General features: G+C 63.7%; 93 protein-coding genes and 2 pseudogenes (2 of these 95 cut by a window edge). 46 read left to right on the top strand and 49 right to left on the bottom strand.

Annotated elements, in window-relative coordinates:
• The 4 genes in view from MESS4_RS28225 to MESS4_RS28240 are tightly spaced (at most 37 nt apart) and all read right to left on the bottom strand, a layout consistent with a single transcriptional unit that may run on beyond the window.
• Positions 1-657, bottom strand: partial view of an SMP-30/gluconolactonase/LRE family protein gene (locus MESS4_RS28225; RefSeq protein WP_006338719.1) — the start only. 1,458 nt of this gene lie to the left of the window's left edge; the window shows 657 of its 2,115 coding nt (coding positions 1-657); the start codon lies at positions 655-657; the stop codon falls past the left edge of the window.
• Between the two features lie 13 nt (positions 658-670).
• The gene (locus MESS4_RS28230; RefSeq protein WP_006338720.1) at positions 671-1,687 is read right to left on the bottom strand and encodes a sugar ABC transporter substrate-binding protein; all 1,017 of its coding nucleotides are present in this window, start codon (positions 1,685-1,687) and stop codon (positions 671-673) included.
• Positions 1,688-1,724: 37 nt separating this feature from the next.
• Positions 1,725-2,732 carry an ABC transporter permease gene (locus tag MESS4_RS28235; protein WP_006338726.1) on the bottom strand — a complete coding sequence of 336 codons (1,008 nt, stop codon included), beginning with the start codon at positions 2,730-2,732 and terminating at the stop codon, positions 1,725-1,727.
• 3 nt (positions 2,733-2,735) lie between these two features.
• Positions 2,736-4,055 carry a hydroxymethylglutaryl-CoA reductase, degradative gene (locus MESS4_RS28240; protein WP_006338732.1) on the bottom strand — a complete coding sequence of 440 codons (1,320 nt, stop codon included), beginning with the start codon at positions 4,053-4,055 and terminating at the stop codon, positions 2,736-2,738.
• 141 nt (positions 4,056-4,196) lie between these two features.
• Here MESS4_RS28240 and MESS4_RS28245 point away from each other — a divergent pair, with 141 nt between their 5' ends.
• The 7 genes from MESS4_RS28245 to MESS4_RS28275 all read left to right on the top strand — a co-directional run bounded on the left by MESS4_RS28245 (position 4,197) and on the right by MESS4_RS28275 (position 10,886).
• The gene (locus tag MESS4_RS28245) at positions 4,197-5,567 is read left to right on the top strand and encodes a PLP-dependent aminotransferase family protein (RefSeq protein ID WP_006338733.1); all 1,371 of its coding nucleotides are present in this window, start codon (positions 4,197-4,199) and stop codon (positions 5,565-5,567) included.
• A gap of 453 nt (positions 5,568-6,020) precedes the next feature.
• The gene (locus tag MESS4_RS28250) at positions 6,021-6,797 is read left to right on the top strand and encodes an FCD domain-containing protein (protein ID WP_348259963.1); all 777 of its coding nucleotides are present in this window, start codon (positions 6,021-6,023) and stop codon (positions 6,795-6,797) included.
• Position 6,798: 1 nt separating this feature from the next.
• The gene (denD, locus tag MESS4_RS28255) at positions 6,799-7,785 is read left to right on the top strand and encodes a D-erythronate dehydrogenase (protein ID WP_006338739.1); all 987 of its coding nucleotides are present in this window, start codon (positions 6,799-6,801) and stop codon (positions 7,783-7,785) included.
• A gap of 8 nt (positions 7,786-7,793) precedes the next feature.
• Complete coding sequence (otnK, locus tag MESS4_RS28260) at positions 7,794-9,047, top strand: 3-oxo-tetronate kinase (protein WP_006338741.1); 1,254 nt, start codon at positions 7,794-7,796, stop codon at positions 9,045-9,047.
• Positions 9,044-9,679, top strand: coding sequence for an aldolase (locus tag MESS4_RS28265; protein WP_006338742.1), 636 nt, complete (start codon positions 9,044-9,046; stop codon positions 9,677-9,679). Before otnK ends, MESS4_RS28265 begins: the two co-directional genes overlap by 4 nt.
• 2 nt (positions 9,680-9,681) lie before the next feature.
• Complete coding sequence (locus MESS4_RS28270) at positions 9,682-10,461, top strand: TIM barrel protein (RefSeq protein ID WP_006338743.1); 780 nt, start codon at positions 9,682-9,684, stop codon at positions 10,459-10,461.
• Between the two features lie 14 nt (positions 10,462-10,475).
• Positions 10,476-10,886, top strand: coding sequence for a heme-binding protein (locus tag MESS4_RS28275; RefSeq protein ID WP_036242464.1), 411 nt, complete (start codon positions 10,476-10,478; stop codon positions 10,884-10,886).
• Between the two features lie 71 nt (positions 10,887-10,957).
• On the opposite strand, the gene MESS4_RS28280 is transcribed toward MESS4_RS28275, so the two are convergent.
• Positions 10,958-11,794, bottom strand: a complete 837-nt coding sequence (locus MESS4_RS28280) for a sugar phosphate isomerase/epimerase family protein (protein ID WP_006338746.1) — start codon at positions 11,792-11,794, stop codon at positions 10,958-10,960.
• Positions 11,795-12,070: 276 nt separating this feature from the next.
• On the opposite strand from MESS4_RS28280, the gene MESS4_RS28285 reads away from it, so the two are divergent.
• From MESS4_RS28285 to MESS4_RS28315, 7 genes are all read left to right on the top strand, one after another.
• A complete protein-coding gene (locus tag MESS4_RS28285; protein WP_006338756.1) occupies positions 12,071-13,090 on the top strand; it encodes a Gfo/Idh/MocA family oxidoreductase in 1,020 nt (339 codons plus the stop codon).
• A complete protein-coding gene (locus MESS4_RS28290) occupies positions 13,087-15,189 on the top strand; it encodes an FAD-dependent oxidoreductase (RefSeq protein ID WP_006338759.1) in 2,103 nt (700 codons plus the stop codon). Before MESS4_RS28285 ends, MESS4_RS28290 begins: the two co-directional genes overlap by 4 nt.
• Positions 15,190-15,421: 232 nt before the next feature.
• Positions 15,422-16,930 (top strand): sugar ABC transporter ATP-binding protein, encoded by a 1,509-nt coding sequence (locus MESS4_RS28295; protein WP_006338761.1) that lies wholly within the window; start codon positions 15,422-15,424, stop codon positions 16,928-16,930.
• A gap of 10 nt (positions 16,931-16,940) precedes the next feature.
• Positions 16,941-18,011, top strand: coding sequence for an ABC transporter permease (locus MESS4_RS28300; RefSeq protein ID WP_244441234.1), 1,071 nt, complete (start codon positions 16,941-16,943; stop codon positions 18,009-18,011).
• A 227-nt stretch (positions 18,012-18,238) separates the two neighbouring features.
• The gene (locus MESS4_RS28305; RefSeq protein WP_006338766.1) at positions 18,239-19,264 is read left to right on the top strand and encodes a sugar ABC transporter substrate-binding protein; all 1,026 of its coding nucleotides are present in this window, start codon (positions 18,239-18,241) and stop codon (positions 19,262-19,264) included.
• Between the two features lie 82 nt (positions 19,265-19,346).
• Positions 19,347-20,603, top strand: a complete 1,257-nt coding sequence (locus MESS4_RS28310; RefSeq protein ID WP_006338768.1) for a hypothetical protein — start codon at positions 19,347-19,349, stop codon at positions 20,601-20,603.
• 121 nt (positions 20,604-20,724) lie between these two features.
• Positions 20,725-22,107, top strand: a complete 1,383-nt coding sequence (locus tag MESS4_RS28315; protein ID WP_006338769.1) for an FAD-dependent oxidoreductase — start codon at positions 20,725-20,727, stop codon at positions 22,105-22,107.
• Here the strand turns inward: MESS4_RS28315 and MESS4_RS28320 are convergent.
• From MESS4_RS28320 to MESS4_RS28355, 8 genes are all read right to left on the bottom strand, one after another.
• The gene (locus tag MESS4_RS28320) at positions 22,091-23,149 is read right to left on the bottom strand and encodes a LacI family DNA-binding transcriptional regulator (RefSeq protein WP_280110259.1); all 1,059 of its coding nucleotides are present in this window, start codon (positions 23,147-23,149) and stop codon (positions 22,091-22,093) included. The genes MESS4_RS28315 and MESS4_RS28320 overlap by 17 nt on opposite strands.
• 145 nt (positions 23,150-23,294) lie before the next feature.
• Positions 23,295-24,254 (bottom strand): D-ribose ABC transporter substrate-binding protein, encoded by a 960-nt coding sequence (locus MESS4_RS28325; RefSeq protein ID WP_006338773.1) that lies wholly within the window; start codon positions 24,252-24,254, stop codon positions 23,295-23,297.
• 32 nt (positions 24,255-24,286) lie between these two features.
• Complete coding sequence (locus tag MESS4_RS28330) at positions 24,287-25,444, bottom strand: ABC transporter permease (RefSeq protein ID WP_006338775.1); 1,158 nt, start codon at positions 25,442-25,444, stop codon at positions 24,287-24,289.
• Between the two features lie 2 nt (positions 25,445-25,446).
• On the bottom strand, positions 25,447-26,988 hold the full coding sequence (locus MESS4_RS28335) for a sugar ABC transporter ATP-binding protein (protein ID WP_006338777.1): 1,542 nt from the start codon (positions 26,986-26,988) through the stop codon (positions 25,447-25,449).
• The gene (locus MESS4_RS28340; protein WP_006338780.1) at positions 26,985-27,650 is read right to left on the bottom strand and encodes a DUF2291 domain-containing protein; all 666 of its coding nucleotides are present in this window, start codon (positions 27,648-27,650) and stop codon (positions 26,985-26,987) included. Before MESS4_RS28340 ends, MESS4_RS28335 begins: the two co-directional genes overlap by 4 nt.
• Positions 27,651-28,064: 414 nt before the next feature.
• Complete coding sequence (locus MESS4_RS28345; protein ID WP_006338782.1) at positions 28,065-29,864, bottom strand: glycerol-3-phosphate dehydrogenase/oxidase; 1,800 nt, start codon at positions 29,862-29,864, stop codon at positions 28,065-28,067.
• Positions 29,861-30,637, bottom strand: coding sequence for a DeoR/GlpR family DNA-binding transcription regulator (locus tag MESS4_RS28350; RefSeq protein ID WP_006338784.1), 777 nt, complete (start codon positions 30,635-30,637; stop codon positions 29,861-29,863). Before MESS4_RS28350 ends, MESS4_RS28345 begins: the two co-directional genes overlap by 4 nt.
• The gene (locus tag MESS4_RS28355) at positions 30,634-32,169 is read right to left on the bottom strand and encodes an FGGY-family carbohydrate kinase (protein ID WP_006338785.1); all 1,536 of its coding nucleotides are present in this window, start codon (positions 32,167-32,169) and stop codon (positions 30,634-30,636) included. Before MESS4_RS28355 ends, MESS4_RS28350 begins: the two co-directional genes overlap by 4 nt.
• A 583-nt stretch (positions 32,170-32,752) precedes the next feature.
• Here MESS4_RS28355 and MESS4_RS28360 point away from each other — a divergent pair.
• Entirely contained in the window at positions 32,753-33,649 is an 897-nt protein-coding gene (locus MESS4_RS28360) for a hypothetical protein (protein ID WP_006338787.1), read from the top strand.
• A gap of 122 nt (positions 33,650-33,771) precedes the next feature.
• Positions 33,772-35,316, top strand: coding sequence for a histidine ammonia-lyase (gene hutH / locus MESS4_RS28365; protein ID WP_006338788.1), 1,545 nt, complete (start codon positions 33,772-33,774; stop codon positions 35,314-35,316).
• Here the strand turns inward: hutH and MESS4_RS28370 are convergent.
• The 8 genes from MESS4_RS28370 to MESS4_RS28405 all read right to left on the bottom strand — a co-directional run bounded on the left by MESS4_RS28370 (position 35,265) and on the right by MESS4_RS28405 (position 47,871).
• Positions 35,265-36,776 carry an aldehyde dehydrogenase family protein gene (locus MESS4_RS28370; RefSeq protein WP_006338789.1) on the bottom strand — a complete coding sequence of 504 codons (1,512 nt, stop codon included), beginning with the start codon at positions 36,774-36,776 and terminating at the stop codon, positions 35,265-35,267. The genes hutH and MESS4_RS28370 overlap by 52 nt on opposite strands.
• Before the next feature lie 173 nt (positions 36,777-36,949).
• Positions 36,950-38,224: an RNA polymerase sigma factor gene (locus MESS4_RS28375; protein ID WP_006338790.1), complete on the bottom strand. Its 1,275-nt coding sequence runs from the start codon at positions 38,222-38,224 to the stop codon at positions 36,950-36,952.
• Complete coding sequence (locus tag MESS4_RS28380; RefSeq protein WP_006338791.1) at positions 38,221-38,595, bottom strand: YciI family protein; 375 nt, start codon at positions 38,593-38,595, stop codon at positions 38,221-38,223. Before MESS4_RS28380 ends, MESS4_RS28375 begins: the two co-directional genes overlap by 4 nt.
• Before the next feature lie 114 nt (positions 38,596-38,709).
• Positions 38,710-39,816 (bottom strand): DNA topoisomerase IB, encoded by a 1,107-nt coding sequence (locus MESS4_RS28385; protein WP_006338792.1) that lies wholly within the window; start codon positions 39,814-39,816, stop codon positions 38,710-38,712.
• Between the two features lie 75 nt (positions 39,817-39,891).
• Complete coding sequence (locus MESS4_RS28390) at positions 39,892-40,776, bottom strand: transglutaminase family protein (protein ID WP_006338795.1); 885 nt, start codon at positions 40,774-40,776, stop codon at positions 39,892-39,894.
• Between the two features lie 3 nt (positions 40,777-40,779).
• The gene (locus MESS4_RS28395; RefSeq protein ID WP_006338798.1) at positions 40,780-43,191 is read right to left on the bottom strand and encodes a circularly permuted type 2 ATP-grasp protein; all 2,412 of its coding nucleotides are present in this window, start codon (positions 43,189-43,191) and stop codon (positions 40,780-40,782) included.
• A gap of 6 nt (positions 43,192-43,197) precedes the next feature.
• Entirely contained in the window at positions 43,198-46,557 is a 3,360-nt protein-coding gene (locus tag MESS4_RS28400) for a transglutaminase family protein (RefSeq protein WP_006338804.1), read from the bottom strand.
• A 123-nt stretch (positions 46,558-46,680) separates the two neighbouring features.
• Positions 46,681-47,871 carry an acyl-CoA dehydrogenase gene (locus MESS4_RS28405; RefSeq protein WP_006338805.1) on the bottom strand — a complete coding sequence of 397 codons (1,191 nt, stop codon included), beginning with the start codon at positions 47,869-47,871 and terminating at the stop codon, positions 46,681-46,683.
• A 108-nt stretch (positions 47,872-47,979) separates the two neighbouring features.
• On the opposite strand from MESS4_RS28405, the gene MESS4_RS28410 reads away from it, so the two are divergent.
• Complete coding sequence (locus MESS4_RS28410) at positions 47,980-48,891, top strand: LysR family transcriptional regulator (protein ID WP_006338807.1); 912 nt, start codon at positions 47,980-47,982, stop codon at positions 48,889-48,891.
• A 51-nt stretch (positions 48,892-48,942) separates the two neighbouring features.
• On the opposite strand, the gene MESS4_RS28415 is transcribed toward MESS4_RS28410, so the two are convergent.
• Positions 48,943-49,836 (bottom strand): SDR family oxidoreductase, encoded by an 894-nt coding sequence (locus tag MESS4_RS28415; protein WP_006338808.1) that lies wholly within the window; start codon positions 49,834-49,836, stop codon positions 48,943-48,945.
• 130 nt (positions 49,837-49,966) lie between these two features.
• On the opposite strand from MESS4_RS28415, the gene MESS4_RS28420 reads away from it, so the two are divergent.
• A complete protein-coding gene (locus MESS4_RS28420; protein WP_006338809.1) occupies positions 49,967-50,926 on the top strand; it encodes an AraC family transcriptional regulator in 960 nt (319 codons plus the stop codon).
• A gap of 10 nt (positions 50,927-50,936) precedes the next feature.
• Here MESS4_RS28420 and MESS4_RS28425 read toward each other — a convergent pair whose 3' ends face one another.
• The 8 genes from MESS4_RS28425 to MESS4_RS28460 all read right to left on the bottom strand — a co-directional run bounded on the left by MESS4_RS28425 (position 50,937) and on the right by MESS4_RS28460 (position 61,511).
• A complete protein-coding gene (locus MESS4_RS28425; RefSeq protein WP_006338810.1) occupies positions 50,937-53,249 on the bottom strand; it encodes a Tex family protein in 2,313 nt (770 codons plus the stop codon).
• Between the two features lie 128 nt (positions 53,250-53,377).
• Entirely contained in the window at positions 53,378-54,559 is a 1,182-nt protein-coding gene (locus MESS4_RS28430; RefSeq protein ID WP_006338811.1) for a serine hydrolase, read from the bottom strand.
• A 32-nt stretch (positions 54,560-54,591) separates the two neighbouring features.
• Positions 54,592-55,788: a serine hydrolase gene (locus MESS4_RS28435; RefSeq protein WP_006338812.1), complete on the bottom strand. Its 1,197-nt coding sequence runs from the start codon at positions 55,786-55,788 to the stop codon at positions 54,592-54,594.
• Between the two features lie 67 nt (positions 55,789-55,855).
• Complete coding sequence (locus MESS4_RS28440) at positions 55,856-56,890, bottom strand: extracellular solute-binding protein (protein WP_006338813.1); 1,035 nt, start codon at positions 56,888-56,890, stop codon at positions 55,856-55,858.
• Positions 56,891-56,913: 23 nt separating this feature from the next.
• The gene (locus MESS4_RS28445; RefSeq protein ID WP_006338814.1) at positions 56,914-57,714 is read right to left on the bottom strand and encodes an ABC transporter permease; all 801 of its coding nucleotides are present in this window, start codon (positions 57,712-57,714) and stop codon (positions 56,914-56,916) included.
• Positions 57,707-58,627, bottom strand: a complete 921-nt coding sequence (locus MESS4_RS28450; RefSeq protein ID WP_006338815.1) for an ABC transporter permease — start codon at positions 58,625-58,627, stop codon at positions 57,707-57,709. The genes MESS4_RS28445 and MESS4_RS28450 overlap by 8 nt, the downstream gene beginning before the upstream one ends.
• Positions 58,627-59,721: an ABC transporter ATP-binding protein gene (locus tag MESS4_RS28455; protein ID WP_006338817.1), complete on the bottom strand. Its 1,095-nt coding sequence runs from the start codon at positions 59,719-59,721 to the stop codon at positions 58,627-58,629. The genes MESS4_RS28450 and MESS4_RS28455 overlap by 1 nt, the downstream gene beginning before the upstream one ends.
• A gap of 125 nt (positions 59,722-59,846) precedes the next feature.
• The gene (locus MESS4_RS28460; protein WP_006338819.1) at positions 59,847-61,511 is read right to left on the bottom strand and encodes an amidohydrolase; all 1,665 of its coding nucleotides are present in this window, start codon (positions 61,509-61,511) and stop codon (positions 59,847-59,849) included.
• Positions 61,512-61,653: 142 nt separating this feature from the next.
• Between MESS4_RS28460 and MESS4_RS28465 the strand changes: the two genes are divergently transcribed.
• Positions 61,654-62,685 (top strand): histone deacetylase family protein, encoded by a 1,032-nt coding sequence (locus MESS4_RS28465; RefSeq protein WP_006338821.1) that lies wholly within the window; start codon positions 61,654-61,656, stop codon positions 62,683-62,685.
• A 24-nt stretch (positions 62,686-62,709) separates the two neighbouring features.
• On the opposite strand, the gene MESS4_RS28470 is transcribed toward MESS4_RS28465, so the two are convergent.
• Positions 62,710-65,694, bottom strand: a complete 2,985-nt coding sequence (locus tag MESS4_RS28470; RefSeq protein WP_006338822.1) for a pitrilysin family protein — start codon at positions 65,692-65,694, stop codon at positions 62,710-62,712.
• Positions 65,695-66,071: 377 nt separating this feature from the next.
• Here MESS4_RS28470 and flaF point away from each other — a divergent pair, with 377 nt between their 5' ends.
• The 6 genes from flaF to MESS4_RS28500 all read left to right on the top strand — a co-directional run bounded on the left by flaF (position 66,072) and on the right by MESS4_RS28500 (position 72,327).
• On the top strand, positions 66,072-66,419 hold the full coding sequence (flaF, locus tag MESS4_RS28475) for a flagellar biosynthesis regulator FlaF (protein ID WP_006338826.1): 348 nt from the start codon (positions 66,072-66,074) through the stop codon (positions 66,417-66,419).
• Positions 66,420-66,625: 206 nt separating this feature from the next.
• Positions 66,626-68,269, top strand: coding sequence for an MFS transporter (locus tag MESS4_RS28480; protein WP_006338828.1), 1,644 nt, complete (start codon positions 66,626-66,628; stop codon positions 68,267-68,269).
• A 145-nt stretch (positions 68,270-68,414) separates the two neighbouring features.
• Entirely contained in the window at positions 68,415-69,275 is an 861-nt protein-coding gene (locus tag MESS4_RS28485; RefSeq protein WP_006338835.1) for a xanthine dehydrogenase family protein subunit M, read from the top strand.
• Positions 69,275-69,751, top strand: a complete 477-nt coding sequence (locus MESS4_RS28490) for a (2Fe-2S)-binding protein (RefSeq protein ID WP_006338836.1) — start codon at positions 69,275-69,277, stop codon at positions 69,749-69,751. Before MESS4_RS28485 ends, MESS4_RS28490 begins: the two co-directional genes overlap by 1 nt.
• Before the next feature lie 2 nt (positions 69,752-69,753).
• The gene (locus tag MESS4_RS28495) at positions 69,754-72,012 is read left to right on the top strand and encodes a xanthine dehydrogenase family protein molybdopterin-binding subunit (protein ID WP_036242373.1); all 2,259 of its coding nucleotides are present in this window, start codon (positions 69,754-69,756) and stop codon (positions 72,010-72,012) included.
• 69 nt (positions 72,013-72,081) lie between these two features.
• Positions 72,082-72,327, top strand: coding sequence for a MoaD/ThiS family protein (locus MESS4_RS28500; protein WP_036242473.1), 246 nt, complete (start codon positions 72,082-72,084; stop codon positions 72,325-72,327).
• A gap of 166 nt (positions 72,328-72,493) precedes the next feature.
• On the opposite strand, the gene MESS4_RS28505 is transcribed toward MESS4_RS28500, so the two are convergent.
• The 5 genes from MESS4_RS28505 to MESS4_RS28525 form a co-directional block, all read right to left on the bottom strand.
• On the bottom strand, positions 72,494-73,126 hold the full coding sequence (locus MESS4_RS28505) for a hypothetical protein (RefSeq protein WP_244441235.1): 633 nt from the start codon (positions 73,124-73,126) through the stop codon (positions 72,494-72,496).
• 109 nt (positions 73,127-73,235) lie between these two features.
• Positions 73,236-74,864 (bottom strand): RNA-directed DNA polymerase, encoded by a 1,629-nt coding sequence (locus MESS4_RS28510; RefSeq protein WP_198292810.1) that lies wholly within the window; start codon positions 74,862-74,864, stop codon positions 73,236-73,238.
• Between the two features lie 378 nt (positions 74,865-75,242).
• Complete coding sequence (locus tag MESS4_RS28515) at positions 75,243-76,259, bottom strand: aminopeptidase (RefSeq protein WP_006338866.1); 1,017 nt, start codon at positions 76,257-76,259, stop codon at positions 75,243-75,245.
• Between the two features lie 211 nt (positions 76,260-76,470).
• A complete protein-coding gene (locus MESS4_RS28520; protein ID WP_006338867.1) occupies positions 76,471-76,905 on the bottom strand; it encodes a DOPA 4,5-dioxygenase family protein in 435 nt (144 codons plus the stop codon).
• Positions 76,906-77,048: 143 nt separating this feature from the next.
• Positions 77,049-78,830, bottom strand: coding sequence for a chloride channel protein (locus tag MESS4_RS28525; protein WP_036242377.1), 1,782 nt, complete (start codon positions 78,828-78,830; stop codon positions 77,049-77,051).
• A gap of 218 nt (positions 78,831-79,048) precedes the next feature.
• Here MESS4_RS28525 and MESS4_RS28530 point away from each other — a divergent pair.
• Positions 79,049-79,336: pseudogene (locus MESS4_RS28530) on the top strand (SCP2 sterol-binding domain-containing protein); the annotation flags it as partial.
• 54 nt (positions 79,337-79,390) lie between these two features.
• On the opposite strand, the gene MESS4_RS28535 reads toward MESS4_RS28530, so the two are convergent.
• Together MESS4_RS28535 and odc2 are read right to left on the bottom strand one after the other, a co-directional pair.
• A complete protein-coding gene (locus MESS4_RS28535; RefSeq protein WP_006338870.1) occupies positions 79,391-79,963 on the bottom strand; it encodes an N-acetyltransferase in 573 nt (190 codons plus the stop codon).
• Positions 79,964-80,060: 97 nt separating this feature from the next.
• Positions 80,061-81,194 (bottom strand): ornithine/lysine decarboxylase, encoded by a 1,134-nt coding sequence (gene odc2, locus MESS4_RS28540; protein ID WP_006338871.1) that lies wholly within the window; start codon positions 81,192-81,194, stop codon positions 80,061-80,063.
• 541 nt (positions 81,195-81,735) lie between these two features.
• Here odc2 and MESS4_RS28545 point away from each other — a divergent pair.
• The 4 genes from MESS4_RS28545 (at position 81,736) to MESS4_RS28560 (ending at position 85,812) form a co-directional block, all read left to right on the top strand.
• Complete coding sequence (locus tag MESS4_RS28545) at positions 81,736-82,935, top strand: amidase (RefSeq protein ID WP_006338872.1); 1,200 nt, start codon at positions 81,736-81,738, stop codon at positions 82,933-82,935.
• 1 nt (position 82,936) lies between these two features.
• Positions 82,937-83,836, top strand: coding sequence for a LysR family transcriptional regulator (locus MESS4_RS28550; RefSeq protein WP_006338873.1), 900 nt, complete (start codon positions 82,937-82,939; stop codon positions 83,834-83,836).
• Between the two features lie 177 nt (positions 83,837-84,013).
• Complete coding sequence (locus MESS4_RS28555) at positions 84,014-84,682, top strand: DUF1007 family protein (RefSeq protein ID WP_036242379.1); 669 nt, start codon at positions 84,014-84,016, stop codon at positions 84,680-84,682.
• Positions 84,679-85,812: a nickel/cobalt transporter gene (locus MESS4_RS28560; protein ID WP_036242382.1), complete on the top strand. Its 1,134-nt coding sequence runs from the start codon at positions 84,679-84,681 to the stop codon at positions 85,810-85,812. The genes MESS4_RS28555 and MESS4_RS28560 overlap by 4 nt, the downstream gene beginning before the upstream one ends.
• Positions 85,813-85,852: 40 nt before the next feature.
• On the opposite strand, the gene denD (MESS4_RS28565) is transcribed toward MESS4_RS28560, so the two are convergent.
• From denD (MESS4_RS28565) to MESS4_RS28575, 3 genes are all read right to left on the bottom strand, one after another.
• The gene (denD, locus tag MESS4_RS28565; RefSeq protein ID WP_006338877.1) at positions 85,853-86,830 is read right to left on the bottom strand and encodes a D-erythronate dehydrogenase; all 978 of its coding nucleotides are present in this window, start codon (positions 86,828-86,830) and stop codon (positions 85,853-85,855) included.
• A 1-nt stretch (position 86,831) separates the two neighbouring features.
• A complete protein-coding gene (locus MESS4_RS28570) occupies positions 86,832-87,038 on the bottom strand; it encodes a hypothetical protein (RefSeq protein WP_006338879.1) in 207 nt (68 codons plus the stop codon).
• A gap of 219 nt (positions 87,039-87,257) precedes the next feature.
• On the bottom strand, positions 87,258-87,944 hold the full coding sequence (locus tag MESS4_RS28575) for a GNAT family protein (RefSeq protein ID WP_036242384.1): 687 nt from the start codon (positions 87,942-87,944) through the stop codon (positions 87,258-87,260).
• 100 nt (positions 87,945-88,044) lie between these two features.
• Here MESS4_RS28575 and MESS4_RS28580 point away from each other — a divergent pair, with 100 nt between their 5' ends.
• Positions 88,045-89,229 carry a pyridoxal phosphate-dependent aminotransferase gene (locus MESS4_RS28580; RefSeq protein ID WP_006338883.1) on the top strand — a complete coding sequence of 395 codons (1,185 nt, stop codon included), beginning with the start codon at positions 88,045-88,047 and terminating at the stop codon, positions 89,227-89,229.
• An 86-nt stretch (positions 89,230-89,315) separates the two neighbouring features.
• Positions 89,316-89,690 (top strand): YciI family protein, encoded by a 375-nt coding sequence (locus tag MESS4_RS28585; protein WP_006338884.1) that lies wholly within the window; start codon positions 89,316-89,318, stop codon positions 89,688-89,690.
• A 4-nt stretch (positions 89,691-89,694) separates the two neighbouring features.
• Here MESS4_RS28585 and MESS4_RS28590 read toward each other — a convergent pair whose 3' ends face one another.
• The 3 genes from MESS4_RS28590 to MESS4_RS28600 form a co-directional block, all read right to left on the bottom strand.
• Complete coding sequence (locus MESS4_RS28590) at positions 89,695-90,459, bottom strand: SDR family oxidoreductase (RefSeq protein WP_006338885.1); 765 nt, start codon at positions 90,457-90,459, stop codon at positions 89,695-89,697.
• Positions 90,460-90,728: 269 nt separating this feature from the next.
• Positions 90,729-91,499, bottom strand: coding sequence for a tellurite resistance TerB family protein (locus tag MESS4_RS28595; protein ID WP_006338886.1), 771 nt, complete (start codon positions 91,497-91,499; stop codon positions 90,729-90,731).
• A gap of 242 nt (positions 91,500-91,741) precedes the next feature.
• Positions 91,742-92,671 carry a rhodanese-related sulfurtransferase gene (locus MESS4_RS28600; protein ID WP_006338888.1) on the bottom strand — a complete coding sequence of 310 codons (930 nt, stop codon included), beginning with the start codon at positions 92,669-92,671 and terminating at the stop codon, positions 91,742-91,744.
• A 171-nt stretch (positions 92,672-92,842) separates the two neighbouring features.
• On the opposite strand from MESS4_RS28600, the gene MESS4_RS28605 reads away from it, so the two are divergent.
• Positions 92,843-93,481 (top strand): 2-dehydro-3-deoxy-phosphogluconate aldolase, encoded by a 639-nt coding sequence (locus tag MESS4_RS28605; protein WP_006338890.1) that lies wholly within the window; start codon positions 92,843-92,845, stop codon positions 93,479-93,481.
• Positions 93,482-93,548: 67 nt separating this feature from the next.
• Here MESS4_RS28605 and MESS4_RS28610 read toward each other — a convergent pair.
• From MESS4_RS28610 to MESS4_RS28620, 3 genes and pseudogenes are all read right to left on the bottom strand, one after another.
• Positions 93,549-93,740: pseudogene (locus MESS4_RS28610) on the bottom strand (hypothetical protein).
• 261 nt (positions 93,741-94,001) lie between these two features.
• A complete protein-coding gene (locus MESS4_RS28615; protein WP_006338893.1) occupies positions 94,002-95,840 on the bottom strand; it encodes a DUF882 domain-containing protein in 1,839 nt (612 codons plus the stop codon).
• Between the two features lie 336 nt (positions 95,841-96,176).
• Positions 96,177-97,721, bottom strand: coding sequence for a sigma-54 dependent transcriptional regulator (locus tag MESS4_RS28620; RefSeq protein ID WP_006338897.1), 1,545 nt, complete (start codon positions 97,719-97,721; stop codon positions 96,177-96,179).
• Positions 97,722-97,933: 212 nt separating this feature from the next.
• Between MESS4_RS28620 and MESS4_RS28625 the strand changes: the two genes are divergently transcribed.
• The 11 genes from MESS4_RS28625 (at position 97,934) to MESS4_RS28675 (ending at position 111,179) form a co-directional block, all read left to right on the top strand.
• The gene (locus tag MESS4_RS28625; protein WP_006338899.1) at positions 97,934-99,808 is read left to right on the top strand and encodes a M3 family oligoendopeptidase; all 1,875 of its coding nucleotides are present in this window, start codon (positions 97,934-97,936) and stop codon (positions 99,806-99,808) included.
• 333 nt (positions 99,809-100,141) lie between these two features.
• Positions 100,142-100,879 (top strand): NADH dehydrogenase-like protein, encoded by a 738-nt coding sequence (locus tag MESS4_RS28630; RefSeq protein ID WP_006338901.1) that lies wholly within the window; start codon positions 100,142-100,144, stop codon positions 100,877-100,879.
• A gap of 208 nt (positions 100,880-101,087) precedes the next feature.
• Positions 101,088-102,233 (top strand): aminodeoxychorismate synthase component I, encoded by a 1,146-nt coding sequence (locus tag MESS4_RS28635; protein ID WP_006338903.1) that lies wholly within the window; start codon positions 101,088-101,090, stop codon positions 102,231-102,233.
• A complete protein-coding gene (locus tag MESS4_RS28640; RefSeq protein WP_006338904.1) occupies positions 102,182-102,844 on the top strand; it encodes an aminotransferase class IV family protein in 663 nt (220 codons plus the stop codon). Before MESS4_RS28635 ends, MESS4_RS28640 begins: the two co-directional genes overlap by 52 nt.
• A 30-nt stretch (positions 102,845-102,874) precedes the next feature.
• Positions 102,875-103,795, top strand: a complete 921-nt coding sequence (locus MESS4_RS28645) for a DUF3445 domain-containing protein (RefSeq protein WP_006338907.1) — start codon at positions 102,875-102,877, stop codon at positions 103,793-103,795.
• Between the two features lie 110 nt (positions 103,796-103,905).
• Positions 103,906-105,351: a homospermidine synthase gene (locus MESS4_RS28650; RefSeq protein WP_006338910.1), complete on the top strand. Its 1,446-nt coding sequence runs from the start codon at positions 103,906-103,908 to the stop codon at positions 105,349-105,351.
• A 175-nt stretch (positions 105,352-105,526) separates the two neighbouring features.
• Positions 105,527-105,901, top strand: coding sequence for a hypothetical protein (locus tag MESS4_RS28655; RefSeq protein WP_006338912.1), 375 nt, complete (start codon positions 105,527-105,529; stop codon positions 105,899-105,901).
• 291 nt (positions 105,902-106,192) lie between these two features.
• Positions 106,193-108,322, top strand: a complete 2,130-nt coding sequence (locus MESS4_RS28660; RefSeq protein ID WP_006338913.1) for a bifunctional metallophosphatase/5'-nucleotidase — start codon at positions 106,193-106,195, stop codon at positions 108,320-108,322.
• 136 nt (positions 108,323-108,458) lie between these two features.
• Positions 108,459-109,523, top strand: a complete 1,065-nt coding sequence (gene hemH / locus MESS4_RS28665) for a ferrochelatase (protein ID WP_006338914.1) — start codon at positions 108,459-108,461, stop codon at positions 109,521-109,523.
• A 136-nt stretch (positions 109,524-109,659) separates the two neighbouring features.
• The gene (locus MESS4_RS28670) at positions 109,660-110,610 is read left to right on the top strand and encodes an SPFH domain-containing protein (protein ID WP_006338921.1); all 951 of its coding nucleotides are present in this window, start codon (positions 109,660-109,662) and stop codon (positions 110,608-110,610) included.
• A 98-nt stretch (positions 110,611-110,708) separates the two neighbouring features.
• Positions 110,709-111,179, top strand: coding sequence for an NfeD family protein (locus MESS4_RS28675; RefSeq protein ID WP_006338928.1), 471 nt, complete (start codon positions 110,709-110,711; stop codon positions 111,177-111,179).
• Between the two features lie 6 nt (positions 111,180-111,185).
• On the opposite strand, the gene MESS4_RS28680 is transcribed toward MESS4_RS28675, so the two are convergent.
• Positions 111,186-112,187 carry a KpsF/GutQ family sugar-phosphate isomerase gene (locus tag MESS4_RS28680; RefSeq protein WP_006338929.1) on the bottom strand — a complete coding sequence of 334 codons (1,002 nt, stop codon included), beginning with the start codon at positions 112,185-112,187 and terminating at the stop codon, positions 111,186-111,188.
• A gap of 195 nt (positions 112,188-112,382) precedes the next feature.
• Here MESS4_RS28680 and MESS4_RS28685 point away from each other — a divergent pair, with 195 nt between their 5' ends.
• On the top strand, positions 112,383-114,140 hold the full coding sequence (locus tag MESS4_RS28685) for an outer membrane beta-barrel protein (RefSeq protein WP_006338931.1): 1,758 nt from the start codon (positions 112,383-112,385) through the stop codon (positions 114,138-114,140).
• Between the two features lie 27 nt (positions 114,141-114,167).
• Here MESS4_RS28685 and galU read toward each other — a convergent pair whose 3' ends face one another.
• Positions 114,168-115,073, bottom strand: coding sequence for a UTP--glucose-1-phosphate uridylyltransferase GalU (gene galU / locus MESS4_RS28690; RefSeq protein ID WP_006338932.1), 906 nt, complete (start codon positions 115,071-115,073; stop codon positions 114,168-114,170).
• A 209-nt stretch (positions 115,074-115,282) separates the two neighbouring features.
• Between galU and MESS4_RS28695 the strand changes: the two genes are divergently transcribed.
• Positions 115,283-115,343, top strand: partial view of a lytic murein transglycosylase gene (locus tag MESS4_RS28695; RefSeq protein ID WP_006338936.1) — the beginning only. It continues 1,166 nt past the right edge of the window; 61 of the gene's 1,227 nt are visible here — the first part of the coding sequence; its start codon is at positions 115,283-115,285; its stop codon lies off the right edge, out of view.

A 115,343-nucleotide genomic window follows, 5' to 3' on the forward strand; every position in this document is an offset into this window, starting at 1 on the left:
CGCGCCACCGACGGCGCGCAACCGCCATCCCGGCCTCAGCCGCGACAGGACGATATGCACGCCGACGGCGATGATGGCGAAGATGACGAAGGAAACGGGCAGACCATAGAAAGAGCCGAAGCCGATCAGGTCCCATGTCGGGGAGACCGGCATCGAACCGACGATCGCGCTGGCAAGCCGGGGAAAGATGATGTCGTAGAGCGCCCGGTAGATGACCAGCGTCACCAGCGTGGTGATGAAGGCGCGCAGCCTGAGGTAGCCGATCAGAACCCCGTTGAGCAGCCCGCAGGCGAGACCCGTGGCAAGCGTGGCGACCAGCGCCACGCCGACCGGCAGGCCGAGCACGTTCATCGACACCAGGGCGGCCAGCACGCACAGGGCGAACATCGAACCGACCGAAAGGTCGATGCCGCCCGACAGGATGACGATGGTGAGCGCCAATGCGATCAGGCCGAATTCCGACACCTGGCGGGCGAGATCGGTGAGATTGGCGACCGTGAGATAGCCGGGAACGATCCAAATCATGACGAGGATCGTGACCACCAGCGCCAATGCGGGAATGACGTTGTCGATCCAGCTCTTGGTCAGCAACTCGCCGAACAGGCGGTCGGGCAAAAGCCGGTACCGCAGCCGCAGAAGCGCTTCGCTGGTGGCCATGCGTGGGATGCCCTTACTTCAGATCATCCAGCGTCCAGCAATTGCGCTGGTTGACGTTGGCCTTGGTGATCTGTGTCAGCGGGTTGAAGTAGAGCGTCTTCGCTTCACCGGCGGTGGCGTCCGAAAGCAGCAGCCGTGCAATCTCCGCATTCAGGATTTCGCCCTGCTGCGGCACGTTGTAGCTGATGTAGAGATTGAACAGGCCCTTCTCGACATTTTCGCAGCCGACCTTGTTGCCGCCCCCGCTGGTGACGAGAAAGACCTGGTCGCCCTTGCCGGCCTGCTGGATCGCCGACGCCGTGCCGGTGTCCTGATTGTCCCAGATGCCGATGGCGCCGCAAAGATCCGGATGCTGCTGCAGCACGGTTTCCATGATCGAGCGTGCCTTTTCCGGATTGTATTCGGTGGCCTGCTGCGAAACGACCTGGATGTCGGGATGCTGGTTCAGCACGCGATAGATGCCGTCGAGTTGGAATACGTCGGATGCCGCCGTCGGCACGCCGGTGTCGATGGCGACCTTGGTCGAGGCGCCCTTGCCGGGGCTGCATTTGTCGACCACGGCCTGCGCCGCCTGTTCGCCGATCTCGGTCCAGTCGGCGCCGACATAGGAATCGGTCTGCGTGTTCGATTCCAGGTTGATCTGCACCACCTTGATGCCGGCGGCCTGCGCCTGCGCGAGCAGGCGGGCATAGGACTGGATGTCGGGATTATGCGCGACGATCAGGTCCGGCTTCTCGCTGATCAGCGATTGCAGCGCGCGGGTTCCCGCATCGGTGCTCCAGGCGGGATCGCGGATCTCGAAATCATATTTGAGGCGCTTGGCCTGCTGGCGCATCACCGCCGCCCAGCCTTCGGTCAGGTCGAAGCCCATCGACAGCGGCAGGAAGACGACCTTCTTGCCTTCCAGCGTCTTGTGGAACGTCGTCGAGCGCGGATTTTCCAGGCCCTTGTCCTGAGCGCTGGCGGTGACGATACCGGCAAGCGCGATGCAGGCCGCGGCCAGCCATTTTGTCGTTTTCAGAAGTCGCATGGTTTCCTCCCATTGCATTTTGGCGTTGAAATTAGTGTCAGAGATCCCCCTGTTGGGATGTCTGCTCGTCACGCGGATTGACGAGCGAATCGATGACGATGGCCAGAAGCAGGACCACGCCCTTGACGAGGTTCTGGATCGTGTAGGCGATGTTCATGATCGTCATGCCGTTGAGCAGGATGCCGACGAAGATCGTGCCCAGAATGACGTTGCGGACCTTGCCATGGCCGCCGTTCAGGCCGATGCCGCCCAAAACGACGACCAAAAGGATGTCGTAAATCATCGTCGAATTGAAAAGCCGGGCGTTGATCGCCGAGGCCGACGAGGCAAGCACCAACCCGGCGCCGTAGGCGATCAGCGCGCTGATCGCATATTGCGCAACGATCATCGGCCGGTTGGAAATGCCGGTGATCCTGGCCGCGCCCGGATTGTTGCCCATGGCATAGGTCTGCCAGCCGAACCACGTGCGGCTGAGCACAAGGTGCAGCGCCAGGCAAAGCATGGCAAAGATCACCACCGTCACCGGAACGCCGAGGATGCGGCCCTGGCCGATGAGCGAAAACCATCCGGCGCCCGGCGGCACATTCTGCATCTCCAGCGTGAAGAAGAAGGTTCGGCCAAGGCCGTAGATGACGGAGCCCGCGGCAAGCGTCGCGAAGATCGGCGCCACCTCGCCGAAGGCGATCAGCACCCCGATCAGCATGCCGGCGCTTACCGCGAACAGCGCGCCGACCAGCAGCGCGAATTCCAGCGAGTAGCCCGAGCGGGCGATGACGAAGGCCCAGGACACCGACACCACCATCGTCGCGATCATCGAGACGTCGATGCCCCTGGCGATGACGACCAGGGCCATGCCGAGCGCCAGGATGCCGAGGATCGAGACGCTCCTGATCAAGGCGAGGATGTTGCCCGGGCTGAAGAAGGACGGCAGCAGCAACGAGAACAGCACGAAGGCCAGCACCGCCAGCACCAGCACGATGCCTTCCTGGCTGTTGAGCAGGCTGGAAAGCCGTGCCTGATTTCCCTGTGCAGCCGCCTCGCTCACCGCTTAGGCCTTCTCTTTGGCAAGTCTGAGAAGGATTTCCCGAGCGCGATCGACGCGCACATCGTGGTCAGCCGCAAGTTCCCTTGCCACCGTATCGATGTCCGCGCCGCTCGCGCCCGCCACGATGGCGATATTGCGGGCATGCAGCGCCATATGCCCGCGCTGGATGCCCTCGGTGGCCAGCGCCCTGAGCGCCGCCATGTTCTGCGCCAGTCCGACCGCGACGGTAACCTCGGCAAGCTCCTGCGCGCTGGTCACGCCGAGCAGTTTCAGCGCCGCGCGCGCGGCCGGGTGCGTCTTGGTGGCGCCGCCGACCATGCCCAGCGCCATCGGCATTTCCAGCGTCCCCATGAGATTGCCGGCGGCGTCGATCTCCCAGCGGCTCAACGACGTATAGCGGCCGCTGCGCGCTGCCCAGGCATGGGCGCCGGCCTCGATAGCCCGCCAATCATTGCCGGTCGCGACCACGACCGGGTCGATGCCGTTCATGATGCCCTTGTTGTGCGTGGCCGCCCGGTAGGGATCGACGATCGCCAGCGCGCAGGCCTCGACGATGCTCTCCGCCATGCGCTCGCCGGTGAACTCCTTTGTCGCCAATGCCTTTGGCGTCAGCCGTACCCTTGCCCGCGCCAGCCTGAGGTCGGCCAGGTTGGAGAGGATGCGCAGCCTGACGGTGCCGCCGGAAATGCGTTCGATCATCGGCGCGACCGCTTCGGCCATGGTGTTGACCGTGTTGGCGCCCATCGCGTCGCGCACGTCGACGAGCAGATGCAGCACCACCATCGGCCCGACGGCAGTGTCTTCGAACACCTGCACCTCGATCTCGCGGCAGCCGCCGCCGAGCCCGATCAGCACCTGGTCCTTCTCATTGGCGGCGGCGATGATCTGGTCGCGGGCGGACAGCAGCCTGGCGCGCGCGCCATGCGGATCGGACAGGCCGAGTATCTGGACCTGTGCCCGCATGATGGGTGCGGTGCTCGATGTCTCGAAGCCGCCGCATCCACGCGCGATGCGCGCCATATAGGAGGCGGCGGCGACCACCGATGGCTCTTCCACCGCCATCGGGATGAGGTAATCGCGACCGTTGATGGTGAAATTGGTGGCGACGCCGAGCGGAATCTCGAAGGTGCCGACCACATTCTCGATCATGCCGTTGGCGAGATCGAGCGGCAGGACGCCGCCGCGCAGGGCATCGCGATCCGCTTGCGAGAGGCGCGCCGCGTCGCCGACCGTCGTCAGGCGATCGGCCGGCGACAGGTCGCGGAATTTCTCGATGCGGGAATTCAGCCGCGGCTCGACGCCGCTGTCCTGGACAGCCCCCATCACCATCGCCTCCCTGCGAATGCTTGTCGTTGAGGCAGCTATCGTTTAACTGATACCATCTATCAAGGTACAGTTTCAGGAAACAGCAGCAAACTGTACCAGTTCATTTTCGGGCACGCAGCCCATCGGAGGATGTCGGAGATGACGCGCGCCGAGGCCGTGGCGGCAGAGATCAGAAGGCGTGTCGAGGCCGGCTCCCTCACCGTCGGCGCCAAGCTTCCGTCCATTCGCAAGGCCGCCGGGCAATTCGACGTTTCCAAGAACACCATCGTCGACGCCTATGACCGGCTTGTCTCGGCGGGGATCGCGCTTTCCCGGCCCGGCGCCGGCTTCACGGTCGCCGAACGCCGTCGGCAGACGCCGAGCGAACGTCCGCGCCATGTCGCGGAGGCGGTCGACATCGCCTCGCTGCTCAATGCGCAACTGGAGGAGAGCTTTTCGATCCGCGTCGGCGACGGGCGCCCGCCCGCCTCATGGATGGAGGAATCGGAAGTGCGCCGCCATCTCGGGCTGCTCGGCCGGCACCAGCGATACAGCAGCGACGGCTATGGTTCGGCGATGGGCCTGCCGGCGCTGCGCGAGCGGCTGGCCTTCGACCTGATGGAACGCGAGGTGCGGGCGAGCCCGGAACAGATCCTGCTGACCTTCGGCGCCAACCATGCGTTGGATCTGATCATCCGCCGCTTTCTCGTCGCCGGCGACACGGTGCTGGTCGACGACCCCGGCTACTACCCGCTGTTCGCCAAGCTGAAGCTGGCGCAGATCCGCATGGTCGGCGTGAAGCGAACGCAGACCGGCCCGGACCTCGAGGATCTTGCCGGCAAGGCCGAGCGCGAGCGTCCGAAACTGTTCTTCACGCAATCGCTTGCGCACAATCCAACCGGCAGTTCGACCAACCTGCCGACAGCGCATTCGATCCTGACGATCGCCGCGCGCTGCGACATGCTGGTGGTCGAGGACGATCCGTTCGTCGATCTGCCGACGGTGCGTGGCGTGGGTCTGGCGCCCCTCGACCAGTTGCGGAACGTTATCTGCGTGCGCACCTTTGCCAAGACGCTGTCGGCCAGCCTGCGCTGCGGCTATATCGCCGCGCGTCCCGACCTCATTGCCTCGCTGGCTGAGTTGAAGATGCTGACCACGGTCAACAGTTCCGGACATATCGAGCGGCTGATCCTCGGACTGATCAACGAAGGCCACTACCGACGGCACCTTAAGCGGCTTGGACAGCGTGTGCGCCAGGCCACCGAGATGGTCGTTCCCCGCCTGCTGAAAGGCGGACTGAAGCTGTTCGCCGCGCCGACGGGCGGATACTATGTCTATCTCGAACTGCCGCCGCATGTCGACGATATCGAACTGGCCCGCCAAGGCGCGCGCGAAGGCATCTTCATCGCCCCAGGCAGCGTTTTCGCGCCAGGAAAACAGACGGCAGCGGCCGGAATACGGATCAACATCGCCTGGGCGGAAGACCCGCGATTCTATGATTTTCTCTTCCGCGTCACCCAGCACCGGTGAAGCGTTTGAATTAATCTCCGCGCGATGTGCGGAGATTAATTCTCCCATTCTCCGCAGCGTACCAATTCCGAAGCAACTGTGACACGCGGATCGTTACGCTCCGCTGGCGGAGAAATCAGCTTCGCCAAAGCCCCAACTGCTGGGCGGATTAGCCTGCACAAATTCAGGGGACCAATAGAAAAAGGCCGGACTGTTAAGTCCGGCCAAGCATGAAGGTTTAAAACCTCCAGAGGGGAACGCATCGGATGCAAATGGGAGGAGACATCCGACACAACACCTATATGGGTCAGCACATGTGACGTTTCAACGACGGCGGGGTAGGCCACATTCAGCCGGTCCATAGAGCCACCCGCGCCGATTCAACCGTCCAGGTCCGTGTTTCAGTTTTAGCGTGACAGCGTCAGGAGAATGGTTTAACTGGACTACTTAACAGTCCAGTTGTCGGTGACCATGATGCCGGTTCCCCTTTCTCCCCTGCATGAAGCGATCCATAAGCAGACCGCGAAAGAGATGATCCGCGACAAGATCGTGTCGCTGATCGCGTCCGGCATCCTGCAGGTTGGAGACGAGCTGCCAAGCGAGCGGGAACTGGCCTCAATGCTGATGGTCAGCCGGGAAACGGTGCGCGGTGCCGTCCAGAGGCTCGCGGGCGAAGGCATCGTCCAGGTCTCGCAAGGCGCCCGTACGCGTATCGCCAACGTCAATGTCGACGTCGGCGGGCAGCGAATAGGCGTGACCAATCCGACCTCCATCAACGGCTACAGCCTCGACGCCGTGCACGCGGCCCGGCTGCTGGTCGAAACCGCTGTCGTCGCCGACGCGGCCAAGCACCTCAGCACCGAGGACATCAAGCGCCTTGAGGAATCGATCCTGGTGCAGGAACAGGCCTGCAACGACCCGGTGCGCTTCCTGATCTGCGATCGCGAGTTTCACCTGACCATCTACTATGCTTCGGAGAACCGGCTTCTGGCCGACTTCGTGGTCGATCTCTACACCTACATGCTCGACCACCGCCGTATCGCGATGGGCAAGCCGGGCGCGATCGAGAAGAGCCTCGAGGATCACCGCTTCATCGTCAGGGCCTTGAAGATGCGAAATCCGGAAGCGGTGTCGGCGGCGTTCTCGGAACATATCCTGCGCATCCACGACACCAGCCTGGCGGTCGACGCCGATGGCGCCGGGTTCAAGCCTGCCCCCGCGTCCTGGGGCAATGAAAAGGAGCCCGCATAGCATGAACATCGTCGTAATCGGCGCGGCCGGAATGCTCGGCCGAAAGCTCGTCGCCGCGATGATCGACAAGGGCGAGCTTCGCGGGAGACGGATCGAGCGCATGACGCTGGCCGATATCGTCGCCCCGGTTGCGCCGCGCTTCGATGGCGAGGTCGAGACGGTGGCCGTCGATCTCTCGGAGCCAGGAATCGCCGAGACGCTCGTCGCCTCCCGGCCGGACGTGGTCTTTCACCTGGCGGCAATCGTTTCCGGCGAGGCCGAGGCCGATTTCGAGAAGGGCTATCGCGTCAATCTCGACGGAACGCGGACACTGTTCGAGGCCATTCGCAAGGCCGGGTCCGATGCACCCTATTGTCCGCGCGTCGTCTTCACCTCGTCCATCGTCGTTTTCGGCGAACCGCTGCCCGATATCATCGACGACTCCCATTGCCTGACACCGCTGACCAGCTACGGCACGCAGAAGGCGATGTGCGAACTGCTTCTGGCCGACTATTCCCGCCGCGGCTTTCTCGACGGCGTCGGCATAAGGCTGCCGACGATCTCGATCCGCCCCGGCAAACCGAACATGGCCGCTTCCGGCTTCTTCTCCAGCATCCTTCGGGAGCCGCTGGTTGGGCAGGAAGCGGTGCTGCCGGTCAGCGAGACCGTGCGTCACTGGTTCGCCAGCCCGCGCGCCGCTGTCGGTTTCATGCTGCGCGCGGCCGAACTCGACACCGCGCGGCTGGGTGCCCGGCGCACGATCACCATGCCTGGCCTGTCGGCGACGGTCGGCGAACAGATCGAAGCCTTGCGCCGCGTTGCGGGCGATGGCGCGGCAAGCCTTATCCGCCGGGAAGCAAACCCGACGATTGCCGGCATCATTGCCGGCTGGCCGCAAAATTTCAGCGCCCAGCGCGCCGCCGAGCTCGGCTTCAAGGCCGAGCAGAATTTCGACGAGATCATCCGCGTCCATATCGAGGATGAGCTCGGCAACGCCTTGCCGCGTTAGGGCCGACCATGCTGCTGGGGGGCATCGCCGACGATTTCACCGGTGCGAGCGATCTCGCCAACACCCTGGCCAAGGGTGGCATGGCGGCGACGCAGTTCGTCGGCACCGCGGCCGGTCCGGCGCCGTCCGGTTGCGAGGCAGGCGTTGTCGCCTTGAAGACAAGGTCCATCGCCGCCGAAGAGGCGGTGCGCCAGTCGCTCGAGGCCGCGCGCTGGCTACTTGCCCAGGGCTGCGAGCAGATCGTCTTCAAATACTGTTCGACATTCGATTCCACGCCGAAAGGCAATATTGGCCCGGTTGCCGAAGCCCTGCTCGACCTTCTCGGAGCGGACGTGGCGGTCGTCTGTCCCGCCTTTCCCGCAACCGGGCGCCGCCTGTTCATGGGCCATCTGTTCGTAGGCGACCGGCTGTTGAACGAATCCGGCATGGAGAACCATCCGCTGACACCGATGACCGATGCCGATATCCGCCGCTGGCTTCGGCTGCAAACCCGCGGCGACGTGGGACTGGTGCCGTTGAATACGATCCGTGGCGGAGTGTCGGCGATCGGCCAGGCTTTCGCCGAACAACAGGCGCAAGGGCGGCGGCTAGTTGTCGCCGATGCGGTCGCGGAAGATGACCTTCGGCTGCTCGGCCAGGCGCTGGCCGGCCACCGGCTGGTGACCGGCGGCTCCGGCATCGCGATGGGGCTGCCGGAGAATTTCCGCAAGGCCGGTAGGCTCTCCCGGACTGCGCACGCGTCCGCGGGCGCCTCGGGGCCGGCGGTGGTGTTGTGCGGCTCCTGTTCGAAGGCTTCACAGGCGCAGGTCGCCACCTATCGCGCCGCCCATCCCGGCCTTGCGCTTGATCCGGCCACACTGATGGATGGAAGCATGACGGTCGACCAGGCCGTCGATTGGTTCTGGCAACAAAAGCAGGTGCCGATCATCTATTCGACGGCCGACGCCGGCGCTGTTTCCGGCGCCCAGGCGCGTTACGGGCGCGCCGAGGTGGCGGAGACCATTGAGCTTTTCTTCGCCACGCTCGTGCGCCGGCTCGTCGACGGCGGAGTGCGCCGCGTGGTGGTCGGCGGCGGCGAGACATCCGGGGCCGTGGTCGAAGCGCTCGGTGTGAGCAGTCTGCAAATTGGCGAAGAGATCGACCCGGGTGTGCCGGCGTTGCTGGCCGATCGCGGCGGCCCGCTCGGCCTCGCGCTCAAGAGCGGTAATTTCGGTGCGAATGATTTCTTCGAGAAGGCGGTGCAAAGGATCGGTACACGATGAGCGAACAGGCAATCCGCGATAATCTGGTCAAATGGGGCAAGTCGTTGTTCGAGCGCGGCCTCACCGCAGGCTCGTCCGGCAACATGTCGGTGAAGCTCGACGACGGGTTTCTGTTCACGCCGACCAATTCCTGCCTCGGCTTCCTCGATGCGGACAGGCTGTCGAAACTCGACGCTTCGGGCAAGCTTGTCTCGGGCGATGCGCCGACCAAGGAACTGCCGCTGCATTTCGGCTTTTACGACCAGCGATCCACGGCGCGCGCCGTGGTTCATCTTCATTCGACCTATGCGACCGCACTATCCTGTCTCCTGGACGTCGATCCGGCCGACGCCATCCCACCAATCACGCCCTATGTCGTGATGCGTGTGGGACAGGTGCCGGTGGTGCCCTATACGCGCCCCGGTTCCGAAGCGGTCAAGCCACTGATCGACGCGCTGGCGGCGCGCCATCCCGCCGTTCTCCTGGAGAACCATGGGCCCGTGGTCGCTGGCGCCTCGCTCGATGCGGCGGTGTTCGCCATCGAGGAGCTCGAGGAAGCGGCGAAGCTTGCCATCATCCTGCGAGGCATGAGCGTCCGCCATCTCGACGCCGGCGCCATCGCCGAACTCAACCAGCATTTCAAGCTGAAGTGACCATGCCGAAATTTTCCGCGAACCTCGGTTTCCTCTGGACCGACCGGCCCTTGCTGGACCGCATCGCCGCCGCCGCATCGGCGGGCTTCAGGGCGGTTGAACTGCATTGGCCCTACGACGTTCCGGCCGGGCTTATGAAGCAAGCTTGTGAAAAGCACGGCGTGGAACTGCTTGGCATCAACACGCCTGTCGGCGATGCGGCCAAGGGCGATTTCGGCCTTGGCGCGCTGCAGGGCCGGCAGGCCGATTTCGCGAAAAGTCTCCATCAAGCCGCGGACTATGCGCGCCTGAGCGGCGCTTCTTCGATCCATGTCATGGCCGGTGTCGTCGAGCCGACGGCCAAGCCGGAAGCCACGCAAGTCCTCGAGCGCAATCTCGCTTTCGCGGCGGATGTTGCCCCGGATCTGACCCTGCTTCTGGAACCGATCAACCAGCGCGACAAACCGGGATATTTTTACTCGACGATCGCGGAAGCAGCGGCATTGATCGGCCGCGTCGGCGCGCCCAACATCAGGATCATGTTCGACGTCTATCATGTCGGCGTCAGCGAAGGCGACATCCTCAAACGCCTCGAACGTCACTTGCCGATGATCGGCCATGTGCAGATCGCCGCCGTTCCAAGCCGCGCCGAGCCGGACGAGGGCGAGATCGCCTATGGCGCCATATTCGCCGCGCTGGCTCGGCTCGGCTACACCGGCTGGGTCGGCTGCGAATACCGGCCACGCGCCGGCACCGACGAGGGATTGCGCTGGCTGAAGACACTCCAGGTTTCGCTATATTGAAGAGGAAAATCGATATGCTCACGACAAAGACGGCACTCACCATCGAAGCAGCGAAAGCGGTGGCGGCGGCCTGCGAGGCGGCGGCAAGGAAGGACAAGCTCAAGCTCGTTATCGCCATCGTCGACGATGGCGGCCATCTGATGCTTCTCCATCGCGATGACGGCGCGCAGGTCGGCAGCGTCGAGATCGCCACGCTGAAAGCCCGCACGGCCGTGCTGTTCAAGCGCCCGACCAAGGCCTTCCAGGATGTCGTGGAAGGCCAGGGCCGCTATGCGCTGCTTTGCATCCCCAACGGCATTCCGCTCGACGGTGGCGTGCTGCTGAAGTCCGGTGAAGAGATCATCGGCGCGATCGGTGTCAGCGGCGAAAGCGACGAGCAGGACGGCGACATCGGCCGCATCGGCGCCGCGGCCTTGACCAACTGAGCGGGGCCTATCTGGGCAGCGATACTCCCCCGAAACCGATGTCGCTTTCGGGCCTGATAATATGACAGCCGTCACGCCAGCTGCTTCTCCAACCCCTTCAAATAAGCAAGCGCCCGGCGCGCCATCGCATCGGGATCGGCCTTGCGGCTGGCAAAGCCGATCTCCATGGTGAGATGGCCCGAGAAGCCGATATCCCTCAGCGCCTGCATGACGCTCAGCCAGTCGACGGCGCCGTCGCCGGGAGCGCCGCGATCGGTGTCGGCGAAATGGACATGGACGAGATCCCCACCCAGAATACGGACATGGTCGGCGGAGACATCGTCACGGTAAAGCGCGTGAAAAGTGTCGAACATCGTCTTCACATTCGGTGCGCCGCTCGCCCGCATCAGCTCGAGCGCCTGATGCGGCGTGTCGATGAGATTGCTGTCGGCGGCGGTCGGCTCGACAACGATGGTGACGCCTTTGTCCGCTGCATGCTTCGCAATCCTCGCCAGGCAGTCGCGGCTGCGGTCGAATGCCTCGGCAAGCGTCGTCCCGAAGACCTGCCAGCCGGCAATGTAGAGGACGAGCCTGGCGCCGAGATCGGCGGCGAGGTCGACCACCTCGCCATAATGATGGACCGTCGCTTCGCGCTCCTCCTTGAGCGGCGAGGCCGGATTGTGGCCCGGCCCGCCGCCCGGCGCGGGCAGCAGGCTGACCGCCGGCAAGCCCTCGCCATCCATAAGCCGTTTCAATTCGCGCCGCCTTGCCGCACCGAGATACGCGGGCCAGGCATGCGGCGCGGCGCAGCCGATCTCGATGCCGTCATAACCGATACGCGCCAGACGCCGTACCACCTCATCGAGCTCATAAGAGGGAAGCCAGCTTGGAAAGCTGCCATAGGCCCAGCTGTTGAATGCGTATTTCATCCGTCTCCTCCCAGAGATCGCCGGTCAGGTAAACGATTGTCTATTTTTGCCAAACCTGTCAATCCGCGGCACTTAGGTTGCTCTCTGTCGTCATAGCGCCGGCGGCTCATTAAAACCTCAAATAATTCAACATACTGAGCCGTATTGCGGCAATCCTGCTGACTTTTCGCAATCCTTCCTGCGCTTGACAAAGACCGGCCACTGCGGCTTTCTGGATACGTAATCGATTAACATCAAGAACTCGAATGCACTCGAGATGCTGCTAGGGAGGAGAATTTGGCGTCAGGGCTCCGCTGGGGTGTGCTGGGCACGGCAGATATTGCGCGTTCGCAGGTCGTGCCCGCGATACAGGCGTCGACGAACGGTCGCGTTGTCGCGGTGGCCGGGCGCGATCCGCGCCGCACCGCCGACTTCGCCGCTTCGTTCGGCATCGCCAATACTTTCCGCGGCTACGCCGAGTTGATCGCCTCGCCGGACGTCGACGCGGTCTACATTCCGCTTCCCAACGGCCTGCATGTCGAATGGTCCCTGGCGGCGGCCGACGCCGGCAAGCCGGTGCTGTGCGAAAAGCCGCTCGCCCTGACCGCGAAGGATGCACGGCGCGTCGTCGATCGCTTCGCGGCGAAGGGCATCCCGCTGATGGAAGGCTTCATGTACCGCTTCCATCCGCAGAATGCGCGGGCGCTGGAACTGGTCGCCGGCGGCGCGATCGGCACGGTCCGCGAGGTGCGGGCACACCTTTCCGTCGACATCATGCAGGCCGCCGCGAGCGGCAATGTGCGTTTCGACAAGGCGCTTGGCGGCGGCTCGCTGCTCGACATGGGCTGCTATGCGGTGAACGTCGTGCGGCGCATCTTCGGCGAAGAGCCGGTTGCCGTGATGGGCGATCTTGATCTCGACAGGACGAGCGGCGTCGATCTTGCCGCCTCGGCACTGCTCCTGTTTTCCGACGGTCGCAGTGCCTCCGTCTCGTCATCCTTCAAGGCGAACGGGCAAGGCACCTACCAGATCATCGGCACCAAGGGCACGATCGAGGTGCCCCGCGCCTTCATCCCCGGCATGGGAAGCCGCGCCGCGGAAGGGCTCGTTATCGTCGTCGATGCCGATGGACATCGCGTCGAGACCCGGTTTGAACCGGTCGATCAATACCGCCTGATGGTCGAAGCCTTTGCTGGCGCGGTGCTGTCCGGGCGCCCGGTCCCCTACCCGGCGCGGGATGGGGTCGACAATCTGCGAGTGCTCGACGCGATCGCCGTCTCGGCTGCATCGGGAATGCGAATGGAGATAAAAACTTGACTGCCGCAGCCGTGAAGCCGGCCGAACCAGCGCCTGCCTTTCGCCGCTTGTTCAGCCCGTTCCGCATCCGCGACGTGGCGCTGAAGAACCGCATCGTGTTCCAGCCGCATTTCACGGCACTCGGCAATCTCGACGGCATGGGCTCGGACGACCACATCGCCTATCATGAAGCCCGCGCCCGTGGCGGCACGGCGCTGATCGTCTTCGAGAGCCAGGCCGTGCATCCGACCGGAAAGATGTCGCGGCGCTTCGTCAGCGCCTGGGACCCAACGGTGATCCCGTTCTACCGGCAGCTCACCGCAAGCGTGCACGCGCATGGCACAAGGATCTTCGGCCAGTTGACACATGGCGGGCACACCTCGCTGGAGCGCCCGCCGCATCTGTTATGGGCACCCTCGCAGATGCCCGAACCATCGAGCCATTTTTCCACCAAGGCGATGGATGTCGAGGACATCGAGGCGACCATCGCGGGCTTTGCCGCGAGCGCGCGCAACGCGCTGGACGGCGGCTTCGACGGCGTCGAGATCAAGGTCGCGCATGACGGATTGCTGCGTTCCTTCGCCTCGCCTTTCTTCAACCGGCGCACGGACGGCTATGGCGGTTCGTTCGAAAATCGCATGCGTTTCACCGTCGAGGTGCTGGAGGCGATCAAGCGCGCGACATCGGATGATTTTCCTGTCGGCGTCCGCATCTGCCTCGATGAATTCACCACATTCGGCTACGGGCTCGATTACGGGTTGAGGATGGCCGACCATATCGAGCGCACCGGCTGCGTCGACTATTTGAATGCCGATGCCGGCTCCTTCTCCAGTTACTGGATGGAGATCCCGCCGGCCGCCGTCACGGCGGGGAGCTTTCGCGGGCTGAACGCTGCGCTGAAGAAGCAGAGCAAGCTGCCGGTCGTGGCTTTCGGCCGCATCGCGCCGCCGCGCCTGGCGGAAGAGATGCTGGAGGCCGGCGACGCCGATCTCATCGGTTTCGCGCGGCAGTTGGTCGCCGACCCCGAGACGCCCGAAAAACTCAGGCGCGGCGACGCCCATCTGGTGCGGCCGTGCATTGCCTGCAACGATGCCTGCATCTACCAGGTCGGCCAGGAGAAGGGCATTCGCTGCATCCACAATCCGGCCGCCGGACGTGAACGCCAGATCGACGATACCGTGTTCGCCAAAGCACCGAAGCGCCGGAAAATCATCATCGTCGGCGGCGGCCCGGCCGGGTTGAAGACAGCGGAGATCGCGGCGCGGCGCGGCCACGACGTGACCTTGCTGGAGCGATGGACCTTGCTCGGCGGACAAATAAGGCTCGCCGCGCGACAGCCCGAGCACCAGTTGGTCGCCGGCGTCGCCGAGCATCTCGAGGCGATGGTGCGTCATCTCGGCGTCCCGATCAGGTTGGGCATCGATGCGACGCCGGAACTGCTTGCGGGCGAGAACGCCGACCACATCGTTGTCGCCACCGGCTCCGAACCGAACCTGCCCGATGGCGCCGGCCGCTCCAGCGAGCAACGATCCGAGGCGCTGGAACTGGGCCGTCAGGTCCGCCCGGAGATTCCGGGACTGGACCTGCCCTTCGTCCATTCCGGCGACGCGGTCATGTCCGGAGCGGTTAGCCTCTCGGGCAAGGTCCTTGTCATCGACAACAATGGCCACTGGGAGGGCGCCGGCACCGCCGAATATCTGGCGGACAGTGGATGCGGCGTCGAGATGGTGACGCCGGATATGATGGTCGGCGGCGACATTGAAAGCGGGACGCGCACGTTGTTCTATCGGCGCGCCGCCATCAAGAACATTTCGATCCGGCCCGGACTGGCGCTGAAGAAAATCGCGCCCGGGCGCGTCACGCTTCAGCCGGTGTTCAGCGGTGCCGGCACGCAAGGCTTCGGACGCTATCTGCTCGTCGCCGGCGACGACATTCTTGTCGAGGACTTCGACGCCGTCGTCGCCATCATCGGCCGCCGTTCGCGCGAAGACCTTTACCATCGGTGCCGGGCCTCGCCTCTGCTCACCGGCGTGAAGATAAGCCGGGTCGGAGACGCAGTGGCTCCGCGACTGCTCGAAAGCAACATCGCCGAAGCCCATCAACTGGGACTCTCGCTTTGAACCGGACAAAAAATCAACTGGTCCGCTGTCTCTACCAGTTGACAGGTACCAAGGGGGCTAATAGCGTGACTTTGCATCGAGGAACGGCAGGCAAGGCCTTCGGGCTTCGGCCCGCCTCCGTCCGGGCGAACCGGAGGATGGCGGACATGGGAGGAGAAACAATCATGCGCGCATCATCCGCGCCTGTGCGGCAGGCGGAGACGATCCGTCCGCCTTGCGCGGAGGTCTTGTGATGAGCGCCTTGGAGAGCCTCGTCGAGGACCGGCCAAGAGAGGTTCTGGTCGCGCGCGGCCTGACCAAATCCTTCCCTGGCGTGCTGGCGCTCGACAATGTCGATTTCGATGTCCGTTCGGGCGAGGTCACGGCGCTGCTCGGCGAGAACGGCGCCGGCAAGTCGACGCTGATCAAGCTGATGGCAGGCTTCTATGCGGCCGATCGCGGCGAGATTTCCGTCGACGGCAAGCCGATGCACGCCGATCCGGCCGCGGCGCACCGGATAGGCGTTGCCACCATCCATCAGGACGCGCATCTGGTGCCGGCCATGTCGGTCGCCGAAAACATCATGCTCGGCCGCTGGCCGACGCGTTACGGCCTGGTTTCGGTCAACCGCCAGCGCCAGCGCGCCCTGGACGCGCTTGCCCGCGTCGCACCGCATCTCAATGCCTCGACGCCGGCTGGCCGCCTGTCGCCGGCCGACCAGCAGCTCGTCGAGATCGCCCGCGCCATCTCCGAGGATTCCAAGGTCCTCGTCATGGACGAGCCGACCACCTCGCTGTCGCCGCCGGAGATCGACCGCCTCTTCGGCGTCGTCAACGACCTCAAGGCCAAGGGCCTCGGTATCGTCTTCGTGTCGCACTGGTTGGAGGAAGTGTTCCGCATCGCCGACCGCGTGACCGTTCTGCGTGACGGGCGGCTGGTCGGAACAAGACCGATCTCCGAGCTCGACCACGACAAGGTCATCCGCATGATGGTCGGGCGCGATGTGCGTGAGACGATCGCGGAGGCCCGGCCGATCGGCGATGTGGTGCTTTCGGTGCGGAACCTCAACCGCGACAATGTGCTCAGCGACATCTCCTTCGACGTCCGGGCCGGCGAAATCGTCGGCATGTCGGGCCTTGTCGGCGCCGGCCGCAGCGAGTTGGCAGCCTGCATCTTCGGCATCGATCCCTATGACAGTGGCGCGGTCGAGATCGCGGGCCGGCAGATTGCTCCCAATGATCCGAAGGCGGCGATCGAGGCCGGCATTGGGCTTGTGCCAGAGGACCGCCGCCGTCAGGCGCTGGTCAGCCTGCTCAGCGTGCGCACCAACATCACGCTCTCGCTGCTCGAACGGGTGAAAAGCTGGGGCTTCCTGTCGATCACCAGGGAAGAGGAAATCGCGGCGCGCGAAATGAAGGCGCTGGCGGTCAAGGCGCCATCGTCCAGGACGCGCGTTTCGACGCTGTCGGGCGGCAACCAGCAGAAGGTGGTGCTTGCCCGCTGGCTGGCGCGCCACCCGAAGCTGCTGATCCTCGACGAACCGACGAAAGGCATCGACGTCGGCGCCAAGTCGGAGATCAGCGAGCTGGTGCTGCGGCTGGCACGCAGCGGCATGGGTATCCTGCTGATCAGCTCGGAACTGCCGGAAATCCTGTCGCTCAGCGATCGGGTCCTGGTGATGCGCTCGGGCCGTATCGCCGCGTCGCTGCCGCGCTCCGAAGCCACCAGCGAGACCATCATGAGCTACGCAACGACGGGCTGAGGAGACACTAATGGCACTGGAGAACTCCTCGATGAGCGACCGTATTGCAAACCAGGCAACGGGCTTCTCCGCATTGCGTGGAAAAATCTCGTTCATCGACCTGATGCAGAGCGTCGGCCTGCTGGCCGTAATCCTGCTCGGCTGCGCGATCATGAGCGTCATGAGCCCGGTCTTCGCCACGGTGCGCAACATCGAGAACGTGCTGCAGTCGGCGACGATCATCGCGGTGGTGGCAATCGGCCAGACCTTCGTCATCCTCATTGCCGGCATCGACCTGTCGGTGGCGTCGGTGCTTGTGCTCGCATCCGTGCTGTCGGTCGGCCTGGTCAATTTCTATGGCTGGTCGCCGGAACTTGCCATCGTCGCGGCCCTTGCCGCCGGCATGGGCGTCGGCCTGGTCAACGGCCTTGCCGTCACCAAGCTCCGCATCCCGGCGCTGATCGCGACGCTCGCCACCATGACGATCGCGCGCGGCCTCGCCTACATATTCTCGGGCGGCACCAACATCGCGCCGGTGCCGAAGCTTTTCGTGGAACTGCAGGCCGGCCGCATCTTCGGCGTTCCGGCGGTGATCATGCTGACGATCGTGCTCGCCGTCATCGCGCAGGTGGTGCTGTCGCGCACGCAGTTCGGCCGCTCGGTCTATGCGACCGGCGGTAATCCGCTCGCCGCGCGGCTCGCCGGCATCAACACCGAGCGCGTCATCATCGCCACCTTCGTGATTTCGGGTCTGATGGCCGCGATCGCCGGGCTTCTGATCACGGCGCGTTTCGAGGCGGGCGCCGCCACGGCGGCCCAGGGCTTGGAGCTTGCCGTCATCGCCGCTGTGGTCATCGGCGGTGTCAGCCTGTTCGGCGGCGAAGGCAATATGGGCGGCATGCTGCTCGGCGTCATCCTGCTCGGCCTGGTGCAGAATGCCGTCAACCTGCTCAACGTGCCGCCGAACTGGGACTCGGTGGTCAGCGGCCTCGTCATCGCCGCCGCCGCCGCACTCGATGTCTATCGCCGGAAGTATCTCGAGGCCGGCATGCGCAAGAAGGTCATAGCGACGAAGGCAAGCAAACCGACCAAACCATCGTAGCCTGAAATCCGCGCCGCGTAAGAGAGGCGCCAACCGACAACACAGATTGCCCGAAAACCAACGCCTCTCCGGCGAACGGGGATGCTTTGCCCTTCGGGACCGTAAGTGCCAACCGCGGCGCGCTGCCGCGACCACTGCCCGGAATTGGCCCCTGCGACTGATCGGAGAAAGCCAAGGCCGGAACAAGCCATTCGACAGACAGCAACCGTTCAAGTGGAGGAGACGACATGACAATCGATACACGGGGTAAAACGAAGACGACGCGCCGCGACTTTCTCGTCCGCGCCTCGACGCTGGCCGCCGGAACGGCAGCCGCAATGGCGGCCGGCCTGCCGTTCGCCACGGCGGCGATGGCCGAGGACAGCCTGTTGAAAGGCAAGAATCTGTCCTACATCGCCTTCGGCCTGCAGTACGAATACCAGGTCACGCTGGTGAACCGGGTCAAGGAACTGGCGGCGGAAAAGGGTATCAACATCTCCGTCTATGACGGCAAGGGCGATCCCAGCACGCAGACGACCCAGCTTCTCGACGTCGTCAGCAAGCAGCCTGACATCATCCTGCTCAACGCCGTCGATGCGACGCTGCTGCAGGGTGGCGTCCGCAAGGCCAATGAATCGAAAATCCCGCTGTTCATGCTGGAAAACCTGCCGCCGGAAGGCGAGTGGGTCGCCTACAACACGTTTGACGATGTCGCGGGCGGCGCTGCCGGTGCCGACGCCATGGCCAAGCTGATCGGCGGCAAGGGCCTGGTGCTCGAGGTTCGCGGCGCCATCGGTTCCGGCCAGTCGGAGAAGCGCTTCAAGGGCTTCCACGATCAGGTCGCGGCAAAGTATCCCGACATCAAGATCGACGTGTTGAAGGCGGAGTGGACCGCCGACAACGCCCAGACGCTGACGGTCGACGCCTTCACCCGCGAGCCGAACGTCGCCGGCATCTGGGCGCACAATGACGAGATGATCCGCGGCGTGGTTTCCGCGCTTCGCCAGATCGATCGCCTGAAACTCGCCGGCGAGGACGGCCATGTCCCGATCGTCGGCTTCGACGGCACGCCGCTCGGCCTGCAGCGCATCCGCGAGGGAACCCAGGACGCCGATGTCGGCCAGAACCCGTTCTCGATGGCCGAATCCATCGTCGGCGAGATGGAAAACCATTTCGCCGGCAAGCCGGTGAAAAAGGAAACGCTGATCCAGCCGGTGATGATCACCAAGGAAAACGTCGACAGCCAGGACAATTGGGGCAACCGCGTCAAGTAGGACGCTCCTCCCGCCGGGATACGCTGCCTCGCGGTGGCGTATCCCGGACTTTTTGCGAAAACACTGAACCGAAGAGACCGACGTGACAGCAGCAGCCGATATTATGAAGCCCGATCACGCCCGCAACATGCGCCTCATCGGCCACACCGACCAGGCTGGCCGCGCCGACGGCATCCAGATCATGGTCGAGAACGGCTTTGCCTATATCGGGCATCTGTTCAGTCAGGGTTTTTCGATCGTCGATGTGCGTGACCCGAAGAACCCGAAGCCGGCCGGCTTCGTCCCCGCCCCTGCCAACACCTGGAACGTCCATCTTCAGGTCGCCGACAATTTGCTGCTGGTCATCCATGGCAAGGACGTCTTTGCCGACGCAGCCTTTGCCGACGAAGCAAGCTACTACAAGGCGTCGGCCGGAACGGCGCTTGGCACGGCAGTGCCCAAGGGCGCCCGCAACTGGGACGCCGGGCTTGCCGTCTACGATATCTCGACCCCCGGAAAGCCCCGGCGCATCGGCTTCATGCCGGTTTCGGGCGGCATCCATCGCATCTGGTACACTGGCGGCCGCTGGGCCTACATGTCGGCGCTTCTCGACGGCTTCACCGATTTCATCTTCATCACGGTCGACATGTCGGACCCGGCCAATCCGCGCGAAGCCGGCCGCTATTGGTTGCCGGGCATGAACCTTGCCGCCGGCGAGACGCCGAGCTGGGAAGCCAACCGCAAATTCGGCCTGCATCACGCCATCGTCGACGGCGACATCGCCTGGGGCGCCTGGCGCGATGCCGGCCTCGTCGTCATGGACGTCGCCAACCGCGCCGATCCGAAGCTCATCGTCCATCGCAACTGGTCGCCGCCCTTCCAGGGTGGCACGCACAACTGCCTGCCGCTCGCCGACCGCAACCTCCTGGTCGTCCTCGACGAGGCGGTTCTCGACGATGTCGAGGACGGTTTGAAGAACATCTGGATCTTCGATGTGAAGGATCCGGCCAATCCTGTCCCAGTCGCCACCATGCCGGTGCCGACCGATGCCGACTATCCACGCAAGGGCGCGCACTATGGCCCACACAACATCCACGAGAACCGGCCGGGCACCTTTCAGAGCTCGTCGATCATCTTCTCGACCTGGCAGAATGCCGGCGTTCGCGTCTACGACATCTCGAACCAGTATCAGCCAAGGGAGATCGGCGCGCTGGTGCCGCCGGCGCCACGGTCGATGATGGACAAGAGGCCGGGCAAGAAGCCGATCATCCAGTCTTGCGACATCTTCGTCGACAAGGCCGGACTGGTCTACGTGACCGACTACAATGCCGGCCTCTACGTCATGGAATATACCGGATAGAGCGCGGCGCGTTGAAACGGATTCAGTCGACGCGCTTTAAGTCTTTGTTTTTATGCATGTCGTTGTCCCAAAACCGCTGCGCACTTTTGGGCGACATGCACTAACCTCGAAAGGAAGCATCATGAACCTTTTCGGCTCCTACGACGTCGTGGTCACGGGCGCTGGCTCGTCCGGCATCGTCGCCGCCATCCGCGCCGCGCGCGAGGGCGCCAGGACGCTGCTGCTCGAAGGCTCCGGCTTCCTCGGCGGACTGATAACCGGCGGCAGGCTGACCAAGCCGACCGGCCTGATCAACTCGCCGATCTTCCACGAAATGCTCGACCGCTGTGTCGGCTATCACGGCGCCGACGGGCGGGTGCGCGAATCCTACTGGGGCAAATACACCGGCACGTTCGATGCCGAAACCATGCAGCGGGTCATCATCGAAATGGTCGAGCAGGCCAATGTCGAGGTGCTGCTGCGGGCAATGGTCGTGGATACGGTCATGCAGGACGGCAAGCTGCACGGCCTGCTGATCCGGACGAAATCGGGCGAGAGCCTCGTGCTTGCCAAGGCGTTCATAGATGCCTCCGGCGACGGCGACGTGGCTGCGCTTGCCGGCGCCGACTTCATGCTCGGTCGCGCGGCCGACGGCCTGACCCAGCCGATCACCTCCTACTTCCGCGTGCTCAACGTCAACGTGCCGGCCCTGATCGCCGACTGCGAGGCAAACCGGAAAGACATGTGGGAGGTCGTCTATCCGAAGGAGGCGGGCGACCGCAACGAGGACTATGCCATGGCCGTGCTGCTCACCGGCTTCCAGCAGCGGATCAAGGACAAGGTGGCGGAAGGGTTCGACTGGATCATTCCCAAGGACCACATCACCATGAAGACCGGGCTGATCCCGGGCGAGATTTCGGTCAATGTCACCCGCTTCCAGGGCAACGGCCTCGACGACCGCGACCTCAGCAAGGCCGAGATCGAGATCCGCAAGCAGGCCTATTGCGCCTTCGATTTCCTGCAGCGCTACGTCAAGGGTTTCGAGAGTGCGATCTTCCTGGAAGTGGCGCCCAAGCTCGGCATACGCGAGACGCGCCGCATCACCGGGCACTATGTGCTCACCGAGGCCGACGTGCGCGGCAACAAGCGCTTCGATGATGCGATCGGGCTTTGCAACTCGCCGGTCGACGTGCATGAGCCGGGCGGCAGCCGGGCGATCATGGATCATGTCGGCATCGGCTACGGGATTCCGTATCGCAGCATGATCCCGGCGAGCGTCGACAATCTCATCATGGCGGGCCGCTGCATTTCCGTCGACGAGATCGCCTTCGGTTCGACCCGCAACGTGCCGGCATGCACGATGACCGGGGAAGCGGCTGCGATCGCGGCATCGCTCGCCGCAAAACGCAACCTGCCGATCTCCGGCATCGCCGCCTCGGAGGTCCAGGCGCGGTTGCGCGAGCAGGGTGTCTGGCTGGGCACGCCGGGCGAAGACGTTCCCGACGTGCTCAAGCAGGCGAGCTGAGGCTTCCCGAAGGCTGTTTCATGTTTGCTCCGCATGAATCGCGGACCACCAGCGTGGTGTCCAGGACCATCTGTACGGTCGGACCGGTGCGCCGGCCCGATATGCGATCGAAGAGCAGCGTCGCCGCCTCGCGTCCGATCTCGTAGGCGGGCTGCGCCACTACGGTGAGGCGCGGCCGGAAAGCCGTGGCCCAGGGGAAGTCGTCAAACCCGACGACCGCCATGTCCTTCGGACAGTCAAGGCCCTGTTCCTGCAACGCCTGCACCATGCCGAGGGTCATGAAATTGTTCGTGCAGAACACCGCCTCGGGCCGCGGGCTCGCGGCGAGCAGCACGGAGCCGGCTGCGGTGGCTGCCGGGATGTTGGACGCGCTGGTGACGACATGGGCCGGATCGAGCGTCAGTCCGGCTTCAGCCATCGCGCTGCGGAAGCCGGCAACGCGGTCATGGATGGCGGAGGCCGAAAGATCGGCATCCAGCAGCCCGATGCGCCGGTGACCAAGCGAGATCAGATGGCGCGCGAGGCCGGCCGCGGCCTCGAAATTGTTGGCCACCACCGTGTCGGCGGCCACCCCTTTCAGGCGCCTGTCGCCAAATACCAGCGGCAGGCCGCTTTCCACGAGTTCCTCAAGCAATGTCTCATTGCCGCCAGCGGGCGCCATGACGATGCCGTCGATGCGCCGTTCCAAGACAAGCTCGATGGCGCGGCGCTCGCGTTCGGCGTTCTCCTCGGTGTTGCAGAGCAGCAGATTGTAACGCTCGCCGCGCCGATGCGCCGTATCCTCGACACCGCGCACGAAGTCGGCGAAGAACGGGTTCGTCACGTCGGCGATCAATACGGCGATGGTTCCGGTCTGGTTGACGCGCAGGCTGCGCGCAATGCCGTCCGGCCTGTATCTCAGCGCCATGATGGCTTGCCGGACCTTCTTCTTCGTTTCGATGCTGACCGCGCGGGACTCGTTGATGACATGCGAAACCGTCGCGGTCGACACGCCCGCCTTCAGTGCGACGTCCTTGATCGTGACCATGAGTTCTTTGCGCAACGCCGCCCTGATGACCCGGAAATCGCTCTGTTAAACGATTTCCTCGGCGATGTCAGCGGCCGCGCGCGACTGTACGGCCAACTGTCGCTTTGCCACCGAGGCTAGAGCGAGAGGAGGAGTGCCCCTCGGGACACTCCTCCGTCGTTTACTCCGAGAGGGTGAAAGGAGCCGTGTACTTGTCCACATTGTCCTTGGTGATGAGAAGGCAGTCGAACAACTGCTTCTCGGTCGCTGCTCCGGTCTTGCCGGTCTTTATGAAGGAGTCGGCCTGCTGCACCGCCTTCGCCGAGTAGACGGCCACCGGCTGGAGCACTGTGTATTGCAGGTCGCCCGCCTTGATGGCGGCGACGGCGTCCGGGGAGCCGTCGAAGCCGCCGACCTTGATGCTCGACAGTTTTCCGGCCTCCTTCAGCGCGGCGATCGCGCCGAGCGCCATCTCGTCATTGCCGCTGGTCACGCCGATGATGTCGGGGTGGGCCTGCAGCAGGCTCTGCATCTTGTCACGGCCCTGGGTACGGTCCCAGTTGGCAACTTCAGAGCCGACCTTCTTGAGGTCCGGATACTGGCTGATCACGGTTTCGTAGCCGTTTGACCGCGTGGCGGCATTGTTGTCGGACGGGGCACCCAGAAGTTCGACGTAGTTGCCCTTCTCGCCAATGTTCGTCACCCATTGCTGCGCGCCCAGGGCGGCGCCCTGGGCGTTGTTGGAAACGAGCTGCGCCTTGGCCAGGCCTTCCTGATTGATCTCGGCATTGACGAGGAAGACCGGGATGTTCGCGGCAATTGCCTTCTTCACCGCGCCGATGGACCCGCTGGCGTCGGCGGGATCGAGGATGATCGCCACGGATTTGTTGGTGATCGCGGTATCGATCAGCTTGCTCTCCGTGTTCGTGTCGGCTTTCGAGGCGCCGACCGTCGCGGTGTAGCCGAGTTTCTCGGCCTCGGCCTTGGCGACATTGCCTTCGGTCAGCCAGTACGGGTTCGCCGGATCGATGACGATGATCGAGATCAGACCTTCGGCCGACGCCGCTGTCACGGATCCTGCGAGGACCGGAGCGGCCAACGCAAAGGCCGTGAGCATCAGAATTCTTGCCTTGCCATACATGAAATTTCCTCCTTGGTTAGCGATGGTGCCGGTCAACCGGCAATCTTCTCGTGAGCGGGATCGGCCGTTCGGGCCTTGCCTTGTTGCGGAGAAGTCGAAGAGCCGGCGATCGGGCTCGGCAGCCTGACGCGACGGCGATACTGGATGGCGTTGAGCAGCACCGCCAACACGATGACCGCGCCGGTGAACACTGTTTGCCAATAAGCGGACACGCCGATGATCACGAGGCCATCGGAAAGGAAGCCGATGACGAAGGCCCCGACCAGCGTTCCGCGGATATTGCCTCGACCCCCGGTGAGTGCCGCGCCGCCGATGACGACAGCCGCGATTGCCGTGAGTTCGTAGGAATTGCCGGCGGTCGGCCCCGCCGAGGTCAGCTCCGAGGACAGGATGAGGCCGGCCACCGAGGCGCAGATGCCGGAAAGCATATACACCGCAACCTGGACTTTCTTCACCGGCACGCCGGAGAGCTCGGCGGCGCGCTCATTGCCGCCGGAGGCATAGAGCCAGCGGCCGAAGGCGGTGCGGTTGAGGATGATGCTGCCGATGATGGCGATGACCGCCATGACCAGCACGCCGATGGGAACCCCGAACAGGCGGTTGAAGCCCAACCAGTCGAAACCGGTATTGCCGAGTTCCGGCTTGCCGCCGAGGTCGTTGTAGGTGAGGCCGTTCGTCATCAGCAGTGCGGCGCCGCGCACCACATAGAGCATGCCCAGCGTGGCCACGAAGGCCGGCACCTTCAACCAGGCAATGAGGACACCGTTGACCAGGCCGACCAGCGCGCCCAGCACGCACACCAGCACCACAACCACCCAGACGGGAGGGAACAGCACGACACCGAGCGTTTGCAACTGCACGCCCTGCATCAGGAATCCGGCGATGACCCCCGACAGCCCGAGCGTCGACCCCACCGACAGGTCGATGCCGCCATTGAGGATGACCAGCAGCATGCCGGCCGCCAGGATGCCGAAGATGGCGACATGCGAGGCCATGGTGAGGAAATTGCCCAGCGAGAAGTAGTAGGGCGACAGCATCGAGAAGACGATGATGATCACGATCAGCGCGAGGAACGCGCGGCCCTCCAGCAACAGCTTGGCCAGGCTGAAGCCACCGCTCGATGTCCTTGGGCTGGAGCGGCTACGATTCTGACTGGCGTCGGTCACGGTCTGGGCTCCTGTGTTCTTCATGATCAGACGACCACGGCCTCCCCTGAGGCGGCCATGATCTGCTCTTTCGTGACGTCGGCGCCGAACTCGGCCGAAATCCTGCCCCGCCGCATGACGATGATCCGGTGGGCGATGCTCAGGCACTCGGCGACTTCCGAGGTCGAGAACACAACCGCGAGCCCCTGCGCGGCCCTCTCGGCAAGCAGCCGGAACACCTCCGCCTTGGCGCCGACGTCAATGCCGCGGCTGGGCTCGTCCAGCAGCATCACCTTGGGGTTGGTCGTCAGCATCTTGCCGATGACGACCTTCTGCTGATTGCCGCCGGACAGCGATCCGATAGGCGCGCCTCCGCCCACGGTCTTGACGCGCACATCGCGAATACTGCCGTCGATCAGCGACCGCTCTCGCGACCGGGACAAAAACATGCCCTTGACGAAGGCGCCGATGCTGGCCAGCGACAGATTGGCACCCACGGACATCGTCTGGACCAGACCGTCGCGTTGCCGGTCCTCGGGCACCAGCACCAGCCCCCTTGATATGCGCTCGGCAATGCCGAGGCGGGAGATGTCCTTGCCCTCCAGCAGAACCCGGCCGCCCGTCACCGGCAAGCGTCCGGCAACGCATTCCAGCAATTCCGTGCGCCCGGCGCCCATCAGCCCGTAAATGCAGACGATCTCGCCAGCGCGGACATCGAGCGACAGCCGGTCGACGACCAGACGGTCCGAACCCGAGCCATCGGCGATGCTCACATCCGCGATCGACAAGGCAACCTCACCGAAGGCGTAGCCGGTGGGCGGCGATCCCAGGTCGAAGTTCTCGCCCACCATGTTGCGGACGATCCATTCGAGATCGATGTTCTTCGCTTTGGCCGCGGCCGTGATCGTTCCGTCCCGCAGCACCACCGCGTGGTCGGTGATCCGCAGCGCCTCTTCGAGGTGATGGGAGATGTAGACGATCGAGACGCCGCGGGCGGTCAGGTCCCGGATCACCCTGAACAGCACCTCGACCTCGGTCGCGCTCAGCGCGGACGTTGGTTCGTCCATGATCAGGATACGCGAATCCACCGAGAGAGCGCGCGCGATCTCGACAATCTGTTGCTGCCCCAGGCGCAGATCCTGCACCAGGGTCATTGGATCGATGTCTTCCTCGAGATCGGCCATCAGCAGTCGCGTCTGACGAGCCTCCTCCGCGAAGTCGAGGCCGGTTCGCCCGCGCAACTCGCGGCCCATGAAGATGTTGTCGCGCACGCTCAGATTGGGCGCGAGGCTCAATTCCTGATGGATTATCGAGATGCCGCGGTCCCGCGCATCGACGGTGGACGAGAAAGCCACGGGACGACCATCGAGCTCGATGCTTCCCGATGTCGGCGTCTCGACACCGGAGAGGATCTTCATCAGCGTGGACTTGCCGGCGCCATTCTCTCCGAACAGCGTGGTGACCTCGCCACGGCGAATGTCGAAATTGACCCCTTTGAGGGCATGCGTGCCGCCATAGGATTTTACGATGTTGCGCGCCGCCAGCACGGTGTCCGCTGCCGCCGACTCGAATTGAGGTGCCGCATTCATTGAACGCTCAGCCTCACGGGTGTGACGAGCCAGCCATTGGGGTTGATCAACTTGAAGACGCCGACAACCGAGATCGTCTTGCCGGTGAGCTTGGTGTTGTCGATGGTCGACAGAACCTGCTTCTTCATCTCGTTGTTCAGAGCCGATCCGGCGTTCTGGTACTCGATCTGGTTGGTGAATTGCCCGAAGGTGACCGTACCCGTGGCATCGCGCAGGTCGGTTCCGTTGATCGCCGGCCCGGTCTGCACCCGAATGACCAGGGTGCTGGGAACGTCGTCGACCCTGACGGCATAGATGCCGGACTTCCCTTCGCCGACCACGCCGGTGAACTTGACGGAAAACTCGGTCCCGACATTGGCCGGCACGCCGTATTGTTTCTCCGCCGCGGCCTTGTCCTTGGCGATTGCCGACGCCAGGACACCGGCGGCCACCGCGCGCTGGTCGACGGCGGACTGGACATTCGGAAACTCGGACCTGCCGAATGCCTCCGGCGAAAACGCAGCCTTTCGCGCGTCTTCCGCCGAACCGATTACGACGACCTTGGTGTCGAGAGCCATCGCGACCAGCAACACGAGGATTGCGGCCGTGGCGACAATCCAGCGGATGCCCGGCCATCGGACACCCGGCGTCACGCGCCGATTGATCGTGGACTGCGAGCTCATGGCGCGATGACCACGATCAGCTCACGGCCACGATTGGCGGCGCTTCTTGATTTCATCCCATCTCCTCCCGAGATGATATTATTATCTTCAGTTGAAAAATTTTTCACGCGTTCGTGTCGTTGTCAATCGGCCTTCGAAAGTATCCGCGTGCAAACGGCGCCATCGAGAGACCCTTGCTGCGCAGCAACTGATCGTGGCCGGAACCAATAGCCGGTGTTCGGCAGTCCAAACCCAAGCATGAAATCGACCATACGATAGTGTTAAGTTCACGTCAAGATATGTGATATTTTACCCAACACCTCAGCATGTCCGGAAGAGCGAAGAACGGCATAGAAGATTAACCTGCTGTTTTTATGTGGCATTTTTCGAAGAAAGGATGTTGCGGCGATGCATGTGCCGCAATCGGGAAGCAGATCACAATCGCACGAGATTTCTGTCGCTGAGCTGCGCGACAGCGGCGTCGAGCTCATCGGAAATCCGCTGCGGACCCCAATTGCCTGCCCGGCCCGCAATGGCGGCGATCTGCTTCAAATCGCCCATGGTCAGGGAGCCGCCGATAGCGAGCGTCGTGCGCCGCATGACGATATCGGTGAGATGCTCGACGAATTCGTTGCGGACGATGTAGTCGATTTCGGATGTGCCGTAGTCGCTCGCCCCCGGCAGGCGATCTTCATTGCTCCACGGGCTTTGGTGGCGGGCGATCTGCAACGCCTTGGTTCCATAGCGCGACAGAAGCTGGTCGAGACGGCGTTCGTCGGCGCCTGAAGCCGACCTGGCCTCGGCCAGCCAGGCGGCCCGCGCCGCAGCCGCGGTTGGAAAACCCTTGCCGCCGCCGATCGGCATCGATCGCGTGGTAACCTTGCGGCCGCGTCCCAGCCGATTGAGCACCGTGTCGGCAACCTCTTCGGCAAAACCGCGAAACGTCGTCCATTTGCCGCCGACCAGCGAGATGATCGGAAACGGACGCGAAGGGTCCGGCTCGACGACCGGCGCCGAATGGTCACGGCTGATCAAGCCGGGGACCGAGGCGTCGGATGCGGGCAAGGGTCTGATGCCGCTATAGGCGTAGACGATCTGGTCGCGTCCGAAGGTCATGCCCGGCATCAGCGCACGCACGCTTTCGAGCAGATAGTCGATCTCTTGCGGTTCGCAGCGCACCGTGTCGGGATTGTCGGCCTGGATGTCGGTCGAGCCGACCAGTGCCAGACCGAGATAGTCGTAGACAAGGCAGATGCGGCCGTCATCGGCTTCGAAGTAGAGCATGCGGCCCGCCAGGCTTCGCACCAGCTCGTCATGCTTCAACAGGATGTGCGAGCCCTTGGTGCCGCCGATCATTTTCGACGGCGCGCCGAGCAAGGCGTTGACATCGTCGATCCACGGGCCGGCGGCGTTGACGACCAGTTTCGGCCGCACCGAAAACACGCCGCCATCCTCGGACCGGCCCTCGTCTTCTGACTGGCCCCCGACTTTTGACTGGCCCCGGTCTTTTGACTGGAAAGTCAGCACCCCGCCGGACGACGAAATCAGCGCCGTGTAGTTGGCGGCCGCGGCGAGCATATTTGCCGCCAATCCGTCGGTGATCAGCTCGAGCACCAGCCTTTCGGGATGACTGATCTTGGCGTCGTAGTAGGTGCCGGTGGCGACGATCGACCTGGTCAGCGCCGGCATGTCGCGCAGCGCCCGCCGCCTTCCGACCAGCCGGTGGCGCGGCATCACCCTGTGCCGCGACCCGTAAAAATCGTAGATCGCCAGACCGATCTTGATGAGGATGGCGCCACGGCTGCGCGGCGCGCTGGTCGAGCCCAGCAGCGTGCGCAGCGCCGCCCACATGCCTTTGCTCCAGGAAAAGATCGGGATGACCGTCGGCAGCGGGCTGACATAGTGCGGCGCGTTCTTCAGCAAGAGATTGCGCTCCAGCGTCGACTGCGCCACCAGTCCGAACTCGCCCGTTTCGAGATATTTGAGACCACCATGGATCAGCCGCGAGGGCGCTGCACTGGTGCCCGATCCGAAATCGCCCTTGTCGACGATCAGGCAGCTGACGCCTTGCGCGCACAGATCGCGAAACAGGCCGGCGCCATTGATGCCGGCGCCAAGAATGACGACGTCGACGTCGCCCGTTCTGGCCATGGCGGCGATGCGCCCAGTGTGGTTCGGTACGGAGTGGTCCGGTACAGCGGAGTACGACAGGCCGGCGGCGTCGGCAGGATTCATGGCCGCGCCATGTTGACGACGCGCAGTTTTACGCCGGCCTGTTCGAGCTTTTGCGCCTGCGCGTCGCTTATGCCGTCCGTCGTCAGCACCGCGTCGAAGCGGGTCAGATCGTCGAAGACATGCAGGGCGACCTTGTCGAACTTGGAATGGTCGACGGCAAGAATGCGTTTGGTCGACGCGGCAAACATCGCTTGCTTGACGCGCACCACATGCTGATCCTGGATGAACGCGGTGGTGCCTGAGATCGCCGAAGCCGAGCAGATCAAAAGATTGGCGCGCAGTTGCGCCACGGCATTCTCGCAGACGATGCCGATATAGGCATTGTAGGTGCGGTGGTACTGACCACCGAGACAGATGAAATCGATGTCGTCGACATTGGTCAGCAGCGCCGCGGTCGCCACGCTGTTGGTGATGACGGTCAATGGCTTGATGTCGAGCAGCAGCGGCGCGATCGCGTTCGCCGTCGTCGAATCGTCCAGCATGACCGACTGGCCGGCTTCGATATAGTCCAGCGCCGCATGCGCCAGCGCGTCCTTCTCCGCCCTGCCGACCGTCACCCGGTAGCGGAAAGCGCTTTCATAGAGGCCGGAAGGCTGCACGGTCACGGCGCCATGCAGCTTGCGCAGCACGCCTTGATGCGCCAACTGGTCGATGTGTCGGTGGATGGTCATGCGCGACACGCCGAAATGCTCGACCAGATCGTCGATGCGTACCTGGCCGAGCTTGATCACATAATCGGCGATCTCCTCGCGCCGTTCGTCGGCCTTGATCATGCAGTTCCCCCAATGTCTTGCCCCGCCAGTCTTTCGATCTCGGGCCATAGCGGCTTGAGCGATTCGGCAATGCGGCAGTAAAGAGAAAACCGGTCCTCGAAAACAGCGCTGCGCGCCTTGTCGGGCAGATATTCGCGGCTCACCTTGCTGACGGCCCGCGCCCCCTGTTGCGGCGAGGCAAACAGGCCAACCGCGGCGCCGGCACAAAGGGCTGCGCCGAAGGCCGCCGCCTCGTCGGTCGAGGTGACGATGACCGGCACGTCGAGCACATCGGCAAACATCTGCGCTAAGGCCGGATTGCGCGAGCCGCCGCCGGTAAGCCGCACCTCGCGAACGGCAAAGCCGTCGCGCAGCGCTTCGACATGCGTGCGGTGATTGAACACGATGCCTTCCAGCACCGCCTTCAGCATGTCGCCACGATCGTGCCAGCCATGCAGGCCGAGAAAGCTGGCACTGGCGGCATTGCCGTAGGGCGAACCGAACAGATAAGGATGGAAGAAGATGGTCGAAGGCTTGCCGAGTGCTGCGTCGATCTCTGCCGCCAGCATCTCGTGGATCGAGCCGCCGGTCCTTTTGGTTTCGTCCTGTTCCGAGCGGCAGAGCGTGTCGAGGAACCAGTCGTAATTCGCCGTCGAGGCCGGTGAGATCGACATGTTGTTCCAACGCCCGCGGTCGATGGCGTTGCGGCAGAACCAGCGCTGGTCGACACGCGGCTCGGCGGAGACGATTTCGTTGATCGAATAAGTGCCGGCGACGATGCTGACCACGCCCTCCTCGTGGCCGCCCATACCAAGCGCCGAGGCCGTGACGTCATGCAGGCCACAAGCGACGGGCGTGCCTTCGGCAAGCCCGGTCAGCGCCGCTGCATCGGCGGTGACGGTGCCCACGATATCGGCCGAATGCGCCACCGGCGGCAAGGCGTCGAACAATGCCTCAAGACCGAAGATGCGCATCGCCTCGGGCGCATAGCTTTGCGTGCGCATATTGGTGAAGGAGGTGCTCGCCTCGGTGAGGTCGGTGCCAATGGTGCCGGTCAAGCAGAAACGCAGCCAGTCCTTGCACGCGAATATGTGAGCTATCCGCTTGAAGCGCTCCGGATCGTGTTCCCGCAACCAGACCAACAACGACGACGGCGAGGAAGCGTGCGGTACCTGGCCCGTCACGGCGAGCGCCTCGGTGAAGACCTGATTTTGCGACCATCTGTCGACGATTTCACCTGCCCGGCTGTCCAACGACAATATGCCGGGACCCAGCGGCCGGCGCTCCCTGTCGAGCAGGTAGACGCCGTCGCCATGCGCGGTCGCCGCCACCGCCTTGATGTCGCTGGCCGGCCTGCCACTCAAGGCAATGGCCTCGCCGATCGCCTCGGCGGTCGCCTGCCAGAGGCCCGCCATGTCGCGTTCGACCCAGCGCGCATGCGGCATCGATTGCGGCACACGTCGCCGCGCCACCGCCAATTGCGAGCCGTCGGCATCGAAGATCACCGCCTTCGTCACCGTCAGGCCGTTGTCGATCCCAAGCAGGCTGGACATGACCCCCTCCGGCTCAGCGCTTGCCGATATGCGTCGCGAACTCGTCCTCGGGCGGGCTAGAGCAAAGGATGTTCACGTTGAACCATCTGCGTGTCGCTGGACATCATGGAAACCATCCCTCGTCGGGCAGCCACCCGGCGACCGCAACACCACTCCTGCCATCCCGCCACAAGAGCAGGATCCTGATGCGCTGCGCTTTGACGCCGGCGGAGAAGGCTGCCGCTTCATCCCTGTCGATGGCGTGGATTCCCTTTTCGTTGCGATGCCCCTGTGAACACAGAGGCGGCGAACAAGCTGCGGCCGAACACAGCGGCGAGAATACCGAGCCAACGGAATCGACCGTACTATGGTGTTAAATTAACGTCAATGTGTGTGATTTTCCGAGGCCGATCCGCAAATATGGCTTATTGGGTCTTTTGCGAACCTTCGACGAGCGGGGTCCGACAGGCTCTTGCAAACAGTCGGCGACTCTTTGCATGTATGGCGGCTGTCAACCAGGGCCTGTCTCGTTAGGGCCTTGGGCACAGCCGGCGAAGGCTGGATCGACGGTTCACCTTGAAAGGCTTGACTGGGCTCGGGCAGGATGGCGCTGGACGTGGAAGATATTGCCGGCCATCCGGCATTGCACCGCTCTGTGCGGGCGCAATCGCAGGCGTTGCTCCAGGCTTACGAAGCCAATCCGCGGCTCGCTTCCGTGTTCGCCACGCAGCAGCGCTGGCTGATGGCCCATGTCGGTCTCGCCCTGCATTTCAGGCTGCAGGCAAATGACGACCGTACAGGACTGACGACCGCACTTTTCATCGACATGATATGCCGGCATTCAGTAGCCAGCCGCAACACCGCCGATGCCTTCATCAAGGAGATGCTGCACTACAAATTCGTCCAGCATCTGCCGAGCAGGGACGGGCGTAGCCGCCCCTTGCTGCCGGCAGCGGCCACACAGGAGGCCGTGGCTGGCTGGGTCATGGCCCATCTTGCGACGCTGGACAGTCTCGACGACGGACGTCGGCTCGCCGCCTTTGCAGCAAGAGCGGACGCTCTTGGCGAATTGCAGCCGCTGGTGGCGGATGGCCTGCTTTCGTCCCATCCGGTGCGCGAACCGAAACAGACCTTTTCCTTGTTCACCTGGCTCAACAATGGCGGCGTCGTCATGGACTGGCTTATGTCAGGCGTAGATCCCAACCATGCCGGGCTCGACCAGATCCCGACCGGCATCGTCTCGATCGCAGAGTTCGCAAATTGGCTGAAGCTTTCCCGGACCCACCTTGCCCGCAAATTGCGCGATGCCGAGCAACTCGGCAGCATCGGCTGGCTGGGTCAGCGGGGCCATTCGGTCATGTGGGTGTCGAACGATTTCTATCAGGAGTACATGACCGCCCAGGCCGTGAAGCTCGCGATCATCGACGCAGCCTTCGAAAACTGTTCCCTGCCAGAGCGTCGGAACCGGACCAGGCTCCCACTTTTGGGCCCGGCGCTTTAGGCCGCTTCAATGGAAACAGCGCAGCTTTCCTATTTCAGGCTGGCATGAGCGAGACACTAGCCGGGCAGCGGGCTGCCCGGCTACACCAAGGAATTGCATTGCCGAATTGGGGGGAAGCATTCATGACATCGACGCCCGTCCGACTGACCGCCGCGCCGCTGCGGACGCAGGACATTGCCGCCATTGCCCGCCGCCACGCACTGGTCGAGGTCTCGCCCGAGGTGGACGCCCTGATCCGCGCCAGCCGCGCGGTGATCGAACGCCATGCGGCGGAGAACCGTCCGGTCTACGGGTTGACCACCGCGCTGGGTGCTGCCGTGGATACGCCGCTGGGCGGGGAGGATCTGATCGCCTATCAGCGGCGGGTTTCCTTTGGTCATGCGGTCGGCTTCGGGCCGGCTTTGCCGCGGGAGGCGGTGCGCGCGATGATGGCGGTGCGGATCGCCGGCATGGCCGCCGGCGGCACCGGCATTTCCCCGGCTGTGTTCGATGGGCTTGTCGCAGCGCTGAACGCCGGCATGCATCCCGTGGTGCCGTCGCTCGGCTCGCTGGGTGCGGCCGATCTCGCGCCGCTCGCCCATATGACGCTGGGCCTGCTTGGCCACGGCCAGGCGGAATATGGCGACGAGACCATGCCGGCGGCCGAGGCACTCGAACGCGCCGGGCTGAAGCCGCTCGACATCCATGCCAAGGACGGCCATGCCATCATCGTCGCCAACAGCCTGTCTGTCGCTCAGGCCTGCCTGGCGCTGGAGGACATCGAGCGGGCTTTCCAGTGGTCGCTCAAAGCTGTCGCGCTGAATTTGGAGGCGTTCCGCGCCAATGTCAGTTCGCTCGACGACTCGGCCATGGCGGCAAGGCCCGCCTTCGGCCAGAGAGCGGTGGCGGCACGGCTGCGTGAGCTGTTGTCGGGCAGCACGCTATTCACGGAAGGCGCCGCCCGGCGGATCCAGGATCCGCTGAGCTATCGCTGCGTGCCGCAGGTCTGGGGCGCGCTTCTCCATGCGATCGACGAGGCCAGAGCCGCGACCGAAATCGAATTGGCCAGTTCTGGAGACAATCCGGTCGTCCTGGCCGAGGAGGACCGGATCGTCTCGCATGGCAATTTCGACATGACCGCTTTCGTCCTGTCCTGGGAGCGGCTCGGCCAGGCGTTGGCTCATGCGGCGGCGGGCATTGCCAACCGGACGATCAAACTCATGTCCCCTGCGGTAGCGGGCCTGCCGCGTTTCCTGGCGGCAAACGGCCAGAACCGCATGGGCTTTGCAATTTTACAGAAACCTGTTTCAGCGATGGAAGCTGAAATCCGCTTTCTCGCCAACCCGATCTCTTTGACCCCGATCGCGGTTTCGGACTGGGTCGAGGATCAGTCGTCGATGGCGCCAGCTGTCATCGCCAAGGTGAACCAGATCATCGAACGGTTCCGCTACCTCGTCGCCATGGAACTCATCTCTTCGGCCTACGCCGCGGAAATCCGGGGTGTAGCGGACAAATTGGGCCGCGGTGCCGACCAGGCCTACAGGACGGTGCGCGATCGGGTTGCGCCTCTCGAGGAGGACCGGGAATTGGGCTGCGATGTCGCCAGCATCGCCGCCATGATCGCGCAATCCGGTCCTCAGTCGATGTCGAAGGACACACCCTGCGCAAGCGGCAGCGCCTTGGAATAGTTCACCGTGTTGGTGGCGCGGCGCATATAGGCCTTCCAGGCATCGGAGCCCGACTCGCGGCCGCCGCCGGTTTCCTTCTCGCCGCCGAAGGCGCCGCCGATCTCGGCGCCCGACGTGCCGATATTGACGTTGGCGATGCCGCAGTCCGAACCGTCGACGCCGAGGAAGCGCTCGGATTCCTGCAGATCGCGGGTGAAGATCGACGACGACAGGCCGGCGCCGACCGCATTATGCTCATCGAGCACGGCGTCGAAGTCCGAATATTTCATCACATAGAGGATCGGCGCAAAGGTCTCTTCGGTCACCGGCGAGACCTGCTTCGGCATTTCGACCAATGCAGGATGCACATAATAGGCGTCGGGATGGCCGTTCTCGACCCGCGTGCCGCCGGTCACCTTGCCGCCATGAGCGGCGGCTTCCTTCAACGCCTTCTGCATGCTGTCGAAGGCAGCCTTGTCGATCAGCGGACCGACCAGCGAAGAAGTCTCCAAGGGGTTGCCGACCGAAACGCTTTCGTAGGCCTTCTTGAGGCGCGGCACCAAGGCGTCATAGACGCTGTCATGCACGAACAGGCGCCGAAGCGTCGTGCAGCGCTGGCCAGCCGTGCCCATGGCGCCGAAGGCGATGGCGCGCAAGGCCATGTCGAGATCGGCCGTCGGGCAGACGATACCGGCATTGTTGCCGCCGAGTTCCAGCACGGCGCGCGCGAAGCGCTTCGCCAGCCGCGGACCGACATCCCTGCCCATGCGGGTCGAGCCGGTGGCCGAAACCAGCGGCACCTTGGGATGATCGACCAGGATTTCGCCGACGGCGCGGTCGCCAATCAGCACCGGCGCCAGGCCTTCTGGAGCATCGCCGAAGCGCTTGGCCGCGCGCTTGAAGATCGCCGCGCAGGCAAGCGCCGTCAGCGGCGTCTTTTCCGATGGCTTCCACACCACGGCGTCGCCGCAGACCAGCGCAAGTGCCGCGTTCCACGACCAAACCGCGACCGGGAAGTTGAAGGCCGAGATGACGCCGACGACGCCCAGCGGGTGCCAGGTCTCCATCATGCGATGTCCTGGGCGTTCGGTGGCGATGGTCAGGCCGTAGAGCTGGCGGGAAAGGCCGACGGCGAAATCGCAGATGTCGATCATCTCCTGCACTTCGCCGAGGCCTTCGGAAGGGATTTTTCCGACCTCGATCGACACCAGCCGGCCGAGCTCGGCCTTGTGCGCGCGCAATTCCTCGCCGAGCAGCCGCACCAGCTCGCCGCGCTTCGGTCCTGGAACCAGCCGCCAGGTCTGGAAAGCCTTGTGCGCGGCATCGATGGTCTTTGCCGCATCGGCCGGCGAAATCGTCTTCAGCGCCGCGATCTGCTCGCCCGTCACCGGGCTGCGCACGACAAGGTCGCCGCCCGAAAGCGCGTCCTTGGCGACTCCCAGTTTCTCCAGAAGCCCGGCCGTTTCCTTCGCAATCGTCATTTTTGTCCCTTTCAGACCCGTCGCCCACAGGACGGATGTCAAAGCCTTGCGCGATGCACCATCGGGCACATCAGGCGCTGTCATGGCGTCGCATTACTCGTTTCAGGGAAAAATCGCCACCCCGGCATGGTCCAAGCCCAGGCTGCGCGATTGAGCCAGACGGGTGAAGTGTTTCAATGCGCCGTCTTCGCAGTGGCCTTAGCGGCGCCTTCCTTCATCAGCCGGTCGATATGCATGCGGATATGCGCAGCCTCGGCGGTCGTGTTGGCAAGCGCGATGGCGCGGTCGAAGGCGGTGCGTGCCTCGTCGCCGCGGCCAAGCTGCATCAACAGGCCGCCCTTGAGGCCGAAGAAGTGGAAATAGCCGGAGAGCCTTTGTTCCAGCGGCTCGATCATGGCAAGTGCTGCTTCCGGCCCGAGCACCTTGGCGACCGCGACGGCGCGATTGAGCGTCACCACCGGCGACGGCTGCATCTGCTCGAGCAGGCCGTAGAGCAGGTCGATCTCGGTCCAGTCGGTATCCTCTGGTTTTTCGGCCCGCGCATGCAGCGCGGCGATCGCCGCCTGTACCTGATAGGGGCCGGGCTTCTGGTGGCGCAGCGCCTTGTCGACCAGCGCCAGGCCCTCGTCGATCATCTTGCGGCTCCACAGGCCGCGGTCCTGGTCCTCAAGCAGCACGATCTCGCCATTCTCGTCGAAACGCGCCGGCGCACGCGCATGCTGGAGCAGCAGCAGCGCCGTCAGGCCCATGATCTCCGGTTCGGTCTGGAACAGCCGCAGAAGCAGCCTTGCCAGCCGGATCGCCTCTTCGCACAGCGGCGCGCGGGCCGGCGCTTCGCCGCTATTGGTCGAATAGCCTTCGTTGAAGATCAGATAGACCATGGCGGCGACCGCGGCGAGCCGTTCCGAGCGCTCGACCGCACCGGGTGTCTCGAACGGCACGCCGGCATCGGCGATGCGCGCCTTGGCGCGGGTGATGCGCTGCTCCATGGCGCTTTCGCCGACGAGGAAGGCGCGGGCGATCTGCTTGACGGTCAGGCCGGAGACGATGCGCAACGCCACCGCGATCTGCTGCGTCGCCGGCAGGTCGGGATGGCAGCAGATGAACAGCAGCCGCAAGATGTCGTCGCGGTAATGCGCGCCGTCCAGCCGCTCGGCGATATCGGTCTCGGCATCCTCAAGGTCGGAAATCTGGTCTTCCTCCGGCAGCGGCGCCTGCTTGGCGCGCTTGCGCACCGCGTCGATGCCGCTGTTGCGGCCGACAAAGATCAGCCAGGCCACCGGATCGCGCGGCGGGCCGTTCTTCGGCCAGTTGTTCAGCGCTCTCAGGCAAGCGTCCTGAAAGGCTTCCTCCGCCGCATCGAGATCGCGAAAGTAGCGCAGCAACGCTCCCATCGCCTGCGGGCGGGCGGTGCTGATCGCCGTGCTGATCCAGGCAAGTTCTGTCATGCGGAACCCCCGGTGGGATTGAAGACGGAAACCGGCCGTATCTCGTAGGAGCCGCCGCTTGGATTGACCTCGGAAAGCTCGCGGGCGAAATCAACCGCCTCGTCGAGATCGGCGCATTCGAGCGTGTAGAAGCCGAGGAACTGTTCCTTGGTTTCGGCGAACGGACCGTCGATGACGACCGCTTCGCCCTTGACCTTTCTCAGCGTTGTCGCCGCCGTCGTCGGCAACAGCCGCGCCACTGGGCCAAGCCGGCCGGCTTTGGCGTATTTTTCCTGCACACCCAGAAGTTTCGTCATGACCTCGTCATCCTGTTCCTTGCTCCAGGAGCAGACGACGTCTTCCGAGGCGTAGCAGAGGATAGCGTAGAGCATGGGATGTCCTTTTCTCGTTCAAAGGACGAAACACTAGGACTGATCCCGACAGTGCGTCGATAAAAAAATCGCCTTGCGATGGACACGCAAGCCGGCGACAGCCCGAACCTTGCGTCAGCCCTCCCGCGCCCTCAGCCATCTCAGGACGAGCGCTTCCTCATCGTCGAGGCCGGGTATCGAACGCTTTCGCTTGTTCGCCTCCGCCATTTCGCCGAGCAGCCGGCCTTCGGACCAGGCGTCGAAGACTTGTGGGTGGATGTAGCATTTGCGGCAGACGGCGCGCGTATTGCCGAGCCGCTCGGCCACCTTGTCGACGACGCCGTTGATCACCCGCCTCTGCTGCGCCTGGCTTTCAGGGCGCTCCGTCTGCGCAAACAGCGACGCGGCATGTATGGTGCCGCCCCAGGTCCGGAAATGCTTGGAACTGAAAACGGTCCCGGCCGCATTCCTGATATAGCGGTTGACGTCGTCGGAGCGAACCGGGCGTCGGTTTCCATCCTCGTCGAGATACTGGAACAGCTTCTGGCCCGGTAGATCCTGCGCGCCACGCACGATCCTGGCGATCCGGCGATCGACAAGCTTCAGCTTCCACTCCTTGCCGGATTTGCCCTTGAAAGCAAACCGCAGGCTCGAGCCCTTGATGTCGACATGGCGGTCGCGCAACGTGGTCAGCCCAAAACTCTTGTTGTCGCGGGCATAGGCGGCATTGCCGACGCGGATCATCGTGTTGTCGAGCAGCCATACCACGGCAGCGACGACGCGTTCCAACGGCAGGCCGCGACGACGCAGATCGGCATCGATCCGGCGACGAAGCTCAGGCAGGTTTTCGGCAAAGGCGACGAGGCTCGAATATTTGGCCCCATCGCGCTCCTCAGCCCATAGCGCATGGTAGCGATACTGCTTGCGCCCACGCAGGTCTCTTCCCGTCGCCTGGATGTGGCCATCGGCGTCGGGCGAAATCCACACATCCGTCCAGGCCGGCGGGATGGCGAGCGCCTTGATGCGCGCAAGGGTGTCATCGCTCGAGGCCCGGCCATTTGGCGCTTTGTAGGAAAATCCCTTGCCTGCCCTCAGACGGCGGATACCGGGCTCGGTGTCGACAACATAGGTCAGCGAGGCTTGATCGGCCGAGGCCTGCGCGCCGTTCTTCTGCACCCCAGTGCTCGATGCCGCTTCACTGGCGGCCAATCGGCCGGACGGCGACCCGGATTTGTCCAGCATGTCCTCTCCATGGAAATTTTCCCATAGATAAGCGCCGGACCGGCCGCTGGTTCCGGCATGGCTCCTGGAATGCTGTCAGGCCTTCTCGAGCGCGACAGGGATAACGTCGACGGCTTGCTCGCCGACCTGTCCGCCTGTCGTCTTCAGGACGCCGACGATCGGCGCCACATCCGAATAGTCGCGGCCATAGCCGACGGTGATGTGGTCGTTGCTGGCCCGCATGCCGTTGGTCGGATCGAACTCCTGCCAGCCGGCATCGCGCCCGCACCATACCTTTACCCAGGCATGCATGGCATCGGCGCCTTCGAGCCGCGGCTTGCCCTTGGGCGGAATGGTGCGCAGGAAGCCGCTGACATAGCCGGCGGGAATGCCGAGACCCCTAAGGCCAGCGATCATGATATGCGAAAAGTCCTGGCAGACCCCCCGCTTCAGGCCGAAAGCGTCGCTGGCCCGGGTGCGCACCGTGGTCGCCTCGCCGTCATAGGTAAAATCGTGGTGGATGCGGTTGCACAGGTCCATCGCCGTGCTGACGGCCGAACTGCTCGCACTGCCGCGCGCATAAGCCGTGATATCAGCGTCGATGCCCGCGTGATCGCTGGCGGCCAGAAAATGATGCGGTGTATCAGGCGAGAGCGATCGCACCGCATCGACTTCCTCTCTCAGCCGGCGAATATCGGGCGACACGTCCAGCCCGATCTCCGGCCGCGAGACCGAAACCCGCGCGCTCATCCTGATGTCGAGCGCATCATGCACGTCGCGAAAGGCGATCGAGGTGACGCTGTTGCCGAAGAAATCGGAAAAGTCCGAGCGCTCGCCCGGCGCCGGCGTAAACGACAGTGAAGCGGCGATCACGCGCTGCACGCCTGATATCGTCGACGGCAGCACGCGTACCTGATGGCGGCCGCCGCCGGCAGCCGCGTCGTAATCGTAACTGAGATGAAGCCTGATGTCGTAGAGCATGCCTTACCCGAAATAGGCTTTGGCGAGGCTGTTGTAGAGACCGCCTATCTCATTGGCGAGATCGTCGAGCGCCTTTGCCGTCATGTCCGAGGGCTCCTTGATGGCGATTGCCGTGTTGAGCTGCAATATCTCTTTCGCCGCCAGCGACATATGCCCCTCGCCGCCGACCGCAGGCAGCAGCGCGATTTCGGCCTTCAGCCGCTCGAGCTGGAACAGGATCGAACGTGGGTTGAGCGGATCAAGCACCAGGAGATCGATCACCGTGCGCCGGCCGGCCTGTACCGGGTACTGCCGCCGGTGGGTCATGACGCTGTCGCCGATCTCCAGCATCATGTCGAGCGCGCCGTCCGGCGCCGCCGCCCTGGTCAGCCGGGCAAGCGTGCGGGCGATCTGGATGCCGCGTTCCAGGCGCCTGCCGATCTCCAGGAAACGCCAGCCGGTGAAGCGATACATATTCTCATGCAGCAGGCCGGAAAACCCCGCGAGCTTGCGCAGCATGACCGTCATCGCCCGCGTCGCATCGTCGCCCGGCGCCACCGTCTCCGCGAACTGGTGAATGGTCTTCGACAGATCCTTCAGCGCCAGCCAGCCGTCGGGCGAGAAGCGGTCGCGGATTTGCCCGGCGCTGTAGACCGCGCTGTCCAGCGTGGAGATCAGCCCCGACGGGATCGCCGATTGAACGTCGATGCCGAAAGGTTCGAGATAGTCCCTGACATCGGCAAGCAAGGGCATGTCCGGATCGGAGGTCTCCGCCAGCCGCACATGATAGGCGCGCAGGATGCGCACCGTGTCTTCCGACCGTTCGATATAGCGGCCGAGCCATGTCAGGTTTTCCGCCGAGCGGCTGGGCAGGCTGCCCGGCAGGGTGCGGGTGAAGCTGTCGTGCTCCTGCGGCAGCAGCGTCTCGCGCTCGACAGGCCTGTCGCTGATCACCCACACATCCGCCGCCTGGCCGCCGCGCTGCATGGCGATGGCCGTCGGATCAAGTGAGAAGCCGACCCGGGCAAAGCCGCCCGGCATCACCGTCCAGCCTTCCGGCGTGCGCGCCAGATAGACACGCAGGCTTGCCGGACGTGGCTCCAGCCAGCCGCCGACATAGACCGGCGTGGTCGAAAGCGTCACCGCTTCCTGGCCGACGAAGTCGCCGCCGTCCCGTTCGATCCGCGCGATCAGCTCGGTCCGTTCCTCCTCAGACAGTGCCGAGCCCAGTTTGGTGCAATCGTCGTCCTCAAAGGCAAGCCGCGTCGACAGCGCCGGCCCAATCACCATGCGATCGAGATTGGCCAGCACATGTTCGCGCTCCCTCTCCCGCCCGCACCACCATGTCGCGACGCTCGGCAGCAGAAGCTCCTCGCCCCGCAATTCGCGCGCAATCTTCGGCAGGAAGGCGAACAGCGCCCGCGTTTCCATCAGACCGGAGCCGAGCGCGTTGACAGCTGAAACGGCTCCCCGGCGGATCGCTTCGACCAGCCCGGGTGTGCCGATCTGCGAATCCGGCCGCAATTCGAGCGGATCGGCGAAGGCGGCGTCGAGCCGCCGCCACAGCACGCTGACCGGCATCAGGCCTGAAACGGTGCGCACCATCAGCCTGCCGCCGGAGACGGTCAGGTCTCCGCCTTCAAGCAGCATGATGCCGAGATAGCGCGCGATATAGGCGTGTTCGTAGTAGGTTTCGTTGAGCGGTCCCGGCGTCAAGATGGCGACACGGCCGCCGGTCTCCTTGGCCATGCCATTCAGCGCGTCGCGGAAGCGGCGGAAGAAGCCGGCCAGGCGGTGCACATGCATCTCGCCATAGATGTCGGACAGCGCCCGCGTGGTGGCGACACGGTTTTCCAGCGCGAAGCCTGCGCCCGATGGCGCCTGCGTGCGGTCGCCCAGCACCCACCAACGGCCGTCCGGACCGCGGCCGAGCTCGAAGGCGCAGAAATGCAGGAAATGGCCGCTGGCAGGCCTGACGCCGACGACCGGCCGCAAATATTCCGGGCTCGCCGCTATCAGTCCCGCCGGCAGGATGCCTTTCTCGACCAACCGGTTCGGTCCATAGATGTCGGCGATCGTTTCCTCGAACAGCTCGGCCCGCTGAACGAGGCCGGCACTGATCGCGGCCCATTCCTGCTCCTCGATCAGCAGCGGAACATGCGCCAGCGGCCATTCCCGCTCATTGGCGCCGGCCTTGTCGTAGACGCGGTAATAGACGCCGGCGTCGCGCAGATACTGGTCGGCGCGGGCGAAGCGCTGGGCGAGCTTTTCCGGCCCCAGTTCTTCCAGCGCCTCGATGAAGGCCTTCCAGACCGGGCGGGGGTTGCCCGATGCATCGACCATCTCGTCGACGACGCCGTCGATCGGCTGGTAGTGTTCCAGCAGACTGTGGACCAGCGGCTTGCCGCGTATCTTTTTCTGATTCCCCTTTGCCATGGCTGATCAGAGTCTTGCGGGTCGCCTGAGGTCAAGGGTCATCGGGAAATCTTCCGCGGCTTCTTCGTCGCGCAACACATAGGCTGACGGCGTATGGCCGCGCGGCTCGAAACGGGCAAGCCGCCGCGCCGCCGCTTCGTTGCCATTGACCGGGAAAGTGTCGTAATTGCGCCCACCGGGATGCGCGACATGGTAGACGCAGCCGCCGACCGCCCGGCCCGACCAGCGATCGTAGATGTCGAAGACCAGCGGCGTGTTGACCGGCAGCGCCGGATGCAGGCCCGATGCCGGCTGCCAGGCCTTGAAGCGGACGCCCGCCACCGCGATCTCCCTGTTGTCGGTGACTTTCAGCGGCACGATGCGGCCGTTGCAGACGATGGCGTGGCGTTCCGGGTTGAGACCTTCGGTCTTCACCTGCAGCCGCTCGACCGAGGAATCGACGAAGCGCACGGTACCGCCGATCGCGCCCTGTTCACCCATGACGTGCCACGGCTCCAGCGCCTGCCGCAGCTCCAGCTTGATGCCGGCATGCTGGACCTCGCCGCAGAACGGAAAGCGGAATTCGAGCTGCGCGTCGAACCATTCGGGGCGAAACTCGAAGCCGTTCAGCTTGAGGTCGTCGAGCACGTCGAGAAAGTCGGCCCAGACGTAGTGCGGCAGCATGAAACGGTCATGCAGCGAGGTGCCCCAGCGCACGAAACGACCGTCGAGCGGGTTCTTCCAGGTACGCGCAATGATGGCGCGCACCAGCAATTGCTGCGCCAGTGACATGCGCGCATTGGGCGGCATCTCGAAGCCGCGGAACTCGACCAGCCCCAGCCGTCCGGTCGGCCCGTCCGGCGAAAACAATTTGTCGATGCAGATTTCCGAGCGGTGCGTATTCCCTGTCACGTCGGTCAGAAGGTTACGGAACAGCCGGTCGACCAGCCACGGCAACGGCGCGCTGCCGCTGTCCGGATGCGGCACCTGCGCCATCGCGATTTCGAGCTCGTAGAGCGAATCGTGGCGCGCCTCGTCGAAGCGCGGCGCCTGGCTGGTCGGACCGATGAACAGGCCCGAGAACAGATAGGACAGCGACGGATGCCGCTGCCATTGCAGCACCAGGCTCTTCAAGAGATCCGGACGGCGCAGGAACGGGCTGTCATCGGGCGTCGCCCCGCCGACGACGACATGATTGCCGCCGCCGGTGCCGGTGTGACGGCCATCGATCATGAACTTGTCGGCGCCGAGCCGCGTTTGCCGCGCCTCCTCGTAGATTGCCGTGGTCGTCGCCACGCAATCCTGCCAGTTGGCGGCCGGATGGATATTGACCTCGATGACGCCAGGATCGGGCGCCACCCGGATGACGTTGAGGCGCGGATCGTGCGGCGGGCCATAGCCTTCGATATGCACCGGCACCCCGATCGCCCTTGCCGCGTTCTCCGCCGCCGCGACGAGTTCGAGATAATCCTCCAATGCCTCGACCGGCGGCATGAACACGCAAAGCCGCCCGTCGCGCGGCTCGACCGAAAGCGCGGTGCGCACCGCGCCGCCGATCTCGGTGATCTCCTGCTCGACGCGATCCTGCTGACCAGTCGTAGCCGTGAACGACGCAGCCTGCTGGCGGCGCGCCATTTCGTCGGCGCCTTCCAGTTCGGCCGGTGCCGCTGCGGGCAAGATAGCCTCGCGTGCCGGCAGCGGACCGCGCGGCAGCGACGGGTCGACCGGCACGATGTAGGGAAACTGCGCCGGCGGCACATAGGGCAGCGTGCCGAGCGGCAAGCGATAGCCGACCGGTGAATCGCCCGGCACCAGGAACAGCCGGCCGCGCCGCGTCTTCCATTTCTCCGACCGCCAGCGTGGCCCCAATGCCTGGCTGTTCCAGCGCTGGACCGGCAGCACATAGCCCGACGGCTTGGTCAGGCCGCGTTCGAACACCTTCGCCATCCGGCTGCGTTCCTCGGGATCCTCCAGCTTCGAATTGGACGGATCGACATTGTCGGGCAGCTTGCCTTCCTTGAGCAGCCACTCTGCCGGATCCTCATAGGCTTCGCTGACCATGGTCTTGTCGATACCGAGCTCGCCGGCGATCGCCGTCAGCAGGCTTTCCGCCTGCTTCGGTCCGACATCCGCCTCGCTCTTTTCCCGCGCAATCAGCGACGGGTCGCTCCACACCGGCTCGCCATCGGCGCGCCAGTAGAGCGAGAAGGTCCAGCGCGGCAGGCTCTCGCCCGGATACCATTTGCCCTGGCCGTAATGCAGGAAGCCGCCCGGCGCGAAACGTTCGCGCAGTTTTCTGATCAGCGCGTCGGCCTTTTCGCGTTTGGTCGGGCCGACGGCGGCGGTGTTCCATTCGTCCGCCTCGAAATCGTCGATCGACACGAAGGTCGGCTCCCCGCCCATCGTCAATCGCACATCGCCTGCCTCAAGCGCGGCATCGACCTTGTTGCCGAGCGCATCGAGCGCCAGCCAGCTTTCATCGGAGAACGGTTTGGTGATGCGCGGGTGCTCGGCGATGCGGTCGACCCGCATGTCGAAGCCGAACTCGACATTGGCGAAGCTGGCCATGCCGGAAATGGGTGCGGCGTTGCGGAAATGCGGCGTCGCCGCCAGTGGCACATGGCTTTCGCCGGTGAGCAGGCCGGAGGTCGGATCGAAGCCGATCCAGCCGGCGCCTGGAAGATAGACCTCGCACCAGGCATGCAGATCGGTGAAGTCGATCGCCGTGCCCGGCGGTCCGTCGAGCGCGACGAGGTCGGGCTTGAGCTGAATCAGATAGCCGGAGACGAAGCGCGCGGCGATGCCGAGATTCCTGAGGATCTGCACCAGCAGCCAGCTCGAGTCGCGGCATGAGCCTTTCCTGGCAGCAAGCGTCTCCTCCGGCGAGAAGACGCCGGTTTCCATGCGCACGATATAGGCGATCTCGCGCTGCAGCCGCGCATTGAGGTCGACGACGAAATCGACCGTGTTCCTCGGGCTGCGGTCGATAGTAGCGAGAAAGGACGACAGCAAGGGGCCAGCCGGCTCCGGCGTCCGGTAAATGGCGAGATCGTCGCTGATCTCTTCCGGGTACTCGAACGGAAAGGTCTCGGCCGACGGCTCGACGAAGAAGTCGAACGGATTGTAGACGGTCATGTCGGCGACGAGGTCGACCTCGATCTTCAGCTCCGTCACCGGCTCCGGGAAAACGAAGCGGGCAAGGAAGTTGCCATACGGGTCCTGCTGCAGGTTGACGAAGTGGTTTGCCGGCTCGACCTTCAGCGAGTGGCTGAGCACCTTGGTGCGGGAATGCGGCGCCGGCTGCAGCCTGATGACCTGGGGACCAAGCACCACCGGCCGGTCGTATTTGTAATGGGTCAGGTGATAGACGGCGGCCAGAATTGCCATGGTGCCCCGGAAGTCGGCGTTTCAAAATGAATTCGCCGAACCCTGACACGAATGCCGGCCATTCTCCAAGCAGAGATGTTGCGCTGCACCTAATTTAAGCAGCGCCGAACGGTCCAACGCCGTTTAGAAGAACGCCTGCAACCCGGTCTGTGCCCTGCCCAGGATCAGCGCATGCACGTCATGAGTGCCTTCGTAGGTATTCACAGTCTCCAGGTTCTGCGCGTGGCGCATGACGTGATAGCCGATCTGGATGCCGTTGCCGCCATGCATGTCGCGGGCCTGGCGGGCAATGTCGAGCGCCTTGCCGCAATTGTTGCGCTTGACGATCGAGATCATCTCCGGCGCCATCTTGCCTTCGTCCATCAGCCGCCCGACCCTGAGCGAGCCCTGCAAGCCCAACGCGATCTCGGTCTGCATGTCGGCGAGCTTCTTCTGGAACAACTGCGTGCCGGCCAGCGGCTTGCCGAACTGCTTGCGGTCGAGGCCATATTGCCGCGCCCGATGCCAGCAATCCTCGGCCGCGCCCATCGCGCCCCAGGAGATGCCGTAACGCGCCCTATTGAGGCAACCGAACGGTCCTTTCAGGCCGGAGACGTTGGGTAATAGCGCGTCCTCGCCGACCTCGACGCCTTCCATCACCACCTCGCCGGTGATCGACGCACGCAACGACAGCTTGCCGCCGATCTTCGGCGCCGACAGCCCCTTCATGCCCTTTTCCAGCACGAAGCCGCGGATCTCATTGTCATGCGCGGCCGATTTCGCCCAGACGACGAACACATCGGCGATCGGCGCGTTGGAAATCCACATCTTCGAACCGGAGATCCTGTAGCCATTCGCGGTCTTCTCGGCCCGGGTCTTCATGCCGCCGGGGTCGGAACCGGCATCCGGCTCGGTCAGTCCAAAGCAGCCGATCCATTCGCCTGAAGCGAGCTTCGGCAGGTATTTCTTGCGCTGCGCCTCCGAGCCATAGGCGTGGATCGGGTACATCACCAGCGACGACTGCACGCTCATCATCGAGCGATAGCCGGAATCGATGCGCTCGACTTCCCGCGCCACCAGCCCGTAAGTGACATAGTTGGCGCCAAGCCCGCCATATTCCTCGGGGATGGTGATGCCGAGCAGGCCGGCCTCGCCCATCTCGCGGAAGATGCCGGCATCGGTCTTTTCCTCGAGATAGGCTTCCTCGATCCTCGGCGCGAGCTTGTCGGCGGCGAACGCCGCCGCGCCATCGCGCACCATGCGCTCGTCCTCCGAAAGCTGATCCTCGATCAGGAAAGGATCGTTCCAGACGAAAACATTCTTCTCGGCGGCCATGGCTCTCGGTCCCCACAACAAAATCTTGAAGTGCCCGGCTTATCGACCCCCGTCTCGAAAAAATCAAACGAAATTGCATCACCGATCAATGAGCGTTAGTAATGGATCATGAGTGTCCAGCGCCGCCTCTTGCCGAACATTGGCGCCCTTGCCGCCTTCGAGGCGGTGGCGCGTCTCGGCTCCTTCACCGCCGCCGCGCGCGAGCTCGATCTGACCCAGGGCGCCGTGAGCCGGCAGATTGCATTGCTGGAAGAACAATTCGGCCGCCGGCTGTTCGACCGCAACAGCCGCAATGTCAGGCTGTCGACGGCTGGCGAGATCTATGCCGAAGCGGTGCGTTCGGCACTTGGCCAGTTGCGCGACGCGGCTCTTGGATTGATGAGCAATCGGCATACTGGCATACTGAACCTGGCCATACTGCCGACTTTCGGCACGCGCTGGCTGATGCCGCTCATTCCCGATTTCGTCGAAAACAATCCTGATATCACCATCAATTTCGTCACCCGCATCGGCCGCTTCGACTTCACCCGCGAGAGGCTTGACGCCGCCATCCATTACGGCTTGCCAGACTGGCCGAATGCCGACTCCACGCTGCTGGTGCGCGAAGAGGTGGCGCCCGTGGCCTCGCCGGAGTTCCTGGCCGGCCGAGCCATTGCCACGCCGGCCGACATCGGGCGCCTGCCGCTGCTGCATATGGCGACGCGCCCCGGCGCCTGGACCGAATGGTTCGAGCATCAGGGCCTGAGCGCGCCGACTGGACCCGGCATGCAATTCGAGCAGTTCGGCACCGCCGCCCAGGCCTGCATGGCCGGGCTCGGCGTCGCTCTGCTGCCGCTGATCCTGATATCGGGCGAGCTACAACGCGGCCAACTCGTGCCGGCGCCGGGCCGGCCGATGCAGAGCCGCAGTGCCTATTATCTGGTCGTGCCATACGACAAACGCGGCCATCCGCCGGTCGCCTCCTTTCGCGACTGGCTGCTCACGCATGTCGCCCAGAAGGACGGGACGGTCTTGGGATGACGACATGCATCAAGATAGAATCCATGTCGCCAAGGACGAAGCGATCTCCGCTCAGCTCTCGAAGTAGCTGGGGTGGTCGAGATCGGCAATGAGCCCGGACTGCTTCGGCTGCCATCCCAGTACGTCGCGGGTCTGCGCGCTCGACGCCGGCCAGTCCATGCTGAAGAAATGCCCGAGAAAGCCGAAATGGCCGGCCGCCTCCTCATGGGTCTTGGCCACGACCGGCAGGTTCAGCCGCCTGCCGATGACCTCGGCGATCTCCCGGCATGGCACGCCCTGCTCGGCGACACCGTGATACCGGGCGCCGCCGGCTCCCTTCTCGAGCGCCAGCCTGAAGAGGCGGGCGGCATCGAGCCGGTGCACCGCCGGCCAGCGGTTGAGGCCGTCGCCGACATAGGCCGAAACCCCCTTTTCGCGCGCGATGCCGATCAGCATCGGAACGAAGCCATGATCGCCGTCGCCGTGCACCGAGGGCGACAGACGCACCGTCGACGCACGCACTCCACGCGCCGCCAGCGCGGCGGCCGTCACCTCCGAAGCACGGGGATAGGAGGTGGAGGGCGGCACAGGCGCGTCGTCCTCGGTCGCCATGCCGCCCTTTGTCAGCAGCGCGAGACCGGAGGTGACGAGTAATGGCCGCTCCGAGCCTTCGAGTACAGCGCCGAGCGCCTCGATGGCGCGCCGGTCCGCCTCGCAATTTTGCGCGAATTTCGAGAAGTCGTGATTGAAGGCTGTGTGGATCACACCGTCAGCCATGGCCGCGCCACTGCGCAGGCTTTCCAAATCTTCGAGATCGCCGCGAAGCGCCTTGGCACCTGCGGCGACAACGGATTTCACGCCCGCATCCGAGCGAGCAAGGCCTGTCACCTGATGGCCCGCTTCAACGAGTTCCCGCACAACGGCGGAGCCGACAAAACCGGTGGCACCGGTAACGAACACACGCATCGCAATGTCTCCTTCGCTCTAGCCGAGAGCCGCATCAGCAGCCCGTTGGCGAAGGGGGATAGGCGATTGAGGAAATACGATCTATGCTGTAAAGTCCGTATTATTTTTGCAATCGTCCGGAACGACTTTTATGGATCCCCTCTCAGACGTGCTGTCGCTGCTGAAGCCGCGCAATTACCTTTCAGCCGGTCTGGATGCGGGCGGGGACTGGGCGATCCAATTCCCTGACCAGCAGGCGGCCATCAAATGCGGTGCGGTGGTGTCCGGCCAATGCTGGCTATCGGTGGAGGGCGTGCCCGACGCGGTGCGCCTGGACACGGGCGACTGCTTCCTGCTGCCGCGCGGGCGGCCCTTTCGTCTCGCCAGCGACTTGAGCCTGCCACCGGTCGCTGCCAGCACTATCTTTTCGCCCGCGCGCACGGGCGGCATCACCTCGCACAATGGCGGCGGCGATTTTCTTCTCGTCAGCAGCCGCTTCGCCCTTGCCGGCGACCATGCCGGCATCCTGCTGCGCATGCTGCCGCCCATCGTGCACATCCGCGGGGAATCCGACCGGTCCGCGCTGCGCTGGCCCGTCGAGCGGATGATGCAGGAACTGCGCGAGCCGCAACCCGGCGGCTTTCTGGTCGTGGAACATCTCGCCCACATGATCCTGATCGAGGCGCTGCGGCTGCATATGGCGGAAGGGTTGCGAGTCGGCTGGCTCTTCGCCCTGGCGGACAGGCAGATGGGTGCTGCGATCAACGCCATGCACGACGATCCGGCGCATGGCTGGACATTGCAGGAACTGGGAGAGCGCGTTGGCATGTCGCGATCGACCTTTGCCCTCAAATTCAAGCAAATGGTCGGCACATCAGCCATGGACTATTTGACGCGCTGGCGAATGCTGCTGGCGGGCGACAGGCTGGCGAATTCCAGCGATCCCGTTTCCGTTGTCGCCTTGTCGCTCGGCTATGAATCCGAAAGCGCTTTCAGCACGGCGTTTAAGCGGGTCATGGGCTGTTCCCCACGGCAATATGGCCGTGGCCGCAATGCCCCCTCCCACGGCCAGGCCGCCAACGCCAATCGGCTCGAACCCATCGCAAGCTGACTTGCGCTGGCTATTTCCGCTTCAGCGCATCCGCCAGTGCGGCGCCGAAAGCGCCTTGCTGCGCCGGCCGCTCCGGCTGACGCTGAGGCGACGGCGAACGCGGCGCGGGCTTCCCACCATTGTCACGCGGCTTCGAAGCACCACCGTCACCATCCCTGCGCATCGAAAGGCCGATGCGCTTGCGCTTGACGTCGACCTCGACGACACGCACCTTGACCACGTCGCCGGCCTTGACCACCTCATGCGCGTCCTTGACGAAGCGGTCGGCCAGTTGCGAGACATGCACCAGCCCATCCTGGTGCACGCCGATATCGACGAAAGCGCCGAAGGCCGCGACATTGGTGACTGTGCCTTCCAGCAGCATGCCGGGTTTCAAATCCTTGATGTCGTCGACACCATCGGCGAAGGTTGCGGTCTTGAAGCCGGGGCGCGGATCGCGGCCGGGCTTTTCCAGCTCCGCCAGGATATCGCGCACGGTCGGCAGGCCGAAGCGCTCATCGACGAAGACACGCGGATCGAGCGCCTTGAGCGCCGCGCTGTCGCCCATCAGCGAGCGGACGTCGCGGCCGCAGGCGGCGACGATCTTCTTGGCCACGCCATAGGCTTCCGGATGCACGGCTGAGGCATCGAGCGGCTCGCTGCCGTTCGGAATGCGCAGGAAGCCGGCGCATTGCTCGAACGCGCGGGGTCCAAGGCGGGAGACCTTCATCAGGTCGCGGCGGCTGGCGAAGGGGCCGGTGGCATCGCGATGCGCAACGATCGCTTCGGCGAGCGATGCGCCAAGACCTGATACCCGTGCCAGCAGCGGCGCCGATGCAGTGTTGAGGTCGACGCCGACGGCGTTGACGGCGTCCTCGACCACCGCTTCCAGCGAGCGGCCGAGCCGGTACTGGTCGACATCATGCTGGTACTGGCCGACGCCGATCGATTTCGGTTCGATCTTAACCAGTTCGGCGAGCGGATCCTGCAAGCGCCGGGCGATCGACACCGCGCCGCGCAACGACACGTCGAGACCAGGGAATTCCGCCGCCGCCGTCGCCGAAGCAGAATAGACCGAGGCGCCCGCCTCGCTGACGATCACCTTGAGCGGCTTGGGACCCGCATCCGCCGGCATGTCGGCCAACACGTCGGCGACCAGCCTTTCCGTCTCGCGGCTGCCGGTGCCATTGCCGATCGAGATCAGCTCGACCTTGTGCAGGCGGACGAGCTTCGCCAGTTCGGCCTGCGTGCCGCGTACATCGTTCCGCGGCGGGAACGGGTAGACCGTCGTCGTCGCCACCAGCTTGCCGGTGCCGTCGACCACCGCCACCTTGACGCCGGTGCGGATGCCGGGGTCGAGCCCCATCGTGGCGCGCGAGCCGGCCGGTGCCGCCAGCAGCAAATCCTTCAGATTGCGGGCAAAGACATGGATCGCCTCTTCCTCGGCCCGCTCGCGCAGGTCGCGCATCAGGTCGAGCGTCAGATGCAGCGAAAGCTTGATGCGCCAGGTCCAGCCGGCAACTTCCATCAGCCAGCGGTCGCCCGGCAGGCTGCCGCCAATGGCATAGGCATTGGCGATCATGCGCTCGACCGGCTTCACCGGCGAGGCATCGTCGGCATCGACCTCGATGTCGAGCGACAGCACTTCTTCATTGCGGCCGCGCAGCATGGCCAGCGCGCGATGGCCGGGCACAGTGGCCCAGCGCTCGACATGGTTGAAATAGTCGGAGAACTTGGCGCCAGCCTCCTGCTTGCCGTCGACGACGCGGGCGCGCAGAAAGGCGCGTTCCTTCATGTAGCTCCGCAGCTTGCCGACCAGGTCGGCATTCTCCGCGAATTGTTCGGAGAGAATATCGCGCGCGCCTTCGAGCGCCGCCTTGGCGTCGGCAATCTCGTTGCCGACATAGGCCAGCGCCAGTTCCGCCGGCACCAATGCGCGGTCGGCGAGGATGGCCTTGGCCAGCGGTCCCAACCCGCGCTCGCGCGCGATCTCGGCCTTGGTCCGCCGCTTGGGCTTGTACGGCAGATAGATGTCTTCCAGCTCGGCCTTGGTGGCCGCCGCGGCGATCTTGGTTTCAAGCTCCTCGGTCAGCTTGCCCTGTTCGCGGATCGAGCCAAGGATGGTGTCGCGGCGCGCGTCGAGTTCGCGCAGATAGGCAAGCCGCTCGGCAAGGTCGCGCAATTGCGTGTCGTCTAGCCCGCCGGTCACCTCCTTGCGATAGCGCGCCACGAACGGCACCGTCGCACCCTCGTCAAGCAGCCCGATCGCCGCCGCGGCCTGTTCGGCTCGTGCGCCGATCTCGGCCGCTATGATCATTGCGATGCGCTTGATATCTGATGCCATGTCGTTCCCGATGCTGTGCCGAAAGAGCGGCGACCATAGGCGTTGGCGACCGCTGCGCCAACCACAGCGTTTTCAACCGCCTGAGAGGTCCACAGGAAAGCGGCGGGGCTAAGAGATGCCTGGATTGGTCAGACCATTCGGCTCAGCGCCTCGAGGAAAACCACCATATCGAGGTCGAGCGGATCGTCGACCGGCAGCGGTTGCGACGACATCTTGGCGATCACCACCTCTTCCCTCGGGCTGACATAGAGCCACTGGCCATGGATGCCGATGCCACAGAAAGCGCCGCTTTCAGCGCCCGTCTGGTACCATTTGTTGCGGTAGCGTCCCTGCGGAAACAGGAACGCCATCGTGCCGCGCTGCCAGGCTTCGGAACTGCCGCCTGTTTCGACGGTGTCGCGCACCCAGGCTTCCGGCACCACGCGGCGGCCATTGGCCGTGCCGCCCTGCCGCATCATCTCGCCGACGCGGGCGAGGTCGCGCGGCGTCACTGAAATGCCGCCGGCCGTGCGCGCGGTGCCTTGCATGTCGACCGTCACCGAGGCCTCGCTGACCGCACCGAGCGGCAGCCACAATTTCTCCCGCATCAACTCGGGGAAGCGTTGGCCGGAGGCGCGTTCGACGAGGATGCCGAGCAGGTCGGAATTGGGCGAGCGGTAGCGGAAGGTCTGGCCATGCGGCTCGGCGAGACGTGGCAGCGTCAGGAGGAATTCGCGAAGGCTTTCATTGCCGCCGCTCGGGTTCCATAGCGTGGCGCGGCGATAGCGCGCAAAGGCGCTTTCGGGGTCGAGATAGGCCTCTTCGAAATCGAGGCTGACGCTCATGTCGAGCACATGGCGCACGCGGGCATCGCCATAGGCCGAACCAACAGCTTCCGGGATGTAGTGCGTCACCGGAGCGTCCGGATCGAAAATCCCCTCGCCTTCCAATATGCCGGCGACAATGGCGGTCAGCGACTTGCTGATCGAGAAGATGATATGGCGGGCGCCGAAACCCATATGCGGCGCGAACCAGTCGCCGACGATCTTGCCGCCTTTCATGATCGTCAGCCCGTCTGTATCGGAGCGCTTCAGCAACGCGGCAACGCTCTCCGGCCCACCCGCCAAGGCGATTTTCTCGCCGAGCAGTCCGGTCAAATCTTGCGCCGGCGCCTCGCTTCCACCCGGAGCGGCTGCAACGGGCGCGCTCGGCACCAGCTCGCCGACATTCTGGAACGACCATCGGCTGAACGGACTTTCCCGCCAATTGCCGAGCAGCACCTTGTTGCGGACAAAGCCATACCTGGTCTCGAACGCGGTCTTGCCGGTCATGATGGTCCTTCCAGATTTTCTTTGTCCGAGGCTCAGGCCAACGCCTTGGCTATGGCGTGCACGGCCTTCAGCGTCGCCACCGAATAGGCGACGTTGGTGAAGTCGGGATAGGTCGAAAGCTTCACAACGACGATTCTTGTGTCCCAGTCGATATGGATCAATTGCCCGAACACGCCCCGGCACATCAGCGCGCGCGAGCGTGGATCCTCGATCCAGAACTGGTTGCGGTAGCTGCCTTCCGGCAGGCTGGGATTGAAATCCGGCCCGTGCCTGCCGTTGCGCGTTGCCTCGATCCAGTCGGCCGGCACCACGCCGCCGCCATGGTCGAGGATCAACTGGCCGAAACGGCCATAGTCGCGCAGCGTGGCATTGAAGCCGCCATCGGCCAGCGCATAGCCGGCGCTGTCGACGGTGAAGCACGCACTTTCGTCGGCGCGGAGCTTCTGCCAGAGCTCTTCAGAAACCAGTTGCGCCAACCGCTTGCCGCTCACCCGCTCCATGATGAAGGCGAGCACGTCGGTCTCGATCGAACGGTATTCGAAGGCCGCGCCATGCGGCCGGCTTGTCTCCTTGAGCCCGAGGATCAATTCGAACATGTGCGATGGCCACTGGAAGGCCGGATCGCTGCCCGGCGGCACCGGCTTCCAGCCCGAGGCGACATCGACCTGGCCGACGTCGGAATAGGGATCGGTGTATTGCTCGGAAAAACGCACCCCGCTCGTCATGTCGAGCACATGCTGCACACTGGCGCCCGCCCAGCCGGTTGCGGCAAGCTCCGGCAGATAGGTCGTCACCGGCAGCGCCGGGTCGATCAGGCCGCGCCCGACCAATATGCCGAACACCGAAGCGGTCACCGACTTCGCCATCGACTGCGACAAATGCAGCGTGCGGTCGGTCATGCCGCTGAAGTAGCGCTCATAGGCGACCTTGCCATCCCTGAGCACCAGGAAGCCGTCCGTATAGGTTTCATCGAGCAGCCCGGCCAGTGTCGTCGGCGCCCCGGTGCTGTCGCTGACCGGCAGCGCGTCTAGATCGATTTCGGCCCGCTCGAGCCGGCGGCGATGCCCGTTGCCACGCCAGACCTCGACGGTCGGCAGGAACTCGCGGATATGCTGGAACGCCCAGCGGTTCCAGGGTGCCCTGTCCCAGTCGAGCCTCGGCGGCACCATCCTGGGCGGCGAGCCCTGCATGATCGGCGGCGCCGGATCGCTGTCGCGGTAGGATGTCATGAAACGCGTCCCGACAAACATGAAGACGGACCCGGCGGCGCCTGCCGCCGGGTCCGTCGCGGTGCGATCACTTCTGCAGTTCGGTCCAGATCTTTGTGTAGAGTTCCTGGACGTCCGGCGGGCACATCAGTTGCAGTTCGGCGTGCGCCTTGTCCGCCTCCGGAATGACCACTTCCTGCGCGTCCTTCATGTCGGCCGGCATGTATTTGTCCGAACCGGTGATGGCATTGGCGTAGCGGTGGAAAGCCGAGAGGCCCGCCGCGTTTTCCGGATCCATGATGAAGTTCTGGAACAGCTTGGCATTCTCGACATTCTTGGCCTCCTTGAGGACGACCACATTGTCGCTCCACAGGCCGAAGCCTTCTTTCGGATAGAAATAATGGATGGCCGGGTTCGCCAGCCGCTGGCGCAGCGCCGAGCCGTTCCAGTCGCTGGTCGCCTTGAAGTCGCCTGCGCCCATCTTCTCGATTGTGTTGTACTCCATGGCGATCCAGTCCGGCTTGGCCGCGACAAGCGTGTCGCGTACCTTCTTCAGCACCGCCTTGTCGGTGGTGCATTGCTGGCCGCCGACATATTTGATCGCCGCGAATATGACGTCGTTCATTTCGGGAACGACATTGACCTTGCCCTTGAGCTCGTCCGGCGTGTTGAAGATGATGCCCCAGCTGTCGGATGGCCCCTTATAGGCATCGGTATTGACCACAACCCCGACCGTGCCGAGGGCCCATGGCACCGTATATTTGCGGCCGGGATCGAATTCGGGATTGGCCCATTCCGGCGCCACATTCTTGAAATTCTCCATCTTGCCAGGATCGGTTTCCTGGATGAGGCCTTCCTGGATCCAGATCGGCACGTAGGTCTGCGAAGGCACCGCGATGTCGAAACCGGTGCCGCCCTGGCGAACCTTGGCCAGCGCGGTGTCGTTGGAATCGTAGTCGGTGATGGTCACCTTGACGTTGTATTTTTGCTCGAACTTCTTGATCACATCGGGGCTGGTGTAGTTGCCCCAATTGTAGATGTTCAGTTCGCCATCGGCGCGAGCCAGGCTCGTCGAGGCGAGCAACGCCAACCCGATGGCGGCTGCTGTTGTCTTCCGGTTCATACTCTTAACTCCCATTTTCATACTCAGTCCCGTTTCCTGCTGATGAAGAAAAACACCGTCACGATGACGACCGACAAGAGCAGGAACACGGTCGATATCGCGTTGATCTCGGGCGTTACCCCCCGGCGTATCTGGCCGAGCATATAGGTCGGCAGCGTGTCCTGGCCGCCCGATTTGACGAACTCGGTGATGACAACATCGTCAAGCGAGATGACGAATGCCAGCATCAGCCCGGCCAGGATGCCGGGCCACAGAAGCGGCAGCGTTATGCGCCGGAACGTTTGCCATGGGGTCGCGTAGAGGTCGGCGGCCGCCCGCTCCAGCGTCAGATCCATGTTCTCCAGCCGCGCCCGGATCGGCAAATAGGCAAAGGGGATGCAGAACGCTGTGTGTGCGGCGATCAGATAGCCCAGACCGGAATAGCCGGTGAAAATCTTGATACGCGAGAAGAAGATCAGCAACGCCACGCCGGTTACGATCTCGGGCACCATCAGCGGCTGGTTGATCGCCGCGTATTTGAAGGTCAGGCCGCGATAGGGCGCGGTGCGCGTGGTTGCGAGTGCGGCCATGGTGGCGAAGATCGTTGCGAGGATCGCCGCGATGGCGCCGATCTGGAAGGAACGCAAGGTGGCGTCGATGACCTGCGAATTCTGCGATGCCGACTGGAACCATTTGAGCGAGAAACCGCCCCATTCGGACGTCGAGGTCGCCGCGTTGAAAGCATAGACAACCAGCACGACGATCGGCAGATAAAGCACCAGAAAGCAGGTCGCCGCGATCGCGGTGAACCCTGGCTGGTGCTTGATTGCGAAGCTTCTAGCCATGGCGCACCTCCGACCGACCGGCGTTGCGCACATAGGCAAGCAGCGCCACCATGACGATCACCATCACCGCGATCGAAAGCGCCGAACCAAGCGGCCAGTTGCGGCCTTGCCCGAACTGCAGTTCGATCAGGTTGGAGAGCATCATGTTCTTGCCGCCGCCGAGCACGCTTGGCGTCACATAGGCGCCGAGCGCCGGAATGAAGACCAGGATCGAGCCGGCGATGACGCCCGGCTTGACCAGCGGGAAGATGATGCGCCTGAGCACCTGGAAGCGTGTCGCATAAAGATCGTAGCCGGCTTCCACCAACCGGAAATCGAGCTTTTCCATGCTGGCGTAGATCGGCAGCACCATCAGCGGCAGATAGACATAAGCCATGCCGACCAGGATCGCGGTGTCGGTGAACAGGATCTGGATCGGCGCCGAGATGATGCCGAGCTTCAGCAGCACCGTGTTGATCAGACCTTCGTTGCGGATGATCTGCAGCACGGCGAAGGTCCGGATCAAGAGGTTGGTCCAGAACGGTATCGTGATCAGGAACAGCCAGAGATCGCGCGTCTTTTCGCTGCGCGTCGCCATGAAATAGGCGGTTGGAAAACCAAGCGCCAAAGTGGCGATCGTGGTGATGATCGCCAGCTTGATGGAGCGCCAGAAGATGGTGACATGAGCGGCGGCAAGCGAAAGCGTGTCGTCGAAGATGTCGCGTTCCATGAACACCGCAATCCAGGCTTCCGGCGAGAATTGCCATCTCACGTCGCCATAGGGGCCGGGCGTCAGGAACGAATAGACGAGCACGATCAGTAATGGCCCGGTCGCGGCGAAAAAAATGACCAGCAGGGCCGGCGCCGACAGCAGCCAGCGCATGCGGATGTCGCGCCGTTCCGCTTCCTTGGCAACCTCCTCCGCGCTCGCCATCAGTCCCTCAGCACTTGCGCGGCGTCGTTGCCGATCGAGATGCCGACCTTGTCGCCGCGATCGAAGCCGCAGCCGGCGCTGCGCGTGTTCTGCTGGCGCACGGTGAAGGCCTCGCCGCTGTCGAGCTGGACATGGATATGCGTGTCGGTGCCGAAATAGACGATGTTTTCGACGGTACCCGAAAGCTCGCCCTTGCCGCTGGTCAGCTTGGCATGCTCGGGCCTGACCACCACGGTGGCATTGTCCTTAGGCTGAAAACCTTCGGCCACGGTCGCATCGATCGTCGCACCGGATTTGAGCGTCGCGCGCGCCTTGCCATTGCCGATATTGGCGATGGCAGCGGTCAGGAAATTGGTTTCCCCGATGAAGTCGGCGACGAAGCGCTCCGCCGGCTTGTCGTATATGTCCCAGGGCGTGCCGACCTGCAGGATCTTGCCCGACGACATCACCGCGATACGGTCTGACATCGTCAACGCCTCTTCCTGGTCGTGGGTGACGAAGATGAAGGTGATGCCGGTCTCATGCTGCAGCCGCTTCAACTCGATCTGCATCTCCTTGCGCAGCTTGAAGTCGAGCGCCGACAGCGGCTCGTCGAGCAGCAGCACCTTCGGCTGCGGCGCCAAGGCGCGCGCCAGCGCCACGCGCTGCTGCTGGCCGCCGGAAATCTGGCTGGTGCGGCGACCGCTGAGCGCCTCCATCTTGACCAGCTTCAGCATCTCGGCAACGCGCGCCTTGATCTGCGCTTTCGGCTTGCCCAGCATTTCCAGGCCGAAGCCGATGTTGTCGGCCACCGTCATGTGCGGAAACAGCGCATAGGACTGGAATACGGTGTTGACCGGCCGCTTGAACGGCGGCAGCGGGGCGATGTCCTGGCCATGCAGCAGGATCTCGCCGGCGCTAGGGAAATCGAAACCGGCGATCAGCCTCAGCAGCGTCGTCTTTCCGCAGCCGGAGGGCCCGAGCAGCGTGAAAAACTCGTTTTCGCGGATCGACACCGAGACCGTGTCGAGAGCGGCGACCTGTGACTCCCCGGTACCGAATACCTTGCGGACGCCACGAACTTCAATTGCATTCTTACCCGGTTGTTCCGGCACGATTACCCCATTCTTGTGTCCGCTCTTCCTGGCGGATCCGGTCCCACTCGATTGTCAGCACACGGCGCGTGGCTTGGCAAGCATACTTCTGAATCCCGATTCAGCACGCAATTCCCGTGCCACGCTCAGGCTTGATAAGTAACCTTCCCGCCGCAGATGGTCGTCACCGGCCGCACCCTATGCAGCGCTTCCGGCGCTGTCGCCTCGATATCGGCGGAAAGCACCACCAGATCGGCGAGGTAGCCTCGCTTCAACCGGCCCTTGCGATGTTCTGTGAATTCCGCATGGGCACCCTCGACCGTATAGGCGGCGAGGGCTTCATGCAGCGAGAAACTCTGGTCGGGATCGCTGTCTGCCCACGGTTTGCGCAGCATTGCCGCCTGAATGCCCAGGATCGGATCGATCGGCGACACCGGCCAGTCCGAGGCGAAGACGACGCGCGCGCCGGCATTCTTCAGCGTCCGCCAGGCATAGCTCAGCGGCCAGCGCGCCGGCCCGATCCGCGACACCGTCGGCTCCAGGGGAAAGTCCATGGCGCCGGGCGGATGTGGCGGCTGCATCGAGGCGATGACACCAAGCTCCGCGAAACGCGGCACGTCGGCAGCGGCAATGACTTCGATGTGCTCGATCCGATGCCGGCTGTCACCCCTGCCATTTTTTGTGCTCGCCATCTCGTAGCCGTCGAGCACGGCTCGAACGGCACCGTCGCCGATCGCGTGCACCGCGATCTGCAGCCCGCGTCTGTCGACCTCGATAGCGAGTTTGGCGAACTGCTCCGGCGTGAACAACGGCTCGCCCACCCAATCCGGCCGATCCGCATAGGGCTCGACCATGACAGCCGTCCAGGAATCGAGTACGCCATCGTAAAACACCTTGACCATGCCTGACGACAGCCATTCGCTATCGTAGCGTCCGGCCATCATCGATGCCTTGTCGAGCATGTCATGCGTCATGAAATTCTTGTAGTGAAACGGCACCTGCACCCGACAAGGCAAGCCTTCCTCCGCCTTGATCTCGGCCAGCAGCTCGAGCTGGTAGAGATTGCCGTCCATGTTCTGGATCGAGGTGATGCCGTGACGCGCGCACCAGGCAAGTCCGCGCCGCATGATATCGCGGTCGGCTGCACGCTCAACCGGCGTCGGCAGCGGGTCCGGCTCGCCCCCCGTCGCCAGCCCCAACCGCACCCGGCTTTCACCGGCAAGATCGAGCACCGGGCCGAACGCCTCGCCCTCGCGCAATTCGCCTTCGGCCAGCCCATCGCCGCCCATGACGATCTCGTTGCCCGGACCGAGCACGCGCCCCTGCAGGATACCGGCCACCTCCAGCGCCCTGGTATTGGCCCACATCGTGTGGTGGTCGGGAGCCGCCATGCAGAAGGGGCGATCGGGCAGGATGGCGTCGAGATGATGACGCGTCACCCGTTCGGCCCCGAGCACGGTGTAGTCGACGCCTTGCCCGACCAGCATTCTTGCCTCGGGCCGGGATTGCGCATAGGCACGGATTGCCTTTTGCAGCGCGTCGAAACCGGCAACGCCGGCGAGTTGCAGATGGGTGAGTTCGGCCGCGCCCGAAAACAGATGCATATGCGCTTCGATGAAGCCCGGCACGACCGAACCGCCCCGCGCATCGACAATTCTGGTGGAGGGGCCTTTCAGGGCCTCGATTGTCTTGCGGTCGCCGACCGCCAGGATCGCGCCGCCGCCGATCGCCACCGCCTCAGCCGCCGGATCGTCCTCATCCATGGTCAAAACGCGGCCATTGATGACGATCAGATCGGCGGTTGAACTCATGATTGCCTGCGGGTTGACTGCGATTCCGGTACGCTAGACGACTGGCCGCCGTGCCAGCAAGCCATGGCCGCTTGGCCCAGCGGCTTGTGAAAAACGGCGGCGCATGGTTACCGTCGCTGCGCTTTGACACGGAAGGATTTTCATGAAGACTGTTTTTTCGCCGCTTCACGCCGGCCATGCCGGCAATGTGGAGCTGATCGCGGGCGCCGTCGTCCCGGCTTTCGAAAAGCCCTCGCGCGCCGAGTTCATCAAGGCGCGCGTGGAGAGCGAGAAGCTCGGCCCGATCCTGCCACCTGAAATCCACGACCTGGCTGCCGCGAAAAAAGTGCATGCAAGCGACTACATCGATTTCCTGCCGACCGTCTGGCCGCTCTGGGAGGCATCTGGCCGGACGGGTTCGGCCATTCCCTTCACCTGGCCGACGCGCGGCCTGCGGGGCGACGTGCGCCCGATAACCATCGACGCACAGCTTGGCTTCTACTCCTTCGATGGTGGCGCCACCTTCGTCAAAGGCACCTGGGACGCGATCAAGTCGTCCTATGATGTGGCTCTCACCGCGGCCGCCCTGGTCAAGGCCGGCGAGCAGTCGGCCTTCGCGCTCTGCCGCCCGCCCGGCCACCATGCCGGCGCCGCCTTCATGGGCGGTTATTGCTTCATCAACAACGCCGCCGTTACCGCGCAATGGTTCCGCGACCAGGGCGCCAGGCGCGTCTCGATCCTCGATGTCGACTATCACCACGGCAATGGCACGCAGGAGATCTTCTACAGCCGCGGCGACATCCAGGTCATCAATTTGCATGGCGATCCTATGACCGAATATCCGTTCTTCCTCGGCCATGCCGACGAACGTGGCGGCGGCCCCGGCGAAGGCTTCAACCTCAATTACCCCATGCCGTTCGGCACTTCATGGGATGCCTGGAACGCATCGCTTGAAGATGCTTGCACGAAACTTGCCGCTTACGCTCCCGATGTCGTCATCGTCTCGCTCGGCGTCGACACGTTCGAGAAGGACCCGATCAGCCAGTTCAAGCTGAAAAGCGCCGACTATCCCAGGATCGGCCGCCGCATCGCCAGGCTCGGCCTGCCGACGCTGTTCGTCATGGAAGGCGGTTATGCCGTCGAGGAAATCGGCATCAACGCCGTCGGCGTGCTGACCGGGTTCGAGGATCGCTGACGCGTCGCGCATAAGGGTTGACGGTCACTCGGCGTGGATGCGCGCGCCGCAATCCTTGCCGTCCTCGCATGAATGCACCGCCCGCGTCGTGCCGCCATCGCCAACCCGCCATGGCGAGGCGGTCAGCGGCGCCTGCTGCTTGCCGCCGAGGAGATCGAGCGCCCGCATCGCGGTCTGTTCTCCCGCCGGTTTCACCGTCTCGCGCCTGACGATCTCGACCTGCTTGAGGCCGATCGCCGCCAGCTGCGGCATCACCACATCCGGATCGCCGGCCACCACGATCAACGACGGATCGAGCGAAGACAGCGACAGCGCCTGCTTCCGCACCGCTTCGAGAGTAAGTGCGGTGCGCGCCGTCATGCGGCTCTGCTGGTCCTCCAGCGTCGAACCGGTGCCGACGGCGCCGACCAGCGTTCCGAACAACCCGGCCGAGGTTTCCGCCGACCCGGCCAGCGACCGCCGGTAGACGATCACGGTAAGATCGACCTCTTCCTGCGCCACCGGCAATGTCTTCAGCCCCGCGAATCCCTTGAGGATTTCGCTGATCGCCGGACCTGTATTGTCGCGCTCGACCGTGGCGGCCACCACCAGTCCGGAACCGGTCTTCATCGGGCTGAGCAGATAGCTCGACACGCCGTAGGAATAGCCCTTCTCCTCGCGGATCACCGAATTCAGCCGGCTGGAAAAATCGTCGCCGAGCAGATTGGCGACTGCCGTCGCTTCGGCACGCTCGCTTTCATCGGTGCCGGGCGCCGGCCGCGCCACGAACAATGCCGACTGGCTGGCGCCGGGTTCCGGCACCAAAAGCACTTTCTGGCCGCCCGTGAACAATGCCGGCGGCGACGGCTCCACGGCCAAGCCGACGGCATCGCCGGCCCATGCGCCAAAGGCCTTTTCAAGGCTCGCAGCCACTGTCTGCGCCGACACGGGACCGACACTGTAGAACGTCACCGCCTTTGGCGTGAACACAGCCTTGAAGGCGGCCTTCGCCTCGTCGAGCGTGATCGACGCCAGCGCCTTCGCCGACCAGTCGATTCCGGCTTTGCCCGGCGCCTGAGGGATCAGTGCGGCCTTCGCCGCCCTGCCTGCAACGCCGGGCAGGTCCGCCTCGCGGCCGGCAAGCCAGTCGGAAGTTTGTGCCGTGAGAATAGCCCAGTCGGGCTGGTCGAAACGCGGCTTCAGCACGGCGTCGGCAAGCAGCGCCACCCCTTGATCCAGTTTTTCCGCCGGCACGCCGAGCGTCATCGCCGTGGTCAGATAATCCGCCTGGTAGCCGATGCTGGCGCCGATATCGTTCGTCGCCTTGGCGAAGTCGGCGGAGCCGCGTTCACCTGCGCCGCGCGTGGCCATGCTGGCGGCGAGTTCGAGCAATCCTTCCTTGCCTTGCGGCACGCTGTTCCAGCCGCCTTCGGCACTCGCCGCGACATAGACCATCGGCGCCTCCGGCATGGTGTAGTGGACAAGCCTGATGCCGTTCGTCAGCGTTGCCGTCTCCATCGCAGGCAACGCCGCGGAGGGTTCCTTGCCGGCCGGATGCTTCGGAATGTCGATCGCGACACGTTCCGGCGCGGTAAACGGCTGCGGCGTGCCGGACGAACCGATCAGCGCATCCGGATAGCCGCCGCGCGGACCAGGCTTCAGCACCAGAACGCTGGCGTCTTCTAGTTTCAGCAGCCGCTTGATCGTCGCCTCGACATCCGCGGCGCTGGCATTCTTGACCCTTGGATCGTCCTGCAGCGCGCTCTGCGCGTCACCCAGTATGTCGGCATTGTAGGAGACCGCGCCGGCGCGGTCCTTCAGCGCCTCGGTGCCGAGCCGCGCGCCGAGCAGGATGCGATTGCGCGCGCGTTCCAGATCCGCCGGGTCGAACGGCGTCTTCAGGAAATCGGCGAAGGCCGCCTTCATTTCGGCTTCGAGGGTTTCGGGCGCAACACCTTGCGCGGCTCCCGCCTCGAAAGTGAAGCGTCCGCCGAGCAGTCCGCCTGTCCAGTTCGCGTTGGCGTAGGTGGCAACGCCCTTGTCCAGGACCAGCCTATTGCGCAGGAAGCCATAGTCGCCATTGCCGAGCAGTTCGGCGGTGATGCTGAGCGCGCCATTGTCGGGCGACCGCGCCACGGGCCCGCTGAAGCCGATCACCACGATCGGACTCGGCACGCGATCCTCCAGCGCCAGCCTGAGCCGCGCCTGGCCTGGCTCCGGTATGGCCGGACGCGCCACGTCGGCGCCGCGCAGAACCCGGCCGAACGTATCGGCAATCAGCGCCCTGGTCTCTACCACCTCAAGATCGCCGACCAGCACCAGCACCGCATTGTTCGGCAGATAATAGGTGTTGAAGAAGCCGCGCACGTCGTCGAGCGTCGCCGCGTCAAGATCGGCGACCGACCCGATGACCATGCGGCTGTAGGGATGCGGCTTCGGAAACAGTCCGGACCAGAAGGCTTCCCAACCGGACGCACCTGCTTTGTCGAGCACGTTCTGGCGCATCTCGTTCTTGACCACGGAGCGTTGCAGGTCGAGCTTGGCCTGCGTCACCGAACGGCCGAGATTGGCCATGCGGTCGGCCTCCAGCGACAGGATCATCGGCAGCGACGACGACAGCCCGTCGACGTAGTAGACGGTGCCGTCCTCGGTGGTCCAGGCGTTGATCTTGTTGCCAAGTGCGGCATGCGCACCGAACACGTTCGGCCATGCCGGCGTGCCGGAAAACATCAGATGCTCGAACAGATGCGCAAAGCCTGACCGCCCGGCCGGCTCGTTCATCGAACCGACGCGGTAGCGCAGGTTCATGACGACCTTCGGCGCGCGATGGTCTGGCACCAGCACCACCTGCAGCCCGTTGTCGAGCGCGTAGGTCGCGATCGGTTCGGACCGCGCCGGCTCTGCCGCCAGCGCACCGCTCCACACCGCGAGCATTACCGTCAATGCCAGGAGAACCCGCACCATGATCAAACCCCATGCCAATGCCGCGCTGCGCAGCCAGTCCCCCTCCACACCGGCACGGACGCCCATCCGTTTCGGTCGCCGAAGCCTATCGCATCGGCCCGGGAACCGGAATCGATTTTCGGGAAGCACGATTCCATCGTCTCAAATCGCGTTTGAAGTCGGATTCGTCTGCGGTTAGATTGTACCCGAATCAGCCGTTCCTCGGGGGGCGCGGCGACCACCCAAAGTCTCATGCTCCGGAGCCATTCCGGGGCCGGATGCGGATAGCTTCGCGTTCCCTGAAAGGGTCCGATTGGACGCGGTCCCGTGTCTTGCGTGTGCCTTCGTGGAAGTGATGCGTGTTCGGGTCCGGCCGCTGGCGATGTCAGCGGCCGGGCATCAGGATCAAATTGCGGCAATGAACCTGACGCGACAACTCTCAACGGAACGATAGAGCGCCAACGATGTATCAATTCTCCCACGCCGACATCCCGACCGGCTCAATGGCCGATGCAAGGAACCACGAGAGGCAGCTTCTCACCCGCTCGATCGACATGCTGTCGGCGGCGGCACTCGCCGGCCACGGCTCGACGGAAGCGATCGAGGCGCTGCATTTCACCAATAGCGTCTGGACAACCTTCGTCGAGGATCTCGGCTCCAGCGACAATACCTTGCCCAAGGAATTGCGAGCCAACCTCATCTCCATCGGCCTGTGGCTGCTGCGCGAGGCCGAGGATATCAGCCAGGGCCGCACGGATAATTTCGAAGGGCTGATCGAAGTGTCGGCGATCATCAGGGACGGCATTCAATGACCGGCTGAGGCTACCAGGCAAACGTCGAGGTCGCGGCTGGACGAGTTCCAGCTAGACCTGTTCCGGCCTCCGCTATGTTGTTGTTGGACCATGATCTTTCTCGAGAATGCGTTCGCCCTTTGCGACGTGATGTTCTACCTTGAATGGACGGTGTGAGGGGACCGATTCACCGGAAGACGAAGAGCATTGAAGTCGGGAAAGCATCCATGATCGACGACGAGCCGGACAGCGAACGCGTCTCGGCGCTGGCGCCGTTCCGGCACGGGATTTTCCGCGCTGTCTGGTCCGCCAGCCTGGTCTCGAATTTCGGCGGCTTGATCCAGGGCGTCGGCGCCGCCTGGATGATGACGACGATTGCCACCTCGCCGTATCAGGTCGCCTTGGTCCAGGCTTCGACCACTCTGCCGATCATGCTGTTTGCGCTCGTCGCCGGCGCCATCGCCGATAGCTTCAACCGGCGCAAGGTCATGCTGGTTGCCCAGACCTTCATGCTGGTCGTCTCGGTGCTGCTGGCGGTCTTCACCTATCTTGGCCTGATAACGCCGTGGACGCTGCTTGCCTTCACCTTCCTGATCGACAGCGGCACGGCGCTCAACAACCCGTCCTGGCAGGCTTCCGTCGGCGACATGGTGCCGCGCAACAAGCTGCCGGCGGCCGTCGCGCTCAACTCGCTCGGCTTCAACCTGACGCGCAGCGTCGGGCCGGCAATCGGCGGCATCATCGTCGCCGCTGCCGGCGCTGCCGCGGCCTTTGCCGCAAACGCATTGAGCTATGTCGGCCTCATCATCGTGCTTGCCCGCTGGAAGCCGGAACTGCCGGTATCGACGCTACCGCGCGAGACGCTGGGGGCGGCAATGGGCGCCGGCCTGCGCTATGTCGCCATGTCGCCCAATATCGGCAAGGTTCTGGTCAGGGGCTTGGCGTTCGGCTTCAGCGCCGGCGCGGTCCTGGCGCTGCTGCCGCTGGTGGCGCGCGACGTCGTCAAGGGCGATGCCTTGACCTATGGCATCATGCTCGGCGCTTTCGGCATCGGCGCGGTTGGTGGCGCGCTGATCAGCGTCCGGCTCAGGCAGCTTCTGTCCAGCGAAACGATGGTGCGCATGGCATTCGCCGGCTTCGCGCTCTGCGCCTTCAATGCCGCCATCAGCCACCATGCCTGGCAGACCTCGCTCGGGCTGCTGATCGGCGGCGCCTGCTGGGTGCTCGCGCTGTCGCATTTCAACGTCACGGTGCAGATGTCGACGCCGCGCTGGGTGGTCGGCCGGGTGCTCTCGGTCTATCAGACGGCGACCTTCGGCGGCATCGCGCTCGGCAGCTGGATCTGGGGCGTCGTCGCCGACGCGCATGGCGCCGAAACCGCGCTGATCGCGGCAAGCGTGGCGATGCTGGCGGGTGGCGCCATCGGCCTGCTGCTGCCCTTGCCGCAACAGGCCGTGCTGAACCTCGATCCGCTGAACCGTTTCAAGGAGCCGCATCTTGGGCTCGACCTCAAGCCGCGCAGCGGCCCCATCGCCATCATGATCGAGTACATCATCCGCGAGGAGGATGTTACGGAATTCCTCGCCACCATGGCCGAACGCGGCCGTATCCGCCGCAGGGATGGCGCCCGCAACTGGACGCTCGCGCGGGACTTGGAAAACCCATCCGTGTGGATCGAGCACTACCACACGCCGACATGGCTCGAATATATCCGCCACAACAAGCGGGCGACCCATGCCGACGCCATCGTCACCGAGCGCATACGGGCGCTGCACAGCGGCGACGAGCCGCCCCGCGTCCGCCGCATGATCGAGCGCCCGACCACCGCCGGCACAGCTTTGGTCATGCCGAAAGGCCCGATCGAGCATTAGAGGCTGGCGGGGGGCACGCCAGTTAGGTGTGATTTGGGACTGGAATTGCGGCGCCTGGCCTAATCCGCGAATGCACGAACAGGATGGCCATTATGAAGAGACGCTTTATAACGGTTGATCTGATTATCACCACCAAGGGGAGACGATGCGTTACATACGTCCGCTTTCAATAGAAGATGCCGCCGGCCTGCTGGCCGGGTCGACCGGCACGGCCGCCATCCTTGCCGGAGGCAGCGACCTTCTCGTCAGGATGAAAGGCGGCTTTATCGAACCCGACCTGATCGTCGACATCAAGGCGATCGAGGGGCTCGGCGAGATCAGGGAAACAGCCGAGGGCTTCAGCATCGGCGCGGCGGTCCCCTGCGCCGTGCTGGGCGAGAGCAAGGTCCTGAAGAAGGCGTGGCCCGGCGTCGTCGAAGCCGCGAACCTGATCGGCTCGAAGCAGGTGCAGGGACGCTGCACCATCGTCGGCAATCTGTGCAACGCCTCGCCGGCCGCCGATAGCGTGCCGGCGCTGGTGGCCGCTGGCGCCAAGGCGGTGGTCGTCGGGCCGGGAGGCAAGCGCACCATAGCGGTAGAGGCAGTGCCGACCGGGCCGGGCAAGACGTCGCTGGCCAAGGGCGAGATCGTCGAGGCGATCCTGCTCGACAAGCGCCCGCCGCGTTCGGGCGATGCGTATCTGCGTTTCATTCCACGCACGGAGATGGATATAGCGGTGGTCAGCGCCGGCGTGAACCTGACGCTCGATGAGCAAGGTCGTGTCAAATCGGCTCGCCTGGCGCTGGGCGCCGTGGCGCCGACGGTGATTCTGGTCGAGGCGGCCGCGGAGGTTCTCATTGGCTCCAGGCTTGACGAAGCCACGCTGGAGAGGCTCGCCAAGGTCTGCTCGGGGGCCTGCCGCCCCATCGACGACAAGCGGGGCACCGTCGAATTCAGAAGGAAAGTTGCGGGTGTGCTGGCCAAGCGGGCCGCCACCACCGCCTACAAGCGAGCAGGAGGCAAATGATGGCTGGTGTAGCAGTCTCAACGACAATCAACGGCGATACCGTCGAGTACCTTTGCCAGCCGGACGAGACGTTGCTCGACGTGCTGCGCGACCGCCTGGGGCTGACGGGCGCCAAGGAAGGCTGCGGCACCGGCGACTGCGGCGCCTGCAGCATCATCCTCGACGACCGGCTGGTGTGCTCGTGCCTGGTGCTCGGCGCCGAGGCCGAGGGCCGGCACGTCGAGACCATCGAAGGCATGGCGCATGGCGACAGTCTGCATCCGCTGCAGCAGAAATTCCTCGAGCACGCCGCCCTTCAATGCGGCATCTGCACGCCTGGTTTCCTGATCGCGGCCAAGGACCTTTTGGCCAAGAACCCCGATCCGACCGAGGAGGAAATCCGCTTCGGCCTCGCCGGGAACCTCTGCCGCTGCACCGGCTACGACAAGATCGTGCGCGCCGTCCAGGACGCGGCAAGCGTGATGAAGGGAGCATGACGATGAATTTCGATCCGCGCTACTCCGGACGCAGTTTCACATCCGTCGGCACGCGTCCAATCCGTCCCGACGGCGTCGACAAGGTGACGGGCCGCGCACGCTATGGCGCGGACTTCAACATGGCCGGGCAACTGGTCGGGCGCGTGCTCCGAAGCCCGCACGCCCACGCCAAAATCAGGAAGATCGACACGTCGAAGGCGGAGAAGCTCGCCGGCGTCAAGGCGGTGATCACCGCGGCCGACCTGCCCGATCTCACCGACGGCGATGCCGCCATGTACGACATCCTCGACAATTGCATGGCCCGCACAAAGGCGCTCTATGACGGCCATGCGGTGGCCGCGGTTGCAGCGGTCGACGCCCGCACGGCGAGGCAAGCGCTGAAGCTGATCGAGGTCGACTATGAGGTGCTGCCGCACGTGGTCGATGTCGACGAGGCGATGAAGCACACGGCACCCCTGCTCAACGACGCCATCTTCACCGAGGGCCTTGAGGAAAAGCCCGTCAAGCCTTCCAACGTCACCAAGCGCACCCAGTATGGCCATGGCGACATCCATGAAGGTTTCGGCCAGGCCGATTTCGTCGTCGAACGCTCGTTCAAGACCGAGCAGACGCACCAGGGCTATATCGAGCCGCATGCCTGCGTGGCGAGCGTCAGCTCCGACGGCACCGCCGACCTCTGGGTCTGCACGCAAGGCCATTTCGTCTATCGCCAGCATTGCGCCCAGTTGCTTGGCATGGAAGCCTCGAAGCTGCGCGTCACCTCCTCGGAGATCGGCGGCGGCTTCGGCGGCAAGACCCATGTCTGGGCCGAGCCGGTGGCGCTGGCGCTGTCGCGCAAGGCAGGCCGCCCGGTTAAGCTGGTCATGACGCGAGATGAGGTGTTCCGCGCCTCCGGCCCGACCAGCGCCACCTCGATCGACGTCAGGATCGGCGCCCGCAAGGACGGCACGATCACCGCGGCGGAAGCGACGCTGCGCTATAGCTGCGGCCCCTATGCCGGCATGTGGGCCGAGATCGGCGCCATGACCGCCTTTGCCTGCTACAAGCTCGATAACGTCAGGACGGTGGGCTACGAAGTGCTGGTGAACCGGCCGAAGACCGCGGCCTATCGCGCGCCGTCGGCGCCGATGGCGGCGTTCGCGGTGGAAAGCGCGGTCGACGAGCTGGCCAAGGAGATCGGCATGGATCCGGTTGAGTTCCGGATCAGGAACGCCGCCCAGGAGGGCACAAGATCGTCCTACGGCCCGGTATACGGCCCGATCGGCATCGGCCCGACGCTGGAGGCGGCGAAGAACCATCCGCACATGAAGGCGCCGCTCGGCAAGAATCAGGGGCGCGGCATGGCCTGCGGCTTCTGGTTCAACTTCGGCGGCCAGACCTGCACCGACCTCAACATCGGCATGGACGGCTCGGTCTCGCTTGCCGTCGGCACGGTCGATGTGGGTGGTTCCCGCGCGTCGCTGTCGCTGGTGGCGGCGGAGGAGCTCGGCATCGACTACGGGCAGGTGAAGGCGGTGGTCGCCGATACGTCCAGCCTCGGCTACAACGACATGACCGACGGCAGCCGCGGCACCTTCTCCTCCTCCATGGCGACGATCTCGGCCGCCCGCAACGCCATCAAGACCCTGCGCGACCGCGCCGCGCAGACGTGGGATATTCCGATCGACGACGTGGTCTGGGAAAAGGGCCACGCGATTGCCAAAGGCGAGAAGTACGGCAACCTAGCTGCGCTGTCGCTGAAGGAGATCGCGGCCGCGTCGGGCAAGACGGGCGGGCCGATCGCCGGCCACAGCGAACTCGTCGCCGACGGCGCCGGCGTCTCCTTCGCCACCCATATCTGCGATATCGAGGTCGATCCCGAGACCGGTTCCACCAGGGTGCTGCGTTATACCGTCGTCCAGGACGCCGGCAAGGCGGTGCATCCGACCTATGTCGAGGGGCAGTACCAAGGTGGTGCCGCGCAAGGCATCGGCTGGGCGCTCAACGAGGAGTATATCTACGGCAAGGACGGGCGGCTTCAGAACCCTGGCTTCCTCGACTACCGCATCCCGGTCTGCTCGGACTTGCCGATGATCGACACGCAGATCCTCGAAATCCCCAACCCCAACCATCCTTACGGGGTGCGTGGCGTCGGCGAGACCTCGATCGTGCCGCCGCTGGCGGCGATCGCCAATGCGGTGTCGAACGCGGTCGGCGTGCGGATGACACACATCCCGATGTCGCCGCCGCGCATCCTGGCGGCGATCGAGGCGGAACGCTAGAGCATGATGCCGAAAAGTGCGCAGCGGTTTTCGGACAAACATCATGGTCCAAATGAGGGCCTCGCGCTGATGGTCGAAGTGACGCTCTGGGGATCGCTTGGCGCGCTCGCCGGAGGCAAGAGCAAGGTCGAGATCGAGGCCAAGGACATAAGGGAGCTGTTCAGGAAACTGGCTGAGCAGTATCCCGGCCTCGAGCCCTTGATCGAGAAGGGCATCGCGGTTGCGATCGACGGGACGATTTATCGGGATACGTGGTCGAAGGAACTGCCGCAGGGGGCGGAGATTTTTCTGCTGCCGCGTCTTGCTGGGGGGTGATGGGGGAGTTGCCCGACGAAGACCTCGATGCGCTCCTTGCTCTCAAGCCCCTTGTTGTATTTTCCGCAGGCTGACGGACGTGGGGGAGACCGCAGTTGCAACGTCACCGCAAGTCTCGCAAGATTTAAATTCCGCCGATCGGAAGACGGAACTTTTCGAACCCTCACTACCGATGATCCAGGTCTTGGCCGACAATCGAACGCAAAAGCTCAAATATCTCAACTCTTCCAAGGTTTGCAGAAGCTGATCTCAGTATGTAGTCGAAATTCACAAGCAATGCAGAATTTCTTCTCGGGTTTATTAGCAAAAAGTCAGACCACACATTAGCGTCGTTGTCGATTGACGCGGCGTATTTTAGAATCCAATACATCAGAACCTGTCTAAAATCTCCGGATACGAAATTCCTATCTGTATGTTTTACTTCTATAAGTATATTTCCTATAGAAAAATCTCCGGCTCCAGATGCAATCCATCCCAGTCCAGGAATCACAGGACTTCCTTCCAATTCCGCACCGCTTGCCTGCCTCCTAACACTGGTCAACATGATAATTAGGTTGCGTGCAGCATGCGTCGCTACATCCATATCGCGTTTTTCGAGCCTTTCCGGAATCTTTGCATCATAGTGCCGCGCTTGCCTCTCCGTGGCCAATCGGAGGCAATCATCCCAACTTGGTTCGTCGCGCCCGCTTAAGATGCTCTCCGCCCGAACCATTGCCAGCTCAAACAGCATCGCTTTCTGAAGTTGGCTTTCTTCGACAGCTTTGTCAGGTATTGATCTAATGCCTTCAAAAGAAAACATCTTCCTATTCAACGAACTTACCAAGCCACCTGTGAGGCGGGGGAATATAATATCTAGTACCCCAGGTATATCTCGCGCCACAGTTCTGGGATCGCGAAGGGGGAGTCTTTTAAGCGACATTTCTCGCCCAATCTTCGTAGCAAGATGCGAAGGTAACAGTGTGAACCTGCTCAAATCCTAGCCGCCAAGCCTGCCCCAACGACCCTCGCAGTTGACCCCTAGCGTGAGAGCCATCGTCGCCAAAATTCGCTGCGGCTAGCCAGAGCATCCTTTGCTCATCCGCGCCCAAGTTCTGCCATTGATTTCTCAGACGAGTGAAGCTTGCTCGCTCGCGCCAATGCCTCCAGCAATCAATGCACGCACGCTTCACCGACTGTGAGGAACTCTGGTCATAAACACGCCGAACGAATGTGCCGCGCACTTCGCTTCTTTTAAACCGTATCGCACGTAAGAAATGCAAGGTATTCACCTCCGGTAGCAGAAGGTGAGAAGCAGTCGACAGTACCCCGTCAAGCAACTGATCAATTTGGTCGAACACGGCCTCAAACTCGTTATTGGAGCGCACCGAATACACTCCCCTCATGATCTTGGACCAAGACGCTCTAAATGAGTCGAGATTTTTTGGATCCAGCAGGGTGGCGCATAATTGAGCAGCGACGGCCGGCTCTTGGAACTTCAAGGCGCGACCTATTTGCGCCAGCACGAAATTATCGGGTTGTGACTTTTCTTTTTCGAGATCGAGCAAGAATTGAATATCAATCTTATCGAAAGATTTCCTCAGTTGCTCATACTCACCCCTGGCCGTATCAGAATAGGGGTCAAAGTGCAGGTCTAACTCCCTGAGGGCAACACTTGCGTCTTGTCCGCCGCTAAGTTGCGCAGCAATGTAGTCGATATAGTGCTTAGCGCTCAGTGTCGTGGTCTTGCTACGGTTAAGCGACAGGCCATAGTCAGCAAGAGAATTCGACAGCACTGACAGCGCCCTATAGGCATCCTGTTGAGAAGTGGAAATCAAAGTAAAATCATCGACGTAGCGATGCCAAACGATGCCTGCGTCGGAGAGGGAGAGATCAATGGGCGTCATCATCACCTCTGCAAGGACCCGAGAGCACTGTCCTCCCACAGGTAGTCCGAACGAGCGGCCAGCCGCCAATTTGCTTAGTATCCGGTTGACCTGCAGCGCTACCGTAGAACCTTTCTGCTCAAGGTCTTTAACCACGTTCTCTAGCCTGTGGTGATATATATGCTCGTAGAAACTTGAGATATCTGTCTGAACAACCACGCACCCTTCCTGTTGGAGCGCCTTTTCCTCAAGGGTGATCTCCTTGTACGCCCGCCATGATCTGGTTCTATCGAAGAACTCGGGGCCTTGGCCTCCGAGACGGTACGAATGTACCCGAGAACTCCGATTTCCCTCGTTTGCTTGGGCGATAGCAAGCCCAAGGCCATTCAAATATAAGTTCCAGAATGGATGGATCTTTGTTGTAATACGAAATCCGTGAGACCCAGAAGGAGCTAACAACCGCTCGGCGCCGATTGTAAGCCCATTCATAAAGGCGATCGCTTCATCATCTTTCTTGGAGTCAATTTCTCCAAATAAACTGAAGCATATATCTGAAAGGTCACTTGCTTTGTCTCGTATAAACGCCGCGTCTATGTCATATGGCATCGTATCATTTTCACCGACTTGGCCGATCTCTAGTGCGGCCTGCAAGAAATGCTCCCTTTTTACTTCCATCCCCATACCCTCAGTTTCGCTCCTACGAGGCATCGCAAAGCCAAAGTGTCGGCCGCCTACCGCATAGTTGAAGCGAATAATCTGCGGCGTCTAGTGAGATGCGTTTGAACTTGGCTTGCTGAGCAGATGTTCGGAGCGGGTCAAAGGGCTAGCTACAGGACAAAGAACATTCACCAAACCAGCGACTTGCGCGGAAAGCAGCGACCCCTACACCCCCAGCGTCGGCTCGGTATTCACCTTCAGCGCCTCCTCCGCCTCATCCTCCTCGCCGTGCACCCCCAACGCCCGCCCGATCCAGATCGGGTCGACCAGATGGTCGCGCTTGGGGTTAGGGGTGTTGGGTGGATGAGGATGTTCGGCCCGCTGCGCCTGTTCACCTCAATCACAGCTATTCGCAGCCTTCAGTGCTTCTCCACGGGACGGCTTGTCCGCTATCCGTCGAACAGCAGCATAAAACCTTGGATAGTCGCGGGAACACAGGTCGAACAAGCGGAGAAATGCCGGAACCTGTTCGCCGTAGACAGATGTCGCGGCGAGCTTGGCGTTGTTGATCGGCTGATTGAACCAGGCGTCATAGCCCCGGTATCCGGCCCAGCGCCTGTCGCGCATTTGCCGGTAGCGCATCCGCAGCCTGTTGATCGTGGCCGCCTTGGCGGCAGCCATCTGCTGCGGGGTACGGGGACTTCCATAGACCTGGGCCACCTCTTCGCGCGCCTTCGCCACCAGCCCGAGAAAATCGGCACTGCGCTTGCGGGCGGCTTCGTAGCGGCGCAACCCGGCCCGATCGCCGGCGGCGCGGAGCCATTTCCTTGTGCCGGTGGTTTCGACGGCAACCGCGAAAGCCTCGTTGAATGCGGAATCGCCATTCACATAGAGGCGCTGATGCGCCAGTTCATGGAAGATCAGGCTGGCGAGATAGGTGTCGTCCTGACGGAGCATGGTGCTGAGCAGCGGGTCGCTGGACCAGCCCAGTGTGGAATAGGCGGTGATGCCGGTGACAAAGACGTCCAGCCCCTGTCTCTGAAGCTCGACAGCGCTTTCCGTCGCGGATTTCCGCGAAAAGTAACCCCGGTAGGGAACACAGCCGAAAACCGGAAAGCACCATGTGCGCGGCGTGAGGGAGAATTGCGGCGCGGCAAAAACGGCCCATGTCACAGCGTCCCGGTGAATGTCGACATAGCTGCGATAGCTGCTGTTGTCGGGCAGTGACAGTTCATCTGTCGCAAACCGTCTTATGGCGCTCGCCGACGTCAGCTTGCTGCGCAATGCCTCAGGTGTCGAAGGATCGCGGATCAGTTTTCCAACATTTTCGCGCGCAGCCATGATCTCCACATGGCCTTCCAGCGACTGCGCGTAGTAGGAAATGCTTGTGCAGCCGCTCACCCCGAACGCCATGGTCACCGCGGCAAGTATTCGAAGAACGCGCCTCACCGTTTGCCCACCGCTTGCTTGTCTCGCCAAAGGAGTTCTTGCTCTCACAGGCGCACCGATCTTCGTCAAGCAGACACCGGCCCCAAGTTACCGCGCTCATTCGCCCGCCCAGACAATGGCATATGGCGCTCCCCCACTCCGGCCGCTGCCGGCCGGAGTGGGGGTCGGCGCAGTCCTACGCGATTGCCCCCCACGCACCCAGCGTCGGCTCGGTATTCACTTCCAGCGCCTCCTCCGCCTTATCCTCCTCGCCGAGAGCCTCGCCCTTCACCGCTAGCGCCCGCCCGATCCAGATCGGGTCGACCAGATGGTCGCGCTTGGGGTTGGTGGTGTTCGGGTGGATGAGGATGCTCAGGCCGCCATGGTTGAGCATCAGCCACGGAACGAGGGTAGCGAAAACCCCGGTGGCGAAGGAGACCTGGTGCATGGCCTGCTCGTGCGGGCCGACCGGCTCGTCGCGCCAGTTGTCCAGGCGCACGCGGAAACGTTCGCCGATGCGCAGGCGCAGCCATTCGGCATGCTGCCGCTCTGCCTGCCCGTCATAGTAGATATGGGCGTGATAGCTGGCAATTTCCGCAAGCGGCCTTGGACTGGCGGCGTCTTCGTTCACCTTGATGTTCTCCTTCGATGATTACGGGCAGAACCCGAAACATGGAAGGTCGACCTTGTCGATTGATGCCGCATCTTGCAGCGGGAAAACCGGGACAACCGTCTCGCTACCATCGATGACCAAGACCTGGCCTGTCACGTGCCCTACCCCTCGCCCGACAGATCCCGCCGTGCCTTTTCGAGCTCTTCGGCGTAGCGTCGCATCAGATGGCCTTCGGTCAGGAGCCCGACGACGATGCGGTCGGTGAAATCCTCGACCACGGCCAGTTCCTCGGCGCCGGCACGCTGGAAGGTCTCGGCGGCCGATTGCACGTTCATGGTCGGCACCAGGACGGCGTCCCTATACTTGGCGAGCGAGCGCACCGGCGTCTCACCGTCGGACAGTTCGCTGTGCAATTCGGCGACGATCAGCACGCCGACATAATGCTGCCCGGCGTCGACCGCGATGACACGCTGGGCCGAACCGAGCGGCACTTCCTTGCGAAAGGCGGCAAGCGTTTTCGAGGCATCGATGGTGCGGACATCCTTGCGCATCATCGAGCCGACCGTGAGGGTGCGCATCCAGCCGACGTCATGCGCGCTGCGGATCGTCTCGCCGCGCAGGTGGAAACGCCATGTCGAGAAGGAATAGCCAAAGGTTTCGCGCACCAGGATCGCCGCCATGATCGAGGCCGCCAGCACCACGCCGGTGAGCGTCAGGTCGCGGGTTGATTCCAGAGCCAGGAACGTCATCGTCAGCGGGCCGCCGACGACGCCGACAGCGAGCGACGTCATGCCGACCACGGCGGCGACGGCGGGATCGATGCCCGTCGCCGGCGAAACGGCGGCCATGATTTCGGCGAACATCTTGCCGAGCAGGGCGCCGAGGAACAGCGAGGCAAAGAACAGTCCGCCGCGAAAGCCCGAGCCCAGCGAGACCGCCGATGCCGCCAGCTTCAGCAGGAAGACACTGGTCACCACGGCAAGCCCGTAATTCATAGCGAATTCGCGATGCAGCGCGCCGTGGCCGCTGGACAGGACCTGCGGCGTAATCAGCCCGAGGAGCCCGACGATGCAGCCGCCGATGAAGGGGCGCAGCGCGGCATCGATCGACAGCCGCACGAAACCGCGCTCGATCAGGGTCACCAGTTGCATGACAGCAATGGAGGCGGCACCGCCCAGCAACCCCAGCAGCAGGAACGGCAGATACTGGCTGGCGGTGAGCGCCGGCAGGCCGGAGAGCTCCAGCGGAAACGGAACGCCGCCAAACACCTCGGCGGTCAGCGAGGCCGCGATCGCCGCCGTCATGACCGGCGCGACATTGGCGACCGAATAGATGCCGATGACCAGCTCGAAACCATAGAAGGCGCCGGTCAGCGGCGCGTCGAAGGCGGCCGCGATCGCACCGGCAGCACCACAGCCGACCAGGATGCGGACATCGTTGCGGCGCAGCCTGAAGGCCCGCGCCAGCCGCGACGCCAGCCCGGACCCGACCTGCGTGTAGCCGGCCTCCAGCCCGACCGAGGCGCCGAAGCCGCTCGAGATCATGGTCTGGCCGGCGATGATGAACGTGTCGGTCAAGGACATGCGCCCGCCGTAAAGCGCGTTGGCTTCGATCGGATCGACCGGCGTGCGGAACTTTCGCGTCCTCAGCCAGATCACCGTCAGCCCGAGCAGGATGCCGCCGATTGCCGGGATCAGCGCCTGCACCGGGCTCCCCAGCGAAAACATCCCCGAAAGCCGCCCGCCCGGCTGAACGCCGAACAGCAGCCCGTGCAGGTCCTGCACCATCTGGCTCATCGCGGTGACCAACATGCCCGCCATCACCCCGACCACGCCGGCGAGGATGACCACCGCGATGCCGCGCGCTTCGAGCAGCGGCAGCGACCTGATCAGCATCGCGCGCAGCCGGCGGGCATAGACTTGCGGTTCGTTTCTGGAAAGCACCGGAGCGGCTCGCCGATATCCAAGGGAATGGTGCCTGATACGCCCGGCAACACCGCATGGCAACCGCAATGGCGCCGCCGGAAGGTGGCACGGACAGCGCGGCTTCGCTGCGTCGATAAGACCCCCTCGTCACAGGAAACTGCGTTGACGTAAACGTCAACCCGAAGCTATATGCGCCCAGCGCCAATGCGCGACAAACGCAACGAGACGAGGAGAACGGCATGAGCGTTCAGGAGATTGCCGACAAGATCAGGTCGCGCGTGGCGAGTGCCGGGTTCGATCGTTCCGTGAAATTCGACACCGGCGCTGACGGTGTCATCGTCATCGATGGCGCTGATGTCTCGACCGCCGACGCACCGGCCGACTGCACCATAAAGCTTTCGCTCGACGATCTGGACTCGCTGATATCGGGCGACCTCAACCCGACCATGGCGTTCATGACCGGCAAGATCAAGGTCGAGGGCGACATGAGCGTCGCCATGGCGCTGAGCCAGTTGATCGGCTGACTCGCCACGGATGAAGCGAACGCCGCCCATTGGGCGGCGTCCGGCTGAAAGGCTTCACGCGGCGACGGTCAGCGCCGCCGGCGCCTTCAGCTTGCGCCCCGCGGCCTTCAGCGTGCCCTGGGCGCCGCTCAGCGCGCCGCCCACCAGTTCAAGCGCCAGCAGGCGGTGCCGCTCATAAGGCCCCGGCATGGCGAGCGAGCCGGTCTTGGTGGCCGAGAACCCGAAACGCCCATAGTAGGGGGCGTCGCCGACGAGCAGGATCGCGGCATGGCCGAGCCGCACCGCCTCCGCCACGGCATGGCGCATCAGCGCCGAGCCGATGCCGGCACTTTTGAGCGCCGGGTCGACAGCGAGCGGACCGAGCAGAAGTGCCGTCGGACCGCCCTCGCCCAGCACCACATCCCACAGCCGCACGGTGCCGGTGACCGCCCCCGATGCATCGCGCGCGACGAAGGCCAGGCCTTCCGAAGGCCGGCGGCCGCGCCGCAGCTTTTCGGAGGATTTCTTCTTGCGCTTCGGCCCCATCGCGCGATCGAGCAAAGCCTCGCGCGCCGCGATATCGGCAGCGGTTTCGGCGACGATCAAAGAAGCCGGCGCGCGGTCTACGATTTCAACTGGCATTTCCATTTCCGCGATCCTTCACGAGCGGAGATCTGTTCCACAGGCGAGCCCGGGCGGGCGACGGACGCCCACCTGGGATGATCTGAGCAACTCTTGCGAGCCGTCAGATCACGTAGGATCGGAGAGGCTCGAAGCCGTTGAAGGCGACCGCCGAATAGGTGGTCGTGTAGGCGCCGGTGCCCTCGATCAGCACCTCGTCGCCGATGGTCAGCGACAAGGGCAGCGGATACGGCGTCTTCTCGTACATCACGTCGGCCGAATCGCAGGTCGGGCCGGCAAGCACGCAGGGCGCGGTCTCGGTGCCGTCATACGCGGTCGTGATCGCGTAGCGGATCGCCTCGTCCATCGTCTCGGCGAGACCGCCGAACTTGCCGATGTCGAGGAACACCCAGCGCACATTGTCGTTGTCGGCCTTCTTCGAAATCAGCACGACTTCCGACTTGATGACGCCGGCATTGCCGACCATGCCGCGGCCCGGCTCGATGATCGTCTCCGGGATCGCGTTGCCGAAATGCCTGCGCAGCGCCGAGAAGATCGCCTGGCCATAGTCCTGAGCCACCGGCACGTCCCTGAGGTAACGGGTCGGGAAGCCGCCGCCCATATTGACCATCTTCAGGACGATGCCTTCCTCGGCGAGCGTCGAAAACACCTTCTTGGCGTCGCCGAGCGCGCGGTCCCAGGCGCTCAAATCGGTCTGCTGCGAGCCGACATGGAACGACACGCCATAGGCGTCGAGGCCGAGCGACTTGGCATGGCGCAGCACGTCGACCGCCATCGCCGGCACGCAGCCGAACTTGCGCGACAGCGGCCATTCAGCACCCTCGCCGTCGGTGAGCACGCGGCAGAACACGCGCGCGCCTGGCGCGACGCGGGCGATCTTCTCGACCTCCTCGACGCAGTCGACCGCGAACAGCCGGATGCCCAGCTGGTAGGCGCGTGCAATGTCACGCTCCTTCTTGATGGTGTTGCCGAAGGAGATGCGATGCGCCGGCGCACCGGCGTCCATCGCCATCTCGATTTCGGCAACGGAGGCGGTGTCGAAGGACGAGCCCATCGTAGCAAGGAGGCGCAGGATTTCCGGCGCCGGGTTTGCTTTCACCGCATAGTAGATCTTGGAATCGGGGAGCGCCTTCTCGAAGGCGCGGAAATTGTCGCGCACGACATCGAGGTCGACGACGAGGCAGGGGCCGCTCGGACGTCGGGTGGCGAGGAAGTCAAGGATGCGCTGGGTAGCCATCGGGTCTCTCCAATCACGCCTTGCGGCGTGCACAAAGGCTGCGGGACGCGGGCTCTCGGCCTCGCGAACACGCGGTGGACAAAGGCGGGACGAAAATTCATGGAACCAGCCGGTGGAGACCCCGGAACCACGAATCGCCGTCTCGCGGCGGTGAACCTTGGCCTTGCCCGGCCTCGGTTCGCTTTGTCTGCCTTGGCTTGGATGGGAGACCCGTCCGCACTGCCGGCAATGAAGGTGTGCCTCTTCAGTAACCCCGGTCTTTGGACGACCGGCAGAACACCAGAAAGGCCCGCACCGTCGTTGCTTCAAGGTGTCCTCGGTTTGGCGGTTGGCCACTAAACCGACTGGAGGGGTTGGCTCCAGTTACCTTACCGATTGCCCTCACCATTCGAGGATCGGCGGACACCCACAGGCACGTGCGACTTTGGGCAAGCGCGATATAAGAGCGAAGGGTTTCACAATCAATAAAAATCGACAGGCAAGGTTGTAAAATTTCCAGCGGCGAACAATGTTGGACAGACTGTATCCGGATATTGAACGCATGACAGGCACTCGCGGCCCCTTGAACGCTTTTCTCGACCTCGACCAGATTCCAGTTGCCAATAGGCAATCAGGCCCGCTCGCCGGCCTGCGGCTGGCCGTCAAGGACATTTTCGACGTGGCCGGCTACCGCACCGGCTGCGGCAATCCGCAGAAATATGAAGAGACCTCACCCGCCCCGGCAACCGCGCCTGCCGTCCAGACGCTGCTTGATTCGGGCGCGCGCTTCGTCGGCAAGACGCAGACCGACGAGCTCGCCTTTTCCCTGATGGGGCTGAACGCGCACTTCCCTTCGCCGGTCAATCCGGCCGCACCCGACCGTATCACCGGCGGCTCGTCGTCCGGATCCGCCTCGGCGGTCGCCGGCGGCCTTGCCGACATCGCCACCGGGTCAGACACCGGCGGCTCGATCCGCGCGCCGGCAGGTTTCTGCGGCCTGATCGGCCTCAGGGTGACGCATGGCCGCATCTCGATCGCCGGCACCATGCCGCTCGCCCCTTCCTTCGATACGTTCGGATGGTTTGCCAGGGACATCGCCACCTATGACAAGGTCGGCGCGGTGCTGCTCGGCGACGATCCGCGGCCTCGCGAACTGCAGCGCCCCCTTGCGCTCGATGCGCTGGACGGGCTCGTGCTCGGCCAGCAAGAGACCGATGAATATGGTATCATGGTCCGGCACGTCTCTTCGGTGATGGGCGCACCGCGCACGATCGCACCTTTGTCGCATTCCACCGACGATCTCTATTGGTGCTTCCGCAAGCTGCAGGGATACGAAGCCTGGCAAAGCCATGGTGCCTGGATTTCGCGGAGCGGCCGGATGCTGGGGCCCTTCGTCAAGGAACGTTTCGAGCACGGCGCGACCATCGACGCTGCGACGGCGCAACATGAAACGGAGCGGCGCGACGCCTTCCGCCGCGAACTTGCCGAGCGTCTTGGCGAAGACGGCGTGCTTGTGCTGCCGACCGTCCCTGGCGCGGCCCCGCTCAAGGCCGCTGCCTTCGACGATTTGCAGACCTACCGCGAACGCGCGCTGAGGCTGCTGTGTCTTTCCGGCCTGTCAGGCTTTCCGCAGATCACGCTGCCGCTGGGTGAAGTCGACGGCGCGCCCTTCGGCCTCTCATTGCTGGGGCCGAAGAACAGCGACCGGCAGTTGTTGACGCTCGCCGCACGCATCCTTGCCACCTCGCCACGGAGTTCATGACATGGACACGCTGACCCGCATGCGCGCCTTCATCGACGTGGTCGAAGCCGAGGGCTTTTCGGCGGCCGCGCGCAAGATCGGCCGCTCCAAGGCGCTGCTGTCGAAATATGTGCGCGAGCTGGAGGACGAACTCGGCGCGCTGCTCTTGAACCGCACCACGCGGCAATTCTCGATGACGGAGGCCGGCCACACCTATTACCGGCGCGCCTCAGAAATCGTGCGCGAGGTCGACAGCCTGGCCGATGCGGTGCGCGAATCCTCCGGCGACGTGCGCGGCAGGATCAAGCTTTCGGCGGCGCGCACCTTCGCCGACGCACCGATCGGCCAGTCGTTGATCGACTTCGCCAAGCAGCATCCCGACATCGTGCTCGACATCCATCTCGACGACCGCTTCGTCGATCTGGTCGAGGAAGGCTTCGATCTCGCGGTGCGCATTTCGCGGCTGGAGAACTCCTCGCTGATCGCCAGGCGCCTCGCGCCATTTTCGGTGCGGCTCTGCGCCTCTCCGGAATTGATTGCCAAGCATGGCATGCCGGCCAGGCCGCAGGATCTTGCCCGCGTGCCCTGCATCATCGACACCAATGGCCGCTGGCTGACCAATTGGCCATTCAAGGGCGACAGTGGCGATACGGTGAGCGTTTCGGTATCCGGCCCGATCGAGGTCAACAGCCCGATGACGGCGAGGGCCGCCGCCGTGGCCGGGCTCGGGTTTTCCATACTGCCCGATTTCATCGCAGCACCCGAAATCGAGAGCGGCCGGCTGGTGACCGTGCTGGACGATCGCCTCCTGTCTGGCAGCGGCATCTTCGCAGTCTATCCACACCGGCGCTATTTGCCCGCCAAGGTGCGCGTCTTCGTCGACTTCCTGGTGCAGTGGTTCAAGACGCGCGAAAACGCGTGACCGTTTCTCTCCTCAAAGCGCGTTGCGCGGCGACGCGCTTTGAGTTTTTATTGTGTGCGTGTCGTCGTCCCAAAACCGCCCGCACTTTTGGGCGACACGCACCAGCGGTCCCAATGTCGCCCCCTTTCTGGTAACTCTCGACAAGTTACCGAAGCCGATGGAATCGCGCGACCGATAATGCACCTGAAACGGCAAGCAATCATGATGGCTTTGGCCATGGCGGCAATTTTTGCCGTGGTCGGGCCGGCCGGAGCGCACCCGCACGTCTTCGCCGAGGCCCGCCTCGAAGTGGTGCTGAGCCCGGATCACCAAAGTGTGAAAGCGCTGCGTCATCTCTGGCGCTTCGACGATCTGTTTTCGAGTACGGTGATGATGGAGTTCGACAAGAATTCCGACCTGAAGCTCGACGACAAGGAATTGAAGAACGTCGCCGACACCGTCCACGCGTCGCTGGCGGAGTTCAACTATTTCCAGCTCGTCACCGTCGACGGCAAGGATGTGCCGATGAACCCGCCTCCGCATCTGATGGCCAATTTCGACAACGACCAGCTCATCATCCTGTTCGAATCCGAACCGAAGGCGCCGATCAAGCTGGCCGGCAAGATCGATATCGGCGTCTACGATCCGACCTTCTACACGGCGATCGATTTCACCGAGGACGCCAACATGCAGGTCGATGGTCTGCCGTCGACCTGCACGAGCAAGGTCATTCGTCCCGATCCCGACGAGGCGATCGCCGAGAACCAGAAGACCCTGACGGACGCTTTCTTCAACGATCCAACAGGCACCGACATGAGCAAGATCTTTGCCACCAAGCTTGAACTGACCTGTCAGCCAGAAGGATAATTCCGGTGACGAAACCGTCCCCGCGTTTGGCATTCGGCCTCTTGGCCGTCACCTTGGTGATGACGCACTTCCTTGGCTCCGCCCACGCCCAGAGTTCGCTCGGCATCGGCGTCAATGACGGCATGGCCCCCACCGCCTCCGGCCCGTTCGCCCACATACTGACGTGGATCAATCTCAGACAGCAGGAATTCTACCGCGCACTGGCGACAGCGATGAAGGCGATGCGCGAGGACGGCAGCAAGCTGTGGCTGCTCATCGGCCTGTCCTTCGCCTACGGCATTTTCCATGCCGCCGGCCCCGGCCACGGCAAGGCGGTGATCTCCTCCTACATGGTGGCGAACGAAGTGGCGCTGAAGCGCGGCATCCTGCTGTCCCTCGTCTCGGCGCTGCTGCAAGGATTGACGGCAGTCGTCGTCATGCTGCTTGCCTATTTCGTGCTGCGCGGCACCGCTATCTCGATGACCGATGCGGCATGGTTCATGGAGATCATGAGCTATGTCTTCGTCACCCTGTTCGGCGCCTGGCTGTTGTGGCGCAAGCTCGGCCCCTCCATGCTGCGCCTGTTCGGCGCCGGCCCGGCCTACAGCCTCTCGGCCGCCCACGCCGGCCACTCGCATGGCGGCCACTCGCATGCTGCCCATTCGGCACATGCCCATTCGCATGCGCTTCACGCGCATGACGATCACGACCATGCACACGCTCATGGCGCGCACGATCATCATCATCACGACCATGCGGCCGGCGAGGTATGCGACACTTGCGGCCATTCGCATGCGCCCGATCCGGCGCTGCTTTCCGGCGATCGCTTCGACTGGCGCACGGCCTGGTCGGCGGTGGCCGCCGTTGGCATCCGCCCCTGCTCCGGCGCGCTGATCGTGCTGAGCTTCGCCCTGCTCAACGGGCTCTGGCTCGGCGGCTTGCTGTCGGTGCTGGCGATGTCGATCGGCACTGCCATCACGGTCTCTGTGCTGGCAACGATTGCCGTGACAGCCAAGAACTGGGCCGTCTATTTCGCTAGTGACGGCCGTATGGGCAACCGCATTCACTCGATCGTCGAGATCGGCGGCGCGGCCTTCGTCTTCCTGTTCGGATTGCTGCTTTTGTCGGCCAGCCTGACGGGCAGCGTGTAACGCCCTTTCGCGTCTCCGGCTGGACGCGTAGTGGTCCGCCCTAAGCGCAAATCTTGCCGTCCAGCTCATCCTCGATATGGGCGCGGATGATGTCATCGAAGCTTTCTTCGGCGGCGAAGCCAAGCTCCCGCGAGCGTCGGGCCTCGAACCGCGTCGGCCAGCCCTGTACGATCGCCCAGATCGTGTCGTCGGGCTCCTCGCGGATCAGTTTCACCGCCTCGACGCCGACAATGCGTTCCAATGCCTCGATCTGCTCGCCGACGCTGACGGCGACACCGGGCATCGTCAGGTTGCGGCGCGGCCCCACAGTGCCGCCGTCGATCCCTGCCGCGTGGATCAGGAAGTTCACCGCCGAGCGCGGGCTGGCATGGGTATGCACCACCGAGCGCGGCACCGGCAGTATCGCCTCCTTGCCGCTCAGCGGCTCCCGGATTATGCCCGAGAAGAAGCCTGAGGCCGCCTTGTTCGGTTTGCCGGGCCGCACGCAGATGGTCGGCAGCCGGATGCCGATGCCGTCGAAGAAGCCGCGCCTGGAATAGTCGGCAAGCAGCGCCTCGCCCATCAGTTTCTGCGTGCCGTAAGAGGTCAGCGGCGTCGGATGGAATTCGTCGGGGATGACATCCGGGAATGGCGCGCCGAACACCGCGATCGACGAGGTGAAAACGACGCGCGGTGCAAAGCCCGCCAGCCTTATCGCATCGAACAGCGCCCTCGTGCCGTCGAGATTGACGCGGTAGCCGAGGTCGAAATTGGCTTCCGCCTCGCCCGACACGACGCCGGCGAGATGGAAGACCACGTCGGGACGTGACGCGACCAGCCTTTGCGTCGCGCCGGACGCGGCGAGATCGCCGGTATGGATGGCGACGTCGCCGCCTTCCAGGACCGGCGCCTGCGGCGGCACGATATCGTGGAGGTCGAGCGCGGCGATCTTGCGACCGTTGAGCGTTCCATCCTTCGCCAGCCGAGCGACGAGCTTGCGGCCGACCATGCCAGCGGCGCCGGTAATCAGGATGCGCATATCAAAGACCCTTTTTGCGCTGGCTGCGGCCGCGCAGCCAGAACACGACAAAAATCGCCACCATGAAGACAGCGGCGACGACACCGGCAAGGATGGTCGAGACGCTGCCGACCGCCAGCATCACCGTTGGCAAATAGTAGGCGGCAACGCCGAACAGGAGCAGGACCCAGGCAGCGCCGATCGCCGCGTTGCGCGTGTCGCGATCCATCACGCGGCTCCCGAGCGGCGGGGGTTCATCAAGCTCATTGCCAATGTCATGGGGTTCCCTGGATCAGTGATAGTGCCACCACGCGGTGCCGCTTCGTGCGTATGGTCGTGCTCGTCGTGCTCGTGATGGTTGTCGGCGCACTGGCCGAATTCCGGTTCTATCTTCTTGTTTGACCATGATCTTGTCCGAAAACCGGTTTCCACTTTTCGGGATCATGGTCTACGCCCCGAACTCCGCGCGGAAATCCTCGAGCCGTCGCTTCTGCCGGCCGTCGCCATCGAGATTGGCCGGATCGAGCCATGCTTCATAGGCTCTGCGCAACGCCGGCCACTCCTTGTCGATGATCGAATACCATGCGGTATCGCGGTTTTCGCCCTTGACCACAAGATGCTGCCGGAAAATGCCTTCGAACTTGAAGCCGAAACGCTCCGCCGCACGCTTCGACGGCTCGTTGCGGTTGTTGCATTTCCATTCGTAGCGGCGATAGCCAAGCTCATCGAAGATATATTGCATGAACAGGAACTGCGCTTCCGTCGCCGCCGGCTTGCGCGAGATCAGCGGACCCCAATAGATGTTGCCGATCTCGATCACGCCATAGGCCGGATCGATGCGCATCAAGGTCTGGCGCCCGGCGACCTTGCCGCTGGCCTTGTCGATGACGGCGAAGAACAACGGATCCTCGCTGGCCTCGACCTTGTCCAGCCAGGGCTGGAAGGCGGCGCGCGTCGCCGGCGGATAATCGGGCAGCCAGGTAAAGCGGCCGCCGACATCGGGCACTGACGACGCCTCGTAGAGGCCGTCGCCATGCTTTGCCGCGCTCAGCGGTTCGAGCCTGACATAGCGGCCTTCGATGATCCTGCGTTCCGGCCGCGGGCGCGGCCGCCAGTCCTCGAGATTTTCCGACACCCCAATATTTTCCGACACGGGAGCTCCAATCCGTTTGACATTTGGCAACGGACGCTCACAAAAACGCTCGCCCACAGTAAGAACCACGGGGACGGGAAAAATGCTCCACACGATTGCGGCCTTCGACCGTCTCGGCGAGGAAAATGCCTTTGCGGTGCTCGCGCGGGCGACATCACTGGCGCAGCAAGGCCGCGACATTATCAATCTCGGCATCGGCCAACCCGACTTCAAGACGCCGCAGCACATCGTCGAGGCGGCGATCAAGGCGCTGCGCGACGGCCATCACGGCTACACGCCGGCCAACGGCCTGCTGGCGACGCGCGAGGCAGTGGCGCGCCGCACGCTGACCACGACCGGCGTCGAGGTGTCACCCGAGGCGGTGATGATCCTGCCCGGCGGCAAGCCGACCATGTTCGCCGCGATATTGATGTTCGGCGAGCCGGGCGCCGAGATCCTCTATCCCGATCCCGGCTTTCCGATCTACCGCTCGATGATCGAGTTCACCGGCGCCGTCCCGGTGCCGGTACCGATGCGCGAGGAGAACGGCTTTGCCTTCTCGGCGCAGGAGACGCTGGCGCTGATCACGCCGAAGACCAGGCTCCTGATCCTCAACTCACCGGCCAACCCGACCGGCGGCGTCACGCCAAGGGCCGAGATCGAGAAGCTCGTGAAAGGGCTCGAAGCGCACCCGCATGTCGCCATCCTTTCAGACGAGATCTACGACGTGATGACCTATGACGGCGAGACGCATTGCTCGCTGCTCAACTTCCCCGAAATCCGCGACCGGCTGATCATCCTCAACGGCTGGTCGAAGACCTGGGCGATGACCGGCTGGCGCATGGGCTGGTCGATCTGGCCGAACGGCGACAGCGGCGCTCATCTCTACGACAAGGTGCGCAAGCTGGCGGTCAACTGCTGGTCCTGCGTCAACGCGCCGAGCCAATATGCCGGCATCGCCGCCATCGACGGCCCGCAGGACGACGTCGACAAGATGATGCGCGCCTTCGATCGCCGCAGGAAGGTCGTGGTCGAGGGCCTGAATGCCTTGCCCGGCGTCTCCTGCATCACGCCGAAAGGCGCATTCTATGCCTTCCCCAATGTCTCCAAGACGGGTTGGAAGGCCAAGAAACTCGCCTCGGCGCTGTTGGAGGATGCCAGCGTCGCGCTGATCGGCGGTCCCGATTTCGGTATTCTCGGCGAAGGCTATGTCAGGCTGTCCTACGCCAATTCCGAAGAGAACATTCTGCGCGCGCTGGAGCGGATCGAGGCGTTTCTGGGCAAGTGACAACAACGGGAACTCGGGCTGACCCTGTCGGGAAAGGTCCCTTTCGATCGTCCTTGGATATTCACGACCTAAGAAGGGAACCCTCGATGTTTTATGCCATCCTTGCCTATCACGTGGAAGAAGCGATTGAGGCGTTGACGCCGGAAGAGGATGCGGCGCTGATGACCGATCTGCTCCAGATCAACGATCGGCTTTACCGGGAACGCACCCTCGGGCCGGCGGCACGGCTCAGGGCGACCCAGGACGCCTGCACCTTGCGCGGGCCGGGCGACGGACTGATCATCGACGGCCCCTTCGCCGAGACCAAGGAGCAATTGCTGGGACTCTATGTCGTCGACTGCGCCACGCGCGATGCCGCGATCGCGATCGCCCGCGACCTTCGCCGCGTCAATCCGACGGCCGTCTACGAGATCCGCCCGATTTCGCTGTACCTTCCTGGCGTGCCCTTATCGCAGGGATGAGCAGCTAACCTCGCCCGACGAACGGCATCTTCGTTGCCATCACCGTCATGAACAGCACATTGGCGTCGAACGGCAGGCTGGCCATGTGGACCACGGCGTCGGCGACATGCTGAACGTCCATCACCGCTTCGGCGGCGATGGAGCCGTTGGCCTGCGGCACACCGACCGTCATCGCCTGCGCCATGTCGGTCAGCGCGTTGCCGATGTCGATCTGGCCGCAGGCGATATCATAGGGCCTGCCATCCAGCGCCAGCGTCTTGGTCAGCCCGGTAATGGCGTGTTTGGTCGCGGTATAGGGTACTGAGCCCGGCCGTGGCGCATAGGCCGACACCGAGCCGTTGTTGATGATGCGGCCGCCCATCGGCTGCTGCTTGCGCATGGCGCCGAAGGCGGCGCGGGCGCACAGGAACGAGCCGGTGAGATTGACCCCGACAATGTCGTTCCACACTTCGACCGGAATCTCGTCGATCGGTGTCGACTTGTAGCTCATGCCGGCATTGTTGAAGAGCAGATCGACGCGACCGAAGGCGGCCGCCACGGTCTCGAACAGATCGTCGACTTGGTCGGCCTTGCTGATATCGCAGGCGACCGCCAACGCCTTGGCCTGCGTCGGCCCGGCCTCGGCGATCGCCTCGTCCAGCACCTTCTTGCGGCGCCCGCAGAACACCGTGTTCCAGCCGGCCCTGAGCAGCGCCGTGGCGACGCTTTTGCCGATACCCGTGCCGGCGCCGGTGACGATGGCGGTTCTGTAATCTGTCTTGGCTGTCATCGCCGTCCTCCCGGGTCATGGCTGGAAGGCCATCGCAAATGACGGCGCCGATGGCAAGCGGAAGCTGCCAGTGGCAAGCCGAAGCTAGGCGAGGCATGCCCGACAAAAAGGGCGGCCATTGGCGGCCGCCCTGATCTGAACCGGGCTTGGGAGGAGGAAAGCCGATCCGACTGTCTAAAATCATGCGCTTGCCGGGTTAACGAGACGTTACCCGGGTTAACGAGACGTTAGCGCGAAACGTCACCGATCGGCTCCCCCGCGACTCCAGCCTACCAGCGCGAATTGGGGGCGGTCTTGCTGGTCGCCTTTGCTGTCTTGCCGGCCGCCTTGTCCGATGCCGGCACCTTTGCTGCCGACACCGTCGCCTCGACATGATCGACCAGCGCGTCCGGCAGGCCGAGGCGGCCGGCGAGCAGATCGAGATAGCCGCGTTCGGCACGCGTGTCGGCATCGATGGTGAGGCGCGACGCGGTGTAGAGTTCGAGCTTCTGCGCGTCGGTCTGGGCGCCGGCGACCAGCGTGTCCAGATCCAATGGCGTTTCCAGCTCCGACATCAGGAATTTCTCCGCGTCGGGGCCGATGCCCGCGAGACTGAGCTTGCCGGCGATCTTTTGCCGCTCGCCGTCATCGATATGGCCGTCGGCCTTCGCCACCGAAATCATCGCCCGCACCAGCGTCAGCGTGAATGCGTCCTCACCCTGCGGCGCCTGCGAGGGATGGAAGGCGGTGTCGGCCGGTGGCGGCAGCAATTCCGGCTCGCCGGCGGCGGGCGTTTCCGCGGGCGCATTGCCGTTCTTGTAATTCTGGTAGGCCTTGTAGGCGAGGCCACCGATCGCGGCCAGGCCGCCGAGCTTGACCGCGGCACCGGTGACCTGACGTCCCGCGCCGGTTCCGAGCAGCACCGCGGCCAGAGCACCCGCGGCCAGCGGATTGTCCTTGGCCATCTGCACCGCCTGACCCGCCTTGTCGCGGACGGTCGACCCTGTTCCGGGAATTTGCGAGCCGAGCAGATCATCGAGAAGCTTCTTGGGATCGAGCATCAATGCCTCCAGAATTGGCCCGGCCGAACATGCACGGGCAGGTTGCGGACGTCGAAGAGGTAGGCCCCGCATAGCGACATTACAATGACGTTCGGGCGCTTTACCAGCGACGGCGGAAGCAAGGTGGTGTCAGGATTTACCTTTGTCCTAACGCATCGGCTCGAAAATTTTTGGAAAGCACGATGCGTAGTTCAAAGGTGTTAGTGCGTACTTTGTGCGTCCACTTGGCTCACAAGGTAGCTCTAACATCCGATATGGCTACGATCGCCTCGCGCTTCCGCAAGCTCAACCTGGCGCTGGCGCTCGGCGTAGCGGGTGCGATCCTCGTCGGAACGGGCATCGAAACAATGCGGGCATGATATGCCGGCGACATAGTGCGGCGACAACAGGTCATGCCCGGTCAGCGGATGCCGGCAGGCACGGCAGAGTTCGGCCTCGCCCTCGTTGAGGCCGTGCGACACCGAGACACGCTCGTCAAAGACGAAGCATTCGCCTTGCCACAGGCTTTGTTCGGCCGGCATCTCTTCGAGATATCTGAGGATGCCGCCCTTGAGATGGAACACATTCTCGAAGCCGAGCGACTTCACATAGGCCGTCGCCTTCTCGCAGCGTATGCCGCCGGTGCAGAACATGGCGATCTTGCGACCGTCGAGTTCGGCCCGATGCCGCTCGACCCAGGCCGGGAATTCACGAAAGCTGCTCGTTGCCGGATCGACCGCGCCCTTGAAGCTGCCGATCGACACCTCATAAGCGTTGCGCGTGTCGATGACGATCGTGTCCGCATCCGAGATCAGCGCATTCCAGTCGGCCGGCGCGACATAGGTGCCGGCGCTTGTCGCCGGATCGATATCCCTAACGCCCATGGTGACGATCTCGCGCTTCAGCCGCACCTTCATGCGGTGGAACGGCATCGCCGCGGCGCTGCTGTACTTCACCTCGAGACCGGCAAGACCGTCGATCGCTTCCAGATGGTCGATGAGCGCGGCGATGTCAGCCTCGCTGCCGGCGACGGTACCGTTGATGCCCTCATGCGCCAGAAGCAGCGTGCCCTTGATGCCGCGCCCGCAGCAGAACGCGGCGAGCGGCTCGCGTAAGGCTTCAAAAGCATCGAGCCTGGCGAAGCGGTAGAGCGCGGCGACGCGGACAGGTTGATCGTGGGTGGAAATTGTCATCGCCAAGCCACTAAACTCTGCTGAAAGCCATTTCAAGGCAGCGCAGACGAAGCACGGGCGTTGGGAGCTAGGCTGCCGGCATGCGTGACATCGCGACACGCCTGCCTTCGTGGACTTGGAATCTGCCTTCTGCTAATCGGTTGAAGTCATCGATACCGGAGAGACAAACGAATGTCAGCCAAGACCGAGAAGCTCCTGTCGCTCCTCAATGGCCAGCCGGTCATTCCGGTGCTGAAGATCGCCAATGTCGCTGACGCCGTACCCCTGGCCCGCGCGCTGACGCGTGGCGGCCTGCCGGCGATCGAGATCACGCTCAGGACCGCCGATGCGCTGGAGGCGATCCGGCGCGTGGCTGGCGAAGTCGAGGGCGCCATCGTCGGCGCCGGCACCATTCTGGACGCCCGCCAGTTCGACGAGGCGGCGGCAGCCGGCTCGAAGTTCATCGTCAGCCCCGGCATCACAAACGAGCTTCTGGCGGCCGCGAAAGACAGCCCGGTTCCGTTGCTGCCAGGCGCCATCACGCCCGGCGAGATCATGGCCGCCCGCGAGGCCGGCTTGCGTTTCCTGAAGTTCTTCCCGGCCGAGCAGTCGGGTGGCATCGCCTCGCTCAAGGCATTCGCCTCACCGCTCGCCGATGTGAAATTCTGCCCGACCGGCGGCATCACCGGCAAGAACGCCGCCGACTATCTCAGCCTGCCCAATGTCATCTGCGTCGGCGGCTCCTGGGTGGCGCCGGACGACATGGTCAAGGCCGGCAGATGGGACGAGATCGAGGCCCTGGCACGCGCGGCGGGCCAGCTCGGGCGATAACGTCAAAATGAAAAAAAGGCCCGATCGGCATTCGCGGATCGGGCCAGTCTGCTCTTGTGCCGCGGGATCAGCCGCAGACCTTGACCTTTTCGACGACCTTGTGGTGATGCCGCCAATGCGTGACCACCTTGGTCCTGCAATGGTTTTTCATATGCATGTGGTCGTTGGTTTTGACGATCACCGTTGCAGCCTGCGTTGGAGCGATGGCGGCCGAAGCCGCCGCCTATGCGAGAACCGACGCCAGTAGAATGGTCTTCATGGATATCCCCAGGTTGGAACGTACCCATTCTAATTTAACCCGGAAACGGCTCGGCTGTTCCGGCTTCACGAGAAGTTTAGGAAACCGTTATCTTGCAGGCCGGAACCGGCGTCGGCGTTGACCGCCGGCTGGTTCCCGATCACGGACTCGAATCACGATTCACGCCTTCAAAGGGTGCTGTCCTGCCCACACAGGGGCTGTTTAACAGCAAAAGCCGCGCAGGTGGCCCGGCGCGGCTTTGTATGTGGCTTGGTCGATCCGCTATTTGGTCTGGAAGCGGGCGACCGACAGGAATTTGACGGCGTTGCCGGTGAACCGGTTGGCGTCGGCCATCTGGTCGTCCGACTGGAAGCCTGCGGTATAGACCTCGCTCGGCGGCGTGTGCACGATATTATAGGCATAGCGCGGCGCCGTCGTTGCGCTGGAAACGGTGGCGACCTGCTCGCCGCTGTTCAGCGCCCAGCGCGCGGCCTGCGGCTCGGCGGCAACCACCAGGGCCTTGGGACCGGGCTTCAGATCGCGGGCCGTTGCCCGGGCTTCCTTGCGGGTGGTCTTCACACCCGCGCCGATCGCCGCTGCCGGATCGGAGCCGGCCGGGCGGGCAACGACAGCCTCACGCGGCGATGCCGCGTCGGCGCTTGCCGCATCGCTGAAGACCGGAGCCGGTTCGGAGAGCGAAGCGACCTGGTAGCCGTCGGTGGCGCTGACCTTTTCGAGAACCGCCTTGACCGCGTCGGGTTGCGTGGTGTCGGGGCGCGCCGTCGGCAACACCGGGAACGCATCGGTAGCGGTCTTGCTATGCCCGGCCGTGTCGGCCAGCGCCATAAGCACGTCCTTGTCCTGCGGCGCCAGGTCGTCCCCTGCAAGGTCGACCGGCAGCGAATGATCGGGACGCCAGGTCGGCAGCGGTATGTTGTTGGCCGCAACCTGAGCCGGATCGACGGCGGCGGACGGGTCCGCCATGCCGAACGGCACACTTGCCGGCGCTTGCGCGGTCGCCACCGTCTGCTCGGTGGTGGCGGTGGCATCGGCCATGCCGAAGGGAACGTCCTCGGGCGGCTGGGCGCCGACATCGGCCTTCGGACGCGGGGCGAAATCAGGCAACGGGACACTGCGCGCCGGCAGCGCCGCGATGATCGTCTCCGGCGTGTCCTTCTCCGGTTCCGGAGCTTGCTCAGGCGCATCGGCGATTTGCGGAATCTCGGCGCGCTTCGCATCCTTGGGCGACACGATGGCAATGCCCGGAAGGTTGTCGCTCTTGGAGGCCGCCGCCGGCTTCGCGTTCGCCAGCTTCACGCTCTTCGACTTCGGCGCGGGAGCGGCTGACGCAACATCGGCGCTGTCATCAGCCTCGTCGTCACCACCGCCGAAGAAAGCGGCAAGCAAGCCACCGGACCTTTTGGACCCGCCACCAGCGCTGGCCAACTCGATACCGGGAGATCCGGACCCCTTGCGCGCCTTATAGGCGGCAAGCGCCTGTCCAAAGCCGGGCAGCGGCTTGCCGTCGCTCGGCACATGCAGCGTCTTGCCATTGGGGAATACGCGCGCCAGTTCCTGGCGGCTGATGCCGGGCCAGTGGCGCACATTGCCGACGTCCATGTGGACGAAGGGCGAGCCTGACGACGGGTAGTAGCCGACGCCGCCACCCTGCATCTTGAGGCCGATGTCGCGCAGTTTCTTCAGCGGCACGCCGGGAATGTAGAAGTCCATGGCCCTGCCAAGCATATGCTGGCTTTTCTCGGCGACGCCCCTGCTGCGGCTGCGCAGCATCGAATTCGTGGCCGGCGAACGGTAACCGCAGACGACCTGGATATAGTCGGTGGCGCCGCTTTGCCGATAGGCCTCCCAGACCAGATCCAGCAGGCGCGGATCCATCTTGGTCGGCTCGTTGCGGCGCCAGTCGCGCAGGATGATGTTGATCTTCCTCAGGCCGGCCTGGTCGTAGCGGCCATTGCGCTTGTAGACGATCTCCGCCTTCTCGCGCGTATGGAGTTGGTACAGCTTGAGCGAGCGCGTATCCGCGCTGGCGCCTGTCGCTGCCGCCGCAAGGAAACCAAGGGCAAGAATCACCGCTGCCAGCCATCTCGGCCAGACGCTCATGTGATAGTGCCGCCCGTTTGTGTGTCGTTCGACTTTGTTCAAATCAAAAGGCCTTGCAGGCTGCCGTTTGTCCCCGGATTTGCCCAAACGGATGTGTTGTTGTCACATCCGAATATCGATCCTAATGGTTAATCATCACTTATTGAAGCCGAAATGCGGTAACACCGTGGCGATATCCCGTCAAAATTATTGCGCAAGGTTTCTTGGTAAACTGCTGGTTTAGATCATGTTTCGGCCTTCGCTCGAAACACAATCTGTTACGAGTTGCCTCAATCCGTGAACGTCGCTGCCGACATGCAACTCCGGCAGCTATCAAGGGCGGATTCGTTGGCGGCGTCAGGAGGCGAGCCGGTCGACTCGGCCCGTTTCGGGGTCGATGCCGTATTCCTTGAGCTTCCTGTAGAGCGTGGAACGGCCGATGCCCAGGCGGCGGGCGACCTCGCTCATCTGGCCGTTATAATGGTCGATGGCGAGCTTGATCATTTCAAGTTCGACATCGGCCAGAGCGCGCACATTGCCGCGTTCGTCGAGCGCCCGCAGCGTGCCGAAACGCGGTTGCAACCTCGCCGGCGCATCAGGCTCGGCCACGGCGATGCCCTCATCGGCCGCCGGCCACTCGCCACGTGATTCGATGGCCAGGTCAGGCGATGCGGAAGGCGGCAATGCGCCATAGGCATCGAGATTGACGGTGCCATCGACCTGCGCCCGGATCTGCGGAAATTCCTCCACCGTCAGCACGTCGCCTTCGCAAAGCACCGAGGCCCGGAAGACGGCATTTTCGAGCTGCCTGATATTTCCCGGCCAGTCATAGGCCCGCAGCATGGCGAGTGCCGCGGCCGAGATGCCGTTGAGACGACGGCGCGGATCGGCGGGCGCGACCTTTTCCATGAAGTGGTCGACAAGGTACGGGATGTCGTCGCGCCGATCGCGCAGCGGCGGCACGAAGATTGGATAGACGTTCAGCCGGTAGAACAGGTCCTCGCGGAACTTGCCGTCCTTGACCTGCTGCAGAAGATTGCGGTGCGTCGCCGAGATCAGCCTGATGTCGACCCTGACGGTCGAACGCCCGCCAACCGGGTCGACCTCGCCGTCCTGCACGGCGCGCAGAAGCTTGACCTGGACGTCGAGCGGCAGGTCGCCGATCTCGTCGAGGAAAAGCGTGCCCGAATGCGCCTCGACGAACTTGCCGGTGTGTTTTTCGGTGGCGCCGGTGAACGAACCCTTCTCGTGGCCGAACAGGATCGATTCGACCAGATTGTCGGGAATGGCGCCGCAATTGACGGTGACGAAGGGTTTCGAGCGGCGGTCGCTGCTGCCCTGGATGGCGCGCGCCACCAATTCCTTGCCGACGCCCGATTCGCCTTCGATGAGGATCGGGATGTTCGACGCGGCCGCCTTCTGGCCGAGGCGGATCACCCGGTCCATCGCCGGGCTGTGCGTGATCAGGTCCTTGAAGGTCAGATGATCGCCGCGCCGCCGCGACGTGCGCTTCACCTCGCCCTCGACCGCCTCGACCTTGAGCGCATTGCCGATCGATGCCTGCAGCCTGTCGGGTGAGGCGGGCTTGACGACGAAATCGAAGGCGCCGTGGCGCATCGCCGAAACGACGGTCTCGATACCGCCCTGGGCGGTCTGCACGATGACCGGAACCTGGATGCCGCGCTCGCGCATCGCCTTCAGCACGCCGATGCCGTCGAGGCCCGGCATAATGAGGTCGAGGATGACTACCGAGACGTCGCGCGCATTAGGCCCGTCGAGCACGTCGAGACCGGCCTCGCCACTGTCCGTGACAACAGCGGTGTGGCCGAATTTCGTCACCGCCGCCTCGAGCAGCCTGCGCTGCACGGGGTCGTCATCGACTATGAGTATGGAACCTGTCATGACTGGATCAACTATGCCTGCCCAATTTGCCCACCCCCAATATGCTCACCTGAGAGGAGACTGCGCCCTATGGATCATCTTGGCACAGGGTTCTAAATAAGGTTTCAAAAAACCCGGTGAACGAATTCCTTAGGATTTGACCGGCTTCTCATTCCTTTCGAATTTGGCCCCTCGAATTCTGGCCCTCGAATCTTGGTTCTGGAAATATGGCAATGCGCATGGTTTTTGGTCGGCAGCTGGCGGCGGCGTCCGGTCAGGGCGCGGCGGAGCTCGGCGACCTGCCGGAATGGAATCTCACCGATCTCTATCCGGGCATGGACGCCCCGGAGCTGAAGCGCGACATCGCCAAGGCGGCCGCCGACGCCATCAGCTTCGAGAGCCGCTGGAAAGGCACGCTTGCCGCCGAGGCCGAGCGTGGCGACGGCGGCAGGCTGGGCGAGGCGCTTCAGGCCTATGAAGCGCTGGAGGAACTGATCGGCAGGATCGTCTCCTATGCCGGGCTGGTCTATGCCGGCAACACGGCGGATCCGCAGCGTGCCAAGCTCTATGGCGACATCCAGGAAAGGATGACCGACGCCAGCGCGCATCTTCTGTTTTTCGCGCTCGAACTGAACCTCATCGACGATGCCGCGATCGCGACCGCGCTTGCCGCCGACCCCGGTTTCGCCCATTACCGGCCGTGGGTGCTCGACCTGCGCATGGACAAGCCCTACCAGCTCGAGGACCGGGTCGAGCAGCTTTTCCACGAAAAGTCGATCACCGGGCGCGGCGCCTGGAACCGCCTGTTCGACGAGACGATGACCGATCTGCGCTTCGACATCGACGGCGAGGAACTGACACTGGAGCCGGCGCTCAATCGGCTGCAGGACGCCGATGGCGAAGTACGCCGCCGGGCCTCCGAGGCGCTGGCCGCAACCTTCCGCAAGAATTTGCGCACCTTCACGCTGATCACCAATACGCTGGCCAAGGACAAGGAGATTTCCGACCGCTGGCGCGGCTTCGAGGACATCGCCGATTCGCGCCACCTCGCCAACCGCGTCGAGCGCAGCGTGGTGGACGCGCTGGCCTCGGCCGTTCGCGACGCCTATCCGCGTCTGTCGCACCGCTATTACGCGATGAAGGCGCGCTGGCTCGGCATGGAGGTGATGAACCACTGGGACCGCAACGCACCGTTGCCCGAGACCCCGCAAGCGGTCATCGGCTGGGACGAGGCCAAGAACACGGTGCTGTCGGCCTATCAGCGCTTCTCCCCCGACATGGCGGAAATCGCCAGGACATTCTTCGACCGCAACTGGATCGACGCGCCGGTCAGGCCCGGCAAGTCGCCGGGCGCTTTCGCGCATCCGACCGTGCCGTCGGCGCATCCTTATGTGCTGCTCAACTACATGGGCAAGCCGCGTGACGTGATGACGCTGGCGCATGAGCTCGGCCATGGCGTGCACCAGGTGCTGGCCGGCGGCCAGGGCGCGCTGATGGCTTCGACGCCGCTGACGCTGGCCGAGACGGCATCCGTCTTCGGCGAGATGCTGACCTTCCGCTCGCTGCTCGAGCAGACCACCGACAAGCGCGAGCGCAAGGCCATGCTCGCCCAGAAGGTCGAGGACATGATCAACACGGTCGTGCGCCAGATCGCCTTCTACGAATTCGAGCGCAAGGTGCATGCCGAGCGCAAGAACGGCGAACTGACATCCGACAAGCTCGGCCAGTTCTGGCTGGAAGTGCAGGCGGAAAGCCTCGGGCCGGCGATCAAGCTGCGCGAGGGTTACGAGGTCTTCTGGACCTACATCCCCCACTTCATCCATTCGCCCTTCTACGTCTATGCCTATGCTTTCGGCGACTGCCTGGTGAATTCGCTCTATGCGGTCTACCAGAATGCCGAGCGCGGCTTTCAGGAGAAGTACTTTGCCATGCTGCGCGCCGGCGGCACCAAGCATCATTCCGAGCTTCTGGCGCCCTTCGGCCTCGATGCCACCGACCCTGCCTTCTGGCAGATCGGGCTCGGCGTGATCGGCGGCCTGATCGACGAGCTGGAAGCGCTGGACATTGATGCCCGCCGGCGGACGCGCGGGGTAGGCAGAACAGTTTAGCCGCGATGCATATTGAAACCATTCTATTCTTGCGTTGAATATTTGTTCTTGAATAACTTTCTATGGAATTTTTCCGTTAGCTTTCCGGGGGCTGTATGATAGCGTCCCGCCTCAAGCTCAACCGGGCGTGGGGCTCGAGCCGGGAGATTCTCCGGCCGGCCAGGGCGCCTCGGCGAATGCGACAGCGGCCGTTGGCCATGGCGGGAAAAGCCGGTTGCCGACAGCTCTATCGAAGCCGGCTGTTCCGCGAACCGCGGAACCACCATCGAATGGTCCTTCGCCAAGGTCGCTGTTCCTGACCGCGGCAGATGGATCGGACTGGAGAGAGAGACAATGGGCACTTTTTTCTACATGCTCCTGGCGTTCCTGGTAGGTGTGTTGGTTGGCTGGTTCATCTGGGGACGGCTGCGTGGCGAACTCGACAGCCTGCGCGGCGACCTCGACCGTACGCGCAGTGAGCGCGACAGGCTGCGCGCCGACACCGATCGTCTGACCGGTGAGCTGGATGCATGCGGCCGTACCCGCGCCGATCTCGAGCGCCGGTTGGCCGAGGCGCAAGCCGCCAAGACCGGCCCGGCCAAGGCTGCGGCTCAGGCGCCGGCTGCGCTGATGTCGACGCCAGCGCCCAGCAAACCCGCGGCAGCGGCGTCGAAGGCAAGCGCCACCAAGACCGGCGCACCCAAGGCGGGTGCGCCCAAAGCAGGCGCATCAAAGGCGGCAACACCGAGCGCGGCGAAGACGAGCACTGCTGCGAAGAAGGCCGCACCGGCGGCAAGGAAAGCCACGGCAGGCAAGGCGACAGCAGTGGCAGCCGGCAAGGCCAACGATCTGCGCCGCCTGATCGGCATCGGCCCGGCCAATGAGAAGCTGCTCAAGGGGCTGGGCGTCACAACCTATGCTCAGATCGCGGCATGGACGGCCGCCGACGTCGCGCGGATCGAGAAGACCTTGAACTTCGACGGCCGCATCGAACGCGAGCGCTGGATCGAGCAGGCCAAGCTGCTCGCCGCCGGCGACGAAACGGAATTCGCGCGCCGCTTCCCGACCGCGGGGACCGCCAGCAACACCTGACCTGCCTGCCGGCATCGAACCCAAAACAACTGGCGGCGTCCCCGGGGCGCCGCCAGTTCGCTTTTGCCCAAGACTGTCTTTTTGCTCAAGACTATCTTTTTGCCCGAGACTGTCTTTGCGTCCTGAGACGCCGTTCCCTCGATTGCGCGGGAACGAGGCCCCATATAGAGCGATTGATGATCGCCATTGGCCGCAACATCCGAGCCTCATGTCCCTGCCCTCTGCAATTTTCCGCAACGACAAGAGCGCGCGTCAGCTCGTCTTCGACGATCCGGCTGACATCATTGTAGCGCACGAGGCGCAGGATTTCCTGCCGGCGCTCGAAGCCGCGCAGGCGGCACACAACGCCGGCAAATGGCTGGCCGGCTATCTCTCCTACGAAGCCGGCTATCTGCTCGAGCCAAAGCTCGTTCCGCTGCTGCCGGGCGGGCGACGTGCCCCTCTTGTCTGCTTCGGCGTCTTCGATGCGCCTGTCGAACGGGCGGTCGGGCGCGATCACGCGGCGGCGACCAATGGCCCGATCTTCGACGCAAAAGCTGCCTGGTCTTCGCAGGACTATGCAAAGCGCTTTGCGCGGCTCCACGACCACATCCGCAAGGGCGATTGCTATCAGGGCAATCTGACCTTTCCGGTCCATGCGCAATGGTCGGGCGATGCGCTGGCCGCCTTCGACGCGCTGACCGAACGCCAGCCGGTGAAATACGGCGCATTGGTCGCACTCGGCGATCCCGTCGTTCTGTCGCGTTCGCCGGAACTGTTCTTCGAGATCGACGCCCAAGGCATGATCGAAACGCATCCGATGAAGGGCACTGCTCCGCGCGGCGCGACCAGGGCGGAGGACAAGCGGCTAAAGACGTTCTTGTCCAACGACGAGAAGAACCAGGCCGAGAACCGGATGATCGTCGATCTCCTGCGCAACGACATCTCGCTGATCAGCGAGGTCGGCACGCTGGAGGTGCCGGAGCTTTTCCGCATCGAAACCTACCCGACCGTCCACCAGATGGTGAGCCGCGTACGGGCAAGGCTTTTGCCCGGTCTGACAATCCGCGAGATATTTGCGGCACTCTTCCCCTGCGGCTCGATCACCGGCGCGCCGAAGATCCGCGCCATGGAAATCCTGCACGACCTGGAAACCGCGCCACGCGACGTCTATTGCGGCGCCATCGGCTGGATCGCACCTGGCGGCACGATGCGCTTTTCGGTGGCGATCCGCACCATCTCGCTCTTTTCCAGCGGCGAAGCCGTCTACAATGTCGGCGGCGGCGTCGTCTTCGATTCGACGGCCGAGGAGGAGTATCAGGAGTGTCTGCTGAAAGCGCGCTTCGCGACCGGAACACCGCCGATTTCGAACTGATCGAGACCATGCGCTGGGAGCCCGACCAGGGCTTCCTCCGTTTCGACCGCCACCTTGCGCGCCTTTACGGCTCGGCAAGCGAATTGGGCTTTGCCTGCGATCCGCGGAAGGTCGGCGAGGTGCTGACAAACGTCATTGACCGGCCTGACATTGCCTTGCGCACACGCCTCGTCCTGTCGCGCAACGGCAAGGCGACGGCCTCGGCCGTGCCCTACGAGCCGCTCGCGGCCGACAAGGTATGGCGGCTGCAACTGGCGCGGATACGGCTCGATTCGAACGACACGCTGCTGCGCCACAAGACCAGCCGCCGGGAAACCTACCAGCGGGCGCGCGCCGAACATCTGATCAGCCGGGCCGACGAGGTGCTGCTGGCCAACGAACGCGGCGAAATCTGCGAGGGCACGATATCAAATCTCTTCGCCGATTTCGGCGACGGCGCGCTGGCGACGCCGCGGCTCGATTGCGGCCTGCTTCCTGGTGTCCTGCGCGGTGAGCTGCTGGATCAAGGCTGCGCCCGCGAAGCGATCTACACCTTGGACGATCTTAAGTCGGCCAGGGCGCTGTTCGTCGGCAATTCGTTGCGCGGACTGATCCCGGCGCGGCTGGGCTGACGCGATCCGACTGGACTCCCATATAGAGGCATGAGCATCCCCACCCACACGCCCTATGACGGCTCATCGAAGCTTTTTGCCATCGGACTGAAGCCGCTCGACTTCGACGGATGGATCGAGGTCGATGGGCATCTGTTGACTCATCTCGCCGAGAAGCGCCGGCTGTATACCGAAATTCCCGGCAGCGTCTTTGTCGAGGAGGACGGCACACGTGACGCCCAGCGCGAGGTGTTCGACCTGCTCGGCGCGCATTTGCTGGTGAAATATCCCGACATCTATCGGCGCTCGAGCACCGGGATCGAGGTGATCGGCGCCGAAGCCGGTACTGCCGGCGGCTTCAGCGATGCGCCGCTTGTCGCAGTCTCGTTGCTTGTCCAGGAAGACCTGATCCTGATGCGCCGCGACGAGAGTGGCTGGCGGCTGGTCGCCGGCTCGCTCTGCTTTCCCTCCTCATGGTCGCTGATCGAAAAATTCGGCAGGCCGTTGCAGGAGATCCACGCGCCGGTGCCGGGCTTCGGTCCGGGAACGCGCCCGGCCGACCTTATCAACCGCATGTTCGACGGCCTTCAGGGCCAGGCCGTCGAGCGCTACAACTGGTCGGTCCAGGACGGCGATGCGCTCTACCATCCACTCTCGAACCTTGAGCGCATCGACCGCACCGCGAACCGCCCCTCCCGCTTTCCTGATGGCGACATCGATGCCCGTGCCTTCATCCGTGTCGAGCGGCAGACGCTCAGAAAACTTGCCGTTTCGCGTGACGTCCTGTTCACCATTCGCATCCATCTCGACCCGCTCAGCGTGCTGGCGCGCCATCCCGATCGGGCAAGGCTGGCAGCGTCTTTCGCCGCGCAACTTTTGGCGCTCGACGAAGCCCAGCTCGACTACAAGGGCATGACATCGGACCGCGACCGGCTGGTTGCCTTCCTTAACCACATGGCGAATGCGGCCTAGCCGGCGGTTGGCGCTTTTCACTGGTTTATGACAATGATCTGTGGTGTAGCGCTTGGCCGTCCGGTTGAAATGCCGGGTTTTTCCCAGTGTTTGATGGAGTGTTCGATAAAATGGCGAATGAAAACTGGCCCGTTTACGGTGAAATCGCCGGCCCTGTCGTGATGATCGGCTTCGGCTCGATCGGGCGGGGAACGCTGCCGCTGATCGAACGCCATTTCAAGTTCGACAAGTCGCGCATGACGGTCATCGATCCGCGCGACACCCCCCGCAAGCTGCTTGACCAGCACGACATCGCCTTCGTCCAGGAAGCCGTGACCGAGAAGAACTACAAGAAGCTTTTGACGCCGCTTCTGACCAATGGCGGCGGCCAGGGCTTTTGCGTCAACCTGTCGGTCGATACCGGCTCGGTGGACCTGATGCGGCTCTGCCGCAAGCTCGGCGTGCTCTACATCGACACCGTCGTCGAGCCATGGCTTGGGTTCTATTTCGATGCCAGGGCCGACAATGCCAGCCGCACCAACTACGCGTTGCGCGAAGCGATGATCGAGGAAAAGCAGAAGCATCCCGGCGGCGCGACGGCGATCTCCACCTGCGGCGCCAACCCCGGCATGGTTTCGTGGTTCGTCAAGCAGGCGCTGGTCAACCTTGCCACCGATCTCGGGCTGGAGTTTTCGGAGCCGGCGCAGGAGGACCGCGAGGGCTGGGCCAAGCTGATGAAGAAGGCCGGCGTCAAGGGCATCCACATCGCCGAGCGCGACACCCAGCGCACCAAGAAGCCGAAGCCGATGGATGTGTTCTGGAACACCTGGTCGGTCGAAGGCTTCGTTTCGGAAGGCATGCAGCCGGCCGAACTCGGCTGGGGCACGCATGAGAAGTGGATGCCCAAGAACGGCAAGAAGCACAAGCATGGCTCCAAGGCCGCGATCTATCTGGAGCAGCCCGGCGCCAACACCCGTGTGCGCACCTGGTGCCCGACGCCTGGGCCGCAATACGGTTTCCTGGTGACGCACAACGAGGCGATCTCGATCGCCGATTTCTTCACCGTGCGCGGCAAGAAGGGCAAGGTTCACTACCGCCCCACCTGCCACTACGCCTACCATCCCTGCAACGACGCCGTGCTGTCGATGCACGAGATCTTCGGCGCCGCCGGCAAGCCGCAGGCCGCTTATCATGTGCTCGACGAGAATGAGCTGGTCGACGGTGTCGATGAACTCGGCGTGCTGCTCTACGGCCACGACAAGAACGCCTATTGGTATGGCTCGCAATTGTCGCTGGCCGCAGCGCGCAAGCTGGCGCCCTACCAGAACGCGACCGGCATGCAAGTTACCTCAGCGGTGCTGGCCGGCATGGTCTGGGCGCTGGAAAATCCTGAAGCCGGCATCGTCGAGGCCGACGAGATGGACTACAAGCGCTGCCTGGAAGTGCAGTCCCCCTATCTCGGACCGGTCAAGGGCTACTATACCGACTGGACGCCGCTCGATAACCGCCCTGGCCTGTTCCCGGAAGACCTCGACAAAAACGACCCGTGGCAATTCCGCAACATCCTCGTTCGATAGCGGTCCCACCAGCATACCGCGCCGCCTTGCAATCGCCCGGAAATCGGGCGATTGAAGGAGGCGGCCTGGAGCGATGTGCGTCTATTTGGAAGTACGCTCCAGCACTTTGAATGGACGCATCGTGCTTTCCGAAATCGAACAGATTTCGGTCCGATGCTCGAGGAGAGGATTTTTCATGACGATCGCGCGAAAATTGCTTTCGGCCGGCATTGCCGCGGCCACGGCCGTCGTTTTGGCGGCCTGCACCACCACCGGCCCGAGCGAGCCGCCGGCAATCTCGTCAAAAGGGGTCGAAGGCTCCTGGATCGACGCGCAGGGCACGGGCTTGTCGACCTTTGCCGGTGGCAGCTTCAAGACCGTCGCCACCGATACCGGCCAGAAGCTTGCCGATGGCAGCTATACCATGACCGGCGGCACCTCGGTCGAGATCCGCGGCACCTCGCTGATCCGCCAGACGCCGATCAGCTTCAACTGTCTGCTGATCTCCACCTCGCAGCTTAATTGCACCAGCGGGAGCGGACAGAATTTCGTACTGACCAGACGTGCCTGAGCATCAGACCAACTGCCTTCAAAAAGGACGGCGAGCTTGGCTCGCCGTCTTTTTTTGCGCCGGCAAAGCTGATCCCGATTCCGCTTGCGTCGACCCAAACGCAGTGTGAACATGGCCAAAGGCTGCGCTGTTATAGCCCAGTCAAACAAGAGCGTTAAACGCTCTGCGCATGACCCCGAAAATCGGAATCGATTTTCGGAAAGGATCATGCGCCAATCGAGATTGGTACAGCGTCCTTTGCGCGTCCCAAAGGACGCGCGGCGCTGTACTCAAGTCATCCGGGAGACGAAAATGAAGAAGATTGCAGCCATTGCCGCCCTGTCGGCGTCCACGCTTGGCCTGTCGGCCGGAGCATCCTTTGCCGACTACACGCTGAACATACTGCACATCAACGACTGGCACAGCCGCATCGAAGGCAACAACAAATATGAATCGACCTGCTCGGTAGAGGAAGAGACCAAGGGCGAGTGCATCGGCGGCGCCGGGCGACTGATCACGGCGATCGCCCAGGAACGCAAGAAGCTGGAAGGCCAGAACGTGCTGCTGCTCAGCGCCGGCGACAATTTCCAGGGTTCGCTCTTCTACACGACCTACAAGGGCAAGGTCGAAGGCGAGTTCCTCAACCAGATGAAGTTCGACGCCATGGCGCTCGGCAATCACGAGTTCGATGATGGCGAGGCCGCATTGGCGCCATTCCTCGACATGATCAAGTTTCCGGTGCTCGGCGCCAATGTGAAGGCCAACGCGCAGTCCAAGCTCGGCGACCGGGTGAAACCGTCGATCGTCGTCGAAGTCGGTGGCCAGAAGATCGGCATCGTCGGCGCGGTCACCAACGACACGCCGGAGATTGCCTCGCCAGGCCCCAACGTCACGATCGAGGACGACGTCAAGTCGATCATCGCCGAAGTCGAGAAACTGAAGGCGCAGGGCGTCAACAAGATCATCGCGGTCACCCATATCGGCTACAGGCGCGAGCGCGATGTTATCGCCAAGATCCCGGGCATCGACGTGGTGGTCGGTGGCCACAGCCACTCGCTGCTGTCCAACACCGACCCGAAGGCCGAAGGCCCTTACCCGACGATGGTCGACAATCCGGACGGCTACAAGGTGCCGGTCGTCCAGGCAGCGTCCTATTCGAAATATCTCGGCGAGTTCAAGGTCGTGTTCGACGACAACGGCGTCGTCAAAGAGGCCAGCGGCAACCCGATCTATCTCGACAAGTCGATCACCCCCGATCCCGCCGTGCTTGCCCGCATCAAGGAGCTTGGCGCGCCGATCGAGGCTTTGAAGAACAAGGAAGTCGCCGAGACCACCAAGCCGATCGACGGCAGCCGGCAGAATTGCCGCGCCCGCGAATGCGAGATGGGCAATCTCGTCTCCGACGCCATCCTCGACCGCGTCAAGGGCCAGGGCGTCGAGATCGTCATCTCGAATGGCGGCGGCCTGCGCGCCTCGATCGACCAGGGCACCGTCACCATGGGCGAGGTGCTGACCGTGCTGCCGTTCCAGAACACGCTGGCGACCTTCCAGATTTCCGGCAAGGATCTGGTCGCCGGGCTCGAAAGCGGCCTCAGCCAGGTCGAGGATGGCGCCGGCCGCTTCCCGCAGGTTGCCGGCCTTAAATACGCATTTGACAAATCGGTCGCGCCCAATGCCGGTCGCGTCAAGTCGGTCGAGGTCATGGAAGGCGGCGCCTGGACGCCGATCAATCCGGACAAGGATTACCTGGTCGCCACCAACAACTATGTTCGCCAGGGCGGCGACGGCTACAAGATCTTCGCCGACAAGGCCAAGAACGCCTACGACTACGGTCCGGGCCTCGAACAGGTGGTCGCCGATTACCTCGGCGCGCATCGGCCTTATACGCCGAAGCTCGATGGCCGCATCACCGAGATCGCCGCGAACGTTGCGGCGGCTCCCGCAGCACCGGCCGCTGAACCAGCAAAGCCGGCCGAGCCCGCTCCGGCAGAGCCGGCAAAACCGGCGGAGGCGGCCCCGGCCGCACCTGCTGAACCGGCGATGCCTGCATTGCCGGCCGGTTCCGGCGATATCACCACGACGCCGCCAAGCGTGCCGGCGGAAACAACGCCGGCCCCGGCTGAGACAGCTCCGGCGCCCACCGAACCGGCAAAGCCGGCCGAGCCCGCGCCAGCGGAACCTGCGCCCGCTCCCGCCACACCGGCCCCTGCCCCGGCGCCTGCGGAGACAGCTCCAGCGCCGGCAGAACCAGCAAAACCGGCCGAGGCGGCGCCTGCCGAAAACAGCCATGTGATCGTTGCCGGCGATACCTATTGGGATCTGGCGGTGAAGACCTATGGCGACGGCACCAAGTGGAGGGTGATCTCCGGCGCCAACAAGGGCTATGAGCCACACCATCTCCCGATAGGCGCAACCTTGGTCATTCCAACCGCCGGCAAATAGGAACCTCGGGAGTTCGAGTTCAGAGCACCCGCCCGGCAAACCGGGCGGGTTTTCGCTTTCGAGGCAAGGTGCGGCCAGACGCAGCATTGAAAACCGGCGCGGCATCGCTAGTTTCGCGGATGTCCGGAGACCCTTTATGACGCTTTCCAGCCCTGTCGACCCTAAAGCCGCGAAGGCCCTCGGCCCGCTGCCTGCAGGACATCGGCCGGCCGGGGCGGGCAGGATCGGCGTGATGCTGGTCAATCTCGGTACGCCCGATGGCACCGATTTCAAGCCGATGTGGCGCTATCTCAGGGAGTTCCTTTCCGATCCGCGTGTCATCGAGCTCAACAAGGCGATCTGGTATCCGATCCTCTATGGACTTGTGCTGACCACGCGGCCGAAGAAGTCGGGCGCCAATTACGCCAGGATCTGGAACCGGGAGCGCAACGAATCGCCGCTGCGCACCTACACCCGCGCTCAAGGTGAGAAGCTTGCCGAGGTGCTTGGCGACCTGCCTGACATCGTCGTCGACTGGGCGATGCGCTATGGCAATCCCTCGACGGCGAGCATCGCCCAGAAGCTGGTCGAGCAGGGTTGCGACCGCATCCTCACCTTCCCGCTCTACCCGCAATATTCGGCGACGACGACGGCGACCGCCAACGACCAGCTGTTTCGCGCCCTGATGAAGATGCGCCGCGCGCCGGCTGTCCGCAGCGTGCCGCCCTACTATGCCGAGCCGGTCTATATCGAGGCGCTCGCCCGTTCGATCGAGCGGCATCTGGCGGGCCTCGATTTCGAACCGGAGGTGGTCATCACCTCCTATCACGGCATACCGAAACCCTATTCCGACAAGGGCGACCCCTATCAGGCCCATTGCCTGGAGACGACGCGGCTGCTGCGCGAAAAGCTCGGCTGGGACGAGAAGAAGTTGATCACCACCTTCCAGTCGCGCTTCGGCGCGCAGGAATGGCTGCAGCCCTACACCGACAAGACGGTCGAGAAATTGGCCAGGGAAGGCGTGAAATCGATCGCCATCGTCAATCCGGGCTTTTCCGTCGATTGCATCGAGACGCTCGACGAGATCGGCCGCGAGGCAGCCGAAACCTTTCATCACGCCGGCGGCGGGAATTTCGCGCACATCCCTTGTCTCAATGACAGTGTGGAAGGCATGGCGGTGATCGAAGCGATGGTGCGGCGCGAACTTGCCGGCTGGATCTGAACGTCCCCGACGGCAAGGCTGAAACCAGTGCGCAAAAGCCTTCGCTAACCAATATTCGCGATCACCTGATTGTAACGCTGCGGAAACACACTTAAGTGATTCCGTGAGGTCGCCGGCTTTTGAGGGAGAAATGAAAATGGGCTTCAGCGGTTTCGACATCGCCATCGTTGTTCTTGTCTTTCTTGTCATCATCCTTCTTTTCAAGGGCATCAAGACGGTACCGCAGGGCTATAACTATACGGTGGAGCGCTTCGGCCGCTACACCAAGTCTTTGACGCCGGGTCTTAATATCATCAACCCCATCTTCGAGCGCGTCGGCGCCAAGATGAACATGATGGAGCAGGTGCTCGATGTCCCGACGCAGGAGATCATCACCCGCGACAATGCTATCGTCGCCGTCGATGGCGTCGCCTTCTACCAGGTGCTCAACGCCGCGCAGGCCGCCTACCAGGTCGCCGGCCTCGAGAACGCCATCCTCAACCTGACGATGACCAACATCCGCACCGTGATGGGCTCGATGGACCTCGACGAATTGCTGTCGAACCGCGACGCCATCAACGAGCGCCTGCTGCGCGTCGTCGATGAAGCGGCGCATCCCTGGGGCATCAAGATCACCCGCGTCGAGATCAAGGACATCAATCCGCCGGCCAATCTCATCGAATCGATGGGCCGCCAGATGATGGCCGAGCGCAACAAGCGCGCGCAGATCCTCGATGCCGAAGGTCTCAAGCAGTCGCAGATCCTGGAGGCGGAAGGCCGCAAGGAAGCCGCCTTCCGCGACGCCGAGGCGCGCGAACGCTCGGCCGAGGCCGAGGCCCGCGCCACGCAAGTGGTATCGGAGGCGATCGCCAAGGGCGACGTGCAGGCGCTCAATTACTTCGTCGCGCTGAAATACACCGAAGCGCTGGCCAAGATCGGCTCCGCTACGAACAGCAAGGTAGTGCTGATGCCGATGGAGGCTTCATCACTGATCGGCACGCTCGGCGGCATCGGCGAGATCGCCAGGGAAGTCTTCAGGAGCGAGGGCACTGCCGGTGCCGCGCGGCAGGCCGCTCGTCCGCCGGTGGTTCGCCCGAGCGACAATTGAGATCATAGGAGCGTGATCCCGAACCAAAGGTCCGCGTAGCGAAAAGTGGAAGCCGGTTCTTCGGAAAAGATCATGCTCAAACAAGAAGAAGCACTCCCATGATCGAACGCATCGTTTCCGAACTCGGCCCATGGAACTGGATGGTTCTCGGCTTCGTCCTCCTGGTGATGGAAGTCGTCGCGCCGGGCGTGTTCATGCTGTGGATCGGCATCGCCGCCCTGATCATCGGCGCCGTGTCGCTGCTTATCTGGGACGCCGGTTTCTGGACATGGCAGGTCCAGGTGCTGGCCTTCCTTGCGCTGTCGCTGGTCTCGGCCTTTGTCGGCAAGAAGCTGATTGGCGGACGCCATGGCGACGCCGACCAGCCGCTGCTCAACCGTCGTGGCGCGCAGATGGTCGGCAGGATGGCGACGCTGGCCGAACCGATCAAGAACGGTCGCGGCCGCATCCGGCTGGGCGACACGCTGTGGCGTGTTTCCGGCCCGGATCTGCCGGCCGGCACGCAGGTGCGCGTAACGGGCTCGGCCGATACGGATCTGGAGCTGACCGTCGAGGCGGTTTTGAGCTGAAAAGACCTAGGCCGCGCCGATGCGCAGCAGATCGTGCAGGTGGACGAGCCCGACCGGCCGGCGGCCTTCGATCACCATCAGGCTGGTGATTGCCGAGTTGTTGATCGTCTGCAGCGCCGTCGCCACCAGCGTATCGGGTCCGGCCGTCTTCGGCTCCCTGGTCATGACCTGATCGACGCTCATCGCCAGAAGATTGCTGCCGATATGGCGCCTGATGTCGCCATCGGTGATGATGCCGACCAGCGCGCCGTCCGCGCCGGTGATCGCCACGCAGCCAAATCCCTTGCGCGACAGTTCGAGGATCGCCTCCTGCATTCCGGTGCCGGAGGGCACCAGCGGCAGCCGGTCGCCGACATGCATGATATCGCGGATCTGCGTCAGATTGGCGCCGAGCTGTCCGCCGGGATGAAAGGTGCGAAAATGGTCCGGCGTGAAACCGCGCGCTTCGAGCAGAGCGATGGCCAGCGCATCGCCGATCACCAGTTGCAGCAGCGTCGATGTCGTCGGCGCCAGGCCGTGCGGGCAGGCTTCCGGCGCACGCGGCAGCAAAAGCACCACATCCGCCTCGCGCGCCAGCGCCGATGTCTCCCCGGACGTGACCGCGATCAACGGGATCGAGAAACGCCTGGAATAGGCGACGATGCCCATGAGCTCCCTGCTCTCGCCCGACCACGACATGGCGATGATGGCGTCATCCCTGGCGATCATGCCGAGATCGCCATGATTGGCTTCAGCAGGGTGGACGAAGAAGGCGGGCGTGCCGGTCGAGGCGAGCGTCGCGGCGATCTTGGAGCCGATATGGCCACTCTTGCCGACGCCGGTGACGATGACGCGGCCGTCGATCCGCGACACCATGTCGACGGCGCGCGCGAATGGTTCGGCCAGCCCGTTTTCGAGCGCGGACGCCAGTGCGGCGACACCAGCCTGCTCGGTTGCCACCGTTCTGAGCGCCGACGCGATTGAAGCTTGCCTGTCGAGCGGCTTCTTCTCTGGGGATCCAGCATGCATGGCTGATGCGATTAGCGCTTTGCCGCGCGCCTGTCCAACGGAATTGCCGCCTCATGCGTACAGCGCACCGCATGAATCCCTTCGATCATAAGCGCGCGACGGAGCTAATCGGCGGCCGCCTCAACCCTCCGTTAACCATCCCCATTTACGGTTCGGTAAGTATGGCGCGCAGGCGTCGCGCAAGCAGTGGTGGCGATGTCCAAAGCCCAGCCTGAAAAGAAAAAAGGACGCAAGGGCAAGACGGTCTGCGCCTTGTTGCTGGCGACCAGCATCTTCGCCTTGCTGCGGCCGGCGCTGCCTTACGCCCAGGAGACCGAGTTGCGTGGCGAGGTTTCGGAATCGGCGATTCTGGACGACCAGCAGCGCAAGGCCAGGCAGATGAGCATGGCCAGTTCCCAGGCGACAACGCCCGGCGCGACCGCCCCGGCACCTACCTATCAGCCGGCCAGTCCCGGCGCCGTACCGGACGACGACACTGGCACGGCGACCGCGACCGGCAGTATTTTCGATCCGCCCACGGCCGACGACGACCCATTTGCCGACAACCCCACCCCCGTCCCGCCGCGCCGCTCGGCAAGCGCCAGGCAACGCGCCGCCGATGAAGACAAGGCGGAGGACGAGGCCGCCGACAACAAGAAGACAAAGAAAACCCCCGTCGACACAACAAGCACGGCCACGACGGATGACACCGACACCGCCGAGACGGATCAGGACACCAACCGGCGCGCCGTGACCATTGATTCCGCCGACAGGCTGCAGCTTGACCCTGGCGCCGAGCGCGCCGAGGCCATCGAGGGCCAGGACAAGAAGGCGGAAGACGACCCCTTCGCCGCCACCGGCATCAAGCTCGGCTCCTTCGTGATCAGGCCAACGCTCGAGCAAGGCCTAACGGCGACGTCGAACGCCGATTCGAGCAACGGCGGCAAGTCGGCACTGCTGTCGGAAACGACGCTGCGCTTCAACGCCGTCTCCGACTGGGCGGAGAATTCGGCGGTTATCGACGGCTACGGCACCTTCCGCAATACCGTTTCGGGCCAGAAGATCAACGAGGGGCGTGGCCGCATCGACGGCACGCTCAACGTCGACCTCGACAATGATCTGCGCGCCATCGCCAAGCTCGGCTACGAGATTGCGCCGGAATCGGCCTCCTCGCCCGACGCCATTGCCGGCGTCAACTCGCAGCCGATACGCCAGACCATCGACGGCAGCCTCGCCGTCGAGAAGGATGCCGGCAAGATGCGCTTTGCGCTGACCGGCGCCGTCTCCCACGACATCTATGGCGACGCCAAGCTTTCGAACGGCACCGTGTTGTCGCAGAAGGACCGCGATTCCACCCTTTACACTGCGACTTTGCGCACCGGCTACGAGATCTCTCCCGCCATCACCCCCTTCGCCGAGGTCGAGGTCGGCCGCCGGCTCTATGATCTGCGTGTCGATAGCAGCGGCTTCGAACGATCCTCTACACGGCTCGGCGCTCGGGCCGGCGTCGAACTCGACATGGGTGAGAAGCTTGCCGGCGAGTTCTCCGCTGGCTGGTTGCGGGAAGCCATCGACGACGCCCGCCTGCCGGCGATTTCGGGCGCCACGGTGAATGCCGACCTTAAATGGTCGCCCGAGCGCGGCACCACGATCGGCCTCACCGGACAGACGACCGTCGAGGGCACGACGACCGCCGACCAAAGTGGCGACATCCTCTATTCCGGCCGCCTCACCGGCGAGCGGCAAATCCGTGCCAACCTGACCGGGAACGCCGCGCTTGGCGCGGACTGGCGCGACTATGTCGGGTCCGACGGCCATGATCTGACGCTGAGCGCCGAGGCCGGGCTGACATGGTGGCTGAACCGCTATGCCGGCCTCACCACCCGGGTGAGGACCGAAAAGCAGACCAGTAACCTGGAGGGCCGCGACTACACGGCCAACAGCATATTCCTTGGCGTCAAGGTTCAGCGGTAAGGCAAGCCGAGTGGCATCGACGAGGGTCTAGAAAGCAGCGCCCTTGCGTTCCGACGGCTTCAACTCGTCGAGAAGCGTGCGGATGACGCCCGCCATGTTCTCGTTCATGTCGCTGCGCCACAGCGCGAAGGCGACATTGGCCTCGACAAAGCCTTCCGGCGATCCGCAATCGAAGGTGCGTCCCTGGTAATGGTAGCCATAGAAGGGCTGCTGCTTCTCCAGCTTCAGCATGGCATCGGTGAGCTGGATCTCGTTGCCGGCGCCCTTTTCCTGACTTTCAAGAATCTTGAATATCTCCGGCTGCAGGATGTAGCGTCCGTTGATGTAGAGATTGGAGGGGGCGGTGCCCGTCTTCGGCTTCTCCACCATCTCGGTGATGCGGAAACCGTGATGCGTATCCTCGCCGCGGCCGACGATGCCATATTTATGGGCCTCGGCCGGGTCGCATTCCTGCACCGCGATTATGTTGTTGCCGGTCTCGGCATAGAGCTCGACCATATCCTTCATGCAGCTTTTTTCCGACTGCATGATCATGTCGGGCAAGAGCAGCGCGAAGGGCTCGTCGCCGACCAGTTCGCGGGCGCACCAGACGGCATGGCCAAGGCCAAGCGGTACCTGCTGGCGGGTGAAGCTGGTCTGCCCCGGCGCGGGCTGCAAGCGCTGCAGGCGAGCGAGCTGGTCGTCCTTGCCGCGCTGGGCGAGCGTGTCGTAGAGCTCGAACTGGACGTCGAAATGATCCTCGATCACCGCCTTGTTGCGGCCGGTCACGAAGATGAAATGCTCGATGCCGGCTTCGCGCGCCTCGTCCACCACATACTGGATGACTGGCCTGTCGACGACGGTCAGCATTTCCTTGGGAATGGCCTTGGTGGCCGGAAGAAACCGTGTGCCGAGGCCGGCGACCGGGAAAACTGCCTTGCGAACTCTCTTCATGCCGCCAATTATCCGCTTGAAAGCCTGTTCGGCAATCCCGCTTCGAGACATTTTCATGCCGGAATCGGGGATTACTGACCGGGTCGATGAAAATTTGCAATTCCTAAAGCATCGAAGCGTCTTTTCGTTCCCAACGGCACCTATGGTAAACTAAATCCTAACCGGGTTCGGCGATGAATGATCTTCCTGTGATGAAAAAGGAGGAAAAGATGTCCGTACGCAATGCAGCAAGGCGCCTGACAAGCGTCGTGGCGGCAGCCGGCCTCTCGC

Origin of the sequence: Mesorhizobium sp. STM 4661 (assembly GCF_000359125.1) — a bacterium.
GTDB lineage: Bacteria > Pseudomonadota > Alphaproteobacteria > Rhizobiales > Rhizobiaceae > Mesorhizobium.

What these genes read in the sequence shown, in the direction of transcription:
- MESS4_RS28275 (WP_036242464.1), top strand. Translation starts at nt 10,476, where the DNA reads ATGCTCACGACAAAGACGGCACTCACCATCGAAGCAGCGAAAGCGGTG.
- MESS4_RS28660 (WP_006338913.1), top strand. Translation starts at nt 106,193, where the DNA reads ATGAAGAAGATTGCAGCCATTGCCGCCCTGTCGGCGTCCACGCTTGGC.
- MESS4_RS28470 (WP_006338822.1), bottom strand. Translation starts at nt 65,694, where the DNA reads ATGGGCGTCCGTGCCGGTGTGGAGGGGGACTGGCTGCGCAGCGCGGCA.
- MESS4_RS28570 (WP_006338879.1), bottom strand. Translation starts at nt 87,038, where the DNA reads ATGGATCGCGACACGCGCAACGCGGCGATCGGCGCTGCCTGGGTCCTG.
- MESS4_RS28550 (WP_006338873.1), top strand. Translation starts at nt 82,937, where the DNA reads ATGGACACGCTGACCCGCATGCGCGCCTTCATCGACGTGGTCGAAGCC.
- odc2 (WP_006338871.1), bottom strand. Translation starts at nt 81,194, where the DNA reads ATGGCTACCCAGCGCATCCTTGACTTCCTCGCCACCCGACGTCCGAGC.
- MESS4_RS28480 (WP_006338828.1), top strand. Translation starts at nt 66,626, where the DNA reads ATGATCGACGACGAGCCGGACAGCGAACGCGTCTCGGCGCTGGCGCCG.
- MESS4_RS28335 (WP_006338777.1), bottom strand. Translation starts at nt 26,988, where the DNA reads ATGAATGCGGCACCTCAATTCGAGTCGGCGGCAGCGGACACCGTGCTG.
- MESS4_RS28440 (WP_006338813.1), bottom strand. Translation starts at nt 56,890, where the DNA reads ATGAACCGGAAGACAACAGCAGCCGCCATCGGGTTGGCGTTGCTCGCC.
- MESS4_RS28325 (WP_006338773.1), bottom strand. Translation starts at nt 24,254, where the DNA reads ATGTATGGCAAGGCAAGAATTCTGATGCTCACGGCCTTTGCGTTGGCC.
- MESS4_RS28545 (WP_006338872.1), top strand. Translation starts at nt 81,736, where the DNA reads ATGACAGGCACTCGCGGCCCCTTGAACGCTTTTCTCGACCTCGACCAG.
- MESS4_RS28510 (WP_198292810.1), bottom strand. Translation starts at nt 74,864, where the DNA reads ATGGAAGTAAAAAGGGAGCATTTCTTGCAGGCCGCACTAGAGATCGGC.
- hemH (WP_006338914.1), top strand. Translation starts at nt 108,459, where the DNA reads ATGACGCTTTCCAGCCCTGTCGACCCTAAAGCCGCGAAGGCCCTCGGC.
- MESS4_RS28650 (WP_006338910.1), top strand. Translation starts at nt 103,906, where the DNA reads ATGGCGAATGAAAACTGGCCCGTTTACGGTGAAATCGCCGGCCCTGTC.
- MESS4_RS28605 (WP_006338890.1), top strand. Translation starts at nt 92,843, where the DNA reads ATGTCAGCCAAGACCGAGAAGCTCCTGTCGCTCCTCAATGGCCAGCCG.
- MESS4_RS28675 (WP_006338928.1), top strand. Translation starts at nt 110,709, where the DNA reads ATGATCGAACGCATCGTTTCCGAACTCGGCCCATGGAACTGGATGGTT.
- MESS4_RS28280 (WP_006338746.1), bottom strand. Translation starts at nt 11,794, where the DNA reads ATGAAATACGCATTCAACAGCTGGGCCTATGGCAGCTTTCCAAGCTGG.
- flaF (WP_006338826.1), top strand. Translation starts at nt 66,072, where the DNA reads ATGTATCAATTCTCCCACGCCGACATCCCGACCGGCTCAATGGCCGAT.
- MESS4_RS28600 (WP_006338888.1), bottom strand. Translation starts at nt 92,671, where the DNA reads ATGACAATTTCCACCCACGATCAACCTGTCCGCGTCGCCGCGCTCTAC.
- MESS4_RS28670 (WP_006338921.1), top strand. Translation starts at nt 109,660, where the DNA reads ATGGGCTTCAGCGGTTTCGACATCGCCATCGTTGTTCTTGTCTTTCTT.
- MESS4_RS28230 (WP_006338720.1), bottom strand. Translation starts at nt 1,687, where the DNA reads ATGCGACTTCTGAAAACGACAAAATGGCTGGCCGCGGCCTGCATCGCG.
- hutH (WP_006338788.1), top strand. Translation starts at nt 33,772, where the DNA reads ATGACATCGACGCCCGTCCGACTGACCGCCGCGCCGCTGCGGACGCAG.
- MESS4_RS28415 (WP_006338808.1), bottom strand. Translation starts at nt 49,836, where the DNA reads ATGCGTGTGTTCGTTACCGGTGCCACCGGTTTTGTCGGCTCCGCCGTT.
- MESS4_RS28375 (WP_006338790.1), bottom strand. Translation starts at nt 38,224, where the DNA reads ATGACAGAACTTGCCTGGATCAGCACGGCGATCAGCACCGCCCGCCCG.
- MESS4_RS28615 (WP_006338893.1), bottom strand. Translation starts at nt 95,840, where the DNA reads ATGAGCGTCTGGCCGAGATGGCTGGCAGCGGTGATTCTTGCCCTTGGT.
- MESS4_RS28535 (WP_006338870.1), bottom strand. Translation starts at nt 79,963, where the DNA reads ATGGAAATGCCAGTTGAAATCGTAGACCGCGCGCCGGCTTCTTTGATC.
- denD (WP_006338739.1), top strand. Translation starts at nt 6,799, where the DNA reads ATGAACATCGTCGTAATCGGCGCGGCCGGAATGCTCGGCCGAAAGCTC.
- MESS4_RS28245 (WP_006338733.1), top strand. Translation starts at nt 4,197, where the DNA reads ATGACGCGCGCCGAGGCCGTGGCGGCAGAGATCAGAAGGCGTGTCGAG.
- MESS4_RS28490 (WP_006338836.1), top strand. Translation starts at nt 69,275, where the DNA reads ATGGCTGGTGTAGCAGTCTCAACGACAATCAACGGCGATACCGTCGAG.
- MESS4_RS28580 (WP_006338883.1), top strand. Translation starts at nt 88,045, where the DNA reads ATGCTCCACACGATTGCGGCCTTCGACCGTCTCGGCGAGGAAAATGCC.
- MESS4_RS28435 (WP_006338812.1), bottom strand. Translation starts at nt 55,788, where the DNA reads ATGACATCCTACCGCGACAGCGATCCGGCGCCGCCGATCATGCAGGGC.
- MESS4_RS28460 (WP_006338819.1), bottom strand. Translation starts at nt 61,511, where the DNA reads ATGAGTTCAACCGCCGATCTGATCGTCATCAATGGCCGCGTTTTGACC.
- MESS4_RS28425 (WP_006338810.1), bottom strand. Translation starts at nt 53,249, where the DNA reads ATGGCATCAGATATCAAGCGCATCGCAATGATCATAGCGGCCGAGATC.
- MESS4_RS28635 (WP_006338903.1), top strand. Translation starts at nt 101,088, where the DNA reads ATGTCCCTGCCCTCTGCAATTTTCCGCAACGACAAGAGCGCGCGTCAG.
- MESS4_RS28505 (WP_244441235.1), bottom strand. Translation starts at nt 73,126, where the DNA reads ATGTTTTCTTTTGAAGGCATTAGATCAATACCTGACAAAGCTGTCGAA.
- MESS4_RS28355 (WP_006338785.1), bottom strand. Translation starts at nt 32,169, where the DNA reads ATGTCCAGCCTGCTTGGGATCGACAACGGCCTGACGGTGACGAAGGCG.
- MESS4_RS28380 (WP_006338791.1), bottom strand. Translation starts at nt 38,595, where the DNA reads ATGCTCTACGCTATCCTCTGCTACGCCTCGGAAGACGTCGTCTGCTCC.
- MESS4_RS28370 (WP_006338789.1), bottom strand. Translation starts at nt 36,776, where the DNA reads ATGACGATTGCGAAGGAAACGGCCGGGCTTCTGGAGAAACTGGGAGTC.
- MESS4_RS28395 (WP_006338798.1), bottom strand. Translation starts at nt 43,191, where the DNA reads ATGGCAAAGGGGAATCAGAAAAAGATACGCGGCAAGCCGCTGGTCCAC.
- MESS4_RS28390 (WP_006338795.1), bottom strand. Translation starts at nt 40,776, where the DNA reads ATGCTCTACGACATCAGGCTTCATCTCAGTTACGATTACGACGCGGCT.
- MESS4_RS28300 (WP_244441234.1), top strand. Translation starts at nt 16,941, where the DNA reads ATGGCACTGGAGAACTCCTCGATGAGCGACCGTATTGCAAACCAGGCA.
- MESS4_RS28410 (WP_006338807.1), top strand. Translation starts at nt 47,980, where the DNA reads ATGAGTGTCCAGCGCCGCCTCTTGCCGAACATTGGCGCCCTTGCCGCC.
- MESS4_RS28360 (WP_006338787.1), top strand. Translation starts at nt 32,753, where the DNA reads ATGGCGCTGGACGTGGAAGATATTGCCGGCCATCCGGCATTGCACCGC.
- MESS4_RS28450 (WP_006338815.1), bottom strand. Translation starts at nt 58,627, where the DNA reads ATGGCGAGCGCGGAGGAGGTTGCCAAGGAAGCGGAACGGCGCGACATC.
- MESS4_RS28655 (WP_006338912.1), top strand. Translation starts at nt 105,527, where the DNA reads ATGACGATCGCGCGAAAATTGCTTTCGGCCGGCATTGCCGCGGCCACG.
- MESS4_RS28680 (WP_006338929.1), bottom strand. Translation starts at nt 112,187, where the DNA reads ATGCATGCTGGATCCCCAGAGAAGAAGCCGCTCGACAGGCAAGCTTCA.
- MESS4_RS28485 (WP_006338835.1), top strand. Translation starts at nt 68,415, where the DNA reads ATGCGTTACATACGTCCGCTTTCAATAGAAGATGCCGCCGGCCTGCTG.
- MESS4_RS28400 (WP_006338804.1), bottom strand. Translation starts at nt 46,557, where the DNA reads ATGGCAATTCTGGCCGCCGTCTATCACCTGACCCATTACAAATACGAC.
- MESS4_RS28620 (WP_006338897.1), bottom strand. Translation starts at nt 97,721, where the DNA reads ATGACAGGTTCCATACTCATAGTCGATGACGACCCCGTGCAGCGCAGG.
- MESS4_RS28305 (WP_006338766.1), top strand. Translation starts at nt 18,239, where the DNA reads ATGACAATCGATACACGGGGTAAAACGAAGACGACGCGCCGCGACTTT.
- MESS4_RS28420 (WP_006338809.1), top strand. Translation starts at nt 49,967, where the DNA reads ATGGATCCCCTCTCAGACGTGCTGTCGCTGCTGAAGCCGCGCAATTAC.
- MESS4_RS28595 (WP_006338886.1), bottom strand. Translation starts at nt 91,499, where the DNA reads ATGCTCGATCCCAAGAAGCTTCTCGATGATCTGCTCGGCTCGCAAATT.
- MESS4_RS28555 (WP_036242379.1), top strand. Translation starts at nt 84,014, where the DNA reads ATGCACCTGAAACGGCAAGCAATCATGATGGCTTTGGCCATGGCGGCA.
- MESS4_RS28585 (WP_006338884.1), top strand. Translation starts at nt 89,316, where the DNA reads ATGTTTTATGCCATCCTTGCCTATCACGTGGAAGAAGCGATTGAGGCG.
- MESS4_RS28625 (WP_006338899.1), top strand. Translation starts at nt 97,934, where the DNA reads ATGCGCATGGTTTTTGGTCGGCAGCTGGCGGCGGCGTCCGGTCAGGGC.
- galU (WP_006338932.1), bottom strand. Translation starts at nt 115,073, where the DNA reads ATGAAGAGAGTTCGCAAGGCAGTTTTCCCGGTCGCCGGCCTCGGCACA.
- MESS4_RS28445 (WP_006338814.1), bottom strand. Translation starts at nt 57,714, where the DNA reads ATGGCTAGAAGCTTCGCAATCAAGCACCAGCCAGGGTTCACCGCGATC.
- MESS4_RS28240 (WP_006338732.1), bottom strand. Translation starts at nt 4,055, where the DNA reads ATGGGGGCTGTCCAGGACAGCGGCGTCGAGCCGCGGCTGAATTCCCGC.
- MESS4_RS28495 (WP_036242373.1), top strand. Translation starts at nt 69,754, where the DNA reads ATGAATTTCGATCCGCGCTACTCCGGACGCAGTTTCACATCCGTCGGC.
- MESS4_RS28685 (WP_006338931.1), top strand. Translation starts at nt 112,383, where the DNA reads ATGTCCAAAGCCCAGCCTGAAAAGAAAAAAGGACGCAAGGGCAAGACG.
- MESS4_RS28315 (WP_006338769.1), top strand. Translation starts at nt 20,725, where the DNA reads ATGAACCTTTTCGGCTCCTACGACGTCGTGGTCACGGGCGCTGGCTCG.
- MESS4_RS28500 (WP_036242473.1), top strand. Translation starts at nt 72,082, where the DNA reads ATGGTCGAAGTGACGCTCTGGGGATCGCTTGGCGCGCTCGCCGGAGGC.
- MESS4_RS28295 (WP_006338761.1), top strand. Translation starts at nt 15,422, where the DNA reads ATGAGCGCCTTGGAGAGCCTCGTCGAGGACCGGCCAAGAGAGGTTCTG.
- MESS4_RS28630 (WP_006338901.1), top strand. Translation starts at nt 100,142, where the DNA reads ATGGGCACTTTTTTCTACATGCTCCTGGCGTTCCTGGTAGGTGTGTTG.
- MESS4_RS28345 (WP_006338782.1), bottom strand. Translation starts at nt 29,864, where the DNA reads ATGAATCCTGCCGACGCCGCCGGCCTGTCGTACTCCGCTGTACCGGAC.
- otnK (WP_006338741.1), top strand. Translation starts at nt 7,794, where the DNA reads ATGCTGCTGGGGGGCATCGCCGACGATTTCACCGGTGCGAGCGATCTC.
- MESS4_RS28465 (WP_006338821.1), top strand. Translation starts at nt 61,654, where the DNA reads ATGAAGACTGTTTTTTCGCCGCTTCACGCCGGCCATGCCGGCAATGTG.
- MESS4_RS28645 (WP_006338907.1), top strand. Translation starts at nt 102,875, where the DNA reads ATGAGCATCCCCACCCACACGCCCTATGACGGCTCATCGAAGCTTTTT.
- MESS4_RS28340 (WP_006338780.1), bottom strand. Translation starts at nt 27,650, where the DNA reads ATGAGCTCGCAGTCCACGATCAATCGGCGCGTGACGCCGGGTGTCCGA.
- MESS4_RS28265 (WP_006338742.1), top strand. Translation starts at nt 9,044, where the DNA reads ATGAGCGAACAGGCAATCCGCGATAATCTGGTCAAATGGGGCAAGTCG.
- MESS4_RS28350 (WP_006338784.1), bottom strand. Translation starts at nt 30,637, where the DNA reads ATGATCAAGGCCGACGAACGGCGCGAGGAGATCGCCGATTATGTGATC.
- MESS4_RS28405 (WP_006338805.1), bottom strand. Translation starts at nt 47,871, where the DNA reads ATGGCCGCCGAGAAGAATGTTTTCGTCTGGAACGATCCTTTCCTGATC.
- denD (WP_006338877.1), bottom strand. Translation starts at nt 86,830, where the DNA reads ATGCGCATCCTGATTACCGGCGCCGCTGGCATGGTCGGCCGCAAGCTC.
- MESS4_RS28385 (WP_006338792.1), bottom strand. Translation starts at nt 39,816, where the DNA reads ATGCTGGACAAATCCGGGTCGCCGTCCGGCCGATTGGCCGCCAGTGAA.
- MESS4_RS28270 (WP_006338743.1), top strand. Translation starts at nt 9,682, where the DNA reads ATGCCGAAATTTTCCGCGAACCTCGGTTTCCTCTGGACCGACCGGCCC.
- MESS4_RS28515 (WP_006338866.1), bottom strand. Translation starts at nt 76,259, where the DNA reads ATGGCGTTCGGGGTGAGCGGCTGCACAAGCATTTCCTACTACGCGCAG.
- MESS4_RS28250 (WP_348259963.1), top strand. Translation starts at nt 6,021, where the DNA reads ATGCCGGTTCCCCTTTCTCCCCTGCATGAAGCGATCCATAAGCAGACC.
- MESS4_RS28430 (WP_006338811.1), bottom strand. Translation starts at nt 54,559, where the DNA reads ATGACCGGCAAGACCGCGTTCGAGACCAGGTATGGCTTTGTCCGCAAC.
- MESS4_RS28330 (WP_006338775.1), bottom strand. Translation starts at nt 25,444, where the DNA reads ATGAAGAACACAGGAGCCCAGACCGTGACCGACGCCAGTCAGAATCGT.
- MESS4_RS28590 (WP_006338885.1), bottom strand. Translation starts at nt 90,459, where the DNA reads ATGACAGCCAAGACAGATTACAGAACCGCCATCGTCACCGGCGCCGGC.